The sequence below is a fragment of the Nocardioides sp. NPDC059952 genome, assembly GCF_042730435.1.
Classification (GTDB): Bacteria; Actinomycetota; Actinomycetes; order Propionibacteriales; family Nocardioidaceae; genus Nocardioides.
The window spans coordinates 1-90,293 of record NZ_JBHWLY010000019.1; the positions used below are offsets into that span (position 1 = coordinate 1).

At 70.0% G+C, this 90,293-nt stretch carries 79 protein-coding genes and 3 tRNA genes; 38 read left to right on the top strand and 44 right to left on the bottom strand.

The window, feature by feature from the left end; translation table 11 throughout:
• Positions 1-208: 208 nt before the first annotated feature.
• From ACFV9G_RS11065 to ACFV9G_RS11085, 5 genes are all read right to left on the bottom strand, one after another.
• A tRNA-Asp gene (locus ACFV9G_RS11065) sits at positions 209-282 on the bottom strand.
• 76 nt (positions 283-358) lie between these two features.
• Positions 359-2,146, bottom strand: coding sequence for a hypothetical protein (locus tag ACFV9G_RS11070; protein WP_378727525.1), 1,788 nt, complete (start codon positions 2,144-2,146; stop codon positions 359-361).
• 535 nt (positions 2,147-2,681) lie between these two features.
• Positions 2,682-3,323 carry a response regulator gene (locus ACFV9G_RS11075; protein ID WP_378727527.1) on the bottom strand — a complete coding sequence of 214 codons (642 nt, stop codon included), beginning with the start codon at positions 3,321-3,323 and terminating at the stop codon, positions 2,682-2,684.
• Positions 3,320-4,465: a MacS family sensor histidine kinase gene (macS, locus tag ACFV9G_RS11080; protein ID WP_378727529.1), complete on the bottom strand. Its 1,146-nt coding sequence runs from the start codon at positions 4,463-4,465 to the stop codon at positions 3,320-3,322. The genes ACFV9G_RS11075 and macS overlap by 4 nt, the downstream gene beginning before the upstream one ends.
• A 108-nt stretch (positions 4,466-4,573) precedes the next feature.
• Positions 4,574-4,646: transfer RNA gene (locus tag ACFV9G_RS11085), tRNA-Glu, on the bottom strand.
• Between the two features lie 115 nt (positions 4,647-4,761).
• Here ACFV9G_RS11085 and ACFV9G_RS11090 point away from each other — a divergent pair.
• From ACFV9G_RS11090 to ACFV9G_RS11100, 3 genes are all read left to right on the top strand, one after another.
• Positions 4,762-4,835 (top strand) — tRNA-Phe (locus ACFV9G_RS11090).
• 125 nt (positions 4,836-4,960) lie between these two features.
• Positions 4,961-8,395 carry an SCO7613 C-terminal domain-containing membrane protein gene (locus ACFV9G_RS11095; protein WP_378727531.1) on the top strand — a complete coding sequence of 1,145 codons (3,435 nt, stop codon included), beginning with the start codon at positions 4,961-4,963 and terminating at the stop codon, positions 8,393-8,395.
• Between the two features lie 33 nt (positions 8,396-8,428).
• On the top strand, positions 8,429-9,772 hold the full coding sequence (locus tag ACFV9G_RS11100; RefSeq protein WP_378727533.1) for a hypothetical protein: 1,344 nt from the start codon (positions 8,429-8,431) through the stop codon (positions 9,770-9,772).
• Positions 9,773-9,814: 42 nt separating this feature from the next.
• Here the strand turns inward: ACFV9G_RS11100 and ACFV9G_RS11105 are convergent, their stop codons facing one another.
• Positions 9,815-10,015, bottom strand: coding sequence for a DUF3073 family protein (locus ACFV9G_RS11105; RefSeq protein ID WP_378727534.1), 201 nt, complete (start codon positions 10,013-10,015; stop codon positions 9,815-9,817).
• 287 nt (positions 10,016-10,302) lie between these two features.
• Between ACFV9G_RS11105 and ACFV9G_RS11110 the strand changes: the two genes are divergently transcribed.
• Positions 10,303-12,450, top strand: coding sequence for a PhoX family protein (locus ACFV9G_RS11110; RefSeq protein WP_378727536.1), 2,148 nt, complete (start codon positions 10,303-10,305; stop codon positions 12,448-12,450).
• A gap of 63 nt (positions 12,451-12,513) precedes the next feature.
• Here ACFV9G_RS11110 and purM read toward each other — a convergent pair whose 3' ends face one another.
• Together purM and purF are read right to left on the bottom strand one after the other, a co-directional pair.
• A complete protein-coding gene (gene purM / locus ACFV9G_RS11115) occupies positions 12,514-13,587 on the bottom strand; it encodes a phosphoribosylformylglycinamidine cyclo-ligase (protein WP_378727537.1) in 1,074 nt (357 codons plus the stop codon).
• A 14-nt stretch (positions 13,588-13,601) separates the two neighbouring features.
• On the bottom strand, positions 13,602-15,119 hold the full coding sequence (purF, locus tag ACFV9G_RS11120) for an amidophosphoribosyltransferase (protein WP_378727539.1): 1,518 nt from the start codon (positions 15,117-15,119) through the stop codon (positions 13,602-13,604).
• 179 nt (positions 15,120-15,298) lie between these two features.
• Between purF and ACFV9G_RS11125 the strand changes: the two genes are divergently transcribed.
• From ACFV9G_RS11125 to ACFV9G_RS11135, 3 genes are all read left to right on the top strand, one after another.
• Entirely contained in the window at positions 15,299-17,188 is a 1,890-nt protein-coding gene (locus tag ACFV9G_RS11125; RefSeq protein ID WP_378727540.1) for an ATP-binding protein, read from the top strand.
• A 47-nt stretch (positions 17,189-17,235) separates the two neighbouring features.
• The gene (locus ACFV9G_RS11130) at positions 17,236-19,080 is read left to right on the top strand and encodes a sensor histidine kinase (protein WP_378727541.1); all 1,845 of its coding nucleotides are present in this window, start codon (positions 17,236-17,238) and stop codon (positions 19,078-19,080) included.
• Between the two features lie 173 nt (positions 19,081-19,253).
• The gene (locus tag ACFV9G_RS11135) at positions 19,254-21,023 is read left to right on the top strand and encodes a sensor histidine kinase (protein WP_378727542.1); all 1,770 of its coding nucleotides are present in this window, start codon (positions 19,254-19,256) and stop codon (positions 21,021-21,023) included.
• A gap of 102 nt (positions 21,024-21,125) precedes the next feature.
• Here the strand turns inward: ACFV9G_RS11135 and ACFV9G_RS11140 are convergent, their stop codons facing one another.
• Positions 21,126-22,475: a dipeptidase gene (locus ACFV9G_RS11140; protein ID WP_378727543.1), complete on the bottom strand. Its 1,350-nt coding sequence runs from the start codon at positions 22,473-22,475 to the stop codon at positions 21,126-21,128.
• Positions 22,476-22,484: 9 nt separating this feature from the next.
• Positions 22,485-22,841, bottom strand: a complete 357-nt coding sequence (locus tag ACFV9G_RS11145; RefSeq protein ID WP_378727544.1) for a sterol carrier family protein — start codon at positions 22,839-22,841, stop codon at positions 22,485-22,487.
• A 63-nt stretch (positions 22,842-22,904) separates the two neighbouring features.
• On the opposite strand from ACFV9G_RS11145, the gene ACFV9G_RS11150 reads away from it, so the two are divergent.
• Genes ACFV9G_RS11150 through ACFV9G_RS11160 form a run of 3 tightly spaced genes read left to right on the top strand, consistent with a single transcriptional unit; the run spans position 22,905 to position 24,978 of the window.
• Positions 22,905-23,630, top strand: a complete 726-nt coding sequence (locus tag ACFV9G_RS11150; protein ID WP_378727545.1) for a hypothetical protein — start codon at positions 22,905-22,907, stop codon at positions 23,628-23,630.
• Between the two features lie 10 nt (positions 23,631-23,640).
• Positions 23,641-24,417, top strand: a complete 777-nt coding sequence (locus ACFV9G_RS11155) for a serine hydrolase (RefSeq protein ID WP_378727546.1) — start codon at positions 23,641-23,643, stop codon at positions 24,415-24,417.
• Between the two features lie 9 nt (positions 24,418-24,426).
• Positions 24,427-24,978: a GNAT family N-acetyltransferase gene (locus ACFV9G_RS11160; RefSeq protein ID WP_378727547.1), complete on the top strand. Its 552-nt coding sequence runs from the start codon at positions 24,427-24,429 to the stop codon at positions 24,976-24,978.
• Here ACFV9G_RS11160 and ACFV9G_RS11165 read toward each other — a convergent pair.
• Positions 24,967-25,914: a helix-turn-helix transcriptional regulator gene (locus tag ACFV9G_RS11165; RefSeq protein ID WP_378727548.1), complete on the bottom strand. Its 948-nt coding sequence runs from the start codon at positions 25,912-25,914 to the stop codon at positions 24,967-24,969. The genes ACFV9G_RS11160 and ACFV9G_RS11165 overlap by 12 nt on opposite strands.
• Before the next feature lie 213 nt (positions 25,915-26,127).
• Here ACFV9G_RS11165 and ACFV9G_RS11170 point away from each other — a divergent pair, with 213 nt between their 5' ends.
• From ACFV9G_RS11170 to ACFV9G_RS11180, 3 genes are read left to right on the top strand one after another with little or no spacing between them, the layout of a single operon-like run.
• The gene (locus tag ACFV9G_RS11170) at positions 26,128-27,150 is read left to right on the top strand and encodes an ATP-binding cassette domain-containing protein (protein ID WP_378727549.1); all 1,023 of its coding nucleotides are present in this window, start codon (positions 26,128-26,130) and stop codon (positions 27,148-27,150) included.
• Positions 27,147-27,953 carry an ABC transporter permease gene (locus ACFV9G_RS11175; protein WP_378727550.1) on the top strand — a complete coding sequence of 269 codons (807 nt, stop codon included), beginning with the start codon at positions 27,147-27,149 and terminating at the stop codon, positions 27,951-27,953. Before ACFV9G_RS11170 ends, ACFV9G_RS11175 begins: the two co-directional genes overlap by 4 nt.
• A 54-nt stretch (positions 27,954-28,007) precedes the next feature.
• Positions 28,008-29,507 (top strand): DHA2 family efflux MFS transporter permease subunit, encoded by a 1,500-nt coding sequence (locus ACFV9G_RS11180; protein ID WP_378727551.1) that lies wholly within the window; start codon positions 28,008-28,010, stop codon positions 29,505-29,507.
• A 4-nt stretch (positions 29,508-29,511) separates the two neighbouring features.
• Here ACFV9G_RS11180 and ACFV9G_RS11185 read toward each other — a convergent pair whose 3' ends face one another.
• Both ACFV9G_RS11185 and ACFV9G_RS11190 read right to left on the bottom strand, forming a co-directional pair.
• A complete protein-coding gene (locus ACFV9G_RS11185) occupies positions 29,512-30,552 on the bottom strand; it encodes a CAP domain-containing protein (protein WP_378727552.1) in 1,041 nt (346 codons plus the stop codon).
• A gap of 20 nt (positions 30,553-30,572) precedes the next feature.
• Positions 30,573-31,304: a TetR/AcrR family transcriptional regulator gene (locus tag ACFV9G_RS11190; protein ID WP_378727553.1), complete on the bottom strand. Its 732-nt coding sequence runs from the start codon at positions 31,302-31,304 to the stop codon at positions 30,573-30,575.
• Positions 31,305-31,407: 103 nt separating this feature from the next.
• Between ACFV9G_RS11190 and ACFV9G_RS11195 the strand changes: the two genes are divergently transcribed.
• Positions 31,408-32,166: a DUF2306 domain-containing protein gene (locus ACFV9G_RS11195; RefSeq protein WP_378727554.1), complete on the top strand. Its 759-nt coding sequence runs from the start codon at positions 31,408-31,410 to the stop codon at positions 32,164-32,166.
• Here ACFV9G_RS11195 and purL read toward each other — a convergent pair.
• Complete coding sequence (gene purL, locus ACFV9G_RS11200; RefSeq protein WP_378727555.1) at positions 32,085-34,373, bottom strand: phosphoribosylformylglycinamidine synthase subunit PurL; 2,289 nt, start codon at positions 34,371-34,373, stop codon at positions 32,085-32,087. The genes ACFV9G_RS11195 and purL overlap by 82 nt on opposite strands.
• 41 nt (positions 34,374-34,414) lie before the next feature.
• Positions 34,415-35,083 (bottom strand): hypothetical protein, encoded by a 669-nt coding sequence (locus tag ACFV9G_RS11205; protein ID WP_378727556.1) that lies wholly within the window; start codon positions 35,081-35,083, stop codon positions 34,415-34,417.
• Positions 35,084-35,264: 181 nt separating this feature from the next.
• On the opposite strand from ACFV9G_RS11205, the gene ACFV9G_RS11210 reads away from it, so the two are divergent.
• Together ACFV9G_RS11210 and ACFV9G_RS11215 are read left to right on the top strand one after the other, a co-directional pair.
• Positions 35,265-36,656 (top strand): sulfatase-like hydrolase/transferase, encoded by a 1,392-nt coding sequence (locus ACFV9G_RS11210; protein WP_378727557.1) that lies wholly within the window; start codon positions 35,265-35,267, stop codon positions 36,654-36,656.
• Between the two features lie 196 nt (positions 36,657-36,852).
• Complete coding sequence (locus ACFV9G_RS11215; RefSeq protein ID WP_378727558.1) at positions 36,853-37,119, top strand: hypothetical protein; 267 nt, start codon at positions 36,853-36,855, stop codon at positions 37,117-37,119.
• Here the strand turns inward: ACFV9G_RS11215 and ACFV9G_RS11220 are convergent.
• From ACFV9G_RS11220 to ACFV9G_RS11235, 4 genes are all read right to left on the bottom strand, one after another.
• Positions 37,092-37,688 (bottom strand): adenylate kinase, encoded by a 597-nt coding sequence (locus ACFV9G_RS11220; protein ID WP_378727559.1) that lies wholly within the window; start codon positions 37,686-37,688, stop codon positions 37,092-37,094. The genes ACFV9G_RS11215 and ACFV9G_RS11220 overlap by 28 nt on opposite strands.
• Positions 37,689-37,772: 84 nt before the next feature.
• Complete coding sequence (locus tag ACFV9G_RS11225) at positions 37,773-39,131, bottom strand: flavin monoamine oxidase family protein (RefSeq protein ID WP_378727560.1); 1,359 nt, start codon at positions 39,129-39,131, stop codon at positions 37,773-37,775.
• Between the two features lie 10 nt (positions 39,132-39,141).
• Positions 39,142-40,197: an agmatinase gene (gene speB, locus ACFV9G_RS11230; protein WP_378727561.1), complete on the bottom strand. Its 1,056-nt coding sequence runs from the start codon at positions 40,195-40,197 to the stop codon at positions 39,142-39,144.
• 38 nt (positions 40,198-40,235) lie between these two features.
• Positions 40,236-41,624, bottom strand: coding sequence for an APC family permease (locus tag ACFV9G_RS11235; protein ID WP_378727562.1), 1,389 nt, complete (start codon positions 41,622-41,624; stop codon positions 40,236-40,238).
• 146 nt (positions 41,625-41,770) lie between these two features.
• Here ACFV9G_RS11235 and ACFV9G_RS11240 point away from each other — a divergent pair, with 146 nt between their 5' ends.
• Positions 41,771-42,373 (top strand): TetR/AcrR family transcriptional regulator, encoded by a 603-nt coding sequence (locus ACFV9G_RS11240; RefSeq protein ID WP_378727563.1) that lies wholly within the window; start codon positions 41,771-41,773, stop codon positions 42,371-42,373.
• Here the strand turns inward: ACFV9G_RS11240 and ACFV9G_RS11245 are convergent.
• Together ACFV9G_RS11245 and ACFV9G_RS11250 are read right to left on the bottom strand one after the other, a co-directional pair.
• On the bottom strand, positions 42,370-44,409 hold the full coding sequence (locus tag ACFV9G_RS11245; protein WP_378727564.1) for a CocE/NonD family hydrolase: 2,040 nt from the start codon (positions 44,407-44,409) through the stop codon (positions 42,370-42,372). The two genes, ACFV9G_RS11240 and ACFV9G_RS11245, sit on opposite strands and share 4 nt — an antisense overlap.
• A gap of 30 nt (positions 44,410-44,439) precedes the next feature.
• Complete coding sequence (locus ACFV9G_RS11250) at positions 44,440-45,987, bottom strand: long-chain-fatty-acid--CoA ligase (RefSeq protein WP_378727565.1); 1,548 nt, start codon at positions 45,985-45,987, stop codon at positions 44,440-44,442.
• Between the two features lie 132 nt (positions 45,988-46,119).
• Here ACFV9G_RS11250 and ACFV9G_RS11255 point away from each other — a divergent pair, with 132 nt between their 5' ends.
• From ACFV9G_RS11255 to ACFV9G_RS11280, 6 genes are read left to right on the top strand one after another with little or no spacing between them, the layout of a single operon-like run.
• Positions 46,120-47,310 carry a lipid-transfer protein gene (locus ACFV9G_RS11255; RefSeq protein ID WP_378727566.1) on the top strand — a complete coding sequence of 397 codons (1,191 nt, stop codon included), beginning with the start codon at positions 46,120-46,122 and terminating at the stop codon, positions 47,308-47,310.
• On the top strand, positions 47,300-47,758 hold the full coding sequence (locus tag ACFV9G_RS11260; RefSeq protein WP_378727567.1) for a MaoC family dehydratase N-terminal domain-containing protein: 459 nt from the start codon (positions 47,300-47,302) through the stop codon (positions 47,756-47,758). Before ACFV9G_RS11255 ends, ACFV9G_RS11260 begins: the two co-directional genes overlap by 11 nt.
• Positions 47,755-48,150 carry a MaoC/PaaZ C-terminal domain-containing protein gene (locus ACFV9G_RS11265; protein WP_378727568.1) on the top strand — a complete coding sequence of 132 codons (396 nt, stop codon included), beginning with the start codon at positions 47,755-47,757 and terminating at the stop codon, positions 48,148-48,150. The genes ACFV9G_RS11260 and ACFV9G_RS11265 overlap by 4 nt, the downstream gene beginning before the upstream one ends.
• Positions 48,151-48,182: 32 nt before the next feature.
• Entirely contained in the window at positions 48,183-49,013 is an 831-nt protein-coding gene (locus tag ACFV9G_RS11270; protein ID WP_378727569.1) for an SDR family NAD(P)-dependent oxidoreductase, read from the top strand.
• A gap of 10 nt (positions 49,014-49,023) precedes the next feature.
• The gene (locus ACFV9G_RS11275) at positions 49,024-50,169 is read left to right on the top strand and encodes an acyl-CoA dehydrogenase family protein (protein ID WP_378727570.1); all 1,146 of its coding nucleotides are present in this window, start codon (positions 49,024-49,026) and stop codon (positions 50,167-50,169) included.
• 27 nt (positions 50,170-50,196) lie between these two features.
• Positions 50,197-51,390, top strand: coding sequence for a TetR/AcrR family transcriptional regulator (locus ACFV9G_RS11280; protein ID WP_378727571.1), 1,194 nt, complete (start codon positions 50,197-50,199; stop codon positions 51,388-51,390).
• Here the strand turns inward: ACFV9G_RS11280 and ACFV9G_RS11285 are convergent.
• The 3 genes from ACFV9G_RS11285 to ACFV9G_RS11295 form a co-directional block, all read right to left on the bottom strand.
• Entirely contained in the window at positions 51,374-52,645 is a 1,272-nt protein-coding gene (locus tag ACFV9G_RS11285; protein ID WP_378727572.1) for an MFS transporter, read from the bottom strand. The two genes, ACFV9G_RS11280 and ACFV9G_RS11285, sit on opposite strands and share 17 nt — an antisense overlap.
• Positions 52,642-54,135: a carboxylesterase/lipase family protein gene (locus tag ACFV9G_RS11290; protein WP_378727573.1), complete on the bottom strand. Its 1,494-nt coding sequence runs from the start codon at positions 54,133-54,135 to the stop codon at positions 52,642-52,644. Before ACFV9G_RS11290 ends, ACFV9G_RS11285 begins: the two co-directional genes overlap by 4 nt.
• Before the next feature lie 92 nt (positions 54,136-54,227).
• A complete protein-coding gene (locus ACFV9G_RS11295) occupies positions 54,228-55,379 on the bottom strand; it encodes a TetR/AcrR family transcriptional regulator (RefSeq protein WP_378727574.1) in 1,152 nt (383 codons plus the stop codon).
• A 44-nt stretch (positions 55,380-55,423) separates the two neighbouring features.
• Here ACFV9G_RS11295 and ACFV9G_RS11300 point away from each other — a divergent pair, with 44 nt between their 5' ends.
• Positions 55,424-56,689: an alpha-L-fucosidase gene (locus tag ACFV9G_RS11300; protein ID WP_378727575.1), complete on the top strand. Its 1,266-nt coding sequence runs from the start codon at positions 55,424-55,426 to the stop codon at positions 56,687-56,689.
• Positions 56,690-56,847: 158 nt separating this feature from the next.
• Here ACFV9G_RS11300 and ACFV9G_RS11305 read toward each other — a convergent pair whose 3' ends face one another.
• On the bottom strand, positions 56,848-57,588 hold the full coding sequence (locus ACFV9G_RS11305; RefSeq protein WP_378727576.1) for an AAA family ATPase: 741 nt from the start codon (positions 57,586-57,588) through the stop codon (positions 56,848-56,850).
• Positions 57,589-57,590: 2 nt separating this feature from the next.
• A complete protein-coding gene (locus tag ACFV9G_RS11310) occupies positions 57,591-58,079 on the bottom strand; it encodes a MarR family winged helix-turn-helix transcriptional regulator (protein WP_378727577.1) in 489 nt (162 codons plus the stop codon).
• 96 nt (positions 58,080-58,175) lie between these two features.
• Between ACFV9G_RS11310 and ACFV9G_RS11315 the strand changes: the two genes are divergently transcribed.
• A complete protein-coding gene (locus ACFV9G_RS11315; protein WP_378727578.1) occupies positions 58,176-59,087 on the top strand; it encodes a dioxygenase in 912 nt (303 codons plus the stop codon).
• On the opposite strand, the gene ACFV9G_RS11320 is transcribed toward ACFV9G_RS11315, so the two are convergent.
• The 4 genes from ACFV9G_RS11320 to ACFV9G_RS11335 form a co-directional block, all read right to left on the bottom strand.
• Positions 59,045-60,262, bottom strand: coding sequence for an AGE family epimerase/isomerase (locus ACFV9G_RS11320; RefSeq protein WP_378727579.1), 1,218 nt, complete (start codon positions 60,260-60,262; stop codon positions 59,045-59,047). The two genes, ACFV9G_RS11315 and ACFV9G_RS11320, sit on opposite strands and share 43 nt — an antisense overlap.
• Positions 60,259-61,128, bottom strand: coding sequence for a carbohydrate ABC transporter permease (locus tag ACFV9G_RS11325; protein WP_378727580.1), 870 nt, complete (start codon positions 61,126-61,128; stop codon positions 60,259-60,261). The genes ACFV9G_RS11320 and ACFV9G_RS11325 overlap by 4 nt, the downstream gene beginning before the upstream one ends.
• A complete protein-coding gene (locus ACFV9G_RS11330) occupies positions 61,125-62,072 on the bottom strand; it encodes a carbohydrate ABC transporter permease (RefSeq protein WP_378727581.1) in 948 nt (315 codons plus the stop codon). Before ACFV9G_RS11330 ends, ACFV9G_RS11325 begins: the two co-directional genes overlap by 4 nt.
• A gap of 99 nt (positions 62,073-62,171) precedes the next feature.
• Entirely contained in the window at positions 62,172-63,443 is a 1,272-nt protein-coding gene (locus tag ACFV9G_RS11335; RefSeq protein ID WP_378727582.1) for an ABC transporter substrate-binding protein, read from the bottom strand.
• Positions 63,444-63,611: 168 nt separating this feature from the next.
• Between ACFV9G_RS11335 and ACFV9G_RS11340 the strand changes: the two genes are divergently transcribed.
• From ACFV9G_RS11340 to ACFV9G_RS11395, 12 genes are all read left to right on the top strand, one after another.
• Positions 63,612-64,784 (top strand): ROK family protein, encoded by a 1,173-nt coding sequence (locus ACFV9G_RS11340; RefSeq protein WP_378727583.1) that lies wholly within the window; start codon positions 63,612-63,614, stop codon positions 64,782-64,784.
• Positions 64,785-64,808: 24 nt separating this feature from the next.
• The gene (nemA, locus tag ACFV9G_RS11345) at positions 64,809-65,900 is read left to right on the top strand and encodes an N-ethylmaleimide reductase (RefSeq protein WP_378727584.1); all 1,092 of its coding nucleotides are present in this window, start codon (positions 64,809-64,811) and stop codon (positions 65,898-65,900) included.
• A 75-nt stretch (positions 65,901-65,975) separates the two neighbouring features.
• Positions 65,976-68,378 carry a GH92 family glycosyl hydrolase gene (locus tag ACFV9G_RS11350; RefSeq protein WP_378727585.1) on the top strand — a complete coding sequence of 801 codons (2,403 nt, stop codon included), beginning with the start codon at positions 65,976-65,978 and terminating at the stop codon, positions 68,376-68,378.
• A gap of 43 nt (positions 68,379-68,421) precedes the next feature.
• Positions 68,422-68,670, top strand: coding sequence for a hypothetical protein (locus ACFV9G_RS11355; RefSeq protein WP_378727586.1), 249 nt, complete (start codon positions 68,422-68,424; stop codon positions 68,668-68,670).
• Complete coding sequence (locus ACFV9G_RS11360) at positions 68,667-69,068, top strand: type II toxin-antitoxin system VapC family toxin (protein WP_378727587.1); 402 nt, start codon at positions 68,667-68,669, stop codon at positions 69,066-69,068. The genes ACFV9G_RS11355 and ACFV9G_RS11360 overlap by 4 nt, the downstream gene beginning before the upstream one ends.
• A 65-nt stretch (positions 69,069-69,133) precedes the next feature.
• Positions 69,134-70,594 carry an NCS2 family permease gene (locus ACFV9G_RS11365; RefSeq protein ID WP_378727588.1) on the top strand — a complete coding sequence of 487 codons (1,461 nt, stop codon included), beginning with the start codon at positions 69,134-69,136 and terminating at the stop codon, positions 70,592-70,594.
• Positions 70,594-71,259, top strand: coding sequence for a GntR family transcriptional regulator (locus ACFV9G_RS11370; RefSeq protein WP_378727589.1), 666 nt, complete (start codon positions 70,594-70,596; stop codon positions 71,257-71,259). The genes ACFV9G_RS11365 and ACFV9G_RS11370 overlap by 1 nt, the downstream gene beginning before the upstream one ends.
• A gap of 71 nt (positions 71,260-71,330) precedes the next feature.
• Complete coding sequence (locus ACFV9G_RS11375; protein WP_378727590.1) at positions 71,331-72,131, top strand: ABC transporter ATP-binding protein; 801 nt, start codon at positions 71,331-71,333, stop codon at positions 72,129-72,131.
• Positions 72,128-72,982 carry an ABC transporter permease gene (locus ACFV9G_RS11380; protein WP_378727591.1) on the top strand — a complete coding sequence of 285 codons (855 nt, stop codon included), beginning with the start codon at positions 72,128-72,130 and terminating at the stop codon, positions 72,980-72,982. The genes ACFV9G_RS11375 and ACFV9G_RS11380 overlap by 4 nt, the downstream gene beginning before the upstream one ends.
• A 24-nt stretch (positions 72,983-73,006) precedes the next feature.
• The gene (locus ACFV9G_RS11385) at positions 73,007-74,140 is read left to right on the top strand and encodes a hypothetical protein (RefSeq protein ID WP_378727592.1); all 1,134 of its coding nucleotides are present in this window, start codon (positions 73,007-73,009) and stop codon (positions 74,138-74,140) included.
• A gap of 5 nt (positions 74,141-74,145) precedes the next feature.
• The gene (locus ACFV9G_RS11390) at positions 74,146-75,384 is read left to right on the top strand and encodes an amidohydrolase family protein (RefSeq protein ID WP_378727593.1); all 1,239 of its coding nucleotides are present in this window, start codon (positions 74,146-74,148) and stop codon (positions 75,382-75,384) included.
• The gene (locus ACFV9G_RS11395) at positions 75,381-76,571 is read left to right on the top strand and encodes an amidohydrolase (protein WP_378727594.1); all 1,191 of its coding nucleotides are present in this window, start codon (positions 75,381-75,383) and stop codon (positions 76,569-76,571) included. The genes ACFV9G_RS11390 and ACFV9G_RS11395 overlap by 4 nt, the downstream gene beginning before the upstream one ends.
• Positions 76,572-76,583: 12 nt before the next feature.
• Here ACFV9G_RS11395 and ACFV9G_RS11400 read toward each other — a convergent pair whose 3' ends face one another.
• From ACFV9G_RS11400 to ACFV9G_RS11460, 13 genes are all read right to left on the bottom strand, one after another.
• Complete coding sequence (locus tag ACFV9G_RS11400; protein WP_378727595.1) at positions 76,584-77,609, bottom strand: LLM class flavin-dependent oxidoreductase; 1,026 nt, start codon at positions 77,607-77,609, stop codon at positions 76,584-76,586.
• Positions 77,610-77,622: 13 nt separating this feature from the next.
• Positions 77,623-78,375 carry an urease accessory protein UreD gene (locus tag ACFV9G_RS11405; protein WP_378727596.1) on the bottom strand — a complete coding sequence of 251 codons (753 nt, stop codon included), beginning with the start codon at positions 78,373-78,375 and terminating at the stop codon, positions 77,623-77,625.
• Positions 78,350-79,081: an urease accessory protein UreG gene (ureG, locus tag ACFV9G_RS11410; protein WP_378727597.1), complete on the bottom strand. Its 732-nt coding sequence runs from the start codon at positions 79,079-79,081 to the stop codon at positions 78,350-78,352. Before ureG ends, ACFV9G_RS11405 begins: the two co-directional genes overlap by 26 nt.
• On the bottom strand, positions 79,074-79,736 hold the full coding sequence (locus ACFV9G_RS11415; protein ID WP_378727598.1) for an urease accessory protein UreF: 663 nt from the start codon (positions 79,734-79,736) through the stop codon (positions 79,074-79,076). Before ACFV9G_RS11415 ends, ureG begins: the two co-directional genes overlap by 8 nt.
• Positions 79,737-79,741: 5 nt before the next feature.
• Positions 79,742-81,436, bottom strand: a complete 1,695-nt coding sequence (locus tag ACFV9G_RS11420; RefSeq protein WP_378727599.1) for an urease subunit alpha — start codon at positions 81,434-81,436, stop codon at positions 79,742-79,744.
• Complete coding sequence (gene ureB / locus ACFV9G_RS11425) at positions 81,436-81,780, bottom strand: urease subunit beta (protein WP_378727609.1); 345 nt, start codon at positions 81,778-81,780, stop codon at positions 81,436-81,438. Before ureB ends, ACFV9G_RS11420 begins: the two co-directional genes overlap by 1 nt.
• A 30-nt stretch (positions 81,781-81,810) precedes the next feature.
• Positions 81,811-82,113 (bottom strand): urease subunit gamma, encoded by a 303-nt coding sequence (locus ACFV9G_RS11430; protein WP_378727600.1) that lies wholly within the window; start codon positions 82,111-82,113, stop codon positions 81,811-81,813.
• 12 nt (positions 82,114-82,125) lie between these two features.
• Positions 82,126-82,803, bottom strand: a complete 678-nt coding sequence (locus ACFV9G_RS11435; RefSeq protein ID WP_378727601.1) for an ATP-binding cassette domain-containing protein — start codon at positions 82,801-82,803, stop codon at positions 82,126-82,128.
• A complete protein-coding gene (gene urtD, locus ACFV9G_RS11440) occupies positions 82,803-83,537 on the bottom strand; it encodes an urea ABC transporter ATP-binding protein UrtD (RefSeq protein WP_378727602.1) in 735 nt (244 codons plus the stop codon). The genes ACFV9G_RS11435 and urtD overlap by 1 nt, the downstream gene beginning before the upstream one ends.
• Entirely contained in the window at positions 83,534-84,628 is a 1,095-nt protein-coding gene (gene urtC / locus ACFV9G_RS11445; protein ID WP_378727603.1) for an urea ABC transporter permease subunit UrtC, read from the bottom strand. The genes urtD and urtC overlap by 4 nt, the downstream gene beginning before the upstream one ends.
• A complete protein-coding gene (gene urtB / locus ACFV9G_RS11450) occupies positions 84,625-85,509 on the bottom strand; it encodes an urea ABC transporter permease subunit UrtB (protein WP_378727604.1) in 885 nt (294 codons plus the stop codon). The genes urtC and urtB overlap by 4 nt, the downstream gene beginning before the upstream one ends.
• A gap of 4 nt (positions 85,510-85,513) precedes the next feature.
• Positions 85,514-86,755 carry an urea ABC transporter substrate-binding protein gene (urtA, locus tag ACFV9G_RS11455; protein ID WP_378727605.1) on the bottom strand — a complete coding sequence of 414 codons (1,242 nt, stop codon included), beginning with the start codon at positions 86,753-86,755 and terminating at the stop codon, positions 85,514-85,516.
• 126 nt (positions 86,756-86,881) lie between these two features.
• A complete protein-coding gene (locus tag ACFV9G_RS11460; RefSeq protein WP_378727606.1) occupies positions 86,882-87,295 on the bottom strand; it encodes a MarR family winged helix-turn-helix transcriptional regulator in 414 nt (137 codons plus the stop codon).
• 82 nt (positions 87,296-87,377) lie between these two features.
• On the opposite strand from ACFV9G_RS11460, the gene ACFV9G_RS11465 reads away from it, so the two are divergent.
• On the top strand, positions 87,378-88,535 hold the full coding sequence (locus ACFV9G_RS11465) for a substrate-binding domain-containing protein (protein ID WP_378727607.1): 1,158 nt from the start codon (positions 87,378-87,380) through the stop codon (positions 88,533-88,535).
• Between the two features lie 42 nt (positions 88,536-88,577).
• On the opposite strand, the gene ACFV9G_RS11470 is transcribed toward ACFV9G_RS11465, so the two are convergent.
• Positions 88,578-89,873, bottom strand: coding sequence for a DUF222 domain-containing protein (locus ACFV9G_RS11470; protein ID WP_378727608.1), 1,296 nt, complete (start codon positions 89,871-89,873; stop codon positions 88,578-88,580).
• Between the last annotated feature and the right edge of the window lie 420 nt (positions 89,874-90,293).

The following is a 90,293-nucleotide window of genomic DNA, read 5'->3' on the forward strand; positions in this document are numbered from 1 at the left end:
CAGTTCGCACTCCATCGCACCGTGTTGGTCTCGACACGCCTCCGCCCAGCGGCTCCGGCGGCTCGACCAGCGGACGAACCCGAAACACTCTCCCCTGAGGGGCTAAGGGGGTGCGGGGGATATCCCCCGCCGCGGCCGAAGGCCGCAATGTAAATGACGAAGAGGACGTGGTCGCTTTCTGCGACACACGTCCTCTTTGATTCGTCCGCGACCCTGACGAGACTTGAACTCGCGACCTCCGCCGTGACAGGGCGGCGCGCTAACCAACTGCGCTACAGGGCCTTGTTGTTTCCGCTGTCTGCGGCAACGGGAAAAACATAGCCCATGGGTGCGGGGGATTCACAATCGGGGAGGCGTCCTACTCCTCGAAGGGCTCATCGCCCTTGGGTTCCTCGTCGGTGAGGCCTTCCACGAGCCGGTTCTTGACCATGTAGGCCATGGCGCGTTCGGCCGCGCGAGCCTTGCGCCGGAGGGCCTCGACACCGGGAGCCTTGTCGTCGCTGTAGGCCGCGAGCCGGGCGACCTCGCGCCCGGTCTGACGCTGGATCTCGGACATCGCGAGCCAGACCCCGAGGTCCTGCTCGAGGCCTTCACGGGAGCGCAGGATCGCGGCGGTGAGGAGCTGGATGACGGTGACCTCGACGTCCTCGGCGGTGGACGAGCTGGAGACGAGGGTGGCGGCAATCGTGCCGGCGCCGGTGGTGGTGATCGCACCCGCGGTGACGAGTCCGCCGACCATCCCGCCGGGGCCGAAGGCGGAGAGCGCGCCGATGATGGCCGCTCCCCCGGCGAGCCCGGCGGGGGTGGCGAGGGCGAGCCCGATCGGTCCGGCGACCAGCACGGCGGCGCCGATGCCGATGCCGACCCACAGCTTCCACTGGTCGACCGGGTAGACCGCCTTGGAGGCGGACTGCATCGCGATGTGGAGGTTCTCACCGAGCCCTCCCCCGAGCCCCATCCAGACCGTCAGGTCGTGGAAGGCCTGGCGGCGTACGTCGTCGGGGACGTCGATCTCATAGGGCCGCACCGGGTTGGCGGTCGCGAGCGCGACCAGGGCGAGGACGGCCTCCTCCTTGGAGAGCTGGGTCAGCGGCTTGGGCCGGGGCAGGTCACCGGGAGCATCGAGCGAGACGCGCAGGTCGAGGAGCTGTTGCGGGATGCGTACATCGTCGGTCTGGTAGTTCTCGATCAGCCGCTCCAGGACCTCGTGCTGGACGACGCGCAGGGCGGCACCGAAGCGCTCCTGGGTCGCTCCCTTGAGGTGGTCGCGGAGGAACTGGGCATAGGCGAGCCACAGCGCCAGCCGCACCTCGAGGGAGTTCAGGGATACGTCGGGGGTGCCCTCGACGACCGCGACCTCCTTGCTGAGGGAGCCGAACAGACCGCGCCCGATCGCGGTGGCGACCGGCTTGGAGCGGAGGTAGGTCGTGGTGCGGTGGTCGAGGCCGAGCCCGACCTGGAGGTCGAGGGCCCAGGGGAAGTGGCGCCAGATGCCGCGCAGGCCGGTCACCGCGTCCCCGTTGCTCCAGACGTTGACCCACCAGCCGACATGGTCCACGGGCGCCTTCATCTCCAGCCGGTCGGAGTCCTCGTGGAGGTTCGGGTGGGCGGCCGGGCTGCCGATCGTCACCAGGCCGGTGACCGTCAGCTTGGGCGGGAGCCGGCGGAGCAGGTCGATCGCGATGATCGAGCCGAGGCTGTGGCCGACGATGACGATCTCCCCCTCCTCGGGAAGCTCGTCGAGCACGATGCGCAGCGTCCGTGCCCGGATGCCGGGCTTGGTCACGTAGTTGTGCGCCTGGCGGAGCACCCGCAGCACGATCGGCGCGAACGAGTCGGTCACGCCGACCGGGGAGGCGGGCACGGGCTCGCCGAGGATCGTCTCGAGGTCGGCCGTCGCGCGCTCGACCCGGCGGCGTACGTCCCGCTGGTCGGCGGCGCTCAGCCTCGGCGTCGTGACCGGCGGGATCTTGATGGTCTTGTCACCGTCGTCGGTGCGCAGCACATCGGGGTACTTCGGGGCGATCACCTCGACGTCGTCGAGCCCCGGATAGCCGGCATCCTGCAGCGACTTGTCGAGCGCGCGGCGCCAGGCGTCGCGGGGGTCGCCGTTGCCGACGCCGTGAAGGTAGAGGAGCGAGACCACCTTTGGATTCTCTCTTATGGGTCTGTCGGGTGACGGTTTCTTCGGGCGGGCGTGGGCCGCCGACCCGTTTCTCGATTATTTCTCGACCTGCCCCGGAGTCAAGGACGGCCTGCGGCCGCCGGCATACGCCGGTCGCCTGGTGTCGGCTCCTCCGGAGGTAGCTGTTTCCGAGGCGAACGAAAGTTCGTTCACCCCACCACCGCACCAGGACCGCCCCCTCCGGCGAGGGGTGCCCGGGCCCGAACGAAAGTTCGTTCACCCCACCGGCCAGCCACCCGTCCCAAGCCCGTGCCCAACCAAGACCGTCGCGCCAAACCCCTGCCGCCGGCCCGATAACCAGCCAAATCTTTCTCGGCGACGGCCGGTGTCAAGGATCGCCGAAGGCGACCGGCGAAGCCGGCGGCCGCAGGCCGTCCTTTACTCCGGACGCCGCCGAGAACACCCTCCAAGCAAGGGTCGGCGGCAAGCAGTCCCCCAAAACACACCAACAAAACGCACCGTCAATGAAGGGCCCAAGGCGCCACCGAGCAGGACATCAGTCGGCGTCCAACCCCTGCTCGATGGCGTACCGAGTGAGCTCGACCCGGTTGTGCATCTGCAACTTACGCAGCGTGTTCTGCACGTGGTTCTGGACCGTGCGATGAGAGAGCACGAGCCGGTCGGCGATCTGGCGGTAGCTCAGACCCTTGGCGACGAGCTTGAGGATCTCGGTCTCGCGGTCGGTGAGCGTGGGCTTGTCGCCACGCACCTCGGTGGCGGCGCTGTGCTGGAACTCGCCCAGGACGAGACCGGCGAGGCCGGGGGTGAAGACCGGGTCGCCCGCTGCGACACGGCGTACGGCGTCCAGGAGCTCGTCGCGGGAGGCGGACTTGACCAGGTAGCCGGTCGCGCCGGCCTTGACCGCCGCGAGCACGTCGTTCTGCTCGCCGGAGGCGGAGAGGATGAGGACCTTGGCCATCGGGTGCAGCGAGATGATCTCGGTGGTGACCTGGACACCGTCGGGCTCGGGGATCTGCAGGTCGAGCACGACCACCTCCGGCCGGGTCGCGGCGAACCGGGTGATCGCCTCACGGCCGGTGCTGGCGGTGGCCACGACCTCGAACCCCGCACCGGTCAGGTCGCGCTCGACCGCGTCGCGCCACATCGGGTGGTCGTCGACGACCATCACTCTGCTCATGCATCCACTCCTGTTCGGGGGACCGTGAGCTCCCACTCGGTCCCGGTTGCTCCGGTGATCAGTTCCGCCTGGCCGCCGAGGTCCTCGATCCGGCCACGGATCGACTCGCTGATGCCGAGCCTGCCCTGCGCCCCCGCCTCGACGACCCTGCCCTCCGCGATGCCCGGGCCGTCGTCACGCACTGAGACCTCGACGTGGTCGGGGAATGCCTGCAGGAGCACCCAGGCACGGGCGTCCTCACCGACGTGACGGCGTACGTTGTCCAGGGCTGCGCGGGTCGCGGCGACGATCTCCTCGGCCTGGTGGGCGGGCATCTCGACGGCGGTCGCGGGTCCGGACACGGTCACGGTGCCGGTCTCGAGCTCGGCCAGAGCTGCGGCGAGGTCCCCCATCCCGGCGGCCGGACCCCGGCCGGGCTGCTCGCCACGGATCAGCGCACGCAGCTCCCGCTCCTGCTCCCCCGCCAGCCTGCCGAGCTCGGCGGCGTCACCACCCAGCTCACCGCCGCGGCGCTGGACCAGGGCGAGGACCTGGAGCACCCCGTCGTGGACCGCCCGGGCGAGCCGGGCCCGCTCCTCGGCCCGCGCGGCCGCACGCTCGGCCTCGTCCCGCTCCAACGCCATCCGCTGCACCGACTCGCACATGTAGCCGACCACCGGACCCCCGATGAGCAGCAGGAACGCATTGCCGTAGATCGACTGGTCGATCTCCTGACGCAGCCCGAGGTCGACCGCCGCCAGCGCGACACCGGCCAGCAGCCCGCCGATCCAGCGGTAGTGGATCGCGCAAGCGAGCAGCGCGCCGCTCACCCAGAACCCCGGCACGCTCGCCTGGAATCCCGGCCCCTTCACCAGCGGGGTCACGAGCAGAAGTCCGAGCGCGATCGCCAGGTCCGCACCGACGAGAACCGCTGTGCGGCGGTGTGGGTCGGCGTACGCCCAGAGGGCGAAGACGGTCCACCCCACCATGACGAGCGCGCAGACCAGCGCGGCCGCGGGCGGGTCGAAGTTGGCGGCGCGGTAGACGGTCAGCCCGAGCGCGTTGATGAGCACGACCACGCGCAACACCGCCAGCGCCCGGAAGAGCCGGCTCTCGACCTCGATCGCCGCTGGCGACGTCCACGCACTCACGCTGGCAGTCATGCTGGGAAGTGTCGCATCCACGCGACCCGGTGCGTCCTGGATATGAGTATCCGTGCGGATGCCGGCCGGGCGCTCGCGCGGCGAGACTCGGGACATGGAAAGACTGTGTACCCCCTACCGGATTCGAACCGGCGCTACCGCCGTGAAAGGGCGGGGTCCTGGGCCGCTAGACGAAGGGGGCCTGCCGGGACATCCTAGAGGTCTGCGTCCGAGGCCGCCAAAGCGAGGCCGTACGTCCGGTTTCGGGTCCCGATTCGGAACGTCGCGGGCGCTTCCGGTAATGTTTCATCTCGCTTGGGCAGGTAGCTCAGTTGGTACGAGCGATCGCCTGAAAAGTGATAGGTCGGCGGTTCGACCCCGCCCCTGCCCACAAGCAACAACCGGCTTCGACCTGCAGTTATGGGTCGAAGCCGGTTGTCATTCCGGATCAAGTCTCAGCGCACACCCTGCGTTTCCCGCACGCGCATCGGCGGAACTACGCAAGGATGGCTGGCTGTGAAGTACGCCGATCCTGGTCGCTGCCCCGACTGCCGGGAGGCCTTCGAGCCCGGCACCAGCCCCTGCCCGCACTGTGGGCTACCGCTGGAGAACGCCGTCGCACAAGAGCTCTACGGCACCCTGCTGCGGGCCGACGTACTCATGACCCGGTTGCGCTCGATCCGAGAGGAGGCGAGCCGAGCCGCGCGACGGACCCCGCCGCCCGCTCCGGTGCCGGTCTCCGCGCCTCCCTCGGCGCCGCCGCAGATCCAGCCCGAGCCCGAGGCCACACCCCTCCCGGCGCCGCCCCCGGCCCCTGCCGCGACCGCCATGGCCGGACCGGCGCCGTTCCCCGGCGCTCCGGTCGCCCGGCGGGCACCGATCACGGTGCCGCTGATCCTGGTCGGCGTCGGCGTGCTCTTCCTGCTGGTCGCGGGCGTCATCTTCCTCGCGGTCGCCTGGGCCACGATGGGCGTCGGCGGCCGCACCACGATGCTGGTCGTCTTCACCGCCCTCTTCACCATCGGCGGCGCGCTGCTGATGCATCTCGAGCTGCGCGCCGGCACCGAAGGAGTCTGGACGCTCGCGCTGGGCCTGCTCGCCCTGGACGTAGCCGGGATGAAGTACGCCGGTTGGCTCGACGGAGTCGCCTGGGACCGTGGATTCCTGGTCATCGTCGGCGTGGTCGTCTTCCTGGCCGGCACCGCGATGTCCCTGATCGGCGCGCGCAGCGAGAAGCTCACCGCGGTGATCGGGCCACAGGTGGCGGCCGCCGCCGGCGTACTCACCGCCCTGATCGGTCTCGAGCTCATCTCCGACCTGATCTGGTTCCCGCTGGTCGCAGCGGTCATCGCTCTCGTCGTGGTGATCGTGGCGAGCAAGACCGACCTGCAGGCGCTGACCATCGGCTCGATGGTCGTGATGGCCGGCTTCTGGCTGATGCTGCTCGTCCGCGGCCTGACCGATCCCGCGCTGACCGGTTCAGAGCTGCTGACAGGCGGCACCCTGCCGCTGCTGCTCGGCGCCGCCGCGGTGCTGACGGTCGTGGCGCTGCTGTTCCCGCTGCCCAAGGACGCCAAGGTCGCGATGGTCGGGGTGTCTCTCCTGATCGCCGCCTACACCTTCACCCAGCCCGCTCTCGATGACGGCGCGGTCACCCTGACGGTCGTGGCCGTGGTGGTCACCCTGGTCGCCGCCGGCGCACTCGTCGCGCTCCCCCGGCCTTGGCGCTGGGCCGCCGCCGCGTTGACGCCGTACGCCGTGGGCCTGGGCATCACCGTCCTCGTCCTGGCGGTCTCTGCCGCCGTCCGGCTCGCCGCCGTGCCCTGGACCGAGTCCGCGTTCTCCCCGGTCACCGGTCCGGAGCCGTTGCTGCCGGGCTGGCTGACGCTGCCGGCGATGCTCCCGATCCTCGCCCTCGGCACCGCCTGGCTCTTCCGGTTCAACCCGCCCGCGTTCCGCACCTACCGGCCCACGGTCGGCTGGATCACCTTCTCCGGCGGTCTCTCCGGGCTCGCGATCACGGCCGCCTGCTACAGCGCCCCGCTGCTGATCCCGGCGCTGCTGCTGCTCGGCGTCGCCGTCGCGCTCGCCTGGTGGGCGGAGCGGTGGCCGCGGCTGCTCGCCGCGGGCATCTTCGGGCTGGTCGCGCTCGCCGCGGCCCTGCCCAGCGACCTGCTCACCGTGGTCGTCGCACTCGCCCTGGCGGCGGTGGCCGCGTACGCGGGTCAGGGTCTGCTCGGCGCCGATCGTGAGGTCACCGCCAGCTACTCGGTCGTGACGCTCGCCCTCGGCCTGTGGTCGCTCGCCCCGCTGATCGACGCGGAGCGGCAGTGGGCCGCGTGCGTGATCGTCACGGTCCTCGGACTGATCACGCTCTTCCGCTTCCGGGGGTCGGGCTGGTGGGCGGCCGTGGCCTGCGCCGCGATCTCGATCGGGATCGGCGCGGTCGACGTCACCTGGGCGGCGGTCCTGCTGACCATCGCCACCATCCTCGCCGCGGCCATCGGCCTGCACCACCGCCAGCCTCCCGCGCTGGCCGTGGCAGGCACCGTCGGCCTCGGCGCGGCCACGGCCGCGGTGCTCTCCGGCGACGTGCTCGCGCTGTCCGTGACCCTCATCCTCACCGCCCTCGGCCTCATCGTCGACCGCGTCCAGTCCGGCACGACCCGGGAGGTCGCGACCGCCTACTGGATCCTCGCGCTGACCGCTGCCGTGTGGCAGGCGGCCCGGCTGGCCGACATCGAGCGTCCCTACACCGCGGTGGTGGTCGTCGTGGCGATGGGCGTCATCGTGCTCGTACGCCGCAGCCCCGCGATCGAGGCAGCGGCCGCCGCCGGCGCCGCGGTGTCGATCGGGTTGGGCGCCTTCGGTGAGTCCTGGACGCTCGACACCGACTGGCTGGCGATCCTGCTGCTGATCGCCGGCGTCATGTGCATCGCGACGATCCTGCGTCACGATCCGCAGCAGTCCGGGCCACGGCTCACGGTCGCCGGTCTGCTCGGCCTCGGATCGCTCGGTGCCGCCTTCACCAACGAGCTGCTGGCGCTGGTGGTGGCCGGAGTGCTCACCGTCGCGGCGGTCGCCGTGGACCGGCTCACCCAGGAGCTGCAGACCAAGGCCGTCACCGCTCCCTACTGGATCGTCACGCTGACCGCGTTCTGCTGGATGTTCGCCAACCTCAACGACATCCCCCAGCCGTACGCCGCTGCCGGGATCATCGTCATCCTGGCCGTCGTCACCATCTTCCGGCTGCTGCCCTCGGCCGAGATCACCGCCGCGGTCGCCGCGGTCGTCACGATCGTCGTCGGCACGGTCAGCCTCGGCCCCGAGATCGTCCTGACCCCGGACGGGCCGACCGCGGTCGGTTCCCGCGGGGTCGATCTCCCCTGGCTGAGCACCCTGCTGATCCTCGCCGCCGCCGCCGTCTCCGCGCACGCGATCGCCCACCACGAGCGTCGCTGGCTGGGGTGGGTCGGCGCCGGCCTTGCCACCATCGCGCTGTGGATCCGGCTGGCCGACACCTCGGTCACGACCTGGGAGTACTACACCCTGCCGCCCGCGATCGCGCTGGTCGTCTTCGGCGTGGTCAAGCTCCGCCTCGACCGGGAGGTCGCCTCGCTGCCGGTGCTCGGGCCGGGCGTCTTCCTCGCGCTCATCCCGTCCGTACCGGCGGCCCTCGAGGACCCGGTCTCGATGCGGACCGCGGTGCTCGGCCTCGCCTGCCTGGCCTTCATCATCGGCGGCGCCTTGCTGCGCTGGGCGGCACCCCTGGTCGGTGGCGCCGTGGTCGCCTCCGTCCTGGCCCTGGCCCAGATGCCGTCGGCGCAGACGCTCCAGCAGTGGTGGGTGCTCGGTGCGGCCGGACTCCTGCTGCTCTTCCTCGGCATCACCTGGGAGGCGCGGCTCCACGACCTGCGCCGGGCCACTGCCTATGTCCGGGGGCTGCGTTAGGCCTGTCCCCAAGCGCCCGGAAGACTGGAGCCGATGTTCCCCGAATTCAAGGTCGTACGTCGCCAGCGCCCCGTCACGATCACGGTCGAGTCCAGCACCTTCTCCCGGCCCGCGGCCAACGCCGCGATCGAGGCTGTCTGTGACGGCCCGGTATCGCTCAGCTTCACCTCGGGTGGGGATGTGCTCACCGGTGTCTACGACGGGCGGCGAGTAAAGCTGTCGGTGGCGACGGGGTCACGGCGTACGTCTCACGTGAGCCGGCGCCACGGCCGGGTCGGTCGCGGGGTGGCCCGGTTCGCGCTGACGCTGACCGGGACGATGCTGACCGCGATGGCCTACAAGGACGACGGCTGGGTGGCCAGAGCGCAGGTCGACCTCACCGAGGTCGGGATCGAGCCGCGGAAGGAGTCGTGGCTCGCCGGCCTGACCGCAGGCCACGAGGGCTCGGCCGGGGAGGTACGCAGCGGCGCCTTCGGGCAGCTCGGCCTGCGCGACATCCGGGTGGTGACGTACGCCGACGGCTCGCCGTTCCACGAGGATGACGGCACCCTGCTGCTCACCGCCACCAGCGCCGGGCCGGGCTTCTTCCCGACGGCGCACACCTCGGTGTGGGCGCTGGACCCGGTGACGTACGACCTCGTCCACCGCGGGGCGCTCTACTTCCGCAGGGACGACCTGGTCTACGGCGACCACGCGACCCACCTCGTGCGCGACGGCGACGAGTGGCTGGTCGCGACGAGCACCTGGGGAGGTTTCAAGGCCCCGGACAAGACCGACCCCAGCAAGCCCTGGAGCCCGGTCGGGGTCACGATCGCACACTCACGCGCCGACCTGACCCGAGGCGAGCACGTCCTCGACTCGACCCCGCTCGTCCTGCCGACCGAGAGCCCCGAGAGCGCCGAGAGCCGGCACAGCAGGTCGGTCGGGGTCTGGGACCCCCACCTCCTACGCCGCGACGGCGAGTGGCTGGTCGGCTACGTCAGCGCCAAGAAGTACTTCGACTTCCATCCCGTGCTCGCCGGCGGGCCGAGCCTGGACACGCTCAGCCTGCGGGCAGCGCGAACCGACCGGACGGCCACCGAGGGCACCACGCTCGTACCGCTGGGCGGCACGGTCGTCGTCGGCGCCAGCGACGGACGCGACAACCCACGTCACGTCCGTGCTCGCTACCCGATCTTCGACCTCGACCTCAATGAGGTCGCAGAGCTCCGCTCGGCGTACGTCTCGAACCTTCCGTGGCCCACGCTGATCCCGGTGGGGGACGACGAGTGGTTGCACGTCGCCTTCGACGGCACGCCCTACGGCGGCCGGCTACCTGGCTACGGCACTCACGGGGAGGTTGTCCTGAGCCGATCGACCCGGGGCCGATCAGTCTGAGGGGATGTCGACCAAGGCGTTGCCACCGTTGGTCGACAAACCCTAGTCGCGCGAGGATCCCGCGTCGTAGTCCGACCAGTCGTCGTAGTCGTCCGGCTTCTGATCGGACTTCTCCGTCGTCTGACCGGTGTCTTCATCACCATGAAGTTCGCGCGCAAGGGCCCCGAAGTCCGTCTCATAGGTCCGGTACTTCAGGTCGCGTGCGACCTTCGTCTGCTTGGCTTTCGCTCGGCCGCGCCCCATAGGGTCCAGCCCCCTCGTCGCACTTGGCCGGGATAGTCCCGGGCTGTTCACAGGTTTCTCGTAGGGATAACGCTACCGGTTCATGCCAAGAATCCGCACGCCGGGGTGTCGAAAATCCGTTCGCTAGCAGCGAATGTTACTGACGTCACACGAATCTGAGCCTGACGACTCGTCATTCGCCGTTCACCCGGACGACAGATTGAGGGGTCGGACGGTTGTCTCGCCGCGCATAGCCTCCCTTCCGATTCTCGGGAGACCTGACACCACGCGTCTTGAACGGAACTGCAGTGACCGAACTGAGCGACATCCAGACCGACACCGCCTGCCCCTCGTGCAGCGACGAAGGTGCCCCCGCCGTGACGAACGGCCGCCGCACCATGTTGTCGCTGCTGCCCATGAGCGGCCACACGCGCGGCAAGCGCAGCGCCGTGACCTGCGCCCTCAAGTGCGACAGCGCGTGTGCCAAGCCCGTGCCCAACACCTCCGACAACGAGTACTTCCGCGACATCGCGGGTTCGGTGTTCAGCCGCCGCAAGATGCTGGGGTTCGCGGGCATCAGCGCGGGCGCGATCGCCCTGGGCGCCACCTCACCCGCCGCCGCGGCCGCTGTGACCGGTCCGGTCGCCTCGGGCGGCATCCAGGCCGGCCGCGGCAGCGGTCGCCCCGGCAACCTGCCCTTCGCGCCGATCTCGCCGGTCGACGCCACGGTCGACGAGCTGGTCGTGCCGCGCGGCTACACCTGGGAGCCGATCCTGCGCTGGGGCGACCCGATCCTGGCCGGTGGTGAGCCCTTCGACGCCTCCGCGCAGACCGCCGCGAAGCAGGAGCTCGCCTTCGGCTACAACTCGGACTACCTCGACATCATCGTGACCAACAGCGCCGGCACCAAGGCGCTGCTCTGCAACAACCACGAGTACGTCAACGCCGGCATCATGTTCCCGCCGGACATCGACCCGACCGAGGCCGTGAAGATCGCCATGGCCGCTCACGGCTTCTCGATCGTGGAGCTGGAGCGCTCCCGCAAGGGCAAGAAGTGGACGTACGTCCAGGGTGCCCCCAAGAACCGCCGGATCACCGCCACCACGACCTTCAAAGCGACCGGCCCGGCCGCCGGCTCCGACCTGCTCAAGACGGTCGACGACCCGACCGGCACGACGATCTCCGGCATGGTCGGCAACTGCTCCGGCGGCACCACCCCGTGGGGCACGATCCTCACCGGCGAGGAGAACTTCAACGGCTACTTCCTGGCCGCCGGGACCAGCGCGAGCGACAAGCGCTACGGCCTCGCGAGCGGGACGAAGACGACGTACGGCTTCGAGACCGTCGAGGCCCGCTGGGACGCCCGCAAGCCGGGCTACGAGAACGAGCCGAACCGGTTCGGCTACATCGTGGAGATCGACCCCACCGACCCGACCTCGACGCCGCGCAAGCACACCAACCTCGGTCGCTTCAAGCACGAGGGCGCCAACGTCACCATCTCCAAGTCCGGCCACGCCGTCGCCTACATGGGCGACGACGAGCGGTTCGACTACCTCTACAAGTTCGTCTCCAAGGGCACGTACAACCCGCGCAACCGCGCCGCGAACCTCGACCTGCTCACCGAGGGCGACCTCTACGTCGCGCGCCTCTTCGGCGACTCGGCCCCGGCCGAGATCGACGGCTCGGGCACGTTGCCGGCCGACGGCAAGTTCGACGGCTACGGCCAGTGGGTGCCGCTGGTCCTGAACGGCGCGAGCCGCGTCCCGGGCATGACGGTGGCCGACGTGCTCGTCTACACCCGCCTGGCCGCCGACCAGGTCAACGCGACCAAGATGGACCGTTGCGAGGACGTGGAGCCGTCACCGAAGACCGGCAAGGTGTACGTCGCGTGCACCAACAACACCGACCGCGGCAAGGTGGGCAAGGAGTCGGCCACCGAGCCCAACCCGCGCAACACCAACCGTGACGGCCACATCGTCGAGATCACCGAGGCCCGCAACGACGCGGCCGCGGGCACCTTCACGTGGTCGCTGCTCCTCGTCGCCGGCGACCCGGCGACCAACAAGTCGACCTACTTCGCCGGCTACCCGGTCGACAAGGTCTCGCCGATCTCCTGCCCCGACAACGTCGCCTTCGACTCCGAGGGCAACCTGTGGATCTCCACGGACGGCGCACCGAGCACGATCCAGAAGTGCGACGGGCTGTTCAAGGTCCCGCTGGAGGGACGCGAGCGCGGCCACGTCCAGCAGTTCCTGTCGGTCCCGCGCGAGAGCGAGACCTGTGGTCCGGTCATCCACGACAAGGACGGCTCGGTCTTCGTCGCCGTCCAGCACCCTGGTGAGGACGGCTCCTGGGCCGACCAGCACTCGCTGTTCCCGGACTACGTGGACGGCACCGCCGCCGTCGGTGAGTTCGCGGGTCCGCGGCCGTCAGTGGTGCAGGTCTTCAAGAAGTAGCGCCGAGAGACGCCGAAGGGCGCCGGAGCATCCGCTCCGGCGCCCTTCGTCCGTCGTGAAGCCTCAGGCGGTCCAGCCGGCGTAGGAGCCGGTGAGCTCGACCTTGCCACCCGGGGTGTCGGTGACCTCACCGGCGGCCCAGGCGCGGATGTCGTAGCCGGCCAGGATGCGTACGGCCTCGTCGACGTCCTCGGGGTCGATCAGCGCGACCATGCCGACGCCACAGTTGAGGGTCATCTCCAGGTCCTCCAGCGCCACGGAGCCGGTGCGGCGGACGAGGTCGAAGACGGGTGCCGGAGTCCAGGTGGTGCGGTCGATGCGCGCGGAGAGCTCCGCGGGCATGACCCGCTCCAGGTTGGCGGCGAGGCCGCCACCGGTGACGTGGGACATCGCGTGGGTCTTCGTCCCACGGGCCAGCTCCAGGCAGGCCTTGGCGTAGACACGGGTCGGGGTGAGCAGCTCCTCGCCCAGGGTCCTGCCGAACTCGGCGATCTGCGCGTCGAGCGTGTAGGCGCCGGAGTTGAGCAGCACGTGGCGGACCAGCGAGAAGCCGTTGGAGTGCAGGCCAGATGCCTCCATGGCGAGGACGACGTCGCCCGCCTTCACCAGGTTCGCACCGAGCAGGTTGTCGGCCTCGACGACGCCCGTGGCCGCGCCGGCCACGTCGTACTCGTCGGCGGCCAGCAGACCCGGATGCTCGGCGGTCTCGCCACCGACCAGCGCGCAGCCGGCCTCGACACAGGCCTCGGCGATGCCCTTGACGATCGCCGCAACCCGCTCCGGGATGACCTTCCCGGTGGCGATGTAGTCGGTCATGAACAGCGGCTCGGCGCCACAGACGACCAGGTCATCGACGACCATGCCGACCAGGTCGAACCCGATCGTGTCGTGCTTGTCCAGCGCCTGCGCGATCGCGACCTTGGTGCCGACACCGTCGGTCGAGGTGGCCAGCAGCGGACGCTCGTACGCCTTCAGGGCGCTGGCGTCGAAGAGACCGGCGAAGCCGCCGACGCCGCCGAGCACCTCGGGGCGCCGGGACTTCTCGATCCAGACCTTCATCAGATCCACGGCGCGGTCGCCGGCGTGGATGTCGACACCTGCTGCGGCGTACGCGTTGGTCGGCTCGGTCTGGCTCACTGGTGGATCTCCGATCACGGGTTGTTCAGGACCGGCAGGGCCTTGCCCTCGGTCGGGGACTGCAGCGAGACCTCGAGGAGGTGCTTGCCGAGCATGCTCTCGTCGGGTAGCTCTACGGGGTATTCGCCGGTGAAGCAGGCCGTGCACAGCGCGGTGCGCTCCTGGCGGGTCGCCGAGATCATCCCGTCGAGGGAGATGTAGCCGAGCGAATCGGCACCGACCGAGGCGGCGATCTCGTCGACGGAGAGACCGTTGGCGATCAGCTCGGCGCGGGTGGCGAAGTCGATGCCGTAGAAGCACGGCCACTTGACCGGCGGCGAGGAGATCCGCACGTGGACCTCGAGGGCGCCGGCCTCACGCAGCATCCGCACCTGGGCGCGCTGGGTGTTGCCGCGCACGATCGAGTCGTCGACGACGACGACCTTCTTGCCGCGCACCATGTGCTCGAGCACGTTCAGCTTGAGCCGGATGCCGAGCTGGCGCAGGGTCTGGGAGGGCTGGATGAAGGTCCGGCCCACGTAGCCGTTCTTCACGAACGCCTGACCGAAGGGCAGGCCGCTCTCCAGCGCGTAGCCGGTCGCGGCGGGGATGCCGGACTCGGGCACCGGGATGACCAGGTCGGCGTCGACCGGGAACTCGCGGGCCAGCTCACGGCCCATCTCGACGCGGGACTCGTGGACGTTGCGCCCGGCGATGTTGGCGTCGGGGCGGGCGAGGTAGACGTATTCGAAGACGCAGCCCTTGCGGTCGGTCTCGGCGAACCGCACCGAGCGCAGGCCGGACTCGTCGATGATGATCATCTCGCCGGGCTCGACCTCACGGACGACGGAGGCACCGACGGTGGCCAGCGCGGCGTCCTCCGACGCGATCACCCAGCCGCGGTCGAGACGGCCGAGCACCAGCGGGCGGATGCCCTGCGGGTCACGCGCGGCGAACAAGGTGTCCTCGTTCATCCACACCAGCGAGAAGGCGCCGCGGATCGTCGGCAGCACCTCCAGCGCGCGCGCCTCCAGGGAGGAGTCGGGGTGGTAGGCGAGCAGCTCGGTGAGCAGCGAGGTGTCGTTGGTCGACACCGGGGCGTGGCGGCCCTCGGAGTGCTCGGGCAGCGCCTCGACGGCCGAGCGCATCTCGGAGACGTTGATCAGGTTGCCGTTGTGACCGAGGGCGACGGAGCCGTCCGGCGTCGGCTTGAAGATCGGCTGCGCGTTCTCCCACACCGAGGCACCGGTGGTGGAGTAGCGGGCGTGACCGATGGCCACGTGGCCCTTGAGCGACTCGAGGGTCGGCTCGTCGAAGACCTGGCTGACCAGGCCCATGTCCTTGTAGACCAGGATCTGGCGCCCGTTGCTGACCGCGATGCCCGCCGACTCCTGGCCACGGTGCTGCAGCGCGTACAGGCCGAAGTACGTCAGCTTCGCGACGTCCTCGCCCGGCGCCCACACACCGAAGACCCCGCAGTGGTCCTGAGGACCCTGGTCGTGGGGGTCGAGGGCGGCGGTGAGCCGGCCGTCGCCACCCTTGCGTCGGGACACGTGCCTACCTGAGCTGGTGAGGTTGACCACGGCACCGAGTGTAAGGCCGTACGCAGGCGATCAGCGAACCCTTGACAGTCCTGTAAGGGTGGTCACATGAACGTCTCGGAATCATGAATGTAAAGAACGATCCACGTCTGCCCTACCGCCCGGGACCGACTTCCCGGATAATCGATCCGATGACTTCTTCAGCGCCCAAGCCCGCCGGCGGTCACCGACTGACGGTGCCGCCGGGATTCGCCCCACCACCGTTGGGCGGGAAACGCGCCAGAAGCGACCTCACCACGACGATGACCACCATCACGACCGATCTGGCCGAGATCGGTGGTCTGCTCACCCCCGGCGAGGATCTCTCCGACCTCCAGCTGATCGCCGACAGCCTGACCGCACTGGCGGGCTTCGAGATGGCCACGATCAGCGTCGCGCGCGCCGACGGCCACCTCCACATGGTGGTGGTCTCGGGCCAGGAGTCCGCCCGCGCCGACCTGCTCGGCACCGTCACCCCCATCGAGCGGCTCGAGGCCGAGCTCGCCCGGGCCGACGACTGGGGCATCTTCAAGTTCGTGCCGGCGGAGCGGTTGGACCCGAACGCCGACGTGTACGGCTGGATCCCGACGATGACCACGATCGACGCCGCGGGCGCCTGGAACCCGCTCGACCTGCTGGTCGCGCCACTGCGCGACGACGCCGGCAAGCTTCGCGGCACCCTGATCGTCGACGTCCCGACCGACGGCCTCCGCCCCAACCCGGAGAAGCGCGCCGTGCTCGGCCGCCACGCGGTGCAGGCGCAGCGCGCCATCCTGCTCGCCCTGGAGCGTGAGGAGCTCTCCGAACAGGTACGCCTCGCCGAGGCCGCCCGCGACGTGATCCGCCGCGCCGGGCGCGAACTGGACCCCGACGAGATCCTCAACTCGCTGAGCACGGGTCTGGTCGACGTGCTCGACCTGACCGACTTCTGGCTGCACATGTCCAAGCCGGGCGGCCGGGGCATCCGCACCAAGATCTACCGGGAGGACTTCAAGCTCCCGATCGACGACCTGACCAGCCAGTTCATGGTCGACTACGGGCAATACCTCTGGGACCAGCGCAGCATCACCGTGCAGACCCCCGACGGCGCCGAGCGGCTCCCCCACCCCGACCCGGAGCGGCAGCAGCTGATCACCGAGTGGATCCGTCACTACAAGGTCGGCTCGATCGTCGGGGTCCCGATCGGCTCCGGCCAGACCTGGTACGGCGCGATGCTCCTCGGCCGCGGTCCCGACAAGCCCCACTGGAGCGAGCTCGAGCTGATCACCGCCGCCGACCTCGGCCGCGACTTCGGCCGCGTGGTCCACAACTCCAGGGCCTACCTGCGCCAGAAGGCGGCGGTCGACTCCCTGCGCGAGCTCGAGGCCCACAAGAGCCGGCTGATCGCGACGGTCGCCCACGAGCTGAAGAACCCGCTCTCCGCGTTCCGGTGGAACATCGAGTCGCTGCCCTACGCGGAGTCCGAGGACGAGTACGCCGAGGTGCTGACCGCGCTCACCCGCAACCGTGACCGCACCGAGAAGATCGTGGCCGACCTGGCGATGCTGTCGAAGGTCTCCGACCCCGACCACCTGCCGACCACGGTGCCGATCCAGGTCGCGCCCGTGCTCGAGGAGGTCCACAGCCAGCTCAGCGCCGAGATGCCCACCAGCGACGCCCACGAGCTCGTCTTCGAGATGCCGTCCGACGACGTCTACGTGACCCTCGCGCCGGGCGATCTGGACCGGGTGGTGATCAACCTGGTCACCAACGCGATCAAATACAGCCCCGAAGGCGGTCAGGTCATCGTGAGCACCCGCACCAGCCCCGGCTGGTTCGAGCTCCGGGTGACCGACCACGGCCTCGGGATCTCACCGGAGGACCAGGATCGGCTCTTCACCGAGTTCTTCCGTTCGACCAACCCCACAGCACTCAAACAGCCAGGCACCGGTCTCGGACTGACGATCGTGTCTCGAATCGTCAGTCGGCGCGGCGGACTGATATCCGTCGACTCGACCCCTGGCGTGGGAAGCACATTCCGTGTGACGCTGCCCATTGTTTAACCTTACGCAACGGGAACGGGTTGCATTTTCATCTCGGCGGAGAACTCATGACCAGTACGCCCTCAGAGGGTCCGGACGCGCCCAGCGGCGCCTCCGAGGCGTACCCGAGCCCGGATCCCGGTCTGCAGCTGATCGCGGAGGGGGTCACCGAGCTCGTCGGCTTCGGCGCCGCCGTGATCAACATCCGCCGAGGTGACGAGTTCGAGATCGTCGCGGCGTACGGGGACGAGACCGGCCACACCGTCGAGGGCGAGATGACCGTCGCCGAGATGCTCGGCACCCGGTTCCCGGTCTCGGTGGTCACCGACCTGCTGGACATGTCCGTGGACTGGGGCGACATCAAGTTCGTCCCCCACGAGAAGAACACCATCGGCGAGGCGGAGGGCTACTGGGTCCCCGACACCGACGAGGACATCCTGAAGGACCCGCAGGACTGGCACCGGCTCGACGAGCTCCTGGCGCCCTTCTACGACGAGAACGGGGAGCTCGTCGGCGTACTGTCGATCGACCGTCCGACCAACGGGCGCAGGCCCGGCCGGCGCCAGCAGCGGATCCTCAACCGGTTCGCCCGCCAGGCGAGGCGAACCGTGCTGCTGACCCTGCAGCGCGAATACCTCGAGGAGCGGGCCAACAACCTGCTCGAGGCCCAGAGCTTCCTGCGCGAGGCCAACTCCCAGCTCGGTCTCACCGAGGTGCTCGAGGTCACCCAGGAGGCGATGAGCCGGGGTCTCGACGCCGATGGCCTCTACGTGCAGGCTCAGGACGGCGAGGGCGGGTCCGTCGCCTATGCCTCCCCCGGCCTCGGCTGGAACGCCAACGACAGCAACCACATCGCCGCAGGACAGGCCTACCAGGCCACCCGGCTGTGGAACGCGGGCCAGCACGCCATCGTCAACCGCGAGCTGCTCCGGCACGCGCTGCAACAGGGCAGCGCGGAGCGGAGGATGTTCGCCAGGCTCGGCCTCGAGTTCCTCGACGCGGTGGAGGCGGACTCGCTCCTGGTCGTACCGATCGGGGTCGAGACCACCGCGCTGGGTCATCTGGTGCTGGTGCGTGGCTCGGGCCGGCCGCGCTGGACCGATGCCGAGGGGCGCCTCGCGATGGAGTTCGGTCGCGACTTCGGGCGCATCGTGCTCACCTCCAACGCCTACACCCAGGAGCGTGACCTCGCCCAGCGGCTCGCCACCGCCGACAAGGTGCACAGCCGGCTCATCGAGGCCGTCGCGCAGGAGCTGCACAACCCGCTGAGCGCCCTCACCACCGGCATCGACGCGATGCGTCACGAGGACCGCGGATCGCCGACCTGGTTCCAGCAGGTCGGCAACCTGATCAGCCGATCCGACCAGCTGGTCGCGATGGTCGACGACCTGCTGCTGTTCTCCCGCTTCTCCGACCCCTCGTCGCGGCCGGCGCTGGCCCACGTCGACCTGACGTCCCTTCTGCAGGAGATCTTCGAGCAGAGGACGTACGAGTCCGAGAAGCGTGGCATCGAGGTGAGCATCGACGTGCCCTCGCGCAGCGTCTACGTGCTGGGCGACCGCAGCGAGATCAAGGCGGCGATCCTCCGGCTGGTCGACAACGCGCTCGTCTACACCCACCGCGGCGGCCACATCCGGCTCTACATCGTGGAGAGCGCGAGCGAGGCGGCCATCTCGGTGACCGACAACGGCGTCGGCATCCCCGCGGCGGAGCAGATCCAGGTCTTCACCGAGTTCTACCGCGGGTCGAGCCAGGCGATCGGTGGCCGGAAGGGCGTCGGCCTCGGGCTCAGCATCGTCGACCGGGTCGCGCGCCGCCATGACGGCCGCGTCACGCTGCGCTCGGAGCCCGGCACCGGCACCCGCGTATCCCTCGTCCTTCCGTTGGCCAACGACGCCACCTCGCTTGGTTAACCAAACGTCACAATCTGGTCGAGACGGACGCCTACGGCTGCACAGCGCGCGTGTTTCGTGCAACACTCCGTGGTGCCCAGGTCCTCAGGACTGCCACGCAGTTGCAACACCCGCCCTGACCGACCTACCTGAGAGCAAGGATGCCCCCACCACAGTCAGTCGATGCCCTCGACGTGCCTGCGAGCACGCCGAGCAGGACGTCGCTGCCGGTGGCAGATCCCGCGCTGCAGATGATCTCCGAAGGCATCTGCGAGCTGCTCGGTTTCGGCATCTCCGCGATCAACGTCGTCCGCGGCGACGAGCTCGAGGTGGTCGCGGTCCACGGCTTCATCAGCGGCCTGAACTCGCACGGGCGCCGGGAGACGGCTGACGAGATCCTCGGCACCCGGTGGGCCCTCTCCGACCTGCGCGACAACCTCTCCCGCGGCGAGAACTGGGGCGCCTGGCGGTTCATCCCCCAGGAGCGGGTGAACCTTCACGAGGGCAGCTGGGTCTCGACGACCAACATGATCGACGCCGCCGACGCGTGGCACCCCCACGACATGCTGATCGCGCCGATCCTCGGTGACGACGGCTCCATCCAGGGCTGCCTCTCGGTGGACATGCCGGTCAGCGGCCGCCGGCCCGACTTCACCCAGCGCCGAGTGCTCAACCGGTTCGCGAAGCGCGCTCAGCGGGTCGTGCGCGGCTACCTCGAGCGCGAGCGGCTCTACGAGCGCGCCGCGAACCTGGAGACCGCCAAGGAGTTCCTGCGCGACGCCAGCTCCAAGCTCAGCCTCGCCGACGTGCTCGACACCAGCCACGACGCGCTGATCCGCGGCCTGGGTGCCGACGGGATCTGGATGGCGACCAAGGGCTCCCACAACGAGATGGTCGTGCACGCGACCCCGGGCCTCAACTGGGACCCCGACCCGGGCCTGGCCTCGCTCACCTCGCGGAACAGCTCCCGATACTGGGCGGACGGCACCTACTCGATCCTGAGCCGCGAGCGGATCACCGACTCCTCGGAGTGGAACGAGCAGGCCGCCGTCGTGAACGAGTTCTTCGAGACTCTGGGAGCGGCCAGCGCCCTGGTCGTTCCGGTCGGCGCCGACCACGAGTGGCTCGGCCACATCGTCCTGCTCCGCTCCCCGGGGCGGCCCACGTGGACCGACGCGGAGGGCCGGCTGGCGCTGGAGCTGGGCCGCGACTTCGGACGCATCGTGCTCACCGCCAACGCCTACACGCAGGAGCGCGACCTCGCCCAGCAGCTCGCCCACGCCGACCGCGAACGGAACCGGCTGATCGAGGCGGTCGCCCGTGAGCTCCGGATCCCGGTCAACGCGCTCGGCACCTCGCTCAACGCGTTGGCCGGCGAGCAGGCCAACACCCTGCCGTGGATCGTCCAGGTGGAGACGCTGACCGTACGCAGCGCCCAGATCGAGGGCATCGTCGGCGACCTGCTGCTCCTGTCCCGGATCCGCGACCCAGCCAACGCCCCCGGCGAGACCACGATCGAGGTCTCCGAGATGCTCGACGACGTGCTCGACGAGCTCGATCCCGACGCAGCCCAGAAGGACATCGAGTGCGTCCTCACGACGCCGACCGGGCCTGCGTACGTCGTCGGTGATCCTCGTGAGCTGCGCGCGGCCTTCCTGCACCTGATCAAGAACGCGCTGACCTACAGCTACCGGGGTTCGCGGGTGCAGCTGATGCTCTACAGCGCCGGCAGCGAGGTCACGATCATCGTCGCCGACGACGGTGTCGGCATCGCCTACGAGGAGCAGCCGGAGGTCTTCGACCCGTTCTACCGAGGCTCCAACTCCGCGCTCGGTGGTTCGCGCGGAGCTGGGCTCGGGCTGACGTTGGTCGAGCAGATCACCAGGCGCCACCACGGGTTGGTCGAGCTCGACTCACGCCCCGGTGAGGGCACCCGGGTGGCGCTGACGCTGCCTGGGGTCTAGGCCGCGGGGCGGATGTTCACCGAGGTAACTCGGTGAGTGCGCGCTGCCTTCGCGGAACTCCACGAAGGCAGCGCCACTCGACCGAGGTGACTCGGTGAACGGTCAGTGGCTCCCGAGCTTCTGGAGCAGCAGCGCCTCGGCGACGACGACGCGTCGGAACTCGGCGAGGTGGAGGCCCTCGTTGGCGCCGTGGGCGCGAGTGTCGGGGTCCTCGACGCCGGTGACCAGCACGCTGGCCTGCGGGAACGCCTCGAGGAACTCCGCGATGAACGGGATCGAGCCGCCCACGCCCATGTCGATCGGGGCGGTGCCGTCCCAGGCCTCGGTGAAAGCGGCACGGGCGGCGTCGTAGGCGGGGCCGGTCGCGTCCAGGGCGATCGGCTCACCGGTGTCGACGACCTTGGTGGTCAGCTCGGCGCCCCACGGGACGTGCTTCTCCAGGTGCTGGGTGAGGGCGGCGACGGCGTTCTCTCCGGAGTCGCCCGGAGCGATCCGGATGGTGACCTTGGCGCGTGCGGTGGGCGAGAGCGTGTTGGAGGCACCGTCGACCTTGGGGGCGTCCAGACCGGTGATCGTGATCGCCGGCTGCGTCCACATCCGCTCGACGGCACTGCCCGTACCGACCCACTGCAGACCATCGATGGCCCCGGACTCGGCACGGAGCCTGTCCTCGGGGTAGTCGACATCCGCCGCCTGCCCGGAGACGAGCCCCTCGACCGCGGGCGCGCCGTTCTCGTCCCAGAGGGAGTTGAGGAGGCGTACGAGGGCCATGATCGCGTCGGGAGCCAGACCGCCCCACATGCCGGAGTGGACCGCGTGACCCAGGGTGCGGAGCTCGACGTCGACGCGGATGAGACCGCGCAGCGACGTGGTCAGCGCCGGGACGCCGATGTCCCAGTTGCCGGAGTCGGCGATCACGATGACGTCGGCCTTCAGCTTGTCCTGGTGCTTCTCCAGCAGCTGGGGCAGCGTGGCCGAGGCGACCTCCTCCTCACCCTCGATGAAGAGGCGCACGGTGACCGGGAGGTCGTCACCCAGGACCCGGACCGCGCCGATGTGGGCCGCGATGCCGGCCTTGTCGTCGGCCGCACCGCGCCCGTAGAGCCGGTCCCCGACCTCGGTGGGCTCGAACGGCGGGGTGTTCCAGTCGGCGTGGTCGTTCTCCGGCTGGACGTCGTGGTGGGCGTAGAGCAGCACCGTCGGGGCACCCTCGGGGCCCTTCTTCTCACCGACGATGGCCGGCGGAGCGCCGTCGAAGGCACGCACGATCTCCACGTCGAAGCCCTCGGCCGCGAAGAGGTCGCGGGTCTTCTCGGCGCTCTTCTCGACCTCGCTCAGGCGCTCAGGGTCGGCGCTCACGGACTCGATCCGCACAAGGTCCTCGAGGTCCTTGCGGATCCCGGGGAAGAGGTCGTCTACACGGGCCTTGATGTCTTCGGTGGAGTGGCTCATAGGGTGAGATTACAAGGGCAGGTACGCCGACAGGTCGGTGCGTTCTCCAGACGCCCTGACCCGGGCCTGATCGACGGCATCCGACCAGGTCATCGCTCCGGTGGCGAGGGCGATCCAGGTGACCGCATCGGTCTCGATCACCGCCGGCGGGGTGCCGCGGGTGTGGCGTACGCCTTCGATGACCTGCGCCGCGGCATAGGGTGGGACGCGCACCTCGACGCTCTTGCCCGGCGCGCGCTGCTCCAGCACGGCGAGGAAGTGCTTGGTCAGGAGCCGTAGGTCGGCCTTGGCGGGCTCCTCGGCGCGTACGCGATCCAGAGCATCGGCCACGTCAGCCGCGGCCGCGGGCTTGAGTCGGGCTGGCACGTCGACACCCTATCTGCGGCGGTTTCCCACCGTGGCGGCACGCGACCACTACGCTCCGGTGACGTGGGACTGGAGAGACTCGAGTCGGAGATGGTGCTGACGACCGTCGAGACGCTGCACGGACGGATCGCGGCACGCTTCCCCGACCGTGGCCTGGTGAAGGTCGCGGAGGAGCTGAGCGGGCTGATCAGGGAGTCCTCCGGCGTCGGGGACCGGCTCCGGCGACGGTTGCTGTGGACGCGCGGGGTCTCCCGCGTGCTGATCCTGGCCGTCCTCGTGCTGACGTTGGTCGCCATCATCTGGGGTCTCGCGACGGCGTTCGGTGACGAGACGCTCACCGGCGTCCAGTGGCTACCGCTGATGGAGAGCACCGTCAACGACCTCATCTTCGCCGCGGTCGCGATCTTCTTCCTCTACACGATCCCGGAGCGCCTGCTGCGGTCGCGGGCGCTGAAGCTGCTGCACCGGCTGCGCTCGCTGGCCCACATCATCGACATGCACCAGCTCACCAAGGACCCCGAGCGGCTGCGTACCGGGTTCACGCCCACCTCGGCCAGCGTCCGGCTCACCCTCGACGCCGACGAGCTGATCCACTATCTGGAGTACTGCTCCGAGCTGCTCAGCCTCGTCGGCAAGACGGCCGCGCTGTGCGCCGAGGACTCCCAGGACAACGTCGTCCTGGACACGGTCAGCACCGTCGAGGGCCTCACCGTCGACCTCTCCCGCAAGATCTGGCAGAAGATCCAGGTCGTCGGCGAGCTGCGCGAGGAGCAGTCGTCCTCTGCCTAGGATCCGTCGCATGAGTTCACGGACGGAGTGGTCGATCCTCGCGGTCGACACGAGCTCCGGTGAGACCCTCGTCGAGTCCGCCCCGGACCTGTTGCTGCCGACCGCCAGCGTCGCCAAGATCTTCCTGCTGCACCATCTCGCCGAGCTGCTCGACGAGGACGCGTCGCTGGGGCAGCTGATGCTGCGCAAGGACAGCGTCGCGCCGGTGGCCGACAGCGGCCTGTGGCAGCATCTCGACGCCCCCGCGCTGACCCTGAACGACTGCGCCCGGCTGGTGGGCGCGGTCTCGGACAACCTGGCCACCAACGTGCTTCTCGGCCACGTCGGCCTCGCTCCGGTCCAGGCCGTCGCGCGTCGGCTGGCCGCGGGCGGGTCGATGCTGAACGACTCGGTCCGGGACGTACGCGGGCCGGAGGACCCACCGATGCTCTCCATCGGCTGTGCCGCCGACTGGGTCGCCTACTTCCGTACGCCACACCCCACCGTCTTGTCCTGGCTGGCGCCGTCCACCGACCTGTCGATGGTCTCCGCCGCGTTCGGCCTGGACCCGCTGGCCCACACCGATCCTGTTCACGACCTGCGGGTGTGGAGCAAGACCGGCACCGACGAGGGTGTCCGCGCCGAGGTCGGACTGCTCGACGTCGGTGGCCGCCAGGCCGCGTACGCGGTCATCTGCCGGTTCCCGGGGGAGGTCATCCCGGTGCTGGCTCAGATGCGGGCGTACGGCACGCTGATCCTGGATGCGTTGCAGGAAACCGACGCTCCAGGCCCCGGTTCGGCACGGTAGGAGATCAGCTTGTTCAGCATCGACCTCGGGAACGGCGCGGAGATGGTCCTGCGTGACCGGTCGACCGACTTCGCCGTCCACCAGCTCATCAACGCCAACCTCGACCACCTCCGGGAGTGGGAGCCGTGGGCGCACGGCAACCAGACCATGCTGAGCGTCGCCGGTTTCGGCACCTACCTGCTGAACCAGTGGGTCAAGGGCGAGGCGGTCCCGTGCGTCATCCGCCAGGACGGCAAGGTCGCCGGCGCCACGACCGCGCGGATCAACCTCTACGAGAAGTCGGCCACGATCGGCTACTGGCTGGGTGAGGCGTACGAGGGCCGCGGCCTGATCACCCGGGCCGTCTCGGCGCTGCTGGACACCCTCTTCGACGAGTACGACATCGCCCGGGCGATCATCGACACCTCCGTCTTCAACAAGCGCAGCCGCGCGGTCGCCGAGCGTCTCGGCTTCACCCACGAGGGCACCATGCGCGGCGCGCAGGCCTATCCGGGCGAGCGCCGGGACCTGGTGGTCTACGGGCTCCTGCGCGAGGAGTGGGCGGCCCGCTCAGGCAGATGAGCGGACGAAACGCTGCCCCGCCTGCTTGACCAGCTCGGCCAGCTCGGCGGGCTGCTCGACCGTGAAGTCGGCCTCGACGCCGGCGAGGATCATCATGGGCCAGCCCAGATCGTCGGCGTGCATGCGCAGCCGGCAGCCACCTTCGGCGGGCTCGACCTCGCCCCAGCGTCCCACCCGCTGCGCGACCACCTCGGGCTCGACGCCGAAGTGGACGCAGATCTCATGGGCTGCGGGGCGGGAGCGGATGCCCGCCTGCACGTACGCGGCCGCGTCCCCGCCCGGGATCTCCCGCGGGCGGAACACCTGACCGGTGGTCGTCGGGTCGCTGACCCGGTCGACACGGAAGGATCGCCAGTCCTGGCGGACCCGGTCGTAGGCGAGGAGATACCAGCGGTTGCCGAGCGTCACCAGCCGGTGTGGCTCCACGCGCCGCCGGGTCGGCTCGGCCTCGGGCGCCTGGTAGGTGAACGTCAGCGCCTCGTCGTCGCGGCAGGCCTGCGCCAGGATCCCGAGCACACCCGCGTCCAGCGGGACCCGGCCGCCCCAGGGGAGGGAGTCGGTCTGCGAGGTGACTGCGTCCATCCGCCGCCGCAGCCGCGGTGGCATCAGCGCGACGACCTTCCCCAGCGCCTGGGCCGAGGTGTCCCCCATCCCGGCGACCAGGCCGGCAGCGGCGGTGCGCAGCCCGACGGCGATCGCGACCGCCTCCTCGTCGTCGAGCAGCAACGGCGGCAGCGCGTTGCCGGCCCGGAGCTGGTAGCCCCCGGCCACCCCGCGGGTGGCGTCCACGTCGTAGCCGAGATCGCGCAGCCGCTCGATGTCCCGCCGCAACGTACGGTCGCTGACCTCGAGGCGTACGGACAGCTCCGTGCCGGGCCAGAAACGGTGGGTCTGCAGCAGGGAGAGGAGCTGCAGCATCCGGGCGCTCGTGCTCATGAATCCGACCCTAAGCGTGATTGCGGCCAGGTCGTGACCTGATTCGCACATGAACTGAAACGAGACCGCGCGTCGGGGGGCTCGCCCCCTCCTCGAGCCGACCGACGCCGCGCTAGCTCTCTCTTACCCACTCGCGGGACTTCTAAACCGGATCCCGGAAGAAAGTTTCGAAAGCGGACAGAAGCTGACCGCATGACGTCAGAGGCTGGAGGCATGACGAACCACAGCAACCAGCGGCCGGTGATCCGCACTCAGGCGCTGACCAGGCACTTCACCCGAAGCAAGAAGACCGTCGAAGCCGTACGCGGGCTCGATCTGGAGATCCACCAAGGTGAGCTCGTCGCCTTCCTCGGTCCCAACGGAGCCGGCAAGTCGACGACCCTGCGGATGCTGACCACCCTCATCCCGCCCACCTCCGGCACCGCCGAGGTCGCCGGCCACGACGTCGTCCGCTCCCGCGCGGCCGTCCGGCGCTCGATCGGCTACGTCGGTCAGGGCAACGCCGCGGCCTTCGTCCAGCGTGGCCGCGACGAGCTGATGTCCCAGGCCCGCGCCCACGGCATCCCGCGAGCCGCCGCGAAGGCGCGCATCGAGGAGCTGCTCGTGGCCTTCGACCTCCAGGAGTACGCCGACCGAGCCGTGCAGACGCTCAGCGGGGGCCAGCGGCGGCGACTCGACATCGCGATCGGGCTGCTCAACCACCCCGAGGTGCTGTTCCTCGACGAGCCCTCGACCGGCCTCGATCCGCAGAACCGCGCCAACCTGCAGGAGCAGATCCGCCGCCTCCACGAGGGCGGCACCACGATCGTCCTCACCACCCACTACCTCGAGGAGGCGGACGCACTCGCCGGACGGGTGATCGTCATCGACCACGGCGTGGTGATCGCCGACGACACCGCCACCCGCCTCAAGGAGCGGCTCGGCGACCTGGTGCTCCTCGGCTTCGACAGCGAGGCCGACGCCGCGACCGCGGCCGCTCGCGCCGAGTCGTCGCTGACCGGTCCCACCCTCATCGAGCGCATCGGGACGCAGGTGTCGATCCGCACGCCGCGCGGCGCCGACAGCGCCCCGGCGATGGCGATCGACCTGGCCGCCCACGGCACGCCCGCGATCCGGATGGAGGTCCACGCCCCCACCCTCGACGACGTCTTCCTCGACCTGACCGGCCGCAGCCTGCGCGAGTCGGCCGAGTCCACCCACACCGCCACCACCCAGACCGAAGGAGCAGCAGCATGACCACTCTCACCGTCCCCGCCACACAGGTCCGCCACGCCTCCCGCGTCCCGAGCCGCTCGACCGGGTTCCTCACCGACACCTGGACCGTGCTGCTCCGCGAGCTCACACCCAAGCTGCGTCAGCCGGCCTCCATGCTGTTCGCGATGGTGCAGCCGCTGGTCTTCCTCGGCCTCTTCGCCCCGCTCCTGCCCGACGTCGAGACCGGCAGCGCGCTGCAGTGGTTCGTGCCGGGCATCGTCGTGATGACCGCACTCATGGGCGCCTCGATGACCGGCGCCGACCTGACCGCCGAGATCCGCTCCGGCTCCCACGAGCGGCTGCTGGTCTCGCCCCTGTCGAGGCCGTCCCTGCTGGTCGGACGGGCCCTGAAGGAGGTCGTGCCGGTCCTGTTCCAGACGGTCGTCATCCTCGCCGTGGTGACCCCGTTCAGCTTCGACCTCCACCTCGGCGGGGTCCTGGTCGGAGCCGTCATCGTCTCGCTCTTCGCGATCGGTCTGGGCGCGCTCAGCTTCGCGCTGGCCACCGCCGCGAAGGAGCAGGACTGGGTGTTCTGGACGGTCCAGCAGATGCTGATCTTCCCGCTGCTGCTCCTCTCCGGCGTCCTGCTCCCCCTCGACGGCGCTCCCGGCTGGCTGCGGTTCCTCAGCGACATCAACCCGATGACGTACGTCGTGGAGGCGGAGCGGGCGCTCTTCGCCGGCCAGTTCCCGGCCGATGTCGTCATCGGCGGCTTCGTCGCGGCCGCTGCCGTCGCGGTGGGCGGGGTGCTCGTCGGCGTACGGACCATGGAGAGGTCGAGCTGAGGTCGAGCCGAAACCCCTTGACCTCAAGTTCACTTTAGCTTCCACACTGGACGCATGACACCCCGACCCCGCACGGCCCCGAGCCCGACAACGATCGTGCTCACCGTCATCGCCGGCACGGTGATGATCCCGATCGACATCACGATCGTCGCGGTAGCGATCGCCCGTCTCTCCCAGGAGACGGGCGCTTCGCTGCCGGTGATCCAATGGGTCGCGACCGGCTACACGCTCGCCCTGGCAACGGTCATCCCGGCCGCGGCCTGGGCGATCAGCCGGTTCGGCGCGCGCCAGGTCTTCCTGACCGCGATCGGGGTCTTCACCATCGGGTCCGGGCTGGTCGCGGCCTCGTGGAACGTCGAGTCGCTGATCGCGTTCCGGGTGCTGCAGGGGCTCGGCGGCGGCTTCGTGATGCCGGCCGCGATGACCCTGACACTGCGCTCGGCCCCACCCGAGGAGCGGGGCCGCCTGATGGCGCTGATGGGCCTGCCGGTGCTGGTCGGGCCCGTCTTCGGACCGGTGCTCGGAGGCTGGCTGCTCGACACGATGTCGTGGCGGTGGATGTTCTTGATCAACCTGCCGCTGGGTGTGCTCGGCCTCGTCCTCGGGATGCGCAACCTTCCGCGCCTGGAGCGCGGCCCGAGCGCCCGCCTGGACGTACGCGGCCTGCTCCTGCTTCCGCCCGCGATGGCACTCCTCGTGCTGGGCACCTCGTTCGCCGAGGGCACCCTGCTCGACGCTCAGGTACTGCTCCCGATCGGGGCCGGGATCATCCTCGTGGCGCTCTTCGTCCGGCACGCGCTCCGCGCCGCGGCTCCTCTGCTGGACATCCGGCTCCTCGGCCGGCGCCTGACCGGCGGCAGCGCCGCGCTGCTGGTCTGCTTCGCCGGCGGCTACTTCGGCTCGATGATCCTGGTGCCGCTCTACTGGCAGGTCGTACGCGGCGAGTCCGCGACCACCGCAGGCCTGCTGATGGCTCCGGCCGGTATCGCGGCCGGGATCATGATCCAGATCTCCGGTCGACTCATCGACCGCTACCCGCCGCTGCCGGTGATCGGCTCGGGCATCGTGGTCTCCACGCTGGGCTTCGGCGCCCTGGCGCTCCAGCTGAGCGCTGACGCACCGATGCTGCAGCTGGCGACGACCCACGCCATCGCGACCGCAGGCGCCGGGTTCGTGATGCTGCCGACCATGACCATCGCGACCCGCTACCTCGAGGACAGCGCCATCCCGGCCGGCTCGACGATGATCAACGTGCTGAACCAGGTCGCCACCGCCCTGTGCACCGCCGGCGTCTCGGTGCTCCTGGCCGCCGCACTCTCCACCCGCCTGCCCGGGCTGGGCAGCGACGGCATCGGTGCGCTCGGCTCCCTCTCGCCCACCGAGCGAGCGGCCGTCGCACCGCTGGCCGCCGAGGCCCTGCAGGTCGCGTTCTGGCTCCCGGTCACGATGATGGCGATCTCGGCCGTGGTCGCGTTCGTCGTCTTCCGGCGTACGCCGTCGGCACGGCAGGCGCCTGCCGACAGCCGTCGGCCCGTCGCCGCGGTCGCTGACTAGATCGTCACCACTGGCGGTTGTCGCCGGGATACGGAGGACCGGGGTTGCCGGGGCGACCGGGGTTCGGGCGCGGGCTCGGGCGCGGGATTTGGCGGCCCGGGTTGGGGTGGCCGGGACCCGCCGGGTGCACCTGGCCCCGGTAGACCGGGCCGCCAGGGTGCGGGCGGACGTGCCGCGCGGGAGGTGCCTCCAGGTCGCGCCGGAGCCGTTCGCGGCGCCGGCGACGAGCCAGCAGGAAGGCGATGAGCAGACCCAGCCCCGAGAGCCCGAGCACCCCGACAGCCATCTCGACGTACCCGATCCCGAACAGCCCGCTGGAGGTGGGAGCCGGACCGTCCGAGGCGTCGCTGAAGGTCACCGGGCCGGCGGTCTCCGAGTCGTCGCCCGCGAGCGCCGACTCGGACTCGGACGGTGACGCCGAGGCCGAGGGCGACGTCGACTTCGACGGCGATGCGGAGGCGGACGGCGTACGCGACGGGGTCGGCGACGCGGTCGCCGACTTCTTGGGCTTCGGGGTCTCACGAGGAGCTTCGGTCGTCGCCGGAGCGGTCGGCGCCGGCGTGGTGGCCTTCGGCTTCGCAGTCGGCCGCACGCCCGGCGGGTACTTCGCGAAGACCTGGACGCCCCAGCTGGTGCCGTCGACCACCACGAAGGCGATCCCGATGTGGGTGTAGTCGCCGAGGATGTTGGCCCGGTGCCCGTCGGAGTTCATCCAGCCCTTGTGCATCTCGGCACCGGTCGGATAGCCCATGGCGACGTTTTCCCCGATCCCCTGCCACCCCTCCGGCACCTGCTCGGCGAGGTCAGGGTTGTGCGAGAGCGCTCCGTCGGCGGCGATCTTGTAGGCCCACTTCCGCGCCAGCCCGTCGAGCGCGGAGTCGCGCGTCAGCGGGCCCAGTCCCGCGTCAGAACGAGCGGTGTTCGCGAGCCGCTTGATCGTCCCGCCCTCCCCCGCGGAGGCCGGACCAGCGCTGACGAGCAGCGCGGCAGCCGCCAGCAGCAGGGCGAGGACATAGGACGCGGGGCGATGCAGGTGGGGGAACATCCCCGCCAGGGTATCTACCTTTACTCAGGAGTGCTGCGCCCGACGTGGCGCTCGATGTGGGCCGCGATCCCAGCCATCAGCAGGCCCTGCCCGAAGGCCGAGGGGTCATCGGAGTCGGATCCCTCGCCCGACTCGGCGGGCCGCCAGGTGGCCATCGACGCCATCAGATGCGGGAAACGCTCCGGATCCGCGTACGTCACGAGCATCTGCTCGAAGGTCGCGAAGGGGTTCTCCGCCAACCGAGCCGCCTCGACCTCGACCCGAGCCTCACCCAGGCCGTACTGGGAGATGATCCCCAGGATCGCCAGCTTCTCCTCCGCGGGCAGAGCCACCTCGCGCAGGTAGTAGAACCCCAGGTCGATCCAGGCGAGCCGGTTCGGCCCCGGGAGCGTGGCGGCGAGCGGCAGGTCCAGGAACCACGGCTTGCTCAGCGCCAGGTCGACCTGCGCACGCATCCAGGCCGCCAGGCCCTCGCGCCAGTCGAGGTCTCGCGGCGGCGCGGGCAGGTCCGCGCAGAGGCGGTCGGCGAGCAGGATGAGCAGCTCGTCCTTGTTCTTCACGTGGCGGTAGAGGGCCATCGGCGAGCAGCCCGCCGCCTCGGCGACCCGGGCCATCGAGACGGCGGCAAGGCCCTGCTCGTCGGCGATGGCGTAGGCGGCCTCGACGATCTGGGCGACGCTCAGCGCCGGCTTGGGGCCGCGCCGGCCGGCCGGAGGCTTGCCCCACAGACGAGGGATCAGTTCGGAACTCATCGCGTCCATCATGCACTGCTCCTTCCAGAAACGGGTTGACCGCCTTCTCTATCTGCGTACCCTATAAACAGTTAACCTCATACGCTATTAGATCGGACGGTTCATGAGCACTTCGACACGACCCCTGGTGCGCCAATGGTGGGTCTTCCCGCTGGCCGCCGCGACGGTGATCTTCCTGGTGACGGCGCTGCCGCGGTATGTCGGCCTGGACCCGTCGCAGTCGCTCGTTCCCACCGACCGCGGCCCGGCGTTCTACCCGGCGCTGGTGATGCACATCTTCTTCGGCTCGGTGATGCTCTGCTGCGGCGTACTCCAGCTGTGGCCGTGGCTTCGCAACAACCACCCGAAGGTGCACCGCTGGACCGGGCGCACCTATGTCATCACCGCGATCCCGACGGGCCTGGCGGCGCTGGTCACCAGCCAGTTCCCCGCCGCCGGACCGTCCCAGCAGGTCGGCAACACGTTCCTAGCCGTGCTGTTCCTGCTGTTCACCGTGCAGGGCTACCGTGCCGCGCGGCAGCGGCGGTTCAAGGACCACCGCGAATGGATGTACCGCAGCTATGCGATGGCGTTCTCGATCGTCGCCAACCGCTTCTGGGGGATGGTGATGATCATGGTCTTCGTGCCCGAGGTCATGACCGGCGCCGACCTCGGCACCGAGGACCCCACCCTCGCCAGCGCCGCCGCGGCCTCGGCCTGGGTCAGCTGGGTCGTGAACCTGCTGATCGCCGAGTGGATCATCCACCGCAAGCCGCGCCGGCGAGCCGACCGCACCGACCGTCAGGCCAGTGCGTCCCGCAGGGTCGAGCGCCAGACGCCGGTGAGCTCCTCGAGCGGGATCTCGACGCTGCCGCCGTCATAGGCAATCGAGTAGGTGGCGCCGCCGGTCACACCGAGCTTCGTCGCCGCCACCCCGTGGCGCTCGGCCAGCGAGGTGAGCCGCTCGACGTCGTCGGCCTTGACGGTGACGAGCGCACGGGCGACCGACTCCGAGAAGAGCGCGACGAACGGGTCGCCGGCGAGCGTGACGGAGACGCCTAGCCCTGCGGACATCGCCGGCTCGGCCAGCGCCTGCATCAGGCCACCGTCGGAGAGGTCGTGGGCGGAGGTGACGAAGCGCGCCTCCAGCAGCAGCTCGGCGAGCGCCTTCTCCGCCGCCAGGTTCACCTTCGGCGGCAGCCCGCCGAGGTGGCCGTGGACGACGTGGGCCCACTCCGAGCCGGAGAGCTCCTCGTGGGTCTCACCGAGGAGGACGACGACCTCGTCGGCCGCCTGGAAGTCCGAAGGCGTACGCGTGGTGACGTCCTCGATCACACCGAGCGTCGCGACCACCGGCGTCGGGTGGATGGCGACCTCGCCGGTCTGGTTGTAGAGGGAGACGTTGCCGCCGGTGACCGGGATGCCGAGCTCGAGGCAGGCGTCCTTCAGACCGCGGGTGGCCTCGGCGAACTGCCACATCACGTCGGGGTCCTCCGGGGAGCCGAAGTTGAGGCAGTCGGAGATGGCCAGCGGCTTGGCACCGACGGAGGCGACGTTGCGGTAGGACTCGGACAGGGCCAGCTGGGCACCGGCGTAGGGGTCCAGCTTGGCGAAGCGACCGTTGGCGTCGGTGGCGAGCGCGACACCGAGGTTGGTCGACTCGTCGACACGGATCATGCCGCCGTCGGCGGGCTGGGAGAGGACGGTGTTGCCGCGCACGTAGCGGTCGTACTGCTCGGTGATCCAGGACTTGTCGCACAGGTTCTCCGAGGCGACCAGCTTCAGAACGGTCTCGCGGAGCTCGTCGGCAGAGGCCGCGCGCGGGAGCTTCTCGGCGACGTCGGCCTGCAGCGCGTCCTGCCACGACGGGCGGGCGTAGGGGCGCTCGTAGACCGGGCCGTCGTGGGCGACGGTGCGCGGGTCGACGTCGACGATCGGCTCGCCGTGCCAGTCGACGCGGAGCCGGCCCTCGCCGGTGACGGTGCCGATCGTGGCGGCTTCGACGTCCCACTTGTCGCAGATGGCCATGAAGGTGGCCTCGTCCTCGGGCGCGATGACGGCCATCATCCGCTCCTGGGACTCGCTCATCAGGATCTCCTCCGGCGCGAGCGTCGAGTCGCGCAGCGGGACCTTGGTCAGCTCGACGTGCATGCCGCCGTCACCGGCGGCGGCGAGCTCGGAGGTGGCGCACGAGATGCCGGCCGCGCCGAAGTCCTGGATGCCGCGCACGATGCCGGCCGCGAAGAGCTCGAGGGTGCACTCGATCAGCAGCTTCTCCATGAACGGGTCGCCGACCTGGACGCTCGGTCGCTTCGCGGGACCGTCCTCGTCGAACTCCACCGAAGCCAGGATGGAGGCGCCGCCGATGCCGTCGCCACCGGTGCGCGCGCCGTACATGATCACCAGGTTGCCAGCGCCCGACGCCTTGGCGAGGTGGAGGTCCTCGTGGCGGAGCACGCCGACACAGAGGGCGTTGACCAGCGGGTTGCCGAGGTAGGAGGCGTCGAAGACGGCCTCGCCGCCGATGTTCGGCAGGCCCAGGCAGTTGCCGTAGTGGCCGACCCCGGAGACGATCCCGGGCAGCACCCGGTGGGTGTCCGGCTCGCTCAGCGGACCGAAGCGGAGCGGGTCCATGACGGCGACCGGCCGCGCGCCCATCGCGAGGATGTCGCGGACGATGCCGCCGACACCGGTCGCGGCGCCCTGGTGCGGCTCGACATAGCTCGGGTGGTTGTGCGACTCGACCTTGAAGGTGACCGCGTAGCCCTGGCCGACGTCGAGCACGCCCGCGTTCTCACCGATGCCGGCGAGCATCTTGCCGGCCGGGGTCTCCTGCGGGATCTCGCCGAACTGCTTCAGGTGCACCTTGGAGGACTTGTAGGAGCAGTGCTCCGACCACATCACCGAGTACATCGCCAGCTCCGCGCCGGTCGGCCGGCGGCCGAGGATGCGCCTGATCTCGGCGTACTCGTCCTCCTTCAGGCCGAGCTCGGCCCAGGGCTGCTCGCGGTCGGGGTCACCGGCAGCGTGGTGCACGGTGTCCAGGAGCGGAAGATCGGACGCAACGGCAGCGGACGAAGTCTCGGTCACGGGCAGAAATCTACGTCAGAAGTGCCCAATCCCCCGAGTCCTCAGCGGGGCAGCCCGCGCCACTCCCGCAGGTCGCGGATCTCACCGAACTCCTCGAGCGCCTGCCGGGCGACCTCACCGTCGCCGGCGTAGGCGGCGACGCTCCAGCCGTGACCCTCCACCATCTCGGCGGTGACCCAGGAGGCCTGGCCGTGCGGGGTGGGCAATCGGCGCGGGCGCCAGGAGAGCGACATCGCGCCGTCGGAGCGCTGCTCGATCATCGGGGTCGAACCGGTGGCGGTGTACTTCCTCTGGCCGGTGCGCCACTCGCTCCAGTAGGCGTAGTGGAGGTAGACCGGGGTGCCGCGCCAGGACATCGAGCACTCGATGAAGAGGCGATGTCCTGAGCTTGTCGAAGGGTCGCCCTCGCCGGTCTCGCCCGAGGCGCACTCGCCGCTCCGGAAGGCGTCCTCGTAGTCCGGAAAGACCCACTTCAGACCGTCGGCACCACGCGGGTCAGGGCACCGGGTCAGGGAGCCGGCGCCGTTGCCGTCCCAGCAGACGTAGGGCGTGTTGGCCTGCCTGGTGGTCGAGCTGACCTGGTCGGCGACCGCGAACGGCCCGATCACCTGGCCGCCGTGCGCGACATGGATGATCCCGGCGACCGTCAGCGCGAGCATGACCGTGATCGCGAAGAGGACCGGCGTCACCCGATCGCGTCGCTGCTGCACCGGTCCCCACCCCCTTGGCGATCCGTTCTTTACCAAGGTAACGCCGCCACGCCGCTTTGGTTAGGGCCCAGATGCCACGGGACCAACGTCCCGTCGCGTCCGCGACCCGAGACCCCCGCCCGCCGGTCGGACGGTCACCTAGTCTTCTATTCCTAGTTATTCACTAAAGAAAGGCCATACGGTGTCCTCCCCCAGCACATTCAGCCGACGCAGCCTGCTCGCCACCGGAGCCGGCGCGGTCGCCGCCACCGGCCTCGCCACCCCCGCCAACGCAGCCGCCGAGACGCCGTTCAGAGCCCGCAAGGTCAACCGGCCCAAGCGCAAGCCCAACCTGCTGGTGATCCTCGGCGACGACCTCGGCTGGGCCGACCTGTCCGCGTACGGCTCCCCCGACATCAAGACACCCCACCTGGACCGGCTCGCGGCCTCGGGTGTGCGGTTCACCGATGCGTACTCCGCCTCCTCGGTCTGCTCCCCCACCCGCTTCGGCCTCTACACCGGGCGCTACCCCGGTCGCCTGGCCGGCGGGCTGCCGGAGCCCATCGCCTCTCCGAACAAGCTCCACGGCATCCCGCTCGACCACCCGACGCTGGCCTCATTGCTCAAGGAGCAGGGCTACTCGACCGCGCTCTTCGGCAAGTGGCACTGCGGATTCCTGCCCTGGTACAGCCCGACCCGGGTCGGCTGGGACGAGTTCTTCGGCAACTTCTCCGGCGGGATCGACTACTTCTCGAAGTTCAGCCACAACGGTGCGTACGACCTCTATGAGGACGAGGTGGAGGTCGAGGACCTGCGCTACTACACCGAGATCGTGACCGAGAAGGCCGTCGACTTCATCGAGCGCGACCACCAGGACCCCTGGCTCCTCAACCTCAACTTCACCACCCCGCACTGGCCCTGGGAGGGACCGGACGACAGGGATGTCAGCGACGAGCTGACCGCCCGGCTCAAGGACGGGGAGAGCGGCGTGCTCTTCCACCGGGACGGCGGCTCGCTGGCGACGTACAAGACCATGGTCGAGGATCTCGACCAGTCGATCGGCCAGGTCGTCCGGGCGCTCGAGCGCACCGGTCAGCTCCGCGACACCGTCGTCTTCTTCGCCAGCGACAACGGCGGCGAGCGGTTCTCCAACGTGTGGCCGTTCACCGGAGCGAAGTCGGGCCTCAACGAGGGCGGCATCCGGGTGCCCACCATCCTGAGCTGGCCCGGCACCCTGCCCGGCCGCCAGGTCAGCGACGAGCCCGCGGTCACGACCGACTGGACCGCGACCTTCCTGGAGCTCGCCGGCGCGACGCCGGCGCAGGACTACCCGCTGGACGGCACCAGCCTGGTGCCACTCCTCTTCGGCGGCCGGCCGCGCGAGACCCAGGACCTCTTCTGGCGCATGCGCGGACAGCGGGCGCTGCGCCGCGGCTCGCTCAAGTACCTGCAGCTGGACGGCACCGACCACCTCTACGACCTGAGCGAGGACGTACGCGAGCAGGCCGACCTGGCCCGGAAGCGGCCCGAGGACCTGGCCGAGCTCCGTGCTGCCTGGGAGAGGATCGACGAGACCCTGCTGGCGTACTCCTGACGCAGCCTGGGCGAGTCCACTGGTAACTAAGTGACGGTTGTGACTACCGTGACGAAATATGGGGGACTTCACCAGGTTCAAGTACGTCAGACGGGCACTCGGCGCGGGCTTGGTCTCGGGCGTCGTCGGCGGGGCGCGGGGGCGCCCCCCCCCCCCCCCCCCCCCCCCCCGGCGGGGGGGGGCCCCCCCCGCCGCCGTGGGCTACGGCGACGTCCTCGAGGTGTCCAACGCCCAGGTCGCGCAGGCGCTCGCGGCCTCGGGCCGCGGGATCGCGGTGGTCTCCGACGACCCGCGCTTCGGCCTGCTGCCCCTGCACATCGAGGCCCCCGCCGGGCGCGTGCGGATCAGGCTGTACGCGGCCTGGGACCCGCAGCACCATGCCGCCGAGGCCCTCTCCGCCCTGGCCGAACGGCTCTCGGCGTTCTGCGTCGAGCGCTACGGCGCCGACGTCGCCGTCCGCTGAGCGGAGATCGACGTCAGAGCGGCCAGGATCCGCTCGGTGACCTCGTCGACCGGGCCGAGGCCGTCGACGGCGGCGAGGAGGTCGCGCTCGGCGTAGCTGTCGGCGAGCGGGCCGGTCTCGGCGGCGTACACCTCCAGCCGGCGGCGGATGACCGACTCGGTGTCGTCGGCGCGACCCTGCTCCTCGGACCGGGCCAGGAGCCGGGTCACCAGCTCGTCGGAGTCGGCCTCGAGCAGCACCGCCGCGTCGAGCGCGACGCCGGACCGGTCCAGGATCGTGTCGAGCTCGGCGACCTGCTGGGGAGTGCGCGGGTAGCCGTCGAGGAGGAACCCGTCGGCGCAGTCGCCCTCGCACAGCCGGTCGGCGACCATGGCGTTGGTGATCTCGTCCGGGACGTACTCGCCCGCGTCCATGTACGCCTGTGCCGCCGTCCCCAACGCGGTCCGCTGGGCGACGTTCGCCCGGAAGATGTCGCCGGTCGAGATCGCGGGCACGGCGAGACGCTCGGCGATGACCGCTGCCTGGGTGCCCTTGCCGGCACCGGGCGGTCCCATGAGGAGGAGGCGCATACGGAGGGTGACCTTTCTCGAGGTGGCGCGCTCACCCCCACGATGAGCGCGCCAGGTCGGAGGCTAGGTGCGGCTTCGCTGCGATCACGTTGCATCCGCGAGGATGCGGCCGGCGATCTCCTCCCCCATACGTACGGCGCCGTCGACGTGCTGGAAGCCGTGGCCGGCGACATCGCTGCTGCCGAACTCGATCGGCCCCAGCGGCTCGCGCAGCACCGCGCCCCAGCGGGTCAGCCCGCCCAGGTCGAAGCTCGTCCCGTACGCACCGCCGGTGAGCTCCTGGTGCTGCCAGTCGCTCTCGACGTAGGTGAGCGGATCCAGCGCGGCCTCGCCGAAGTAGCAGGCCAGCGACTCCAACACCCTCCGCCGGCGCTCCTCCTCGGTGCACCGGCCGACCGCGTCCGCGCGCTCGTCGGAGACGAAGCCGACCAGGGTGCCGCGGGGCTCGCCCTCGGGGGTGTTGTCGTAGACCTCGTGGACCAGCTGCCAGGGCGCGAAGCCGGTGCCGCTGAGCCCGTCGGCGCGCCAGAACGGCGTCGCGTACCGCGCCTGCACCTTGATGACCAGCCCGAACGACTGGTGCTCGCGGGCGATCCGGTGCTCGGCAGGGAGCTCCGGGCTGAACCGGATCCGCTTGACCAGGGTCGGCGGGACCGCGAGGACCAGCCGACGCGCGGCGTGGATCTCGGCACCCACGTGGACGACGGCACCGTCCTCGTCCCATTCGATGTGGGTGACGTCCTGACCGAGCCGGACCCGATCGCCCAGACGCGAGGCGAGGGTCAGCGGCACCCGCTGCAGGCCGCCGACGACCCGGCGGTCGAGGATCACGTCGGCGTCGACGAGGTTGCTGAACGACCCCGCGCTGGCGGCCATCTGCACTGCCTGGAGCGCGGAGAACGAGTGGGCGGGCTTCGTCAGCATCGCCGGCCCGATGTAGAGGGCGACGTTGTCGACCGCGACCGGGTCGTCGCACTGCTGCTCGAGCCAGGCACGGAACGAGACGCTGTCGAGGTGAGCTGCGTCGTCGAGCTCCCACGGCCGGGCCGGGTCCATCGCGGCGGCCAGCCCGTCGAGGGTCTTGGTCAGCTGCTCGATCGCCGCCGAGGTGGACTCAGCGACCGGCAGGTCGTCACCGAAGCGGTGCGCGACCCCGGCCCTGTCGACGTAGAGCGACTCGCCCTCGCGAAAGCGCGGGTAGGTCGGCAGGCCGAGCTCGTCGAGGATCCCGATGAGGGCGTCCTGGTCGGGCGAGACCCACTGGCCGCCGATCTCGAAGTCGGCCTCGGACCCGGGAGCGCCGTGCGCCTCGGTCCGCAGCCGGCCGCCGACGCGGTCGCGCGCCTCCAGGACGAGTACGTCCTGGCCCGCCTGCGCGAGCCGCCAGGCCGCGGTCAGGCCGGTCACGCCGGCGCCGACCACGATCACGTCGTGGGTGGTCATGTCAGTTCTCCTATTTGTCGGTGTCGGTGGGGCGCCGGTCGGGACGCTGGTCAGGACGCTGGGCGAGCAGCGGGAGGCTCGGGTCCCAGCGGGTCCCGTCGGCCTGGTCGCGCTTGCGGCGGGCGATGCCCGAGAGGGCCTCGAGGACGACCCGGTTGGCGAGGAACGAGGTGATGTCGGCGTGGTCGTACGGCGGGGACACCTCGACGACGTCGATGCCGACCACCGGCAGCTCGTAGGCGATCCGGCGTACCGCGTCGAGCAGCTGACGGGCGGTGAGGCCGCCCGGCTCCGGGGTGCCGGTGCCGGGGGCGTGCCCGGGGTCGCAGACGTCGATGTCGACCGAGAGGAAGACCCCGTCGCACTCGTCGGTGGCGATGGTGAACGCCTCGGTGAGGCACTCCTCCAGGCCGCGGTGGACGATCTCGGTCATCTCGTAGGACCGCATACCCTGCTCGGCCATCCAGTCCAGCGTCTCGGGCTCGGGCCAGTAGCCGCGCAGCCCCATCTGCAGGAACCGGTCGCCGCGCAGCGCGCCCGACTCGATGAGCCGGCGCATCGGCTGACCGTGCCCGATCAGCGAGCCGAACTCGATGTCCCCGGTGTCGGCGTGGGCGTCGAAGTGGATCATCGAGACGCGGCCCTGGCCGAGGTGCTGGGCGACACCGGCGGCATCGGGCCAGGCGATCGTGTGGTCGCCGCCGAGCACCAGCGGGATGGCGCCGTTGCTCGTCACGGCGTGCACGGCCTCCTGCAGGTCGCGCACCGACCGCTCGGCGTCGCCGGAGAACATCTCCACGTCGCCCGCGTCCAGCACACGGATGTCCTGCAGGGCGTCGACGCGCATCGCCAGCGAGGGTCGTGATCCGTCATGGGCCAGGTAGCAGGTCTGCCGGATGAACTGCGGGCCGAACCGGGTGCCCGACCGGTGCGAGGTGCCTCCGTCGAAGGGGGCGCCGAGGATGACCACATCGGCACCCTCGTACGTCGCGGGGTCGGCCCAGTCACACCGGTCGACACCCAGGAAGGTGATGTCGGGGCCGAACTGGGTTCCGTAGCGAGCCATGGCGTTCTTCTCTCGTTCGATTGTGGTGGTGGATGTGTCTAATCCTCGGTCGGGTCGACGACGAGGAACCGCTCGCCGGGCCGTCGGGCGAGGTAGAGGTGGTAGTAGGCGAGGGCGGCGACCACGATCCCGGCCGTGATCAGGACGTCCGTCCGCGCGGAGCCGGCCAGCGCGTAGCCGATCGCGCCGATGACGATCAGCGGCGGCAGCGGCCACAGCGGCATCCGCCAGCCCTGCGCAGCGTGGCCACGGCGGCGGGCACGGAGCGCGGCGATCGCGACGACGACGTACATCGTGGAGATGACCACCGAGGTCACCCCGAGCAGCGCCTCGATCTCGACCGCGCCGGCGAGGATCGCGCCGGGGATGCCGATGACGAGGGTGGCGAGCCACGGGGTGGCGTAGCGGGGGTGCAGCTTGGTGAGGACACCGTTGACCGGTGCCGGCCAGGAGCGGTCGCGCGCAGAGGCGTAGACGACCCGGGCGTTCTGCAGCACCATCACGATGACGGCGTTGAGGATCGCGATGGCGATGGCGACGTTCACGGCGACCGCGACGCGCTCGCCGCCCCAGGCGGCGACCCACTGGGAGAAGCTGCCGGAGGCGAGGTCACTGAGGTCGTCGACCGCGAGGACCGTGGTCACGGTCGGGACGAGGATCACCAGACCGCCCAGGCTGAGGGTCCAGAAGATGACGCGGGCGACGTTGCGGCGCGGGTCCACGATCTCCTCGGAGAGGTAGACGGTGGTGCCGAAGCCGCTGACCAGGAACGTGCTCACCGCGAGACCGGAGATGAGGATCGCCAGGGTGAAGGGCTCCAGGCCGTTCTCACCGATGACGTGCGGCGAGACCAGCTCGCCGGGGCCGCGCTGGACGTGGCCGAGCCCGAGGACCGTGACGACGACGGCGGCGATCATCTCGAGGGCGAGGAAGGTGCCGGTGACGACGGCGTTGGCCTTGATGTTGAGGATCGCCGTGGCGGTCGAGAGGAGCATCACGATCGCACCGGTCGCGGCCCGCGGCAGCTCCACCAGGTCGGCCAGGTAGTCGGCGGTGCCGAGCGCGAAGATCGGTGGGATGAGCCAGAGCAGCACGCCCGCCAGGGAGAACGTCAGCCAGCCCATCGACCTGCCGAGGGTCTGGGTGACCATCGCGTACTCGCCGCCGGAGCTGGCCGTGCGGGTGCCGAGCTCGGCGTAGCACGCGGCGATCGCGATCGAGACCGCGAAGCCCGCGACCACGGCCAGCACCGCGCCGCTCCCCTGGGTCGCGAACAGCTCCGGGACGATGATGAACAGGCTCGAGGCAGGCGTGATGCACGAGAGCACCAGCAGGACGGCGGCGCCGGGTCCGAGCACCCGGGCGAGCCGGTGCCGTTCCTGCGCCGGCTTCACCTCGTCCGGGCTCACCTGCATGGATTCGATCATCGCGGGTCTCCTTGGGGATGAGGGTACAGCGAGTTTTGAACGCTGTACAAAACTTTGAACGGCATTCAAAGTGACCCAGATCACCGCTAGAGTCAAGGGGTGAGCCCGAAGATTTCGCCACGCGAGCACGAGGAGACACTGTCGAGGTGACGCGCACACGCTCCAACCGACGCCTGGAACGACCCCGCGAGCAGGTGCTCGCGACCACCCTGGAGATGGTGGCCGAGGAAGGGCTCGCCAAGGTCACGATGGCCTCCCTCGCCGCCCGGCTCGGCACCAGCGGCGGCCACCTCCTCTACTACTTCGGCACCCGCAACGGCCTGCTCCTCGAGACCCTGCGCTGGAGCGAGAGCGAGTACGCGGCGCAGCGAGCGCCCCTCCTGGAGAAGGTCGAGGCCTCCGGCTCCGGCGGGGTCGAGGCGCTGCTGGCCTTCACCGACGTCTACCTCGCCCTCGACGAGCGCGACCCGCGCTGGCTGCTCTGGCTCGAGCTGTGGGCACGGGCGCCGTACGACGCCGAGCTCGCCGCCGCCCAGCACGCGATGGACGACGAGTGGCACGCCGACCTGGTCCGGCTTTTCGCGGCCGCGCTCCCCGAGGTGCCCGACCCAGAAGCCGTCTCCGAGCGCCTACGGGCGATGTGGGACGGCTTCAGCATCGGCATCGTCACCGGCGGTGGCACGGCGCTGCGCGAGCGTGCCCTCGAGCACACCCGCGCAGCCGTCACCGGACAAGCGGCTACTGCCTAGTCGTTCCTGCCCGGACACATGAGCTGGTCCGCGCACGGCGCTACCTGCCCCGAGGTGAACGGCAGCTGCACGTAGGACGCGGCGGCGGCGCCGCGCTGGATGTCGTAGACGCCGCCGGCGAGCTGCAGGGTCTGCAACAGCGTCGGCAGCACCGCCGGTGAGTCTCCGCTCGAGACCGTGACCCGGATCCTGTGTCCTGCCGCGATCGTCGCCTGCACACCGAACACCTCGACGTCGTAGCGCGTGAGCGCGCCGGGGAACACCGGGGTCGAGCTGGCGCTGTCGTGCGGGTGGTAGGGCAGCGTCGGGGACCCGTCGGCGGCCGTCCAGGTCTTCGCCGTATCGAGCCGCCGATGCGACCCGAGCAGCCCGCCGCGGGAGAGCGGGCGCGAGGTGCCGTCGGGTGCGACGTCGTCGACCCGCACCACCCACTGGCTGTCGGTGGTGGTGGCGGACGCGAAGATCCGGGCAGCGATCGGGCCCGCCAGCGTCCTGCCCTCCGTGAACGGTTCTGTCGTGTACGTCGCTGCCGCCGGCCCGACCTGCACCGGCCGGCTGTCAAGGTTGCAGGGGTTCTCCGGCAGCCCGAGCTTCGCCGACTCCTGCACATCGTTGCCGATCAGCATGAACTGGCTGATCGACGGCGTACAGCCGGGCGCGTTCGACCACACGATCCGGTCGCTGCCCTCGGCCCTCGGCTTCGCGCGAGTGAGGGAACCATCGTTGCTCGAGGCGATGGTCCCGGTAGGACCGGCGTCGAGGTAGAACTTCTCGTAGGTCGTGCCGGGGAACGGGTAGGTGGAGGTCTCGGTCCACTCGTGGCTGGTCAGGTCATAGCTGCGCAACGGGTTCTGCGTCCGACCGACGCCGTTCTGCTTGCCCTTCAGCCAGTGGTCGAACCAGCGCAGGGCGACCCGTTGGATGTCCAGGCGCGGTTCGATGGGCTCCAACCCCATGGAGGCGTGGTACCACGGCCCCTCGATGAGCTGGTACTTCGGCGAGACCGGCTGGGTCCTGGTCATCGGACCGTCCACCGGGCGTCCGGCCGCCGCGTTCTGCAGACCGGCGTACAGCAGCGGTCCGCCCCGCTGGAAGGCGTCCTTCCAGCCGCCGAGGACGAGCGCGGGGATGTCGTTGTCGACGACGTCCTGGAGCTTGGAGTGCGGGCGGCGCTCGGCCCAGTACGCCGAGTCGAACGCCTTCGGCCCACCCAGTGTCACATCAGCCACCGGGAGCATCCCGACCGCACCCGTGTGGTCGACGAGCACCTTCACCAGGTCCTGTACGTCCTCCTCGGTGGCGTCAGGCGACACCAGACCCGCGATGGCGTTCTGATAGACCAGCGGGACGTTGGCCGCGTTGTAGGCGATCGGAAGAAACGGGTCCGGGACACCGCCCAGGGTCATGGCGTCGCGGTAGAGGTCGTCGGCCGGCACTCCCGGCAGGATTGCCTTCAGCGGTGAGTCGTGGCCGACAGCGGCGGCGAGCGAGAACTGGTTGATCCCGGCGTAGGACTGGCCCATCAGGCCGACCTTCCCGTTGCTGTGCGGCAGCGAGGCCGCCCAGTCGACGACCTGCACGCCGTCCTGCGCCTCGATCGGCTGGTTGAACGACCAGTCCCCCTCGGACGCGCCGGTGCCACGTACGTCGAGGACGACGTGGATATAGCCCCGCTCGATGAGGTAGTCGGCCTTCCCCATCAGACCGTCGCCCTTGGTCGGGTCGGTGTCTCCCTGGTCCTTGCCGTACGGCGTGGACGTCAGCAGCACCGGAAAGGGCCCCTCGGCGGCGGCGCCCGTCTCGAGCTCCGTCGGATAGTAGAGGTTGGCTCGCAGCACCGTGCCGTCGCGCATCGTCACCTCCACGTTGCCCTCGCGCCCGATGCCGTACGGCGCCAGGTCGGCGACCACGGCACTCGTCGGTCCGACGTGGCCCTGCGCGGATGCCGTCGCCGTGTCGAGAGGAGCGAGCGGCACAGCCGCCAAGATCGCCGCGATGCCTGCGACCGCCGCTCGTCGCGCTGTCCGGATGGTCATGTCCTGCCCTCGCATGAGAAGCCCCTCCACCTAGTTGACGGCCCGTTCGGCCCCGGCCCAGTGCTCCTCGCGCAGCTCGCGCTTGAGGATCTTCCCCGCCCCGGACAGCGGGAGGGCGTCGACGAAGGCCACGCTGCGCGGCAGCTTGTAGCCGGCGATGAGCTCACGGCCGAAGTCGCGGAGCTCCTCGAGGGTGGGCCTGTCGTCCGAGCGCAGAACGATCACGGCGTGCACCCGCTCACCCCAGTCCGGGTCGGGCACACCGATCACCGCGCAACTCGCCACGGCAGGGTGTTGCGTCAGGGCGTTCTCCACCTCGGCGGAGAAGACGTTCTCGCCTCCGGTGACGATCATGTCCTTGATCCGGTCGACGATGAAGACGTAGCCGCGCTCGTCCATGTAGGCGCCGTCGCCGGTGTGCATCCACCCGTTGCGCAGCGCACTCGCGGTGGTCTTCGGCTGGTTCCAGTAGCCCTGCATGACGTGATCGCCGCGCACGACCACCTCACCGACGGTGCCCCGAGGCACCTCGTTGTCGTCCGGGTCGACGATGCGCAGCTCGGAGCAGGACGTCGGGCGTCCGCACGAGCGGGTGAGACCGGGGTCGTCATGGTCCTCGGCGGTCAGCAGGGTCGCGATCGGCGACAGCTCCGTCATGCCGTACGCCTGGGTGAAGCGGGCGTTGGCGAACGTCTTCCGGGCACGGTCCAGCACACCCTGCGGCATTGGTGATGCGCCGTAGACCACCCGCTGGAGGCTGGCCAGGTCGGCCCCGTCAGCAAGGGGCGAGTCCACCAGCATCTGAATCATCGTCGGCACCAGCAGGGTGTCGGTCACCTGGTGGCGACTGACGGCGTCGAGCACCCCCTCCGGCGTGAACATGGGCACGATCACGTGGGTCGAGCCGGTGAGCATGCCGATGCTCCACGCGGCGATGTCTGCCAGGTGGAACATCGGCGCCGCGTGCAGCAGGTTGCCTCCCCGCGTCAGGATGTCGGCCGTGACCATGCTGCCCATCGCGGAGCTCAGCAGGTTGTCGTGGGACAGCATGACTCCCTTGGGGTTCCCGGTCGTCCCACCGGTGTAGTAGACGCCGAAGAGGTCATCGCCTCCCCTGCGGGCGTCCTCGACCGGGTCGTGATCCTCGATGAGCTGCTCGTAGCCCACCATCCCCTCCGGCGTCGGCCCGTCCCCACAGAAGACGACGGTGGCCAGGTTCCGCGCCTTGGCCTTCAGCGTCCCGACGGCCCCCGCGAAGGCGTCGTCGACGAACAGGACGTCGGTCCCACAGTCGACGAGCGAGTAGGCGACCTCGGCAGGACTCCACCGGATGTTCACCGGGTTCACCACCCCGCCGGCCCACGGCACGGCCAGCAGCAGCTCGTGGTAGCGGTCGGAGTTGAGTGCGTAGATGCCGATGCGGTCACCGTCCTGGATCCCCAGCGAGCGGAGCGCGCCGGCGAGACGAGCGATCCGGTCGGCCGACTCCGCGACGGTGCGAGTGCGGTCGCCACAGATCGTGATGATGCGTTCGGGGCTCCGCTGGAGAGCGCCGTGCAAGGTCTGGGTGATGTTCATACGGGCTCCTCGACGAGCACTGAGTGAATCTGTATAAGGGTGATGCCGCTCACATTCTGCGTCTCTGTTGCTTTCTCAGTCAAGGGTTTGTCATAGTGAAGTGAATCTTCATTCGGATGAAAGGTGCAGATCGTGAGTTCTGCGTACATCACCGGCGTCGGGATGGTCCCGTTCGCCACCCCGAGCCGGAGCAAGCCCTATGACGTCATGGCACAGGCGGCCGTACGCGCCGCCCTGCTCGACGCCGGCATCGAGCTGAACCAGGTCCAGCAGGCCTATGCCGGCTACGTCTACGGCGACTCCACGAGCGGCCAGAAGGCCCTGTACGGCGTGGGGATGACAGGGATGCCGGTCATCAACGTGAACAACAACTGCTCGACCGGCAGCTCGGCGCTGTGGCTCGCACGTCAGGCGGTCGAGAGCGGCGCGGCCGACTGCGTCCTCGCCTTCGGCTTCGAGCAGATGGAACGCGGCGCCATCGGCTCCAAGTGGGCCGACCGACCGGATCCGTTCGCTGCCTTCAGCGCGGTCGCCCATGAGGCGCAGGGCGAAAGTGACGCACCGTTCGCCGCTCAGCTCTTCGGCGGAGCCGGCGCAGCGTACGCCGAGAGGTACGGCACCCGGCCGGAGACCTTCGCAGCCATCGCGGTCAAGGCGCGCAAGCACGCGGCCAACAACCCCTACGCCGTCTTCCGCGACCAGGTGAGCGTCGAGCAGGTGCTCGACAGCCCGCACATCTACGGGCCGCTCACCCGTCTGCAGTGCTGCCCGCCGACCTGCGGCGCCGCTGCAGCCGTGGTGACCTCGGAAGCCTTCGCTCGGCAGCACGGGCTGCGGACCGATGTCCGGATCGCCGCCCAGGCCATGACCACCGACGTCGTCACCAGCTTCGCCGGCGACATGACCAAGCTGGTCGGCTACGACATGTCGCGCACGGCTGCCCAGCAGGTCTACGAGGCCTCGGGCGTCTCCCCCACCGACATCAGGGTCGTCGAGCTGCACGACTGCTTCACCGCCAACGAGCTGCTCAGCTACGAGGCCCTCGGCCTGACGCCCGAGGGAACCGCGGAGAAGTTCATCCTCGAGGGCGAGAACACCTACGGCGGACAGGTCGTCACCAACCCCTCCGGCGGGCTGCTCTCCAAGGGCCATCCCCTGGGAGCCACCGGGCTCGCGCAGTGCGCCGAGCTCACCTGGCAGCTGCGTGGCCAGGCCGAGAGCAGGCAGGTCGATGGCACGAGCCTCGCCCTGCAGCACAACATCGGTCTCGGCGGCGCGGCCGTGGTCACCCTCTACGAGAAGGCGGACGCCCATGCCCGTTGATCCTGATGCCGCCCGGGCACTCGAGATCGCGCCGATCACCGTCGAGGTCGAACGCGGGCGCCTGCGGTTCTTCGCGAAGTCCATCGGCGAGACCGACCCGCAGTACACCGACGTGGAGGTCGCCCGACAGCACGGGCATCGCGACCTGCCGGTGCCGACGACGTTCTTCTTCAGCCTCGACCTCGAGCGACCGGACCCGTTCGCCTATCTGGACGCGCTCGGCGTCGACCTGCGCCATGTCCTGCACGGCGAGCAGCACTTCGACTACCACGCGATGGCGTACGCCGGCGACACCCTGACGCTCGAGTCACATGTCCTCGACGTGACGAGCAAGCGGGGCGGCTCGATGGACATCCTCCGCAAGCGCACCGACATCCGACGAGGCACCGAGCTCGTCGCGACCGCCACCTCGACCATCGTCGTCCGCTACCCCCAGGAGGAGCGATGACATCTCTCGAGGTCGGAGCCGAGCTGGCGCCGCGTACCGAACCGGAGATCTCCCGTACGACGCTCGCCCTCTTCGCGGGAGCATCCGGCGACCACAACCCGATCCACATCGACATCGACGTCGCCCGGACGGCGGGCTTGGAGGACGTCTTCGCCCAGGGGATGTTGTCGATGGCCTACCTCGGGCGCCTGCTGACCGCGAACTTCCCGCAGGCGAGCATCCGCTCCTACGGCGTGCGCTTCGCCGCAGTCACTCCACTCCACAGCGTGCCGAACTGCACCGCACGGGTCGTCGCCGTCGACGGGGACGAGACGACTCTCGACCTCGTCGTCAGCCTGGCCGACGGCACCACCACCCTGACCGGCCACGCCGTCATCGACACCCGCGCCTGATGAGCCCGGACAACCACCGAAGGAAGATTCACATGACCACACTGCACGGAAAGATCGCGCTCGTCTCCGGGTCCGGGCGCGGGATCGGGCGGGAGATCGCGCTCAAGCTCGCTTCGGAAGGCGCCAAGGTCGTCGTCAACGACCTGGACGCGGATCCCGCGGCGGAGACCGTCGCGGCGATCGTCGAGAACGGCGGCGAGGCGGTCGCGTGCGTCGGCAACGTCACCGACACCGACTTCGCAGACAGGTTCGTCGGCACCGCCGTCGACACGTACGGCGGCCTCGACATCATCGTCAACAACGCCGGCTACACCTGGGACTCGGTCATCCAGAAGCTCTCCGACGAGCAGTGGGACGCCATCTTGGACGTCCATCTGAAGGCGCCGTTCCGGATCCTGCGGGCAGCCCAGCCCGTCATCGCGCGGTCCGTCCAGGAGGCCAAGGCGGCCGGTGACGCGGTCCCGTGTCGCAAGGTCGTGAACATCTCCTCCATCGCCGGACTGGGCGGCAACGCGGGCCAGACCAACTACGCCGCCGCCAAGGCAGGGGTGACCGGTCTGACCAAGGCGCTGGCCAAGGAATGGGGGCGCTACAACGTCACGGTCAACACCGTGGCCTTCGGGCTGGTCAGGACGCGCCTCACCGAGGCGACCGCGAGCGCCGAGTCCACCATCGACGTCGACGGCAACGCCATCAAGGTGGGCATGAACCCGCAGCTGCTCGACACGATGGAGGCGATGATCCCGCTGGGACGTGCCGGGACCCCGGCCGAGGCCGCCGGCGCCGTCTACCTGATGTGCCTGCCCGAGTCCGACTACGTCAGCGCCCAGACCCTGGTCTGCGGCGGTGGCTTCATGCTCTGAGGGAGTGCCGATGAAACGCAACCTGTTCGAGGCCGAGCACGACGCCTACCGCGACAGTGTCCGTACGTTCCTCGCCAAGGAGATCGTCCCCCACTACGACGAGTGGGACCGCGCCGGCATCGTCCCGCGCGAGCTCTTCACCAAGGCCGCCGACCTCGGCGTCTTCGCAGCGGTGCCGGAGGCGTACGGGGGCGCAGGGGTCACCGACTTCCGCTACAACGCGGTCTGGCTCGAGGAGGCCGCACACGCCTCGGTCGCACCTGCCGCCCTGGGCCCGAGCCTGCAGTCGGACGTGTGCATGCCCTACCTGATCGACCTCACCGACGAGGACCAGAAGCGGCGATGGCTGCCCGGGATCGCGAGCGGCGAGACCATCGCGGCGATCGCCATGACCGAGCCCGGCACCGGGTCCGATCTGTCCGGCATCGCCACGCGCGCCGTGCGCGACGGCGACCACTACGTGGTCAACGGGTCGAAGACGTTCATCACCAACGGCATCAACGCCGACCTGGTGGTGACCGCCGTTCGGACCGGCGAGGACCCGCACCGGGGCATCAGCCTGCTCGTCATCGAGCGCGGCATGGCCGGGTTCGAGCGTGGCCGCAACCTGGACAAGCTGGGAATGCACGTCCAGGACACCGCGGAGCTCCATTTCACCGACGTACGTGTGCCGGTGGGCAACCTGCTCGGAGAGGAAGGCACCGGGTTCTTCGGACTGACCCGCAACCTCCCGCAGGAGCGTCTCTCGCTCGCCGTCAGCGCGCTGGCACAGGCCGCCGCCGCACTGGAGTGGACGCAGGAGTACGTGCGCAGCCGCAAGGCCTTCGGCACACCGATCGGCGCCCTGCAAGCCACCCGGTTCCGACTGGCGGAGCTCGTGACCGAGGTCGACATCACCCAGACGTACGTCGATCGCTGCATCACCGCTCTCAACGACGGCTCCCTGTCGGCGGTCGACGCGGCCAAGGCGAAGTGGTGGAGCACCGAGCTGCAAGGACGCGTGGTCGACGCATGCGTGCAGCTGCACGGCGGCTACGGTTACATGCTGGAGTATCCGATCGCCCGCGCGTACGCGGACGCGCGGGTCTCCCGCATCTATGGTGGCGCGACCGAGATCATGAAGGAGATCGTCGGCCGATCGCTCCAGCTGGGATGACCGGACGGACCACGGAAGGCGGTTGAGGTGACCTCGACTCAGCGGCGTACTGTCGCGGCACGGCCACCGAACCGTCGCTCGCTCATCCTCGAGGCGGCCGCCGAGCTGTTCGCCGCTCGCGGCTACGAGCACGTGAGCATGGGCGATCTCGCCGCCGCGGTCGGAGTCGGTCCCTCTGCGCTGTATCGGCACTTCAAGAGCAAGCAGGAGGTGCTGGCGTGCGCAGTGACGGAGGCGATCGACGCCTTCGACACCGCGCTCGCCGACCTGTCCGGCGGCATCGAGGCCGACATGGTCACGCTGGCCGGGTTCGGGCTCGACCATCGCCCGTTCGGCGTTCTGTGGGAGCGAGAGGCCCGGCACCTGCCGGACGCCGAGCGAGACGCGGCCCACGCCGCGATGGCCGACACCCGGGCGCGGTTCATCTCGTGGCTCACCACGCAACCGGACTCCGGCGGCTCCGGCGGCACCGGGTCCGCGGGCCCGGCCTCCGCCGTGCTGGCCGTCCTGCTGAGTCCCTCGTTCCACCACACCGAGCTGCCGCGTCCCACCTTCGACCGGTCTCTCGCAGGGCTCGCACGTCGCGTCCTCGCGCTGACCCGGTCGTGGTCGGCACCGGCGACGTCGAGCGTCACGGTTCCCGCGGACGGGGTCTCGCGGTTGGGCAGGCGGTCGAAGCGGGAGCAGGTCCTGAGGCGTGCGACGGAGCTCTTCGCCGAGCGGACGTACGCGTCGGTGAGCATGGAGCAGATCGCGAATGCCTTGGGGATGCGTGCCTCCAGTCTGTACGAGTACTTCCCCACGAAGTCGGATCTGCTCGTCACGGCGCTGACGCGCGGAAACGCCTATCTGCAGATGACGATCGAGGAGGCGCTCGTCGAGTCGGCGACGCCCCGCGAGGCACTGACCGAGATCATCGGCTCCTATACCCGCTTCGCCTTTCGGCACCCGCATGTCGTCGACGTCTTGCTGACCGAGACCCGGAACCTGCCCGAGGAGCACGCCGCGCCACTCATCCAGGCTCAGCGCGACTACGTCGACGAGTGGGTGCACCTGGCTCGGGACCTGGACGGGGATCGGTCGGTCGCAGAGCTGCGGATCGAGGTGCATGCGGTGCTCAAGATCATCAACGACCTCGCCCGCGCCCCGCACCTGCTCGCCGGCGGGTGGGAGGACGTCGCCGACCTCGCCACCCGCCTGCTGGTCACCGCACCGACCTGATCGGCAGGATCGCGAGGGCAGCGAGCACCGCCATCACCGTCGAGAAGGCGTACAGCGCGGCGTAGCCGGAGAACCCGATGACGAGACTGGCCACCAGAGGAGCGAGGACCTGGCCGCCGGCCTGGGCGATGTTGAGGACGCCGAGATCCTTGCCCGCACTCGTGGCGTCGGGCAGAACCTGCGTCATCAGGGCTTGGTCGACGGCGAAGTAGATCCCGATGCCGAGCCCGCCGACGGCCACCGACACCAGGGCACCGGTGACGGTCGGCCACAGGATCGGCACGATCGTGCTCGCCGCGACGATGATCGAGGAGACGACGACGAAGGGTTTGCGACGGCCGATCCGGTCGGAGACCAGCCCTGACGGAACGACCGCCAGGATGATTCCGAGGAAGAGGATCGTCGTGGTGACCGGGAAGAGCTCGTTGGCCTTCGCGAGCCCCAGGCCGATGTAGTCGTCGAGGATGTAGAGCTGGAACGAGACGATCGACCAGTAGCCGACCATGAGCACCAACCGTGCGAAGAACGCCCAGAAGAAGTCGGGGTGCTCCCTCGGGTCGATCGCGAAGCTCTTGAGGGTCTCGGCGACGGTGGCGCGTTCCGCGGGGCGTCCCGGCGTTCCCTCAGCATCCACCGGTCGCTCACGCAACCACAGCGCGAACGGGAGACCCCCGACCAGGACCACGACTCCCATCACGGCGAACCCCGTCGCAAGGGTGCTCACGAACGCCGAGGCGAAGACGATGCCGAGCAGGGCTCCGACGAAGATGCCCAGCGAGCCGAGCGCGGAGAAGACGCCCCGCCGCGACTCCGGGGTTCGATCAGGCACCACCGCGGCAAGCGGCCCGGCGACCATGGCGTAGAAGAGTGCGATGAACGCCGCGGCGACCAGCACCATGGCGACCGATCCCACGGCGGTGAGCCCGAGGAACGAGACCGACAAGCCGATCACACCGCCGAGGATCCACGGCGCGCGCCGACCCCACCGTGACCTGGTGCGATCGGAGAGCAGGCCCCAGACCGGCTGCACGACGAGCGCGACGACCGCGCCGATCGCCCCCACCCCGCCGAGGATCGCCACCTTGTCCTGCGGCGCCAGCTGGGCGATGAGGTTGGGGATCAGCGAGTTGACCACCGCGCCGTTGGTGACGTTGACGAAGAACTGGACCCCGAAGTACGCCGCCATCAGCCCGCCGAGGCTTCCGACCCCGGGCAGCTGGGCGACCGTACGGTTCGCCGGCTCCGCGGTCGTCATCGCTTCCCCGCCCAGGCCCGACGCTCGGCTGCCGCGGGGTCCTCCCGCACGGCGCTCTCCGCGTCGAAGATCATCGTCGGTCGCGTCGTGGCGTCGTAGGCCGCCCACCCCGGGTCGCCGGTGCAGGCGAAGTCGACGAACGCACGATGCATCTCGTCGGCGAGCACCTGCGGCGGCGTCTCCCCGACCAGCCCATCGCCCGCCGGTCCGATCTTGTGTACGGCCGCCAGGTCGTCGCGCATGAACGGCACGTCCAGCGCGTGGTTGGCGCCGAGCCCCGGCGGCAGCGACGGACTCTCCCAGTGGAACTCGTAGACATGGGACGGTGCCTGCTGCGCCGCCACCCGCCGGTCGACGAGGTCGAGCGTCGGGATCCGGAACACCCAGTCCGTCCAGGCCGCCTCGACCAGAGCGGTCGTCGCGTCGAGACCGAGTCCGCGGTCGGAGTAGCCGCTGCGTACGCCCTGGTCGGCTCCCAGCAGAGCCAGGATCGTCTCGCCGACATCGGTCGGCAGCTCGGGCAGCAGGCCGAGGGCGGTCAGGAAGCCGGACGTCTCGTTGCGTGTCGTTCCGGTCAGCAGGGGTACGCCGGAGCCCGCCGCGGCCGCGAGGGGGTCCTGCGGCATGCTCGCCGTGCCGTGCACGGCGCGGAACGGGCTCACCGTGAACGACTCCGCGCCCCACCGGGTGAAGTCCATGAACTCCAGCGCCATCGGGAGAGTCCCGGCGAGGAGTCGATCGAGCGGGAGCGCCGCGAAGGCCCCACGAGTCGGGTCTGTGCCGAGCCGCTCGGCGAACCGGCGGGTCGCCCGCAGCGCCGCGCCGGCATCCACGGAGACGGCGGGTGAGCCGCTCATCGCGATCGCTCGCACGAAGAGTCCCGACGCTGCCGGCATCGCCATCAGGTCGAGGACGGCGATGGCACCTGCTGACTGACCGAAGACCGTCACCCGATCCGGATCCCCTCCGAACGCGGCGATGTTGCGCTGCACCCATTCCAGCGCTGCGATCTGGTCGAGGAGGCCGAGGTTGTCGATGCCGTCGTCGAAGAAGGTGAACCCGTCCGCGCCGAGGCGGTAGTTGATCCCGACGTGAACGACGCCGTCCCGGGCGAACGTCGCGCCATCGTGCGCCGGTGCCGAACCGGTGCCGGTGAGAAATCCGCCGCCGTGGATCCACACCATCACCGGCAGCCCGGCTGCGCCGGGATCAGGCGTCACGACCTCGAGCGTCAGGCAGTTCTCCCCCTGACGGAGAGGGTTGAAGTAGCCATCGAAGGGGTCCTCCGGGAACCGCGCCTGCGGCACCCCCACGCCGATCTCGGCGGCATCCCGCACCCCTTCCCACGGAGCGACCGGGGCCGGGGGCCGAAGGCGGTTCTCGCCGAACGGTGCCGCGGCGAACGGGATGCCGCGGAACCGGAAGGCTCCTCGCTCCCCCACGCCCGCAACGGCGCCTCGATCTGTGCCGACGACTGTCTGAGTGCGCACCACGATGTACCTCCTGGAAGTTGATCATTAACTTAACATCGTCAATGACGGCTCTCAATAGGAGTTACTAGCACCGCGGCAAATTCTACTCGTTAACTTATGAGCATGGCTCGGATGAGTCTCACCATGTCGTCGGGCGCCAGCACGCGACGTTCCTTCGCTTCATGCGCCCGGTCGTCGAGGACGGCGAGCGCAGCACGGATCCGCACCTGCGCGGCCTCGATCGACAGCCCAGGGGCGTTGGCAGCGGCGAGGGCGACCCACTCCTCGAGATAGGCCTCGACTCGCGCCGTCAGGTCGGCGAACCAGGGGTCGGGCAGGTTCGCGAGCTCGTCGGCCAGGGTGCTCGTCCACGACGGATGCCTCGCTCCGATCTCCAAGGACGACGTGATGACCCGGGCCAGCGCCTCCTCGGCGGTGGCCGATGATGAGGACTCCCGCTCGAGGGCGCCGACCAGCCAGGTCGCCGCACGGTCGAGCACGGCGGCAAGGAGATCCGCTTTGCCTTCGAAGTGGAGATAGAGCACGTTCGGACCGAGGCCTGCCGCAGTGGCGATGTCCTCGATGGTCACCGCGTGGAAGCCGCCACGTTCGACGATCAGGAACGAGGCCGCGTCGAGCAGCACGGTGCGACGGGTCGCCCAGGGCCGAGAATCGATCCCCTCCCCGGCCACCTCGAGATCCAGGAGCTCCTCGGTGTTGCGGAAGGTCGCGACGGCGGTCAACGCCCGCTCGAGCTCAGCCGCCTGGCCCTCCGGTCCGAGCGGCGAGGAGTAGAAGCCTGTGCTCGAGGTCGCGGCCAGCACGGCACGAGCCGACAAGCGTTCCAGCTCCCCCGCCTCCCCATCTCCGAGCAGCGCACCGAGCTTGTCGGCGGTCGCCACCAGCCTTCGCTGGATGGCGTGGTCCGGGTCGACCAGGCGGCGTCGCCGATCGGTGTTCCACACCATGCCGAGCGTGGGACGCTCCACAGCGACCCGCGCCAGCCCGGCGATCGCCTCCGCCGCCGACGCCGCCTCGTCGACACACCGTTCGACGTGAGTCAGGTGGGCGTCGAGGACGGCCGTGTAGAGCGCGTCCTTACCTCGGAAGTGCCGATACAGGGCCGGCGCCGTGATGCCGAGGTCTCCGGCGATGTCCTCCAGGCTGGTCCCGACATAGCCGTGCCGATGGAAGCGCGCGCTCGCCACCGCGAGGATGGAGTCTCGTCGGTTCTTCGGACGGGTGCGTACGTTGTTCGCCACCGTGTCAGCCTAGGCGGTCAGGGGCATCCAACTAGGGTGTCGTCGTGTCCATCGCATCCTGGTTCCCCGAGGCCCGGCTGGGCATCTTCGTCCACTGGGGCATCTACAGCGTCGACGGCGTCGCGGAGTCCTGGTCGTTCTACGACGGCCGGGTCCCCTACGCCGACTACATGGCCCAGCTCGACGGCTTCACCGCCTCGAGGTTCGACGCCGACGCCTGGGCCGAGCTCTTCGAGCGGGCCGGGGCGACCTACGCCGTGCTCACCGCCAAGCACCATGACGGGGTCGCGCTCTATGACACCGACGCCAACGACCTCTCCGTGGTCACCCGGACACCTGCCGGGCGCGACCTCGTCGCCGAGTTCGTCGAGGCCGTACGCCGCCGGGGGATGAAGGTCGGCCTCTACTTCTCCCATCTGGACTGGTCACACCCCGACTACGCGACGGTGCGCCCGGCCGTGCAGCACCACGTGGTGCAGGACAACCCCTACGCCGTCCCGCGGCCCGGTGCCGAGGAGCCCGAGCGCTGGGAGCGTTACCTGGAGTTCCACCGCGCCCAGATCCGGGAGCTGGTGACCCGCTTCGAGCCGGATCTGCTCTGGTTCGACGGCGAGTGGGAGCGCGACGAGCGGCAGTGGCGGATGCGGGAGCTGCGTGCGGAGCTGCGCGAGCTCGCGCCCGAGATGGTGGTCAACGGCCGGATGCTCGGCCACGGCGACTACGTGACCCCGGAACAGGGCGTTCCGGTCGTGCCGCCGGACGGACCCTGGGAGCTCTGCCTGACCATCAACGACTCCTGGGGCTGGCAGCCGCAGGACGAGAACCACAAGTCACCACGTCAGCTCGTACGCACCTTCGTCGAGACCATCGGCGGGGGCGGCAACCTGCTCCTCGACGTCGGCCCGCGCGAGGACGGCACCATCACCCCCGAGCAGACCGAGCGCCTCGAGGCCCTCGGCGACTGGGTCGCGCGCCACTCCCCCGCGGTCCGCGGCATCCGCCGCGGCCTCCCCCACGGTCACTTCTACGGTCCGACCGCGGTCTCGGCCGACGGCCGCACCCTGTTCCTCTACGTCCTGGACCGCCCCAACGACTATGTCGTGGTCCGCGGCCTGCGCAACCAGGTGCTGAAGGCGTACGTCCTCGGGAGCGGCGCCGAGCTCGACCACCAGCGCATCGGCGGCCTCCACGAGGTCCCCGGCTGGGAGTACGTCTTCACCACCGACGACGCCCTCGACCCGCTGTGCACCGTGATCGCCCTGGAGCTCGACGGGGAGGCCTCGGTCCACCGGGAGTACGAGGACCACTAGGGCGTGTCTGGTAAAGACACGGCGGCCGCGAGCGGCGTTTCGGGCCGATCTGGCAAGGCGTCCGCTGCGAAGGCATCCTGGTGGCTGTCGAGCGGCGGCAACGCAGCCAGATCGGATGCGAAACGTCGCGTAGCGGGCGTGGATTTGCCAGACATGCCCTAGTCCTCCAAGACGTAGCGCAGATAGCGCTCGGGGTTCGACAGGAACCGCCGGGTCAGGTTGACCGGCTCGGCGTCGTCGTAGGCGACCTCCTCGACGCGCCCGTCCTCGTCGAACTGCAGGATCTTCGCGCCGGGCACCGAGAGCAGGATCGGTGAGTGGGTGGCGATGATGAACTGGGACCGCTCGTCGGCGAGCTCGATGATGCGGGCGACGAGCGCCAGGCAGCCCTTGACCGAGAGAGCGGCCTCGGGCTCGTCGAGGATGTAGAGCCCGTGGGGCCGGAAGCGGTGCATCACCAGGTCGAGGAACGACTCGCCGTGAGAGCGCTCGTGGAGCGAGACCCCGCCGTAGGAGTCCGAGGTGTCCAGCTCGAGGCGCTCGATCTCGGTGGCGACGTTGTAGAACGACTCCGCACGCAGGAAGTAGCCGTCGCGGGGCCGCTTCAGGCCGCGCTCGATCACGATGTAGTCCGCGAGCGACGACTCGGTCGCTCGCGTGGCGAACCTGAACGAGACCGAGCCGCCCTCGGCGTTGAACCCCGAGGCGACCGCGATCGCCTCGATGATCGTGGACTTCCCGGTGCCGTTGTCGCCGACGAGGAAGGTCACCCGCTCGTCGAGCTCGATGCCGTCCCCGCCGGCCAGCTCGCGGACCGCCGGCAGGGTGAACGGATAGCGACCGGTGTCGTGACGGGGGTCGAGGGTGATCCGGGCGACGAAGCGCTCGTCGAACCGCATCCTCAGCCCGCCGGATCGATCGGCGGGCGCCGGGTGCCGGTCGGGTCGAGGCGCTCGAGCACGCTCCCGGCGATCTCGGAGAGCTGGTCGACCTGATCGGGAGTCAGGGCGTCGAAGACGTACTCGCGCACCGCGTCCACGTGACCGGGGGCGGAGGCGACCATCTTCTCGAGACCGGCCTCGGTGAGACGTACGTTGGTCGCTCGGCGGTCGCCCGGGCAGCTGTGGCGCTCGATGAGGCCGCGGTCGGCGAGGCGCTTGACCACGTTGGAGAGCCTCGGCAGCGTGGCGTTGGTGTAGCCGGCCAGCTCGGTCATCCGCAGGGTCCGGTCGGGCACCTCGGAGAGCATGGCCAGCACGCCATAGTCGAAATGGGTCAGCCCGGCATCGCGGCGCAGCTGGGAGTCGAGAGCCCCCGGGAGCAGCTCGAGCACGGCGATGAGGCGAACCCATGCCGCCCGCTCCGCCGGCGACAGCCAGTTGCCCTCCACGCCAGGGAGTGTGCCGCAGAAAGTTGCGCGGAACAAACAACGGTCGCCTAGAGTTAGTTCAAGCAACAACTATTGCGCCGACCGCAGGAGCCCGCCATGACCACCGCCCCCGAGAGCACGACCGCCGCCGCGGATGCCCGCCTCCCGCAGACGCATCCGTTCGCCCAGCACCTGCGGACGGTCCAGGCGCGCGAGGCGGCCGACCCGCATCGCGTCTGGACGCCGGCCGACGGGCCGCTGCCGAGCCTCTACCTGTCCCACGGTGGTGGACCGCTGCCGCTGCAGAGCCCGGAGTGGCTGGACCCGCTGCACACCTGGGCACGGTCGCTGCCCCGGCCGAAGGCCATCCTGGTGGTCTCCGCCCACTGGGAGTCGGCGCCGCTCTCGATCAGCGCGACCCGCCCCGACGAGCTGGTCTACGACTTCGGCGGCTTCGACCCGATCTACCACTCGGTGCGCTACGACACCCCGGACGCGAGCGAGCTCGCCCGCACGACCGCGGCGCTGATGCCCGACGCCGAGACCGCCCACCAGCACACCCGCCGCGGCCTCGACCACGGCGCCTGGGTGCCGCTGAAGATCATGTACCCGGCCGCCGACATCCCGGTCGTGCAGCTCTCGCTGCCCACCGATGATCCCGACAAGCTGCTCGCCCTCGGCGAGCGCCTGCGGCCGCTGCGCGAGGAGGGCGTGCTCGTGGTCGGCTCGGGTCACATGACCCACGGACTGCCCTTCATCACCCGCGAGATGATGACCGAGAACGTGCCGGCCGGCTGGTCCTCCGACTTCGACGCCTGGGCCGCCGACGCCCTGGACCGCGGCGACGTCGCCGAGCTGGCCAGGTTCCGCACGGCCGCCCCGGGCATGCCGTACGCCCACCCGACCGTCGAGCACTTCACCCCGCTCTTCGTCACCCTGGGCGCGGCCACGGACCCGACGGCACCCGTCACCACCACCCTGGACGGCTATGGCCTGGGACTCTCCCGCCGCTCCTTCCAAGCAGCCTGAAGCTGGACCGCCAGAACGGGCGCCAGCGGCATCCGGGCGAGCAGCAGGGCCTGGTAGGCGTGGTAGACGTCGGGCTTACCGTGCCAGATGACGTGTGAGGGGCGGTTGTGCTCGTCCAGCTCGTGATGCCAGCTGCCGAGCTCGTGGTCGAGCAGGTGCTCGGCGGCGTACGTCTCGAAGCGCTCGCGCCACTCGTCATAGCCCACCTCCCCGGTGCGGGTGTGCAGGGCACCCGCGGCGGCGATCGCCTCGGCGGCCACCCAGTGCAGCCGCAGACGGGTGACGGGGGTGCCGTCCCAGGAGGTCGTGTAGACGAAGCCCGGCTCGCCGTCGGGAGACCAGCCGACCTCGACGGCACGCGCGAAGAGCGCCCGCGCGTCCTCGACCAGCCACGACGGAGGCTCCGGCAGCGAAGCGTCCAGGTGCAGGAGCAGCCGCGACCACTCCAGCAGGTGCCCCGGCGTGCAGCCGTAGGGGCGGAACGGGTCGCCGGGACGGTCGGCGTTGTAGTCCGGGAGCGGCGACCAGGAGAGGTCGAAGTGCTCGGGCAGGTCATAGCCGTGGGAGCGGGCGACACCATGGATCAGGTGCTCGGCGATCGCGAGCGCCCGCTGGTGCCACGCGCCGTCGCCGGTGACGTCACCGGCGGCCAGGAACGCCTCGACGGTGTGCATGCTGGAGTTGGCCCCGCGATAGGCCTCCCCCGACGCCAGGTCGCGCTCGAGGCTGTCGACCACCCGGCCGTCCGCGTCGAGGAAGTGCTGCTGCATCACGCCCAGCGCCTCGTCGAGCAGCGCGTCCGCACCGGGCACACCGGCCGCGACGCCGCTGCTCGCTGCCAGGATCACGAAGGCGTGGGCGTAGGCCTCCTTGAGGGTGCCGACCGGCTCGCCCGCGGCCGAGACCGAGGCGTACCAGCCACCGAGCTCGTCGTCGCGCAGCGCTCCCGACAGCGCTCGGATGCCATGGGCCGCGAGCTCCGCGGCGTCGTCGACGTCCCCGCGCAGGTGGGCGAGGGCGAAGACGTGGGTCATCCGGGCGGTGATCCAGGTGTGCACCGGCTCGGCAGGGTCCGGGCGACCCGAGTCGTCCAGCCACCAGAACCCGGCGGGCGAGGCCGCCGACGGCCGGGCGAACCCGGCCAGCCGGCGGCACTCGGCGTACGCGTCGATCATCCCTTGACCGAGCCGGCCATCAGCCCGCCCACGAAGTAGCGGCCGAGCAGGATGTAGATGATCAGCGTCGGGACGGACGCGATCAGCGCGCCCGCCATGCTGGCTGAGTAGTCCTGCAGCTGACCGCTCGCCAGGAAGTTGAGCGCGATCGTGACCGGCCCGTTGCGCGAGGTGGAGAAGAAGAGCGCGAACAGGTAGTCGTTCCAGGCCGAGGTGAACTGCCACATCAGCACCACCACGAACGCCGGCGCGGAGATCGGCAGGATGATCGAGGCGTACGTCCGGAGCATGCCGGCGCCGTCGACCCGAGCGGCCTCGACGAGCTCGACCGGGACCCCCGCGTAGTAGTTGCGGAAGATCAGCGTGGTGATCGGCAGACCGTAGACCACGTGCAGCACGATCAGGCTCGGGACGCCGTTCGGGACGCCGAGGTTGCCCATCAGCTGGACCAGCGGAACCATCACCGCCTGGTAGGGGATGAACATCCCGAACAGGATCAGCGTGAACACCACGTCGGCGCCCGGGAACCGCCACTTCGAGAGCACGAACCCGTTCATCGAGCCGAGCACCGAGGAGATGATCGAGGCCGGGATGACCATGGCGAAGGTGCGCCCCAGGGCCGGCCCGAGCTGCTCCCAGGCGCGCGACCAGCCGGCCGTCTCCCAGGACTCGGGGAGCTTCCAGGCGTTGGCGGGAGTCGCGTCGCCCAGCCCCTTGAAGCTGGTCACGAGCAGGACGTACGCCGGGAGCAGGACGATCAGCGCGAAGAGGATCAGCAGGACGTACTTGATCGTGCGCCAGATCCCGCGCGAGCGCTCGCCCGGGATCTTGGTCGCGACGGCTGCCGGGATGGCATCGGTCGTCATCGGCGGCGCTCCTGACGGTAGGTGGAGACGAGGTAGGGAACGATCAGGATGGCCACGATCACCAGCAGGACGGTGCCGATGGCGGCCGACTTGGCGTAGTCGCCGCGGGTGAACTCGATCCACATCTGGGTGGCCGGCACCTGGGTCGTGTAGTTGGTCTGGCCCGCGATGGCCATGATCAGGTCGAAGACCTTCAGCGACATGTGGCCGATGATGATGATCGCCGAGAGGGCGACCGGGCTCAGCTGCGGGAAGATGACGTGGCGGTAGAGCTGCCACTCCGAGGCGCCGTCCATCCGGGCCGCCTCGCGCAGCTCCTCGGGAATGCCGCGGAAGCCGGCCAGGAAGAGGGCCATCACGTAGCCGCTGAGCTGCCAGATCGCGGGGACCGCGATCGCGAGGATGCCCCACCGCTCGTGGGTCCACCAGGGGTTCTGCAGGAAGTCGAGGTGGAGAGTATCGAAGAGCCGGTTCAGACCGGAGGCACGCTCACCCTCGGCGTTGTTGAGCAGCCAGCGCCAGACCACACCGGAGGCGACGAACGAGACCGCCATCGGGAACAGGTAGATGGCCCGGAACAGCGACTCGCCGCGAGCCTTGCGCTCGAGCAGCCACGCCCACAGGAACCCCAGGCACAGGGTGCCAACGAGGAACGTCGCGGTGTAGAGCAGCAGGTTGCGCAGCGAGTAGATGAAGTCGTCGTCGGCGAACAGATCGCGATAGTTGTCCAGACCGGCGAAACCCTGGGAGGGCCCGATGGTGTGGCGGTCCTGCAGGGACGTGTTGATGTTGGACCCGATCAGGCCGTAGACGAAGACACCGATGACGATGACGGTCGGCAGGATCAGGAGTACGGGTGCGACCCACCCGTGGCCGCCGCTGCGGCCCTTGGGCCGCCTGGGCTGCTTGGGCCGCTTGACGGCGCTGGGCACCGTGGAGGACATGTGTCCGTCCTTTCACACAGGGGGTCCGAGGGGCCACGGCGGATGGTGCGGCCGCAGCCCCTCGGACCAGATGATCTCGTCAGGCTCGGGAGAGCCCCGTCACTCGGGCTTGTTGTCCTCGGCGGCCTCGACAAGGCCGTCCTGGAGCTCGGCGACGTCCTTGTTGCTGCCGAACTTCGCCACGGCGGCGGTGACGTCGGTCAGCCAGTTGACCGAGGTCGCGGCGCCGTGGGCGAGCGAGGACACGATCTCGTCCTCGCCCCACGACTTGATCGCGGTCTGCTGGTACTCACCGAAGTCGGCGGTGTCGGCCGTGGTGCTGGCCGGGATCGAGCCCTTCGCCTTGTTGAAGGCCACCTGGCCCTCGTCGCTGGCGATGGTGTCGAGCCAGGCCTCGGTGCCCTCGGGGTTGGGGCCGTCGACCGGCATGGTGAACGAGTCGGCCAGGAAGTCGAAGACGCCCTCGGTGCCCGGAACCGGGACGGCGGTGTAGTCGGTGCCGAGCGTCTTCTTCTGCTCCTGGAAGGCCGCCTCGGCCCAGTCACCCATGACGTTGAACGCAGCGTCGCCGTCGATGACCAGCTGGGTCGCGTCCGGCCAGTCGAGACCCTGGCGGTCGGTGTTGGTCAGCGAGAGGAGCGTGTTGTAGTCCGCCAGCGCGGCCTCGACCTCGCTGCCGCCCCAGTCGGTCGTGCCGTCCCACAGACCGTTGTACGCCTCGGCGCCCAGATCGGCGAGGAGCACGGTCTCGAGCAGGTGGACCTGGGTCCAGTCGGTCGCGATCGAGAGCGGGATGATGCCCTTGGCCTTGATCTTCTTCAGGTCGGCGATCCAGGCGTCGAGCGAGTCGTAGGTCTTGTTGGCCTCGATGCCGGCCTTCTCCAGAACGGCCGGGTTGGCCCAGAGAACGTTGGCTCGGTGGATGTTCGAGGGGACGGAGTAGATGCCGCCGTCCTGGGTCAGACGCTCGAGCAGGCCCTCGGGGAACTGCTCGTTCCAGCCCTTCTCCTCGTAGAGGTCGGTGAGGTCCTCGATCTGGCCGGCGTTGATGTAGTCGGTCAGCTCGGCACCCGCGTGTGCCTGGAAGGTGGCCGGCGGCTCACCGTTCTGCAGGCGGGACTGGAGCACGTTCTTCGCGTCGCTGCCGGCGCCACCGGCGACGGCGCCGTTGACGAACTTCTGGTCGGGGTTCTGCTCGTCGAACACCTTGACCAAGGCGTCGAGCCCGGCCTTCTCACTGCCCTCGGCCCACCAGGTGAAGACCTCCACCTCATCGGTGCTGCCGCTCTCGTTGTCGCTGCCGCAGGCGGAGACCGCCAGCAGGCTCAGGGCGGCCAGGCCGGCGGCCAGGGCCTTACGCGTTGCGTTCATCTTTGATCCTCCGGTTGCGCGACCGCCACGTCGGTGTGTGATCTGGGTTACTCGCGGTCGCGTGCCGGGACAACGTACGCCTCTTGGTTCTGTCCAGTCAACGCATAACGAAGGACGTTTTCAACCTGAGATCTGTCGCAAATCGACATAATCACCTACAGTCACGCCATGACCACTCCGGAATCGCGGCTGCGCGTCGCCAACCGTTCCCAGGTTCTGGACCTGCTGGGACGGTCGGCGCCGGCCAGCCGCGCCGAGCTCGCCCAGCGCACGGGACTCTCCCGCAGCACCGTGTCGAGCATCGTCCAGGAGCTGCTCGCCTCCGAGCAGATCGTCGAGACCACCGGCGCCGCCCTGGCCCGGGGAGGCGGGCGACCGCCGTCGCTCCTCACCATCAGCGGCTCCCCCGGCACGCTCATCGGGGTCGACATCGGCCATCGCCACGTCCGGGTCGCAGTCGCCGACCTCACCGCGAAGCCGCTCATCGACCACGAGATCCGGCTCGATGTCGACAACTCCGCGGTCGAGACCATCGACCGTGCCGCGGCACTCGTGCGCGAGTGCCTGGCCGAGGTGGGCATCGACCCGAAGAGGGACCGCGTCCTCGGTGTCGGCATGGGGATCCCCGGCCCCGTCGACCCGCACAGCGGCATCGTCGTCTCCCCCATTCTCGGGAACTGGATGGACCTGGCCCCGGGCGAGGAGCTCGCCCGCCGCATCGGCATGCCCGTCAAGATCGAGAACGACGCCAACCTCGGCGCACTCGCCGAGGTCGAGTACGGCGCCGCGCGCGACGTCGACGACGTCATCTACGTCAAGGCGTCCAGCGGCATCGGCGCCGGACTGGTCCTGGCCGGCAAGCTCTACCGCGGGATCACCGGGATCGCGGGCGAGATCGGCCACGTACGTTTCGAGGACAACGGCCCGATCTGCCGGTGCGGCAACCGCGGCTGCCTGGAGAAGGCCTTCGGCGGGTCCCGGCTGGTCGAGCTGCTGCAGCCCGCCTACGACGAGACGCTCACCGTCGAGCGCCTGCTCGAGCTCGCCCAGGAGGGCGACATCCGGGTCAACCGGATCCTCGACGACGCCGGCCGCGCGGTCGGCCGCGTGCTGGCCGACCTCTGCAACCACCTCAACCCGGCGCTGATCGTGGTGGGCGACACGATGCGCCAGTCGGAGTCCTTCGTCCTCGGCATCAAGGACTCGATCGACCGCTTCACCCAGCCCGACACCGCTGCCGCGCTCGATGTCGTCCCCAGCGAGCTCGGCGACAACGCGGGTGTCATGGGGGCGCTGGTCATCGCCGGATCGGCCGCTCCGGCACCGTCGGGAACAATATGAGCGCCTGCTTACGTTGAGCACCTCGTGACTTCACTCTTCTCGCAGCTGAGCCTGGGTCCCACGACCCTCCCCAACCGCGTCCTGATGGCGCCACTGACCCGGATGCGGGCATCCCAGCCCGGCGACGTACCCAACCCGCTGATGGCGGACTACTACCGCCAGCGTGCCTCGGCGGGGCTGATCGTCTCCGAGGGCACCCAGATCTCGCCGCAGGGCAAGGGCTACATGGACACCCCCGGCATCTACTCGGCCGAGCAGGTCGAGGGGTGGCGCCACGTCACCGACACCGTCCACGAGGCCGGCGGCCGGATCGCCGCGCAGCTGTGGCACACCGGCCGGGTCTCCCACGAGGCCTTCCACGACGGCGACCTCCCGGTCAGCGCCTCCGCGCTCCCCTACCGCAACCGCACGACCGTACGCGGCGAGGACGGCACCCCGACCCGGGTCAACTGCCCCACGCCCCGCGCCCTGGAGACCGCCGAGATCGCGGACCTGATCGAGGACTACCGCCGCGCCACCCGCAACGCCCGCGAGGCCGGGTTCGACCTGGTCGAGATACACGCCGCCCACGGCTACCTGCTCCACCAGTTCACCAGCGCGAGCAGCAACGAGCGCACCGACTCCTACGGCGGCTCGCTCGAGAACCGAGCGCGGCTGACACTGGAGGTGCTCGACGCGGTCGTCGAGGAGTGGGACGCCGAGCACGTCGGCATCCGGATCTCCCCGATCGGCTCCTTCAACGGGCTCGAGGACCCCGAGGGCGCCGAGATGGGCCTCCACCTGGCTGCCGAGATCGGCAAGCGCGGCATCGCCTTCCTGCACCTGTCCGAGCCCGACTGGGCCGGCGGGCCCGAGCTCTCCGACGACTACCGCAAGCAGCTGCGCACCGCGCACCCCGGCCCGATCGTCGGCGCCGGCGCCTACACCTCGGAGAAGGCCTCCCGCCTGCTCGAGGCCGACCTGATCGACGCGGCCGCGTTCGGGCGTACGTTCATCGCGAACCCGGACCTCCCCCGGCGCCTCGAGCAGAGCCTGCCGCTCAACGAGCCCGACCTGTCGACCTTCTACGGCGGCGGCGAGGCCGGGTACACCGACTACCCCGAGTGGACCGCCTGAATTCATCCCGGTCTCACCTGAACCCGCACGGCGGAGGACTCTTCTCTGGCATGGTCCTCCGCCATGCGGGTTCTCGTGACTTCTGCCCTGTCCCTCGCGCTGCTCGGTGGCGCGCTCTCCCCCTCGTCGGCGGCACAGACCTCCGAGCCCACCACTGACCCGGTAGCGCTGGTCGACCCGCTGATCGGCTCCTCGAACGGTGGCAACACCTACCCCGGAGCCGTACGCCCCTTCGGGATGCTCTCCTTCAGCCCGACCTCCACGGCCGGGGACCAGACCAACACCGCCGCGTCGAACGGCTACTCCTACGACACCACGCGGCTGCGCGGCTTCTCGCTGACTCACGTCAACGGCGCGGGCTGCCACCCCGGCGCCGCAGGCGATGTGCCGATTTTCCCGCACACCGGCGAGATGACCGGTTCGCCCACCGCGGACGTGACCGATGCGACGTACGCCTCGAATTTCAGCCACGCCGACGAGCTGGCCGAGCCGGGGCGCTACCGGCTGGGCCTGGCCAACGGCGCCGAGGTCGACACCGCGGTGACCACCCGGGCCTCGGTCAGCGACCTGACCTTCCCCGCGGACAAGCCGGCCAACCTGCTCTTCCGCACCTCCAACTCGCTCAACGGCAGCGAGAGCGCGGTGACGCGGATCGACGAGGCGAAGCGAACCGTCAGCGGCTCGGTGCTCACCGGCGCGTTCTGCGGCCGGCGCGGCAACGGCGGCGGAAGCAACAAGCGCTCCTACTACCGGCTCTACTTCACCGCCCAGTTCGACCGCGGCTTCAGCGGACACGGCACCTGGGTCAACGGCGAGCTCCAGCCCGGATCGGCCGAGGCGCGGGGCGGCGAGGGCTACGAGACCGGCGCCGCCCGGCAGGGACAGGGCTCGGGCGGCTACGTCTCCTTCGACGCCGGCCGCGACCAGAGCGTGCGGATGCGGATCGGGATCTCCTACACCAGCCTGGCGGCGGCCGAGAAGAACCTCGCCACCGAGATCGGGCGGCGCGACACCGTCTCGACCGTCGCCTCGGACGCCAGGGCCGAGTGGCGCCGGGCGCTCTCCTCGATCGAGGTCTCCGGTGGCACCGATGAGGAGCAGACGGCGTTCTACACCGGCCTCTACCACTCCTACCTGCAGCCCAACATCATCTCCGACGTGGCCGGCACCTACTGGGGCAGCGACCAGGAGGTCCACCGGATCGAGCGCGGCCAGCGGGCCCAGTACGGGAACTTCTCCGGCTGGGACCAGTACCGCGCCCACACCCAGCTGCTCGCGCTCCTGGAGCCACAGGTCGCCGGCGACTTCGCCCGCTCGCTGCACGCCTACGCGCGCCAGCACGGCGGCGTCTGGGACCGCTGGGTCCACCTGAGCGGCTGGACGCACGTGATGACCGGCGATCCCAGCGCCCCCACGCTGGCCGGCTTCTACGCGCTCGGCGTCCGCAACTTCGACGCCGCCGGGGCGTACGAGTCGCTGGTCCGCCAGGCGACGGTGCCGCACCCCGACGGGCTCTCCAGCTACGGCTGCCCGGGCCAGTGCATCGGCCAACGGCCGAACCTGGCCGACTACCTGGCCAAGGGGTACGCGCCCCAGGACACCTGCCGCTGCTGGGGCGGCGCCGCGGAGACCCTCGAGGACGCCGTCGCCGACTACTCGCTCGCCGACTGGGGCCGGCGCCTCGACGCCTCCGCTGCCGAGACGGACTCGCTGATGGAGCGGGCCGGCTGGTGGCAGCACACCTTCAACCCGTCGGCGACCACCACGGACGGCTACCAGCAGGCCCGCAACGCAGACGGGAGCTGGGTCCCCGGCTTCACCCCGTCGACGCAGACCGGCTTCGCGCAGGGGAGCAGCGCGACGTACACCTGGATGGTGCCGCACGACGTGGCCCGGCTGGCCGAGGCCGTCGGCGGGCGCGAGCGCGCGGTCCAGCGGCTGGATGCGTTCTTCCACAAGGCCGACGGCTCCTGGCAGTACACCGGCGGCGACGCGCTGCGCTACGACCCGACCAACGAGCCCGGCATCCACGTCCCATGGATGTACAACGCCCTCGGCGCACCCTGGAAGACCCAGGAGACTGTCCGCGCGATGGCATCGCTGGCCTACGGGACCGGACCGCGCGGCCTGCCCGGCAACGACGACCTCGGCACCATGTCCGCCTGGTACGTCTTCGCCGCGATGGGCATCTACCCGCAGGACCCCGCCCGCGCCGAGATGCTCATCTCCAGCCCGATCTTCGAGAAGGTCACCATCCACCGCGGCAACGGCGTCGACATCACCATCGAGTCCCCCGGCGCCGGCACCGAGAACATCTACGTCCAGTCGGTCACCCTCGACGGCACGCCGCGCACCCGGTCCTGGCTCCCCGAGTCGGTGATGACCCGCGGTGGCACCGTCCGCATCGACGTCGGCGCCTCCCCGAACCGCGCCTGGGGCACCGCCGAGGCCGACCTGCCGATCTACCACACCGACTGACGATGCACTTGTTACGAGATCATCATGCACTCATAATGAGTGCATGGCCTACTTGCAGATCCGCGACATCCCCGACGACGTACGCGACGTCCTCGCCCAGCGCGCGAAGGACCGCGGGCAGTCGCTGAACTCCTACTTGCGTGACGTCGTCCTCCGGGAGGCGTCGTTCGCCAACAACCAGGCCTTGATCGACCGCGTGGTCGCGAGCAGGGGCGATTCGAAGTTCACCACCGAGGATGTGCTCGCCGCGCGCGACACGGCCCGCGGCGAGCGCTCCCAGGGCGCCGCGTGATCGTCCCCGACGCTTCCGCAGTAGCGCTTCTCTTCGCCGACCCCGACGCCGACTTCCGGGTGAACGCTGCGACCAAGATCCTTGCCGACGACCCCGAATGGGTCGTTCCGGAAGTCTGGCGAACCGAGGTACTCAGCGTCTTCCGCGGCCTCCTCCTGGGCGGCAAGCTCACCGACCAGGACGCAGAACAGGCGTTGCACTGGCTCCAGGCGATCACGGTGATCACCGCCCCGACCGGGCCACACCTCACCCGAATGTGGGAGCTGCGCAGCAACCTGTCGACCTACGACGCCGGCTACGTCGCAGTCGCCGAGTCACATGACCTGACCCTCGTCACCGCCGACGTGCGCATCGCAAAGGCCGGCGTCGCACGCTGCCCGGTGAGAACGATCAGCTGACACGAGATCTCCGCGCACGGAGGGGACTACCCGACTGACCGTCACCATCTGCGAAGATTCGGGGCGTGAGCACTTCGACGACGTCACGCGGCAACGCTCTCGACCGGTTCTTCCAGATCAGCGCGCGCGGATCCACGGTCGGGCGTGAGGTCCGGGGTGGGGTGGTCACGTTCTTCACGATGGCCTACATCGTCGCGCTGAACCCGCTGATCCTCGGGTTCGCGCAGGACGTCAACGGCGACCTCCTCGGCGGGAACGGCGGCGACAACCTGGCTGCGATTGCCGCCGGAACCGCGCTGGTGGCGGGCGTGATGACGATCCTGATGGGCCTCGCGGCCAACTACCCGCTGGCGCTGGCGACCGGACTCGGGCTCAACGCGTTCGTGGCGTTCTCGATCGCGAGCCAGATGACCTGGGCCGACGCGATGGGGCTGGTGGTGATCGAGGGTCTGGTGATCCTCGTGCTGGTGCTCACCGGTTTCCGGGAGGCCGTCTTCCACGCCGTGCCGCGCGAGCTCAAGACCGCGATCTCGGTCGGGATCGGTCTGTTCATCGCGGTGATCGGGTTCGTCGACGCCGGGTTCGTACGCCGCATCCCCGACGCCGCGAACACGACCGTCCCGGTCCAGCTCGGCCCGACCGGGCAGCTCGCGGGCTGGCCGGTGCTGGTCTTCGTCATCGGCCTGGCCCTGGTGATCACGCTGTGGGTGCGCAAGGTGCGCGGCGCGATCCTGATCTCGATCGCGGCGACCACGGTGCTGGCGATCGTCGTCGAGTCGATCGCCGGGCTCGGCAAGGGCAGCGCCGAGAACCCGACCGGCTGGGCGCTCAACGTGCCGGCCTTCCCCGACAAGATCGTCGACTGGCCCTCGTTCACGACGCTGGGCGAGTTCAACCTGCTCGGCTCGTTCGAGAACGTCGGCATCGTGACCGCGCTGCTGCTGGTCTTCACGCTCATGCTCGCCGACTTCTTCGACACCATGGGCACGATGACGGCCATCGGCTCCGAGGCCGGTCTGCTGCGTGCGGACGGCACCCCGCCGCGTACGCGCTCGATCCTGGTCGTCGACTCACTGGCCGCCGCGGCCGGTGGCGCCGGCGGCGTCTCCTCCAACACCTCCTACGTCGAGTCGGCCTCCGGCGTCGGCGAGGGTGCCCGCACCGGTCTGGCGGCGGTCGTGACCGGTGTGCTCTTCCTGCTCACCACGTTCCTCTCCCCGCTCGTCGAGATCATCCCGTCGGAGGCGGCGGTGCCCGCCCTGGTGCTGGTCGGTTTCCTGATGATGCAGCAGGTCAAGGACATCAATTGGGCCGACCCGGACATCGCGATCCCGGCGTTCCTGACGATCGCGCTGATGCCGTTCACCTACTCGATCTCGGTGGGCATCGGCGCCGGCTTCCTGGCGTACGTCCTCATCAAGATCGTCCGCGGCAAGGCCAAGAGCGTGCACCCGCTGATGTGGCTCGTCGCCGTCATGTTCGCCGTCTACTTCGCGATCCACCCGATCTCGAGCTGGATCGGCTGATGGACCCGTCCACCCGGCAGCCGCTGCGCGAGGTGGTCGCCCGCGACATCCGTCGCAAGATCATGGCCGGCGAGCTCGCGCCCGGCGATCGGCTGCGCGAGCAGGCGCTCGCCACCGAGTACGGGGTCTCTCGCGTGCCGGCGCGGGAGGCGCTGCACGTCCTGGCCCAGGAGGGGTTCGTCGACACCGTGCCGCGGCGCGGCGCGACGGTGGCCTTCCCCTCGGCGCAGAAGACCCGGCAGCTCATGGTCATCCGGGAGAACCTCGAGGTGCTGGCTGCCGGCCTGGCGGCCCGTCGGCACGGGGGCGACCAGGGCGAGGAGCTGACCGAGGTGCTCGAGCTCGGCACCAGCGCGACCGCCGCCGGCGACTATGCCGCCCTGCCGGAGCTGATCGCGCGGTTCCACGACGCAATCGGGATCGCCTCGGGCAACGACGAGCTCGCCAAGATGACCCGGTCGCTGCGGATGCAGGTGCGCTGGGTCTTCGAGATGCAGCTCGAGGAGCGGTCGAGCACGTCGTGGAAGCACCACCAGGAGATCGCCGAGGCGGTCCTCGCCGGTGACCAGGAGCTGGCCGAGTCCTCGATGCGCGCCGACGTCACCCGTGACGCCGACCTGCTCGTCGACCTGCTGGTCGCGCGCGCCGAGCGCCGGCACCCCTGAACCGACCGGGCTTAACCAGACCCGACGTCTTCTGAAACGAGGACGAAACCGCGCGCTGTTTGTATACAAGAATGATCGAACGGTATACGGAGCCGCCCGTGCTGGTGGCCGGCAACAGCGTCACCAGGTCGTTCCCCAACGGCACCACCGCGCTCGCCGAGGCGAGCTTCGAGATCCGCGCCGGTGAGTTCGTCTCCTTCGTCGGGCCCTCGGGCTGCGGCAAGTCGACGATGCTCCGCATGGTCGCCGGCCTCGACGTGCCGACCAGCGGCAGCGTCGAGCGCGGCGACGGCGAGATCGGCTACGTCTTCCAGGACGCGACGCTGCTGCCGTGGCGTACGGCCCTGGGCAACGTCGTCCTCCCGCTGCGGCTCGCCGGGACGAAACTGGGCCGGATCAAGAGGCTCGAGGCCGAGGAGCGGGCGCGTGCGGCGCTCGAGGTCGTCGGGCTGGCCGCGTACGCGGACCATCGGCCGGCCCAGCTCTCGGGCGGGATGCGGATGCGGGTCTCGATCGCCCGCTCGCTGGTCCAGCGGCCGGAGCTGTTCCTCTTCGACGAGCCGTTCGGCGCCCTCGACGAGATCACCCGCCAGGACCTCAACGGCCAGCTCGACACCCTGATGGCGACCGACCCGTTCACCGGGATCTTCGTGACCCACTCGGTCCCCGAGGCGGTCTTCCTCTCCGACCGGGTGCTGGTCTTCTCCTCCCAGCCGGGACGGATCGTCGCCGACCTCCGCATCGACCTTCCCCGGCCGCGACCTGAGGGGCTGCGCTTCAGCAGCGAGTACGCCGAGCTGTGCCGCCAGGTCTCCGACGCCCTCGCCGGTGCCCACCAGAGCACGGACCCGAAGACGGAGGCCGCCGCATGACCGCGCTCCTGGAGACCCAGCCGGAGACCCGCCCGCTGACCAAGGTTCCGTTCCTGCGCTTCGACCCGGGCCACGGCAGCCGGACCGTACGCTGGGTCGCCCCCGTCCTCACCCTGGTGGTCGTCCTCGGGGTGTGGACGCTGGTGAGCACCCAGCTCCTCTCCCCCACCCGCCAGTTCCTGCTGCCCTCGCCGTGGGAGGTGCTCGAGGCGGGCTTCCTGCAAGAGGCCGGCCGGACCGAGATCTTCACGGCCCTGTGGTCGACCACGAGGATCGCCCTGGTCGGGCTGGTGCTGGCGATGGCGATCGGGGTCTTCTTCGCGGTCGTGATGAGCCAGGCCCGCTGGGCGGAGGCCTCGTTCTACCCCTATGCCGTGATCCTGCAGACCATCCCGATCCTGGCGATGGTGCCGCTGCTCGGGTTCTGGTTCGGCTACGACTTCACCTCGCGGCTGGTCGTGTGCGTGCTGCACTCGCTGTTCCCGATCATCACCAACACGATGTTCGGCATCGCCTCGGTCGACGACAACCTGCACGACCAGTTCTCGCTCTTCCGCGCCTCGCGCTGGCAGCGGCTCATCCACCTCCAGCTGCCCGCCGCGCTCCCCGCGGCGCTGGCCGGCTTCCGGATCTCGGCCGGGATGGCGGTGGTCGGCTCGATCATCGCCGACTTCTTCTTCCGGCAGGGGCAGCCCGGCATCGGCCGGCTGATCGACACCTACCGGCAGAGCCTCGACACCGACCTGATGATGGCCGCCCTCGCTGCCTCCTCGCTCGTCGGGATCGTCCTCTTCCTGCTCTTCGGCGCCGTCCTGCGCGCCGTCGAGACCCGCCGTTCCCCCCGTCGCTGACCCCCACACCCTGGAGAGAACCCCATGACGTACGCCCGTTGGACCCACATCACCGCCACCACCGCCCTCGCCGCGCTCGCCCTGACCGGATGCGGCGGCAGCGAGGAGGCGATCGGCGACCCCGACGCCCCGAAGGGCTCGCTCGCCGCCGTCTGCCCGGCGACCGTGGTCATCCAGACCGACTGGTACGCCACCCCCGAGCGCTCCCCCGCCTACAACCTGATCGGCCCCGACGGCGAGATCGACGTCGACAAGGGCGCCTACGTCGGCGAGATCGGCGACACCGGCGTCACCGCCGAGATCCGGCTCGGCGGGCCGTTCATCGGCGGTCAGCCGGTGACCGCGCAGCTGTACACCGACGACACCATCGACCTCGGCGTCGTCGCCACCGACATCGCGATCCGCGACTACGAGAAGTTCCCCACCCGTGGCGTGTTCACGATGATGCAGAAGTCGCCGTTCATGGTGATGTTCGACCCCACCAAGTTCCCCGAGGTGAAGACCTGGGACGACCTCAAAGCCACCGGGGCGCCGGTCCTGCACGCCCAGGGCGTCAGTTGGGTCGACTACCTGGTGCACGAGGGCCTCGTCGACGAGAAGCAGCTCGACGGCTCCTTCGACGGCAGCCCCAGCCGGTTCGTCGCCGACGACGGCGCGCTGTTCCAGCAGGGCTACGTCAGCAACGAGCCCTATCGCTGGGAGCACGACGTCGCCGAGTGGGCGAAGCCGACCGCCCACCTGATGCTCGACGACGCCGGCTACCAGGTCTACCAGCAGGCGTACGCGGTCCGGGCGGATGACGAGGAGACGCTGAGCCCGTGCCTGAAGGAGCTGGTGCCGCTGCTGCAGCAGTCGGAGATCGACTACTTGAAGGATCCGACGCCGGTCAACGACACCCTGATCGAGATCGCCGACGCCATCAAGGACGGTCCCCCGATCACCCCCGGCGGCAACGAGAACTCGGTCAAGGTCCAGGTCGAGACGGGCCTGGTCGCTAACGGCCCGGACGGCGCCTACGGCAGCTTCGACGTCGCGCGCGTCGACAGCGTGATCGAGAAGATGACGGCCGTGCTGAAGGACGGCGGCAAGGACGTCCCGGAGATCACCGGCGACGACCTGGTCACCAACGACTACATCGACCCCGAGATCAAGCGTTGACCCCAGTGCAGGCAAGCACCGTCATCGCTCGCATTCTCGGGGCCCGTACGTCCACCGGCCTGGTCGATCTCGGGATCGACGGCGGCGTTGTCTCGACGGTCTCCGGCCCGTCCCCCATCGGGCCGGAGACCGTCGTGGACGCCGCCGGAGCGGTCGTGATGCCCGCCTTCGTCGACGCCCACGTCCACCTCGACAAGGCCCATCTGCTCGGCGCCGGTGGGCTCGAGCCCACCGGCCCAGGCGTCGGCCCGGCGATCGCGCTGATGCAGGAGGTGCGGCGTACGCAGCCCGCGGGGATCGTCGAGGTCGGTGCCCGGAAGGGTGTGGAGTCGATGGTGCGCCACGGGGTCGTGGCCGCACGGGCGCACGTCGAGGTCGACGCCGACATCCGGCTCGACATGCTCGACCTGCACATCGCGCTGCGCGAGGAGAACGCCGAGCGGATCGACCTGCAGCTCTCGGTCTTCCCGCAGAACGGGCTCACCCGCCAGGTGACCGCGCTGATGAGCGCCGCCCTGCGCCACGGCGGTGGCGTCGTCGGCGGATGCCCCTACGTCGACGACGACCAGGAGGCCCACCTCGATGTCGTCTTCGGTCTGGCCGATCGGTTCGGGCTCCCGGTGGACCTGCACCTCGACTTCGACGACGACCCCTCGGGATCGATGGTCGCGGCCGTCGCCGAGCGCACCCGCGCGCTCGGCATGCAGGGCCACGTCACCATCGGGCACGTCACCAAGCTGGCGGCGATGCCCGTGGACGAGCAGGAGGTGGCGTACGCCCTGCTGGCCGAGGCCGGGATCTCGCTGGTCGTGATGCCGGCGACCGACCTCTACCTGGGCGGATCCGGCGAGCCCGGCAGCCGCAGCCTGGCTCCGCTGGAGCGGGCGCATGCCGCCGGCGTGCGGGTCGCGGTCTCGAACAACAACCTGCACAACGCCTTCTCCCCCTACGGCAACGGCAACCTGCTCCAGGCCGCCTGGACCGCGGGTCTCACCCGGCAGCTGGTCGGTGCTGAGATGCTGGACCTGCTCGTCGCCTCGATCACCGACCACCCGGCCGCGATCCTCGGGCGGGCCCCGCACGGCACCACGGCGGGCGATGTGGCCGACCTGGTGGTCCTGGACACCGACGACCCCCGGCTCGTCGCGCTCCAGGTGCCCTCGGTCCTGGCCTCGCTCCGGTCGGGCACGCTCGTGCATCAGCAACGCAGCATCCGTACGCAGACCATGGAGGTCACCTCATGACCGGCAGCAGAACACTTCGCAACGGCACCCTGGCCGACGGCTCCCGAGTCGACGTCTCGGTGACGGACGCTCGGATCTCGGCGGTCTCGCCCGCCTCCTCCGCGGTGGCTGAGGGAGACCTGGACCTGGGCGGCGCCCTGCTCCTGCCCGCGCTGGTCAACGGCCACGCCCACCTGGACAAGACGCTGATCGGCTCCGGCTGGCACCCGCACCGTCCCGGCACGACCGTCCGCGAGCGGGTGGCGGCCGAGCACACCCTGCGCGGCGAGGTCGGCGTGCCCGTGGTGGAGCGCGCTCGTGCGCTCGCGGAGCAGATGATCTCGTTCGGCACCGGGACGGTGCGTACGCATGTCGACATCGACCCCGAGGTCGGCCTGGCCGGTCTGGAGGCGGTCCTGGAGGTGCGCGATGCGCTCCGCGACCGGCTGCGCGTCGAGATCGTCGCCTTCCCGCAGAGCGGGATCATCACCTCACCCGGCACCGAGAAGCTCCTCGACGAGGCGCTGGCCGCGGGCGCGGACCTCGTCGGCGGGCTCGACCCGGACGGCTTCGACGGCGACGCCGAGGCCCACCTCGACGTCGTCTTCGGCCTCGCCGCCCGGCACGGCGCGGGCATCGACATCCACCTGCACGACCTGGGCGCTCCCGCGGTCCGTCAGTACTCGCTGATCGCGGAGCGGACCCGGGCCGAGGGGCTGGGCGGGAAGGTGAACGTGAGCCACGCGTACGGCCTCGGCTCGATCCCCCTCGACGAGGCCCGCCGGGTCGGTGGGCTCTTCGCCGAGGCGGGGGTCTCGGTGCTGACCAACGGACCGGCCGGACCGATGCCGCCGGTGCTGGCGCTGCGTGAGGAGGGCACCACCGTCTGGTCCGGCTCGGACAACATCCGGGATGCCTGGTGGCCCTACGGCGACGGCGACATGCTCGCGATCGCGCGGCAGGTCGCCTACCAGTCCGGGTTCCGCACGGACGAGACCCTCGCCGTCGCCCTCGACCTCGTCACCGACTCGGCCGCGCAGGCGATGGGCCTCGACGCCTACGGCATCGTCGTCGGCGCGCCGGCGGACCTGCTGGTCCTCGACGTGCCGACTCCCGCCGCGGCGGTCGCGGCCGCCCCCACCTCGCGGACCGTCCTGCATGCCGGCGAGGTGGTGGCGACGCGCGTCGAGACGGTCGAGCTGGGCTGAGTCAGCCCAGAGTCAGCCCAGCATGTCCTTGACGAGCGGCACGACCTGGGTGCCGTAGAGCTCGATCGAGCCCATCAGGTCCTCGTGGCGCACCTGGCCCTGGTCGTACTTCAGATCGAAGCGGTCGACGCCGAGGACCTTGATGGTGCCGGCCAGCTTCCGGGCGACCGTCTCGGGCGAGCCGACGTAGAGGGACCCGCCCTCGATCTCACGCTCGAAGTCGCCGGGGCTGGGCGGCGGCCAGCCGCGCTCGCGGCCGATCTGGGTCCGCATCGCCAGCCAGCCCTCGTAGACCGTCTCCCGGGCCTGCTCGTCGGTGGCCGCGACGAAGCCGGGCGAGTGGACGGCGACGCGCTGCCGAGGCGTCCCGAACTCGTCCTGGGCACGCTCGAAGAGGTCGATGTAGGGCGCGAACCGGTCGGCCGGGCCGCCGATGATCGCCAGGAAGAGACCGAAGCCGTGACGCGCGGTGCGGACGACCGACTCCGGGCTGCCGCCGACGCCGACCCAGGCGGTCAGGCCGTTCTCGGTGCGCGGGAAGACCTCCTGGTCGGTGAGCGCCGCGCGGGTGCGGCCCTCCCAGGTGACCTTCTCCTCCTTCAGCAGGGCGGAGAGCAGCTCGAGCCGCTCCTCGAAGAGCTCCTCGTAGTCGGCGAGGTCGAAGCCGAACAGCGGGAAGGACTCGGTGAACGACCCACGCCCGGCGACGATCTCGGCGCGGCCGTTCGAGACCGCGTCGAGGGTGGCGAAGCGCTCGAAGACCCGCACCGGGTCGTCGGAGCTGAGCACGGTCACCGCGGAGCCGAGCCGCAGGCGCTCGGTGCGGGAGGCGACCGCGGCCAGCACCATCTCCGGGCTGGAGACGGCGAAGTCGCGGCGGTGGTGCTCGCCCACCCCGAAGAAGTCGAGCCCGACCCGGTCGGCGAGCACGCCCTCCTCGACGATGTTCCGGATCACCTGCGCGTGGTGCTGCGGCTTGCCCTCGGCGTCGCGGGTGACACCGCCGAAGGTGTCCAGGCCGAACTCGATGTCAGTCATGCCCGTTGAAACATCAACCAGTCTTGGCGCATTCCCAGGGGGCTGCCGGGATCTGATGAGCCTCGCTCGCCAGGTGGCGCCACAGGGTGCCGCCGTGCTGCAGGTCGAGACGGCCCTCGGGACAGGCGTCGGCGGGGAGGTCGAGACCCAGGGCGGTGACCGAGCCCAGGACCCGGTTCGGGCCCAAGAGTCCGGGGGCCATCGAGCTCTCGTCCAGGTCGAGGGACTCGACCAGGAGCGGGCGGCCGTCGTGGTCATGGGCCGACCACTCGGTGCGCACCCGGCCGGGGCGCTCGCCGTGGCGGCCGAGGACGAGGGTCTCGCGCAGGGCGAGCCGGGCGTCTCGTCCGAGCGTGACCCGGGTGTCGCGGGTGACGTCGGCGCCGGCCGAGACGACGAAGGGCTCACCGGCCCAGATCAGGGTGGCGCCTGCTTCGAGGGTGATCCGGACCGACCAGGACGCGTGGCCGCCGACCATGTCGTAGGCGACGGTCCCGGCAGGCTCGACCAGGGTCAGGCTCGCGCCCTCCCCCACCTCGACCTCGACCTCGACGTGGTCGCCGGCCAGGAGCATCGCTCCGTCCGGGACCAGCGAGATCCGCGCCGAGCGGGCGTCGCTGGCGAGCAGCATCGGCCGCAGCGCCGGAGCCGTCGCCGGCCCCGTCACATCGGTCTCCACGCGCACCCGGCCGCCGTCGACCGCCCCGACCCGTACCCGGGTCCGGGCGCCACTGGTCAGCTCAGGCGTGCTGATGGTCGTGGTCATGCTCGTGAGTGTGGCTGGTGCCGTCGGCGTGGAAGTGGGGAGCCATCGGGCCCGGGTCGGCCGGGACCAGGACGCCGCCGCGGTGCCGGGTCAGCTCCGACCTCACCCACGCCACGAGCGCCTCGACGGAGGCCGGGTCGGTGCGGGAGAGAGCGATGACCGGACGCCCCTCGCGGACCGACCCCGCGTCGGAGACCATCGCGACCGGGTCGACACCGACGTACGGGGCCAGGTCGGTCTTGTTGACGATGAGCAGGTCGGCGCGCTCGATGCCGGGACCGCCCTTGCGGGCGACGTCGCCGCCGCCGGCGACGTCGATCAGGAAGATCTGGGTGTCGACCAGCGCCGGCGAGAACGTCGCTGTGAGGTTGTCCCCGCCGGACTCGACCAGGACCACGTCCAGCGGCGCGAACTCCTCCTCGAGCTCCTCGACGGCGATCAGGTTGGCAGTGACGTCGTCACGGATGGCGGTGTGGGGGCAGGCACCGGTCTCGACGGCACGGATGCGGGCCGGGTCGAGCACGCCCGCCGAGCGGAGGAAGCGGGCGTCCTCGTCGGTGTAGATGTCGTTGGTGACCACGCCGATCTCCAGATCGGCGGAGAGCTCACGGCAGAGCAGCGCGATGAGCGAGCTCTTTCCGGTCCCGACCGGCCCGCACACTCCGATGCGCAGCCCCCTGTCGTCCTTCGTCGCGTTTTCAGGCACTGAACAACCTCCTGGTCGTGTGGGCGTGGGTCTGGGCCCACAGGTCTAGCTGAGGCGCGCTGGGCGCCGGGATCTGATCGGGGTCGGTGAGCGAGGCGACCTCGGTGGCGAGCCGCTCGGCCTCCGGGAGCAGGTCGTACACCCACGAGGTGGTCTCGAGCGGGTCGAGAGGCAGCAGCTTGAGGGCTGCCGAGGCGACCGTCTGCAGGTCGTCGTACGCCACCAGCCGGCCCAGCGAGGCCGGCGCGATGCCACCGGTGGCGGCCGCCGCGGCCAGGACGAGCGGGCGGCAGGGACGCTCGAGGACGGCGACCTCCGCGACGTGCGTCGATTCCGGGAACAGGCGCCTGACCAGCCTCAACAGTGCGCGACCGAGGGTGCGCGAGGTGTCCCGCATCGAGGCCGCGGGTGTGCGCGCCGCCCAGGCGTCCAGGACCGGCTCCAGCGGCAGACCGGCGCGCAGCCGATGCAGCGCCACCACCGCCGTGCCCGCCTCGACCCGGACCACGCTGGCCAGTCGCGACCGCATGAAGACCGGCACCTGGTCGGCGGTGAGCCCGGAGCGTACGGCCGCCTCGAGCTGGCCGGACTGGGTGTGGCCGGCGACCGGGAGGCGGGCGTCGGCCAGCAGCATCATGAGCAGGTCGTCCGACATCGCGCTCAGAACATCGAGTAGAGCTGCGTCAGCGGCAGCTCGGTCGCGGGGGCGGGCTCGATCAGCTCGCCGTCGACGTGGATGCGGAACGTCTCGGGCTCGACCCGGATGTCGGGGGTCGCGTCGTTGTTGATCATCTGCGCCTTCCCGATCTCTCGGGTCGGGGCGATCCCGACCAGGCGCCGGCGCAGGCCGAGGCGCTCGGCGAGGCCGGCGTCCAGCGCGGACGGCGCGACGAACGAGACCGCATGGTCCGCCCCCGGTCCCACCAGCGTGGGTCGCATGAGCACCGGCTGCGGGGTCGGGATGGAGGCGTTCGGGTCGCCGAGGGCGCCCCAGATCAGCGCACCGGCCTTCATCACGACCTCGGGCCGGATGCCGAAGAACCGCGGGTCCCACAGGACCAGGTCGGCCATCTTGCCGGGCTCCACGGAGCCGACCTCGGCGGCGATGCCATGGGCGATGGCGGGGTTGATCGTGTATTTCGCGACGTACCTCTTGGCGCGGATGTTGTCCGCCTTCCCACCCAGCGAGCCGAGGCGCGCCTTCATCGCGTGGGCGACCTGCCACGTGCGGCAGATGACCTCGCCGATGCGGCCCATCGCCTGGGCGTCGGAGGAGGTGATCGAGAGCGCGCCGAGGTCGTGCAGTACGTCCTCGGCAGCGATCGTGGTCGCCCGGATCCGGGACTCGGCGAAGGCCAGGTCCTCGGGCACCCGCGGGTTGAGGTGGTGGCAGACCATCAGCATATCGAGGTGCTCGGCGACGGTGTTGACGGTGTGCGGGAGGGTCGGGTTGGTGGAGCCGGGGATGACGTAGGGCAGCGAGGCCACCGAGAGGATGTCGGGTGCGTGCCCTCCCCCGGCGCCCTCGGCGTGGAAGGCGTGGATGGAGCGGCCGGCGATCGCTGCGACCGTCGACTCCAGGTAGCCCGCCTCGTTGAGCGAGTCCGAGTGCAGCGTGACCTGCAGGCCGTGCTCGTCGGCCGCCCGCAGCGAGGCATCGATGGCGGCAGGGGTCGAGCCCCAGTCCTCGTGGACCTTGTAGGCGGCGGCTCCGGCCAGCGCCTGCTCGGCCAGCCCGGCAGCGGAGACGGTGTTGCCCTTGCCCATCAGCAGCAGGTTGACCGGCATGTCGTCGAGCGCGCGGTGGACGGTCTCCAGATGCCACGGCCCGCCCGTGACGGTGGTGGCCTTGGACCCCTCCGACGGTCCCGTGCCACCACCCCCGATGGTGGTGGTCCCGGTCGAGATCGCCTCGACGATCTGCGAGCGGGACAGCAGATGTACGTGGACGTCGATCGCCCCGGCGGTCAGGATCTTGCCCTCACCGCTGACCACGTCGGTGCCCGGTCCGATGATCAGGTCGGGGTGGACGCCGTCGGCGATGTCGGGGTTGCCGGAGCGCCCCAGAGCGACGATCCTCCCGGCGCGGATCCCGACGTCGGCGCGGACGATGCCCCAGTGGTCGAGCACGAGCGCGTTGGTGATCACCGTGTCGAGCGCACCCTCGGACGACGGCACCGTTGACTGGTTCATCGACTCGCGGATCGACTTGCCGCCGCCGAAGACGGACTCCTCGCCACCCGCGGTCAGGTCGTCCTCGACCTCGATCCACAGGTCCGTGTCACCCAGGCGCACCTGGTCACCGGTCGTGGGGCCGTAGAGGGCGGCGTACTCGGTCCTGCTGATCTCCACCATCACGCCTCCTTGATCTGGCTGTGCTTGATCTGGCTGTGCTTGATCTGTAGGCCGGGCACGACCCGGGCTCCCTTGAACGCCACGATCGCGACCTCACGGGACGCACCCGGCTCGAAGCGGCGCGACGTGCCGGCGGGGATGTCGAGACGGAATCCCTCGGCCGCCTCGCGGTCGAAGGCGAGGGCCGCGTTCACCTCGGCGAGGTGGATGTGGGAGCCGATCTGGACCGGTCGGTCGCCGGTGTTGAGAACGACCAACGTACGCCGCTCCGCCTCGCTCCGGTCGGTGTTGAGCCGGATGGTGCCCTCGGCGACGCGTACGGCTCCGGGCCCGCTGGACTGCATGGACATGCTGGCCTCCTCAGGCGCTGTGCTTCATGCGATGGGCTGGTGGATGGTGACGAGCTTGCGGCCGTCGGGGAAGGTCGCCTCGACCTGGACCTCGACGAGCATGTCGACGACGTCGGGCATCACCTGCTCGCGGGTCAGCACCGTGCGCCCCCGGGTCATCAGGTCGGAGACCGACGCCCCCTCACGCGCACGCTCGATCACCCAGGTGGACAGCAGCGCGACCGACTCGGGGTAGTTGAGGAGCACTCCGCGGGCGAGCCGGTCGCGAGCGACCATCCCGGCCACGGACAGCAGCAGCTTCTCGGTGTCGGACGGGGTCAGATGCATGTCGCCAACTCTCTAGACGGCCAGCTGGGATCGGACGTGATCGTGCGCCTCGGAGCCGCCGTCACCGCGCGCGGTGATCCGGCCGGACTCGAGGATGTAGTAGGCGGAGGCCGTACGCAGCGCGAACCCGACGTGCTGCTCGACCAGCAGCACGGTGAGGTCGCCGCGACCGGTGAGCTCGGAGATCACCCGCTCGATCTCGGCGACGACGTTGGGCTGGATGCCCTCGGTCGGCTCGTCGAGGATGAGCAGGCGCGGCCTGGTCAGCAGCGTACGCGCGATCGAGAGCTGCTGGCGCTGACCACCGGAGAGCAGCCCGGCGCGTCGGCCGAGCAGGTCCTTCAGCGCCGGGAACAGGTCGAGCATCTCGCTGATCCCGGCCCGGTCACCGACCAGCTGGAGGTTCTCCAGCGCGGTCATGTCGCCGAAGCTCTGCTGGCCCTGGGGGACGTAGCCCAGACCTCGCTTGACGCGTGCGCTCGGGCGCAGCGCGGTGACGTCCTCGCCGTCGAGCAGCACCCGGCCGGTCTTGGCCCGGACGAGCCCGACCGCCGCCTTGAGCAGGGTCGTCTTGCCCGCGCCGTTGTGTCCCATCAGCGCCACCGCGGCGCCGGTCGGGACCTCGAGGCTGACCTCGTGGAGCACGGTGGTTCGGCCGTAGCCGCCGGTGACCGACTCGATCCTCAGCATCAGGCGTCCTCTCCCAGATAGACCCGTTGCACCTCGGCGTCCTCCCTGATCTCGGCGGCAGTGCCCTCCGCGATCACCTTGCCCGCGTGCAGCACGGTCACGTTGTCGGCGAAGCGTCGTACGAAGTCCATGTCGTGCTCGATGACCACGACGGTCCGTTCCGGGCTGATCCGGCGCAGCAGCTCTCCGGTCTCCTCCCGCTCCTCGGCCGACATCCCGGCGACGGGCTCGTCGAGCAGCATCACCTCGGAGTCCTGGACGAGCAGCATCCCGATCTCCAGCCACTGCTTCTGCCCGTGCGAGAGCACGCCCGCGGGCCGGTCCGCCAGCTCCGTGAGCCCGACGGTCTCCAGCACCTCGGCGACCTGCTCGGGTGTCCCCCGCCGCGGCAGCATCAGCCGCCACCGCGCCCGGTGCACGCCGGCGGCGATGTCGAGGTTCTGCAGCACGCTCAGCTCCTCGAAGACCGTGGCGGTCTGGAACGTACGCCCCACCCCGAGGCGGGTGATCCGGTGCGATGCCAGTGCGAGCAGGTCGCGTGTGCGATAGCGCGCCTCGCCACTCCCCTTGGCCAGACCCGTCAGGGTGTCCACGAGCGTCGTCTTCCCGGCGCCGTTGGGCCCGATCAGGAAGTGCAGCCGGCCGGGCTCCAGGGTCAGGGACACCCCGTCGATCGCCACGAAACCGTCGAACTCGACCCGCAGGTCGCTGACCTCCAGCGTCTCCCTGCTCATGCGGTGACCTCCTCCGCCACTCGTGTCTCCGGTTCCGCGGAGGTCCGGGACCCCGCACGTCCCGAGACCAGAGCTCTCACCAGCCCCAGCAGCTGCGCCAGCCCACCCGGCAGCAGCAGGATGACCAGCACGAACAGGGCACCTTGGAAGTAGGACCACGACCCCGGGAACGCCTCGGAGAGCGACGTCTCGGCGTAGCCGATCAGCAGCGCGCCGACGGCCGGACCGAGGAGCGAGGCGCGTCCGCCGAGCGCGACCCCGGCGAGCAGACCGATGGAGGCGACCACGCCGACGTCGTCGGGCGAGACGATCCCGGCGATCGGCACGAAGAGAGCACCACCGATCGAGGCCAGGACGGCCGCGATGACGTACGCCGCCAGCTTGACGTTGGCTGGGTCGGTGCCGAGGAAGCGCACCCGTTCCTCGCCGTCGCGGACGGCCACCAGCAGCTCGCCGAAGCGGGTGCGGTAGAGCCAGGCCATCGCCAGGATCGAGATCAGCAGGATCCCGGCCGCGATGAAGTAGAGCATCCGCTTGTTGGCCGGGTCGAAGAGGGCGTACCCGAAGAAGCCCTGGAAGTTGTTGAGGCCGTTGGCGCCGCCGGTGGTCTTCACCTGGCCGACGAGCAGGATCGCGAAGGCGGCCGCGAGCGCTTGGCTCAGGATGGCGAAGTACGCCCCCTTGATCCGCCGCTTGAACACCGCGAGCCCCAGCAGACCCGCCACGAGTGCGGGCAGAACGAGGATGACGACGAGCGCGAGCCCGCCGCTGCGCAGCGGCTCCCACCATCCCGGCACCGTGGCGTCGCCGTAGAGCGCCATGAAGTCCGGCACCCCGCCGGGGCCGGCGTCGGCGAGCTTGAGGTGCATCGCCATCGCATAGGCGCCGATACCGAAGTAGAGCCCTTGGCCGAGGACCAGCATCCCGCCACGGCCCCAGGCCAGGCCGATGCCGACCGCGGCGATGGCGTAGCAGCAGTACTTGGCGAGCAGGCCGAGGCGGAAGTCCGAGAGGACCGCCGGAGCGAGGACGAGCAGGCCGACCGCGAGCAGCAGCCAGCCGACGTACGGAGAGAGCTTCTTCATGCTCATGCCAGGCTCCTGGTGCGGACCGAGAGGATGCCCTGCGGGCGCAGCTGCAGGAACGCGACGATCGCCAGGAAGACGATCACCTGGGCGACCGAGCCGGTCAGGGCGTGGGCGAGGAAGGCCTGCAGCAGGCCGATGCCGAGAGCCGCGACGATCGTGCCCTTGAGGTGCCCGATGCCGCCGACGACGACCACCAGGAACGCCTGCACGATGTAGGACGTACCGAGGTTGGGGCCGGTCGACCCGAGCAGCGTGAGCGCCACCCCGGCCACACCGGCCAGGCCCGACCCGATGAAGAAGGTGGCCCGGTCGGTGCGGCGGGTCGAGATGCCGATGGTCTCGGCGAGGTCGCGGTTGCCGACGGTCGCCCGGATCTGCCGCCCGAGGGCGGTGAACCGGAGCACCGCCAGCAGCACCGCCACGCACAGCCCTGCCAGGACGATGATGAAGAGCCTGGTCAGCGGGAAGTCGTAGCCCAGGATCGGGATCGACCCGTCCAGCCAGCCCGGCGCGGGCACCTCCTTGGCCGGAGCCCCGAAGATGTCGCGCGCGACCTGCTGCAGGACGAGTCCGACGCCGTAGGTGACCAGCAGCGTGTCCAGCGGACGGGCGTACATCCACCGCAGCACGCTCGCCTCGAGCGCCAGCCCGAGCAGCCCGCCGACCACGAACCCCGCGGGGAGCGCGATCAGCAGGCTCAGCTCGGTGCTGGCGACGATGGTCGAGACGACATAGGCGGTGTACGCGCCGGCCATGATGAACTCGCCGTGGGCCATGTTGATCACGCCCATCTGACCGAAGGTCAGGGTGAGCCCGAGGGCGATGAGGAGCAGGACCGCACCGGCGGAGATGCCGGTGAAGACCTGGGCGAGGAGTGCGTCCAACGGGCTAGTTCTTCCACCAGTCATAGGACTTCAGGTAGGGGTCCGGCTCGATCGGCTTGTCGCTGGACCAGACCGTGTCGATCAGCCCTTCGGAGTTCACCTGGCCGATGAGCGCGGTCTTGGCGATGTGGTGGTTTTCGCCGTCGACCTCGACGGTGCCCTCCGGTGCGTCGTAGGTGACGCCGCCTGCGGCGTCGATGACGTCCTCGACCGCGAACGAGTCGGCCTTCTCGACCATCCCCTTCCACAGGTGCAGCGAGGTGTAGGCGGCCTCCATCGGGTCGGAGGTGACCGCCTTGGCGCCGTTGGCCGCCTTGAAGTCGGTCACGAACTTCTGGTTCGCCGGGCTGTCGATGGTCTGGTAGTAGTTCCAGGCGGTGTACTGCCCCTCGAGGTTGCCCACCCCGACGCCCGGGACCTCCTCCTCGGCGATCGAGACCGAGAGCACCGGCATCGCCGAGGCGGTCAGGCCCTTGCCCTTGTACTCCTTGAAGAAGGCCACGTTGGAGTCGCCGTTGAGGGTGTTGAAGACGGCGTCCGCGCCGGCGGCCTTGACCTTGTCGACGACCGTGCCGAAGTCGGTCGACCCCAGGGGCTGGTACTCCTCACCGAGCACCTTGATGCCGTTGGCGGCTGCGTACTGCTTGATGATCTTGTTGGCCGTGCGGGGGAAGACGTAGTCGGAGCCGACCAGGAAGATCGACTCGATCTTCTTCTCCTGCTTGAGGAAGTCGAGGGCGGGGATGATCTGCTGGTTGGTCGTCGCGCCGGTGTAGAAGATGTTGTGGGAGGACTCCAGGCCCTCGTACTGCACCGGGTAGAAGAGCAGCGCGTCGTTGCCCTCGAAGACCGGCAGCATCGCCTTGCGCGAGCTGGAGGTCCAGCCGCCGAAGACGGCCGCGACGCAGTCGTCCTGGATCAGCTTGGTCGCCTTCTCGGCGAAGACGGTCGGCTCGGACTGGCCGTCCTCGCTGACGATCTCGAGCTTCTTGCCGAGCACGCCGCCATCGTCGTTGATCTCCTCGGCGGCCATGGACAGGGACTTGAAGACGGTCGTCTCGCTGATCGCCATCGTCCCCGACAGGGAGTTCAGGAAGCCGATCTTGATGGTGTCGCCGCTGGTGTCGACGCAGCTCTCGCTGGTCGCGGTGTCACCGGTCTTGGCGCCGCCGCAGGCGGCCGCGGTCAGGCCCAGGGCGAGCACCGAGCTGGCCGCGAGGACGCGGCTCGAGAATTTCGTACGCACGGGGGGAGGTCCTTCCATCGGACAATTGCTCTCGAATGGAAGGAATCTAGGGACGGGTTGTTTCGCCGATGTGTCGTGCTCTGGGAGGATTTGTTTCCAGGCGGAAACGTCTTCTCGCGACCGGGATCAGGACAGCGTGTCGAGGGCGGTCCGCAGGTCGCGCGCGACCCTGACGACGGCCTCGGTCTGCTGCCGGGCTCGGATCTCCCGGGCCACCGAGGCGCCCACCGGCGAGAGCGCGACCACAGCCCGGCGCTTGTCCTGGGCGTGGACCTTGCGCAGCACCAGACCGCGCTCGGCCAGCCTGTCGACGTGCCTGGTCAAGGTGGCGGCGGGGACCGCGGCGCCGTCGGCGAGACGGGTCATGGTCTGGCCCGGCTCGTCGAGCAGCACGCTGAGGACGCGCCACTGCTCCGCGGTGAGGTCGAAGTCGGCGTACGCCTCGGCAAGGACGCGTGCGATCCGGCGCTGCGCCCGGGCGAGCAGCACGGCCAGATCCGAGCTGCGCAGATCCGTGCCGGCGGTCTCGGCCACCTCCATGGCGTCCTCCCATGACTGTCTGCTGGATGCCCGCTGCGCCGAGGGCCCGACTCCCGTACCCTAACCATCCATCGGCTCAATGGTGAGTCATCCCGTCCGGTTCGTCTGGGAGCAGGTGCCGATGTCCCCGCCGTCGTTCACCCCGGCGTCGCATGCCCTGCTCGGCCTCGCACCCCGCCCGCCGGAAGCGGTCTCGATCGCCTTCGTGGTGCCGATGCAGGGCCCGACCGGCATCTACGGCCCCGGGTGCCTGGCCTGCGGCGAGCTGGCCGCAGAGGACCTCAACGCCGGCGGCGGGATCGCCGGACGACCGGTCGAGCTGGTCGCGGTCGACGCCGGTCGCGCACCCGACGAGGTGGCCGCCGAGGTGGCCCGGCTCGTCGAGCTCGGCAGGGTCGACGCGATCGCCGGCTGGCACATCTCCGCCGTACGCCAGGCGATCACCGCCCGCGTGGGCGGCCGGGCTCTCTACGCCTTCGCCGCCATGCATGAGGGCGGCGACGACACCCCCGGCGTCTTCATGCTCGGCGAGCGGCCGGTCAACCAGCTGCTCCCCGCCGCCGCCTGGATGCGGGCCAACCACGGCGTCGCCCGCTGGGCGGTGGTCGGCAACGACTACGTCTTCCCGCGCGTCACCGGGTCGACGGCCCGGGCCGCGCTGCGCGGGTCGCCCTCGGAGGTAGTCAGCGAGACGTACGTCCCGTTGGGCACCCGCGACTTCGCCGGCGTGCTGCGTGGCCTGGAGGGCGGCGAGCAGGACGGAGTGATCATGCTGCTGATGGGCCAGGACGCCGTGCACTTCAACCGCCAGTTCGCCGCTGCCGGGCTGAGCTCGTCGCTGACCCGGCTGAGCCCCGCGGTCGAGGAGAACACCCTGCTCGCCGGTGGCGCCGGCGCCAACGCCAACGTCTTCGCGGCCGCCGCCTACTTCGACGGCCTCGCCACCCCCGAGTCGGCCGGCCTGTCCGAGCGCTACTACCGCCGCTTCGGCGAGTACGCGCCCTCCCTCAACGCCGTGGGCGAGTCCTGCTACGAGTCGCTGATGTTCCTGCGTCAGATCGGCGACGCCTGCGGCGGGCTCGAGGTCGAGTCCGCGCTCGGCCTCACCGCCCACCACAGCTACTCCAGCCCCCGAGGCCTGATGCGGATGCACGGCAACCTCGTGGACCAGGACGTCTACATCGCCGCCGCCGACGGCCTCCGCTTCGAGATCCAGGAGCAGATCGCGTACGCCTCCTAACATCTGTCGACAGTCCTCCCCCTCGCGTGACCGCGACATGGGTCACGCGGCGAGGGTGTGGTCGAGGAACACCTCGCGGAGCCGGAACTCTGCCGGCGACAGGGGTGGTGGATCTGGTGACCAGGTGTCTGGTGGCGGGCTCGTGTAGATGTGCCCGGTGGGTGTGATGGTGATGATGCTGCCGTCGGGTCCCGGTCTGGCCTGCCAGCCGAGCGCTTCCTTGGCTTGGTTGCATCGTTCGCAGAGCCCTTGGAGGTTCTGGGCGGTGGTTTCGCCGCCGTCAGCGTGGCGCTGGATGTGGTCGATGTTGCGGATCAGGGCATCACACCCGTTGGTGCGACAGGTCCCACCGTCTCGGGTGGTGATGAACTCCGCGAGCCCGTCGGGTGCCTTCCGTGAGCGGGACTCCATCGCGACCAGTTGCCCGGCCGGGTCGGTGAACAGTCTGCGGACGAAGACCTCGGCATCGTTGAGCGCGTCGCGGGCCCAGGCGGCCGGGACGGGTCCGTAGCCCTCGACCAGGGCGGGCTGGTCCGCGTCGTTGGTGAGGGAGTCGGCGGTCATCACGATCTTGACCTCGATCCGAGGCTTGGCCCCGGCGGCGCTGCGGCCGGTGACCCGGTCGACCAGGGTGTCGGCCATGACCTGACCACGAGTGCGTTCGTCACCCGCCGCGTGGGCGGCCTTGGCTGCCTGATCCAGGGCCGCGAAGACCGCAACCCCGTCCTTGACCGGCAACAATGCACCGAGCCAGGTCATCGTGTCCGGCGCGGGCCGGACACTGACCCGACGGTCCTTGACGGCGCTTGCGGCCCGGGCGACAACGGAGGCTTGGTCGAGGGTGATGGCGAGCTTCTTGGCGGCGTTCTCGAGCTGCCGCAGCCCCATCGAGACGACCTTGGGGATCTCCCCGTCGGGTCCAGGACCGCAGAGTTGATGGTCGATGACCCGCCGATCCTCCACCGAGAGGCACGCCGTCTCACGAGCCAGGATGGTGGCCTGCCACTGGGAGAACAGTCCCGCCTTCATCAATGCGAAGGTGTGCGGCATCTCGGCGATCAGGATCTTCGCCAACCCGAGGAGCTTGGCGCCCTTCTCGGGTGAGACCCGCCGCGCCAACGCAACCTGGGAAGCCACCCCTTCACCAAGCTTGCGGGCAGGAACACCGGCCGCCGATTGACGCTCGCGGACGGCTTCCTCCAGACGTACCGACGCCTGGGCTTGGACGGCCCCAGCGGTGCACTTGACCTGTTCGAGACGAGCGATCCAGTCGACCAGCTCACCCTCGGACGCACCCGGAGGCGGCCCGTCGAGGAGGCGGTCGATCGTCTCGTACATACCGGTGATTATATGCGATCGAGTGCCGTAGCGCGACCTATTTATGCTGGTCAGATGACAGTTACGCAGTCAGCGAACAAGACACGTGAACTCCGCGCCACTCTCTCGCCGCCGCCCCGATACAGGCGAAATCTTTCTCGATCGGGTGCCGAGTCAAGGACCGCGAAAGCGGCCGGCGAAGCCGGCGCCCGAAGGGCGTCCTTGACGCGGCGCACGATCGAGAAACACTCAAAGAACGGGTCGGCGGCGAACCCTGAAACGAAACACAGTCGCCAACCGAGCCTCCCCCAACCAGAAGCAACCGTGTTGGTCTCGACACGCCTCCGCCTAGCGGCTCCGGCGGCTCGACCAGCGGAGAAGCCCAGCGGCTCCGACGGCCCGACCAGCGGAAAAACCCAGCGGCTCCGACGGCCCGACCAG

Coding starts and splice junctions, on each gene's coding strand:
- ACFV9G_RS11355 (WP_378727586.1), top strand. CDS start 68,422: ATGGCCTACTTGCAGATCCGCGACATCCCCGACGACGTACGCGACGTC.
- ACFV9G_RS11225 (WP_378727560.1), bottom strand. CDS start 39,131: ATGACCACCCACGACGTGATCGTGGTCGGCGCCGGCGTGACCGGCCTG.
- ACFV9G_RS11185 (WP_378727552.1), bottom strand. CDS start 30,552: ATGTTCCCCCACCTGCATCGCCCCGCGTCCTATGTCCTCGCCCTGCTG.
- ACFV9G_RS11375 (WP_378727590.1), top strand. CDS start 71,331: ATGATCGAACGGTATACGGAGCCGCCCGTGCTGGTGGCCGGCAACAGC.
- ACFV9G_RS11100 (WP_378727533.1), top strand. CDS start 8,429: ATGTTCCCCGAATTCAAGGTCGTACGTCGCCAGCGCCCCGTCACGATC.
- macS (WP_378727529.1), bottom strand. CDS start 4,465: ATGACTGCCAGCGTGAGTGCGTGGACGTCGCCAGCGGCGATCGAGGTC.
- ACFV9G_RS11330 (WP_378727581.1), bottom strand. CDS start 62,072: ATGTCCTCCACGGTGCCCAGCGCCGTCAAGCGGCCCAAGCAGCCCAGG.
- ACFV9G_RS11260 (WP_378727567.1), top strand. CDS start 47,300: ATGCCCGTTGATCCTGATGCCGCCCGGGCACTCGAGATCGCGCCGATC.
- ACFV9G_RS11470 (WP_378727608.1), bottom strand. CDS start 89,873: ATGTACGAGACGATCGACCGCCTCCTCGACGGGCCGCCTCCGGGTGCG.
- urtC (WP_378727603.1), bottom strand. CDS start 84,628: ATGAGCATGAAGAAGCTCTCTCCGTACGTCGGCTGGCTGCTGCTCGCG.
- ACFV9G_RS11130 (WP_378727541.1), top strand. CDS start 17,236: ATGACCAGTACGCCCTCAGAGGGTCCGGACGCGCCCAGCGGCGCCTCC.
- speB (WP_378727561.1), bottom strand. CDS start 40,197: ATGGCTCGCTACGGAACCCAGTTCGGCCCCGACATCACCTTCCTGGGT.
- ACFV9G_RS11235 (WP_378727562.1), bottom strand. CDS start 41,624: ATGATCGAATCCATGCAGGTGAGCCCGGACGAGGTGAAGCCGGCGCAG.
- ACFV9G_RS11305 (WP_378727576.1), bottom strand. CDS start 57,588: ATGCGGTTCGACGAGCGCTTCGTCGCCCGGATCACCCTCGACCCCCGT.
- ACFV9G_RS11275 (WP_378727570.1), top strand. CDS start 49,024: ATGAAACGCAACCTGTTCGAGGCCGAGCACGACGCCTACCGCGACAGT.
- ACFV9G_RS11320 (WP_378727579.1), bottom strand. CDS start 60,262: ATGATCGACGCGTACGCCGAGTGCCGCCGGCTGGCCGGGTTCGCCCGG.
- ACFV9G_RS11245 (WP_378727564.1), bottom strand. CDS start 44,409: ATGACCATCCGGACAGCGCGACGAGCGGCGGTCGCAGGCATCGCGGCG.
- ACFV9G_RS11195 (WP_378727554.1), top strand. CDS start 31,408: ATGAGCACTTCGACACGACCCCTGGTGCGCCAATGGTGGGTCTTCCCG.
- ACFV9G_RS11420 (WP_378727599.1), bottom strand. CDS start 81,436: ATGGTGGAGATCAGCAGGACCGAGTACGCCGCCCTCTACGGCCCCACG.
- ACFV9G_RS11075 (WP_378727527.1), bottom strand. CDS start 3,323: ATGAGCAGAGTGATGGTCGTCGACGACCACCCGATGTGGCGCGACGCG.
- ACFV9G_RS11190 (WP_378727553.1), bottom strand. CDS start 31,304: ATGAGTTCCGAACTGATCCCTCGTCTGTGGGGCAAGCCTCCGGCCGGC.
- ACFV9G_RS11325 (WP_378727580.1), bottom strand. CDS start 61,128: ATGACGACCGATGCCATCCCGGCAGCCGTCGCGACCAAGATCCCGGGC.
- ACFV9G_RS11170 (WP_378727549.1), top strand. CDS start 26,128: ATGACGAACCACAGCAACCAGCGGCCGGTGATCCGCACTCAGGCGCTG.
- ACFV9G_RS11430 (WP_378727600.1), bottom strand. CDS start 82,113: ATGCATCTGACCCCGTCCGACACCGAGAAGCTGCTGCTGTCCGTGGCC.
- ACFV9G_RS11180 (WP_378727551.1), top strand. CDS start 28,008: ATGACACCCCGACCCCGCACGGCCCCGAGCCCGACAACGATCGTGCTC.
- ACFV9G_RS11155 (WP_378727546.1), top strand. CDS start 23,641: ATGAGTTCACGGACGGAGTGGTCGATCCTCGCGGTCGACACGAGCTCC.
- ACFV9G_RS11385 (WP_378727592.1), top strand. CDS start 73,007: ATGACGTACGCCCGTTGGACCCACATCACCGCCACCACCGCCCTCGCC.
- ACFV9G_RS11380 (WP_378727591.1), top strand. CDS start 72,128: ATGACCGCGCTCCTGGAGACCCAGCCGGAGACCCGCCCGCTGACCAAG.
- ACFV9G_RS11370 (WP_378727589.1), top strand. CDS start 70,594: ATGGACCCGTCCACCCGGCAGCCGCTGCGCGAGGTGGTCGCCCGCGAC.
- ACFV9G_RS11265 (WP_378727568.1), top strand. CDS start 47,755: ATGACATCTCTCGAGGTCGGAGCCGAGCTGGCGCCGCGTACCGAACCG.
- ACFV9G_RS11435 (WP_378727601.1), bottom strand. CDS start 82,803: ATGCTGAGGATCGAGTCGGTCACCGGCGGCTACGGCCGAACCACCGTG.
- ACFV9G_RS11340 (WP_378727583.1), top strand. CDS start 63,612: ATGACCACTCCGGAATCGCGGCTGCGCGTCGCCAACCGTTCCCAGGTT.
- ACFV9G_RS11175 (WP_378727550.1), top strand. CDS start 27,147: ATGACCACTCTCACCGTCCCCGCCACACAGGTCCGCCACGCCTCCCGC.
- ACFV9G_RS11405 (WP_378727596.1), bottom strand. CDS start 78,375: ATGACCACGACCATCAGCACGCCTGAGCTGACCAGTGGCGCCCGGACC.
- ACFV9G_RS11105 (WP_378727534.1), bottom strand. CDS start 10,015: ATGGGGCGCGGCCGAGCGAAAGCCAAGCAGACGAAGGTCGCACGCGAC.
- ACFV9G_RS11270 (WP_378727569.1), top strand. CDS start 48,183: ATGACCACACTGCACGGAAAGATCGCGCTCGTCTCCGGGTCCGGGCGC.
- ACFV9G_RS11125 (WP_378727540.1), top strand. CDS start 15,299: ATGACTTCTTCAGCGCCCAAGCCCGCCGGCGGTCACCGACTGACGGTG.
- ACFV9G_RS11460 (WP_378727606.1), bottom strand. CDS start 87,295: ATGGAGGTGGCCGAGACCGCCGGCACGGATCTGCGCAGCTCGGATCTG.
- ACFV9G_RS11250 (WP_378727565.1), bottom strand. CDS start 45,987: ATGAACATCACCCAGACCTTGCACGGCGCTCTCCAGCGGAGCCCCGAA.
- ACFV9G_RS11220 (WP_378727559.1), bottom strand. CDS start 37,688: ATGCGCCTCCTCCTCATGGGACCGCCCGGTGCCGGCAAGGGCACCCAG.
- ACFV9G_RS11415 (WP_378727598.1), bottom strand. CDS start 79,736: ATGTCGGACGACCTGCTCATGATGCTGCTGGCCGACGCCCGCCTCCCG.
- ACFV9G_RS11335 (WP_378727582.1), bottom strand. CDS start 63,443: ATGAACGCAACGCGTAAGGCCCTGGCCGCCGGCCTGGCCGCCCTGAGC.
- ACFV9G_RS11395 (WP_378727594.1), top strand. CDS start 75,381: ATGACCGGCAGCAGAACACTTCGCAACGGCACCCTGGCCGACGGCTCC.
- ACFV9G_RS11165 (WP_378727548.1), bottom strand. CDS start 25,914: ATGAGCACGAGCGCCCGGATGCTGCAGCTCCTCTCCCTGCTGCAGACC.
- ACFV9G_RS11140 (WP_378727543.1), bottom strand. CDS start 22,475: ATGAGCCACTCCACCGAAGACATCAAGGCCCGTGTAGACGACCTCTTC.
- ACFV9G_RS11400 (WP_378727595.1), bottom strand. CDS start 77,609: ATGACTGACATCGAGTTCGGCCTGGACACCTTCGGCGGTGTCACCCGC.
- urtD (WP_378727602.1), bottom strand. CDS start 83,537: ATGAGCAGGGAGACGCTGGAGGTCAGCGACCTGCGGGTCGAGTTCGAC.
- ureB (WP_378727609.1), bottom strand. CDS start 81,780: ATGCAGTCCAGCGGGCCCGGAGCCGTACGCGTCGCCGAGGGCACCATC.
- ACFV9G_RS11315 (WP_378727578.1), top strand. CDS start 58,176: ATGACCACCGCCCCCGAGAGCACGACCGCCGCCGCGGATGCCCGCCTC.
- ACFV9G_RS11285 (WP_378727572.1), bottom strand. CDS start 52,645: ATGACGACCGCGGAGCCGGCGAACCGTACGGTCGCCCAGCTGCCCGGG.